This is a genomic window from Pontibacter locisalis, assembly GCF_042684605.1.
In the GTDB taxonomy this organism is placed as follows: domain Bacteria; phylum Bacteroidota; class Bacteroidia; order Cytophagales; family Hymenobacteraceae; genus Pontibacter; species Pontibacter locisalis.
This window is the reverse complement of sequence record NZ_JBHULU010000021.1, coordinates 817741-933083: the sequence shown is the minus strand read 5'-3', so window position 1 is coordinate 933083 and position 115343 is coordinate 817741. Positions and strand designations below refer to the sequence as shown.

Below are 115343 nucleotides of genomic sequence, written 5' to 3'. Positions count from 1 at the left end.
GGGCAGCTTCATCAATAAACACTGTATCATACTCCAGGTGGCGGATAGCCTTATTTGCTGCGCCCACCAGGGTACAGGTAATTACCTCCACGTTATGCAGTAGGTCATCTGTTATGTACTCTTCCACACGATCCGCTTCTTCGAGCAAGCGCCTGCTTTCTGACCTGAAGAACTGCCGCTGGGCCCGCTCTTCATGGCCGAATTTCCGTTTAAACTGGGAGGCCATCCGCATATATTCAGCGGCTGTTTTCCGGTAATCCTTCAGGTTCTTATAAGAGCGGTGACTCATGATCTGGGCATCCAATGTATGCTCCAGCAGCACATCCGACACCCGGGAGGGATTACCTATTCGAATCACATTCACCCCTTCATTTGCCAGCTTTTCTGTTAGTAGGTCTACAGCAGTGTTAGAGGGTGCAGTAACCAGCAGGCGCTTCTGCGTTTCTAGTGTTTTAAGTATGGCCTGCACCAGCGTAGTGGTTTTACCTGTTCCGGGAGGTCCATGAATAATGGCCACATCTTTTGCCTGCACAATTTTCTGAACTGCTTCGTTCTGAGATGGATTAAGTGTGGGAATCGGATCCATCTTTTCATCCGTGAACCGCGGAGCAACATCGCCTAACAGGATGTCCCGCAATTCTGCCAACCTGGTGCGATAGGCTTCCAGAACTTTCTTCATGGCTATCTCCATTTCGCGGTAGCTCATTTCATCGAAAGTAAGATCAATGCCCAGGCGGCCATCATCAATCCAATCGGGCAGGTCTTCTTTATTGGTCGCCAGCAGAACCTTATTCCGTTTGAGGCCAACAATAACACCGCTCAGGCTTTGCCGCTCTCCATTATTCGTGAAAAGAGCTGCTGCTTTACCAGTCTGTAAAAGATGCAGCTGATCACGATCTTTTGTTCGCTCAAGCTCTATCACCACCTTATTGCCAAAACCGAGTTCTTCTTTGGTGATGGTAACAGGGTACCAGCAAAAGCCCATTGCCTTACGTTCCGCAATGGTGCTTTTCTGACTCTTCAGCTTGTACTGCTGCCGGTCTTCTTCCTGCTCTATTTTTAGCAGGTCCTGCACCTGCCGAAGTTCATTTAATATCTCGCTCATGTGTATCAAAAAAAGAGGCTGGTTTGCAGCCAGCCTCTCCCTATATTTTTAAGACGTCCTGGTTATGATGCCTTCTAAAAAGACAGTCATTTTTAACTAACAATCTCCAACTCCTCCGGATTCCCTCTATATTACTAAGTCCCTGACTTAGTAATATAAAAGCTATACCTGTATTCTTAGGCTTTCTTCTTTTTACGTGTAACTGTTGCCGCTTTATTTAAACGCACCTGCAGAAACACAGCATAAAGCAAAAGCACAAAAGCAACAACAGCTAAAATAGTTATTACTTTGTCTTTGCCATAGCGCAGGTTATAAGACTCCTTTATCTGCTCATTCAGGTCTGCTATTTCGCGCTCACGTTTTTTTAACTGTGACTGGAGTGTTTTTACCTGACTCTGTAGCCCGCTTATGCGTGAATCAATAATCCGCTGGTCTTCCAGCACAATTTTACCTTCACGCTGGCTTTCTACCGTACTGGCTGCCATTTGTTTAATAGTAGCCTCTTTTACGGCTGCAATCAGTTCAGAGTCGGTATTAATGATCTTTTTGAGTGTTTCAATAATGTGGAGCAGGTCTTTTTTTGACTTTTTCCCCCAGAAATTACTGTTCTGCTGGTTGTAATACTGGTACTCCATCACGAGCTGCTCCCGCTCATTCATAAGTCTTGTTAACTTGTCGTCCTGCGCATGTCCTTTTATACAGGCAATGCATAAAAAGACAATTACCAATAGCTTCTTCATCTTGTTCTCCAAAAGGTAGTCTAACAATTTAGACGTAAAGATGGTCATCTTATTGGACTAGCCCTTAACTTTTTTTGAGGGTTTGTAAAAATACAAAATCAAAACAGGTAAAAGATACAAGTCTGCCACCACAGCAAACAGCAAAGTAAGGCTTACAAACAGGCCAACGTAAAATGTGCCGTCAAAGGTAGAGAGAATTAGCGTCATGAAACCTCCCATCAGAATACAGGAGGTAATGATAATGGCTTTACCGGCTGATATAAAGGATCTTTTAATAGCATAATGCAAAGACCTTCCAGCCATTAACTCCAACTTCAGCTTGCTCAGGAAGTGGATGGTATCATCCACGGCAATACCAAAAGCAATGGTAAAAACAATAGAGACTGAAACTGTCAGGTTAATGCCTAAAAAGCCCATGATGCCTCCGATCATCAGCAAAGGGATGATATTGGGTACCAGCGAGATCAGCACCATTCTGAAAGACCGGAAGATAATACCTACAATCAGGGCAATTACCCCAAAAGCAATCAGTAGTCCCTGCATCATGTTCATTGTTACGTATTCATTATTCTTATCGAGCAGGAGGGCGCTACCCGTTAGCCGGGTCTGCAGGTATTCCGGGTTTATGTTTTGTGCCATGAAAGTCCGGAGGGAGTCGTTTAGCACAGTTGCGGCAGCACTTCCTATGTCCGTCATTTTTCCCGTTAAACGTCCCTCTTTAGCGTCCGGTGTTACCACACTCCTCATTTCGCTGCGATTCTTAAAAGCTTCCAGCCGTCTCCTCACGCTTTGTAACTGCCGCTTGTTCTCTGGCAGCTTATAATATTCATTCAATCCGCCGCTTTGTGCTCTGTTAACAGTTTTAACTATAGTGGCAGGCGATGAAACAAAATTAAGCCCATAGGTGCCTTCCAGGTAATTTTCCAACTCCTCGATCTCCTGCAGTACTTCATAATCATAAATAGTATGATCCGGACCGGCAATCAGGTGCAACTCAAAAGGCCTTACACCCGCAAATTTTTCTTCAAAGTATTTAAAGTCAAGTATGATTGGGTCATCATCCCCCAGGTCTTCAAGCAAGGTAGTATCTACTTTGATCATACTGATCCCCACCAGGCTTAACATGGTTATAAACGCACTGACGGTAAGGATAAGACCGGGATTCCGGAGAACGTAGCGAAGCATACGACGAAGTGTTATAGGCCAGGAAAGGCCCCTGCGCTTAACTTTTTGAGTATCGGGCCTCTTTAGCAGCACTAGTAGCGAGGGAAGCACTGTAAAGGCAAGTACAAAGGCCAAGCCTATGGAAATGGCTGTATATAAACCGAAATTACGGATAGGAACTATATCTGTCGTTAAGAGGGTAAGAAAACCAACGGCCGTGGTTACAGAGGTTAGAAGCGTAGCCAGCCCAACCTCCCTTAAAGTAACTTTTATGGCTGCCATTTTCTCTGTGCCGTGGCTAAGCTCTGTCAGGTAGCGGGAGAGTATATGGATGACATCAGACATGCCCACCACAAAAATGATGGTAGGCAACAGAACCGTCATAATATCGATTGGCTTCCCAAAAATCCCCATGGCTCCCAACCCCCAGATAACTGACAGCAGTACAATTATAAGCGGCACCACCACACCCCAAAGCGTTCGGAATGTGATCCAGAGAAAAAGGATTACAAGCAGAATGGAGGCAGACATAAAGATGGCAAGCTCCACCTGCATCTTCTCTATGAAAACTGACTGCGCCAATGCCTTACCTGCCATGTGATGATCATACATGTTTAAAGCCTCCAGCTTGTCTGTTACAGCAGCTATCAATGTATCACTTGCTCCTTTACCCAAATCATCTGTAGTCTGCACAAACAGCGAAACGGAAGTAGCGTCTTCAGAAAACAATGTTCCTACCAGTTCTCCGTTACTGTAAATTATGGTGGAGTCCTGGGAAAAACGCTCAGGCTCCTCTAAATGAAGGTATGGAATCTCGAAGTAACCAAACTGCTCTATAACAGGGCTTTTGATGGTAGTAGGAGAGAGCACCGCTTCCACGTTCGGAAGGCGCTGCACAAACCTGGTGAGGCTGTCAACTTTTAGTAGAAACTCCTGATCAAACAGGCTCTTGTTATTATCCAGTCCGATCAGCAGGTAGTCATTATCATTGCCGAATTTGTCACGGTAGCTAAAGTAATAAGTAAGGTCAGGATCTCCTTTAGGGAAAAAGTTATCAAAGTTATAGTCGAACCGGAGCTTTGTTGCATAATGTATACTTACTGCTGTGAGCAAACCGACCAACAGTAATACCAGGTAACTTAATTTTCTGTAGTTCAAATCAAAAAAATAGCGATAAAACTCATTTTTTCAATACGCTCAAAAGCGTATTTTTACATAGAAACAACTAAAGGTAGTTTGTTTTGTTTAAAACGGATTCTCATTAAATTACGGTATGAAAAAACTGGTTCTTATGCTGGCAGTCGCCAGCTTTATCGGTACAGCGGCAGCTGTTCCTGCATTTGCCTGCGAAGGTGGCAAATGTACTATGCAGCATAGCGCAAAAGACGGTGCTAAAACAAAAAAAGGCAAAAAAGGAGCTCAGGAAGAAAGCTGCCATATGACTGCCGCTGCTACTGATAAGGCTGCAGAAAAACCCATGTCGTGCTGCATGAAGAAAGAAGCACCAAAGACTGAGTCGTCTAAAGAAACAAAAGACAAGAAAGCACAACAATAAGCGCTTTTACCTGCCTAAAGCAAAAAGCCTCCTGCTATTCAGGGGGCTTTTTGCTTTAGCTTTAGTTTTAAAACAGTTAGGGAACCTATCTATTACTATTCAACAATTCATATTATCTTTAACAGTTAACTACTTTAAAAGTATCCTTTATAACATGAAGCAATATTTAGACCTGATGCAACACATCCTGGACAATGGGGTGAAGAAAGAAGACAGAACCGGAACAGGAACGTTAAGCATTTTTGGTTATCAGATGCGATTTGATCTTTCAGAAGGGTTCCCGCTGGTTACTACCAAGAAAGTGCACCTCAGGTCGATCATTCATGAATTACTGTGGTTTCTGAAGGGAGATACCAACATCAGTTACCTCAAAGAAAACAGAGTATCTATCTGGGATGAATGGGCAGATGAGAATGGTGACCTGGGACCAGTGTACGGTTCTCAGTGGCGGAGCTGGCCAACCCCGGACGGAAGACACATTGACCAGATCTCACAAGTGGTAAACCAACTGAAAAACAACCCGGATTCCCGTCGGATAATTGTGAGTGCCTGGAACGTGGCAGAAATAGAAAATATGAAGCTACCCCCATGCCATGCCTTCTACCAGTTCTATGTAGCTGATGGGAAGCTGTCCTGTCAGCTTTACCAGCGTTCTGCCGATGTGTTCCTGGGTGTGCCATTCAACATTGCTTCCTACGCTTTACTAGTGCTCATGATGGCCCAGGTTACAGGTCTGGAGCCTGGGGAATTCATCTGGACGGGAGGGGATACCCATTTGTACCTGAACCACCTGGAACAGGCACAGCTTCAATTGACCAGGGAGCCACATGAACTGCCAGTAATGAAGCTGAACCCAAATGTAAAAGACATCTTCGATTTTAAATTTGAAGATTTTCAATTGCTGAACTATAACCCTCATCCCAGCATCAAAGCACCTGTGGCAGTGTAACAGACAGCCTGGGTAAACTTTAAGCACAGACTTTTGTATAACTCTATTTAAGGTTAAACAATTAAAAACCATAATTATGACACTAAAGTCTTTACTTGCTTTTATCCTTTGTTTGGCATGCCTGCAAGCATTCGCACAGCGTGCTGTACCTGATCAGATTGAAACAAAAAAGGGAAACTTAACCATACAACCTGTTACCCATGGTTCTTTGGTACTAAACTGGAATACCAAAACAATCTATGTTGACCCGTATGGAGGAGCAGAGGCTTACACGGCCTTACCTAAGCCGGACCTTATCCTGATCACAGACATACATGGTGATCACCTGGATAAAAAAACATTAGATGCCCTGGATACGGAAGGAGCTGTATTTGTGGTTCCTCAGGCGGTGGCTGATCAGTTACCTGAAAAGTATAAAGATCAGGTAAAGGTCATAGGGAATGGTGAAAGCATCAGTGAACTAGGCATGTTTATTAACGCTGTTCCCATGTACAACCTTCCGGAGAGTGAAGACTCCCGACATACAAAGGGAAGGGGCAACGGCTATATTTTGAACGTTGGAGGAAAGAGGGTTTATATTTCAGGAGACACGGAGGATATACCTGAAATGCGTGCCCTGAAAAATATTGATGTTGCCTTTGTCTCTATGAATTTACCCTATACAATGGATATTAACCAGGCAGCAAGTGCTGTTTTAGAGTTTAAACCTAAGATCATTTATCCATACCACTACCGTGGGCAGAATGGGTTAAGCGATGTGGAAGCATTCAGAAAAAAGGTAAACGACAAGAATAAAAAGATAGACGTGAGGCTGAAGGAATGGTATCCCAAAAAGGGTTAAATTAAAAGCCTACAACTAATAAGAGCACAGGTGAAAGCCTGTGCCTCTTTTTTTATTTATTCTGCTCTTGAGAGCAAAAGAGTACTTAGTGGTTTTAGTAATATTTCACCCGACGCTTCTCATCATTACTCTGCATTGCCAGTTCAATTACCCTGATGGTGTTTCTAGCCTGTTCTGGCTTTACAAACAACTCTTCTTCACCTAGGATAGCTTTGTATAAATTGTGGTATAAGCCGGTATAATCTCCCTTCTCACTTTTTACTTTACCTGTTACCTGCAGCCCCTGTAAATCTGCGTTGATGTCTCCCCAGATATTTTGCGGCTCCAACCCCCAATCAGCTACGTCAGCAGGAGTTAACCCTTTTTTTAAAGCTTCTTCCTGTACATCAATCCCATACTTTACAAATGAGCCTTGGTCCCCCAGAAGCCTGTAACGTGGCGTTGGCTCTTTAACCAGCATGCTTGCTTTAAGAATAACCTTGAGCTTTTCATAATGTAGCACCACTTCAAAATTATCAATTATACTGGAGCCACTTCTTTGTATCCGAAGGTCGCCCATCACTTCCTCTGGAGCCCCGAATAAACAAAGTGCCTGATCGATAAGATGTGAACCCAGATCATACAAAATACCAGATCCGGGTAAATCCTCTTCTTTCCAGGTGTTCTCTTTCAAAAAATTTCTGAACCTGTCGAAACGAGCCTCATACTCAACCAGGTTACCTAACAAGCCACTGCTTAATACTTTTTTGATAGTTTGAAAGTCGCTGTCCCATCGCCTGTTCTGAAAGATGCTCAGTAACCTCCCTTTTTTGTTTGCCAATTCAATCAGCTCATCAGCTTCGGCAGAAGTGGTGGTAAAGGGTTTGTCTACAAGCACATGTTTCCCAGCTAACAAAGCTTCTTTTGCCAATAAATAATGGGTATGATTGGGGGTGGCCAGTACCACTAAATCAATTTCTTTGTCGGCGAGGATGGCTGTAGTTTCCTTCACGATAGTTGCATGTGGGTATCTGGAGTTGGCTAGTCTGATTTTTTCTGGTCGTGTTTCTCTTATTGTTTTTAGAAATAAGCCCGTAACGTTAGTTATAAATGGACCATGAAAAACCTGACCCGCCATTCCATAACCAACCAGTCCTACGTTTATTTTTTTGCTCATGCTTATATCAGGCTTTGCACTAGAAGTACCCTATTTAGCGAATAAAGTTAATGCAAATTGATGAGGCAATACATTCTGAGTGTTTCCCTTTAGCTTATTTGCACTTTTTTACCCGTTCTGGCAGCTTCGTAAATTGCCATTAAGATATTTACATCCCTCATCCCCATTTCCCCAGGCACTCTTGATTCTTTGTTTTCCAGGATGCATTCAGCAAAAGCATCCATTTGTCTGGCCTGCTGGTTCACGTTTGGTAAGTTCATGGGACCTTCACTCGTACGTCCTTTTATGCCTGAGTAGCCGAAAGATGGCTGCAACTCCCACCACCCATTTTTTGCTTTGCCGTATAACCTGCTGGCGCTATCATTGTAGCTACTGCTGCAGTAGGCAACTGCTCCATCCTGGAAATGCATCTGCCAGTCAATCGACTGCTCCACCTCATCAAAATAATCAGGCCGGGTTATCTCACCAAACTTGGCTGTAACAGCGCTTGGTTCGTTTCCTAACGTATAAATGGCACCCTGTACACAGTAAATTCCCAGGTCCATCAATGGGCCGCCTCCCGCCAATTCCTTATCAAGCCGCCACACGGTTGGGTCACCACGCAGTACAAAGCTGTCAGCAGCCTCAATTTTATTGACGGCACCATATACTTTTTGCTGCCCCAGTTCCATTACCCGCTGGTGGTGTGGCTCAAAATGTAACCGATACCCAATCGAAAGCTTTACATTATTCCTGTTACAGGCGTCGATCATGCGCTTGCAGTCTTCTACCGAGGTAGCCATAGGCTTTTCACAAATTACATGCTTACCTGTTTCAGCTGCCTTTATGGTATATTCTGCATGCATGCCATTGGGTAGTACTATGTAGATAATGTCTATATCCGGATTACCCTTGATTTGCTGCATGGTATCGTAATTATAGATGTTCTTGTCCGGAATATTATACTTCCTCTTCCAGGCTTCAGCTTTGGATGGTGTACCTGTAACGATACCTGCCAGGTGGCATTTCTCTGTATCCTGCAGGGCAGGTGCCAGTTGATGCGTGCTATAGCTGCCTAAACCTACCAAGGCTACCCCTAATTTCTTTTGGCTGGGTCTGACTGTTTCGAATTCTGAATCTGATCCTGTTTCACTGCTTCCGGCTGCTCCGGTGCTAAAAGAGATTAGAGGCATACCCAGCGCACTGGCGCCTAATGCAAAAGAAATACCTTTGATAAAGCTGCGCCGGTCATGCAACAGGTTTTGGTTATGCTTTTTCATCTTAGGAACTTTAAAGACACATCTACTTCCAAAATGTATAAGTATTTCATTTGCAAAAGTTTAAATACAGCACCACATGCCAGTAATTTTATAGTGAAAAAATGTTTTGTGTTGAGGGGGGAATAAAAAAAGATACCCGGCCAAACTGACCGGGTATCTATGCACAATGAAAATTATTGTAAAAACTATTCTTTCACAATTCTCTGATGTGTTTCTTTTTGGCCATCGTGTATACTTATCACATAGATGCCTGTAGGAAGTTTTGAAACATCCACACGTTGCTCATTGCCCTTAACCTCTGTACGAATTAATTCTACTCCCGTAACGCTCAACACCTTTACAGTTACACTTTCAGAAGGTGCGCTAACCCGGATGTAAGAAGTAGCAGGGTTTGGATATACTATCACATCCGGTCCTGTTTCTTCTCCCAGATTTTCAGACTTAATGCTGCTACTTGAAGAGGTGGCCATTAGCGCACTAACAATGTTAACGCTGTAATCCTCCACTTCCCCATAGCTGAAGGTTTCACAAGATGTTTGTGCCGCGTTATATTTCATAGAAACGCGCATTCTGGTTTTACCAAGAAGGGCAGTAGAAGGCACATTCACTGTTGCACTTAAAGTACCACTGCTGGATGAAGAACCGCTTACAACCTGTTCACCGGTATCATCGAAATCACCATCCTGGTTAAAATCGATCCATACCTTCCAGTATTCGGTATAAGCCGTACCGGAGAAGCCAGCGCTAATATAAATTGTGCTGCTGCCGCCACGTGTAGTTGAACCAGTTAGCGACGTGTTATCTTTATACCCCCCGTCATTACCGGAAGAGTTGTTAATTCCACCAAACTGCACCAGGTCAATCCACTCATAACTTGCATTACTGCCTTTTGATGTACAATAAGTTACAGCAGCGGCTGAAGTTGTGAAAGTAGCAGAAGATGAGTAGGCAGAGCTACTACCAGAACAAACTGTACTTACCTGAAACTCATATGGTGTGCTGGCCGATAAACCAGTTGCATTCGCAGATGTGCTCGTTACACTGCCCGTAGTCCAGGTTGTTGTGCCTGTTGGTCTGAATCGAACGCTGTAACTGGACGCTCCGGAAACAGCACCCCAGGAAAGAGTTGCTGAAGTAGTTCCAACGTTAGAGGCAGAAAGACTACCGGGAACAGCACATGTAGCAGATGCCCCAGAAATTTTTATGGTATAATCTTCAACCTCTCCATAACCAAAGGATTCACACGCTGTTTGCGCTCCATTATATTTCATAGACACGCGCATACGCGTAGTTCCGGAAGCAGAGGAGGAGATGGTCATATTACCACTAACAGCTGTTTTGCTTAAAGTACCTGCGTTATATGCCAATTCACCTGCATCATCAAAATCACCATCTTTGTTATAGTCGATCCAGATCTTCCAGTATTCATTATATGCTGTGCTGGCAAAAGCAGGAGTAAGCGTGATAGCGTACGTGCTACCTGCATTCACATTTACTGAAGTACCAGTAAAGTCTGAATATCCGGCAGCAGTGGATGTTTTGCTAAAGCTTCCTATTTTTACTCCGGCTATCCACTCATAAGAAGAGTTATTGCCCTGAGAGGTACAGTAAGTCACCTCACCATACTTACCACCGATGCCAACGGCATGCCAGGCATTTGTTGTCTGAATAACCTGGGTAGAACCTGCACCATAAAGATCAACCGCAGCCTGTATGGAGTAGGTACGGGCATCTGCATAAACAGAGTTAGATGTTAAATAAACAGCTTCAGTACGGTACGCAATTTTTGCAGCAGCATCAATGCCTATGCCAGTGACACTAAAGCTATTGCCGATGTCATTTGTGCCTGATTTACCAACGGAAAGAACATAGAACCAGTGGTTAAGTACACCGCTGTTATAGTGCACCCCACCATTATCTCCTGTACCACTATACCACATGTCCCCTTTGTATGTATCTGGCTGGCCTTCAGAATTAGGATCACTCATGGAGCGTAAAGCAGGACGCTGCTTGTCAATATCTTCTCCTATCAGCCAGATGGATTTTTCAGGTGCAGCATAATGCTCCACGGCAGCACCCCAGATATCAGAAAAACCTTCGTTCATGGCACCAGACTCATTGCTATAAACAAGGTTTGCGCTATTGGAGCAAACTGCGTGGCCAATTTCGTGAGCACCTACGTCCAGGCTGGTTAAGGCATCAAAACGGGTTGCTCCGTCGCCATAGGTCATCACTGAGCCATTCCAGAACGCATTTTCATAGCTCTTGTCATAATGCACATAACTCTTGATTTTTGCTCCTGCGTTATCATAGCTGTTTCTGTTGTGCTTCAGCTTGAAATAGTCGTATGTCATTTGTGCAGCCCAATGAGCGTCCAGTGCCGCATTATCTTTGGCTGTATTGTTAAATTCACCCGAAGTCCAGCTATTGTCATTATCGGTAAAGTCTACAGCAGCGGTATAACTGGTACCTGTCTTACAGTTGTACGTTTCTATGCCGCTGCCACGGGTATACTCACGTAAACGGTAAGATCCGCTATAGCTATCGGTTGTTACAGTTCGGGTGCCGCTGTATCTTGTTGCTGCACTACCAGAAGCTGTTGCATGTTTAATGATAGCATCTTTGAAAACAATCTCTCCAGTTTGTGCATTCACATACACATAATCCCGGCTTACAGGCTCCTGCGCATAGATATCAAACTTATAAGCAAGAACTGGCTTACCTTGATTTTCCTTGTTATTAGAATAAGTATTATCAATGATCACCAACTCGCCTTTAGGAAAGAAAGTGGCATTAGGATCATTCTTTAGCTGCTTTGCCCAAGCCTCCTGGTCAGGCACCTGCCACATGTATTTTTTGGCATTGATGTATTTTAGTGCACTTGCCAGCGCAGCCTTTTCAGACAATGCAGCTTGAGTGCTAACAGCACCAATTTTCTTAAAGTCGCCGTTGATGGACTGCACCACACCGTTCTTGCTATGAACAATGTATGCCCCATGCTCAACTTTTATCCCTTTATAATATTGATTAAATCGCTGATGAATAAAGCCTATATCATCTTTCTCTGATTTACCAGGTTTCAGATCATCAGCAGCTGAAAGGTTAAGGTAAGTCTTCAGAACTTCTCTTGCCTGTTCAGAACGGTGAGCAGCTCCTTCGGTATTAAACTCGATAAATGCAGGTGTGCCATTGGCAGCCTCTACTTTTTGTTTGATTTTACTCTGACCCTGGCCATAAGCAGAGGGAGAAAAAAGTACTCCGCCCAGAAAGAGCGAAGCGTAGATGTAAATGTGTTTCATAAATAAAATGTTGTTTAAGGTGAGATTAATTAAAGTATTTCTTTTTCCATCGAATTGTTTTAGGTTTGAAATCAAATACTTACTCAGCAATGTAAATAAAACAAAGCATGATTTACAGGAAGATGAGGCACCTTCAGTAACATGAGCTATACTAATATTATGTATAACTCTTTAAATTATAGAAAGAGCTGAATATTAAGAGTATGGTTTATTGGAGAGCCCATTCAGGGGTATCTGGGAAGAGGTTTGGACGAAGCCAGTTTGAACATAGGTTGTGGGAATAGAAGCCCTAGTTCAAGAAAATTTATCTACTTAAGTAACAAGGTACTAAGAAAATCAATCCATCATATTTAGCTGATTTCTAAAATAATCAGCAAGGGTAGAATGGCGGTGTAATGGCTTCCCGTTTAAAAAATAGATGTCCTTTATCCCAGTTACATTAGCAGAAAAAACTTCATCTGCCAGAAAAAGCGTTGTAAATGGAGCCTTACTTTCCCTGACCAATATACCCTCTGATTCACACCACCTTAAAATATTCCGCCTCATAATCCCATTAACACAGCCAGTTTCTAAAGTTGGAGTGAAGAGTTCATTATCTTTAAACCAGAATATATTAGAGGAAGTAAGCTCAGCGATATATCCCTCTGAACTTAGAAGTAAGACATCATCCATTTTCAGACGCTGTTTGTCCATGCTGGCTAAAACATAAATAGGGGAATTAGGACCTTTAAAGTGTGAGAGTGGTGAGAAAGCGGTTCTTATTTTCTCGCATACTCCAATAGAGAGAGGTTCAACAGTGGCTACTGAAGCAACCTGAGCTGTGGCAAGCCAATCAATGTCAGATGTCTGTGGGCTGTATAAACCAGCACCGGCTCTCCATACTTTAAGCTTCAAACGTCCTGATGCCTGAGCGCCATTCATATGGGACAGATTCAGCAGTACTTGCTCAAAGTTGTTTTCCAAAAATAAAGACGGAACGTTAAAATTAAGCGCCTGCGCTGCCTCCTGCATCCGGTCCAAATGGTCAGACCAAAAACGCAGCTTCCCATTCACCACCATTACAGTTTCAAAGAAACCGTCGTTGTACTGAAAAGCACGATTAGTCAGCGGTAAACGAAATTCCTCTTCAGGTAAAAGCTCGTTATTGAATAGCAGGTACATGGGCAGGTTTTATACCTGCTAATATAGGAGATTATCCTGCTTTTAAATATAAAAATAGAAATCAGGAGGCAAGCAGCTCAAATCGCTTACCGGGCTTTGCTTTAACTATACCTTTAAACTCCAGGCTTAATAACACAGAAGCCAAAGCACTTACCGGCACCTGGGATTTCCAGCTAAGATTATCCATGTGCTCTTCTTTTGACTGCTGTAAGACATGCAAAACTTTAAGTTCCTCCTCATTGAACTCAGAAGCATCAAAGGAAGCTTTGGCTTTAAAGCGGGTTTCCGCTTCATCCTGTAAATCCCAATTCATTAATTCCACCAGGTCCTGCACAGATGTATAAGCAACTGCTTTCAATGACTTGATCAGGTAATTTGTTCCTTCTGAAACAGGGGAGGTGATATTTCCAGGAACAGCCATGACCTCTTTGTCATATCCATGGGCGATATCGGCTGTGATAAGGGTGCCGCTTTTTAACGCAGCCTCTACCACAATAGTACAGTCTGATATACCGGCAATTATCCTGTTTCGCGCTGGAAACCGAGGGGCATCGGGCTTTGTGCCAAAGCTGTTTTCTGTTAGCAATCCACCCTGGCTTAACATACGTTCTGCGTACTTCCTGTGTACAGCTGGGTAAACCGACTCTGGCCCTGTGGCCATTACACCAATGGTAGGTAAACCAGCCTGTAAAGCAGCGCGGTGTGCCACCACATCAACGCCATAGGCGAGACCGCTGACTACTACAACATTATAAGGTTTTAGGTCCTCTATGATACGCTCCGTCACGGTTTGTCCGTAGCTGGTGATCTGGCGGGTGCCTACAATACTGATGATGCGTCTTTGATTCAGGTTCACATTACCGCGATAGTACAGAAGGGTAGGCGCGTCAGCTATCTGCTTGAGACGGTCAGGGTATTTGGGAGAAGTATAGAATAGCAGTTGCACATCCTCCTCCTCAGCCCGCTTTACGATTTCCTCAGCTTGCAAAAGGGCTGACCTTTTCCCCTCTGCAATCCTCCGGATAAGTACGGTTCCTACACCCGGAATCTTTTCGAGTTTGCCGGGTGGTGTCTCAAATACTGCTTTAGGTGATCCGCAATAACTTACCAGTAAACGAGTAAGTTGAGATCCTACTCCATAAAGTTTTGTAAGTGCTACAGCAAATAAAATCTGTTCTTCCGCCATCGTAAGGGCTTACGTGGCTTTTAAGCTTTGGTGTTCAACTGGTCCTTGATGCCTACCAGAAAAGCTTTCACTTTTTCCAGTGACTCAATGATTTCTATCTTATCCTTTGTCTGAACAGATTTGTTCTTCATCACCTCTTTTGCTCCTTGTATGGTGTACCCACGCTCCTTTACGAGGTGATAAACTGTGCGAAGCGTCTCAATGTCTTTTGCGGTATACTGGCGGTTACCCTTCTTGTTCTTCTTAGGGTTTAACTGCTCAAACTCCGTCTCCCAGAAACGTACAAGAGAGGGGGCAACATCAAACATGGCAGCAACTTCCCCAATCGTATAGTACTGCTTCTCTATTTCTTTTTCTTTATAAGGCATAGCTTAATTTCTATATGAAGGAAACACACGATGAATTTTTGTACAGTTATTACTGTTTACGCCTAAAATATGCTACTTTTGCCTCTATTAGGCTTTGCAAAGGGCACAAATATTGCGCGTTTCCGTAAGGCAAAAATTCTATATTTTTTGTTATTAAACAACAAGTATAGCACTAAGTATCTAAATGCTTAATACTCATACATGAATTCAGCTGAGATAAGACAAAAGTTTCTCGACTTCTTTGCTTCCAAGCAACACCAGGTAGTGCCTTCAGCACCAATAGTTGTTAAGGATGATCCAACCCTGATGTTCATCAACTCAGGTATGGCGCCTTTCAAGGATTATTTTTTAGGTAATAAGCCTGCACCCTATAAGCGCATAGCCGACACACAAAAGTGTTTAAGGGTAAGCGGCAAGCACAACGACCTGGAAGAGGTTGGCTATGACACCTACCACCATACCATGTTCGAAATGCTTGGTAACTGGTCGTTTGGCGATTACTTTAAGAAGGATGCGCTGGAATGGTCGTGGGAGCTGCTGACGGAAGTATACAAGCTACCAAAGGACAGGCTATACGTTTCTGTTTTCCAGGGCGATGAAAGCGAAAACCTGCCTATGGACCAGGATGCCTACAATATATGGAAGTCTATGATCGCTGAGGACCGGATACTAATGGGTTCTAAGAAAGATAACTTCTGGGAAATGGGAGACACAGGTCCTTGCGGTCCCTGCTCTGAAATTCATGTGGACCTACGAACGGATGAGGAACGCGCGCAGGTAGACGGCAAGTCTCTGGTGAATAACGATCATCCGCAGGTTGTGGAGATATGGAACAACGTATTCATGGAGTTTAACCGATTGGCCGATAGCTCTTTGGTGAAACTTCCTGCACAGCACGTGGACACAGGTATGGGCTTTGAACGGCTTTGCATGGCAATCCAGGGCAAGCGCTCAAACTATGATACAGACGTTTTCCAGCCTCTGATCCAGTATGTAGCCAAAGAAGCCGGAGTGAAGTATGGCGAAAATGAGAAAACAGATATTGCCATTCGCGTAATTTCTGACCACATCCGTGCCATTGCTTTTACAATTGCCGATGGTCAGCTGCCATCTAACAACAAGGCCGGTTATGTTATCCGTCGTATCCTGCGTCGTGCGGTGCGTTACGGTTTCACTTTCCTTGATTTCAAAAAGCCGTTCCTGTACAAACTGGCTGCCGTGTTGGCTGATCAGATGGAAACTGTATTCCCGGAGCTGAAGCAGCAACTGAGCTTTGTGCAGCGCGTGATCGAAGAAGAAGAGAACGCGTTCCTGCGTACGCTGGAAAATGGTCTGAAACGCCTGGATGCACTGGAAGCTAAATTCAAAGAAAACAACAATACCATCGATGGCAAAACTGCTTTTGAGCTGTATGATACCTTCGGTTTTCCGCTTGATTTGACCGCCCTGATTGCCCGTGAAAAAGGCCTGACAGTGGACGAAGCTGGTTTTGGCGTAGAGATGGAGCAACAGAAAAACCGTTCGCGCAACGCATCGGCTTCGGAGCAAAGCGACTGGGTTATAGTTCAACCGGACGTAACTACTGAGTTTGTGGGCTACGACTGTAATGTTTCGGACTCGCATATTGTGCGTTACCGCCAGGTGAAGACCAAGAACAAGAGCGAATACCATATCGTGCTTGACAAAACTCCTTTCTATGCAGAGAGTGGTGGTCAGGTAGGCGATACCGGTTATTTGGTTTCTGACTCAGAACAGATCGAAGTGCTGGATACGAAGAAAGAGAACCATCTTATACTTCATATCACGGCTAAGTTGCCTCAAAACATCGAAGCTGCTTTCCGTAGCGAGATCGATTTTGAGCGTCGTAACTATATCCGTAAGAATCACTCTGCTACGCACTTACTGCATGCCGCTTTACGTAAAGTTTTAGGTGAGCACGTGCAGCAGAAAGGCTCTTTGGTAAACGAAAAAGTACTGCGCTTCGACTTCTCGCATTTCGCTAAAGTGGAAGATGCACAGATTCGTGAGATAGAGCATATCGTGAACGAGCGCGTGCGTCAGAGTATTCCACTGGAAGAACAGCGTAATGTGCCAATTGCAGAAGCGAAGGATATGGGAGCCACGGCTCTGTTTGGTGAAAAGTATGGCGAGTTTGTTCGTGTGATTGCTTTTGATCGTGAGCATTCCGTAGAGCTTTGTGGCGGCACGCACGTGTACAACACCGGTGAGATAGGCTACTTTAAAATAGTATCTGAGAGCTCAGTAGCGGCAGGCGTCCGTCGTATTGAGGCCATTACAGCTAAGGTAGCAGAAGACTTCGTGCAGGCACAGCTGGATGAGCTGCATGCTGTTCGTGAAGTGCTTAACACGCAAAGCAATGTTTCCGGTGCTGTTGAGAAGCTGCAGGAAGAAAATAAAGCCCTTCAGAAACAGCTAGAACAGTATGAACTGAAGCAGTTGAGCAGCCTGAAAGATTCTTTAGCGCAAAATGCACAACAACTGGATGGTATAAACCTGGTAGCTGAGCAGGTGGAGGTAAGTTCATCGGACTACTTGAAGAAGCTGGCATTTGATATGCGCCAGGTAATAGATAACTTAGTGCTGGTTCTTGCTGCTGAAATAGATGGTAAACCACAAATCGCTGTTATGCTATCTGATAACCTGGTTGCTGAAAAGAACATGAACGCCAGCCAGATGGTGCGTGAACTTGCCAAGGAGATTCAAGGCGGTGGCGGTGGCCAGCCATTTTATGCAACTGCAGGCGGTAAGAACGCTGCAGGTCTTGCGGCAGTGCCGGGTAAGGCAGTAGAATTAGTTAAAAGCATACTATAATTGCATGCTTATGGCTACTGAAACTATAAACCTGGATAAAGCGAGAACATTGTATTATGTCATCTTTTATTCATTTATATTTTCAAATATAGGCTATTCATTAACACGGGTTTCGGTTATAAAAGGCGATTTTGCTTCATTATTTCCCTTTTTCCCGGCTGTTATTGGGTTTATAGCTTCGCCTATTGGCTTATATTATATATTAAAGAGTTATTAAAAAAAAGAAGATAACCAAAAGCAAAAGAAGGTTTATCTGATAGGTATAGGGCTGGCAAACATAATCACTTTAGTAGTACTACTGCTATTGATTATATTAGGCCCAGATTTTATGACATTATAATCTATACTTAACAGGTACTAGATAAATTAAAATGGATAAAGCGATAAGAGATAAATACCAAGCAATTATTGGCCTGGAAGTGCACGCGCAATTATTAACAGAGAGCAAGGCCTATTCATCCGACTCTACCGAGTATGGCATGATGCCTAACACTAACTTAAGTGTGATTACACTTGGCCATCCTGGTACGCTGCCACGCATAAATAAAAGAGTGGTGGAAATGGCCGTGAAAATGGGCTTGGCAACAAATTGCGACATCACGCGCTACAACATCTACGCACGCAAGAACTATTTTTATCCCGATCTGCCAAAGGGCTACCAAATCACCCAGGATAAAACACCTGTGTGTACCAACGGCAATATTTCTATAAAAGACGCAGATGGGAACGACAAGCAAATCGGCATCACGCGTATCCACATGGAAGAAGATGCGGGTAAGTCCATGCACCTGCCTGGTGAAATAGAAACCCTCGTTGACTTCAACCGTGCGGGGGTACCGCTTATTGAGATCGTTTCTGAGCCAGACATTCGTGATTCTGTAGAGGCCTACAACTACCTGACAGAGATCAAGCGACTGGTGAAGTACCTGGATATTTGTGATGGTAATATGGAGGAAGGGTCTCTGCGTTGTGATGCTAACATTTCTGTAATGTTAAAGGACTCTCCGCTTTGGGGCACTAAAGTAGAGGTAAAGAACATGAACTCTTTCCGAAATGTGCAGCGTGCTATTGAGCATGAAATTGAACGCCAGATCATGGTGCTTGAAAACGGAGGCAAAGTAGAAGGTGAAACCCGAAACTTTGATGCTAATACAGGTGCTACGACAGCCATGCGTTCTAAGGAGACACTTAATGATTATCGTTATTTCCCGGAGCCGGACCTGCCACCTCTTGTAATAGAACACGAGTGGCTTGAAAGTGTTCGTGCCGCCATGCCTAGCCTTCCGCAGGAGCTCTACAACCGTTTCGTGAACGAACTGGGACTACCAGAGTATGATGCTGCCGTTTTAACTGATGCCAAAGAAATAGCTTTATACTTTGAGGAGCTTTGCAAGGAAACCAACAACTACAAAGCTGCATCTAATTGGATGATGGGTCCGGTTAAGTCTTACCTGAACGAACTTCAGCTGCATATCAAAGACTTTCCTTTAGCTCCTGTGCAGGTTGCACAGCTTATAGCACTAGTGGATGATAACAAAGTAAGCCATTCCGTAGCTTCTAAAAAGATATTCCCGTACATGCTGGAAAATCCTGCTTCCACTGCTCAACAAGTGGCGGAAGAGCAAAACCTGATGCAGGAATCTGATTCAGGGGAATTAGCACAGATCATACAGGAGGTCTTAGCTGCCAACCCGGCTAAGGTAGAAGAATACAAGGCTGGCAAGCAGTCATTAATTGGCATGTTTATGGGAGAGATAATGAAGAAGACGAAGGGTAAGGCTGACCCTAAAGTAGCAAATCAGCTTCTCCGCGAAGGTTTAAATGCTTAAACACAGGCTTATGAAATTCAAAAACATCATGCTGGCAGCTTCTGCTGCCGCTGTAATGGCCAGCTGCCAGGGAAACAAATCTGCCTCCAATGAAGGAAACAACTTTACAGTTGAAGGTAAATTTGAGAATGCCACGGCAAAGCAGGTATACTTATACGAATTAACGGAGCAGGAATTTGTTCCGCGCGATACTGCTGAGTTGGAAAAGGATGGGTCCTTTAAATTTAAAGGAAAGGTGCAGGAGCCAACTTTTTACCGGATTGCCATGGATCAGCAAAATGGAATTATGCTGGTTCTTGATAGTGGCAAGATCAAATTGGCTGCCAATGCTCAGGATTTAAACGGCACTGTAAATATCGAAGGATCAGAGGATTCCGAACTCTTCCAGCAGCTTAACAAGCTTGTTAATGAGTCAAGGATGAAGCAGGTTGAGTTGGAGCAACGATTTAATAAAGCCATGCAGGAGGGTAACGAAGCAGAGGCAGAGAATATACGCCAGGAATACCTGGTACTTCAACGAAGCGTTAAGGATTTTATCGCACAGCATCCTGGTTCAGTAGTCTCTGCATTTGGTACGGCCAGTCTCATCGATCCGGTTAATGACTTTGCCTTTGCCGATAGCATGGCAACGCTGTTCAGCCAGAATATCCCTGATTCAAAGTACACTACAATGCTTAACGAGCGCCTGAAGCCCTACAGAAGTACGGCAATAGGACAAACTGCTCCTGATTTCGCCTTGGCAACTCCGGAAGGAGATACAAAGTCTCTTTCGTCTCTGAGAGGCAAATATGTACTTATCGATTTTTGGGCCAGCTGGTGCGGTCCTTGCCGCAAAGAAAATCCAAACGTTGTAAAAATGTACAACAAGTATAAAAACAAGGGAGCAGGCTTCGAGATCTTTGGAGTGTCCCTGGACCAGTCAAGAGATAAGTGGTTGGCTGCTATCGAGAAAGATCAACTAACCTGGCCCCATGTTTCTGACCTGAAAGGATGGGAGAGCAGTGCTGCACAACTCTATAATGTAACTGCTATACCACAGACAGTGCTTCTGGATCCGGAAGGAAAAATCATAGCAAAGGGTTTAAGAGGAGAGGACCTGGAAAATAAATTGGCCTCGTTGCTGAAGTAAGTTACTTAGCATAACCTCAACAAAAAAGCCTGTCTTTCCTAGACAGGCTTTTTTGTTGAGGTATGTAAAACAGGTACTACAAAAACACCTGTTGAAGAGCCCCCCATAGAAGTTTCTTCTGCTCCACATCGTTCTCTATCTTCTCAAGTGCAAGAGAGAAAACAACAGGGACATCACCTACTTTCACAGGATTATATAGAGTGAACTTCTCATGTGGCAGGTCTGTGTCCAGCCTACTTGCAAAGCTGATAATATAATTAACCTCCATCTCTCTTTTAAGATCCTCAAACTTAGCTATAGCTCCGAAAACATTGTTTAAGTAAGCCACATCATCAGATTTAAGACCAATGGCCGAAAGTATCTTTTGGAGAAAGCCAAGCTGCGGTAATTTCTGAAACTCCTCCTCCTGAACAGTAACCAGAATAACTACCCCTTTATTGTTTTTACCAATACAACGGTATTTACCGGAAGGGGCAGCAGTTTCTACTTTAGGAAGTTTTGGTAAAGCTGGTGTCTGATGTACAGTAGAACTAGCTTTAGCAGTAGCAGCAGGTTTCTCTACAGCCGGTACTGTTTCAGCATTCACGGCTTTAGTCTCACCTGAATTAACTGGCGCAGCATCATCTCCCTCCACCTTGTAAACAGTTTCGGGAATGAAATTCCTCAGGAACTCCATACTCAGATGCTCTGCCTGCAGTCCTGCCATATTAGTTGCCCTGGGCGTCTTCTTTGATATCAAAAATTGACCGTAATTCATTTGCCTCGCTAGGCTTCATACGTCCGGCCAAAACCAAACGAAGCTGACGGCGGCGCAAGGCTCCGTCATATAGCCTGATCTCTTCCTCAGTCTCAGGTATTGCTTCAGGCACATCAATCGGGTTCCCTAATTGGTCTACCGCCACAAAGGTAAAGAATGCCTGGTTAGACATCATTTTTTTACCACTAGGGATGTCCTCCGCATACACAACGATATGCACTTCCATAGAGGAGTTGAAAGCACGTGTTACTTTTGCTTCCAGTGTAACAACATTTCCGAGCTTTATACTTTCTGTAAACGAAACATTATCTACAGAGGCAGTTACAACAATTCTGTTCGAATGTTTCTGTGCCGCAATAGCCGAAACAATATCCATCCAGTGCATCATGCGGCCACCCATCAGGTTGTGCAGCGTGTTGGTGTCGTTTGGTAACACCAACTCCGTCATGATAACATAGGAGTCCTGTACTTTTTTCTGTTTACGCATTTCTTTTATGCCTTATTTGATGGCGTAAAGATACACGCACCAAGCCGAAGTATAAAATATACTTACAATGTCACGGAAAAAATCAGGAGCTGTTGTCTTATTTGCTTGCCTGGCTAAACTTTAACTCGTAGCCACTCTTCGCTAAAAAGGCATCGTAGTCAGTAATATCCAGCATCTCTTTTATTGCCTGCTTCTTGTTTTCAGAGTTTTTGTAGTAGGCTTCACAGATTTTATAGCCAATGTAGTACCCCAAATCCCCGGGCCTATCTTTACTTTTTAAACCGTTATACAACCAATTACTTAAATCAGTACCATGCATTTGACTCCTGAACTCAAGCCATAGTTCTCGTTCGTGTGCATTACCATACGAATGTATATGCTTATTAATATTACTCCGCGTTACCAGTTCACCCAGAAAATCAGCTGCGCCCTCGCCAATACTTTTCTTCAAAAGTGTGTTCTCCAATCCATCATAGCCTTTTTGTAGCACATGCACCATCTCATGAACAACCACAACATCGATTGCCTCAATGGGGCGTAACACGGATAAAAGCCAGGGATTCAGCTCATGCTTTGGTGTTTCAGGATAAAACCCAAACATATCTACGCCAACAATTGGATCTGTCTTGATAGTACCTGCAGAGTTAAGTGCACCAATTACAAAATAGACTTTGGGTATGTCTGTATCAGGATATAACTTTTTTAATCGTTTGTAGTGTTTGCTTAAACGGGGAAGAATTTCTTGGAGCTTTGGGGTGTGGTTGCGCAGGTAGGTGTAGTAGCTGCGATGCTGGTTTATTGTCTCCTGCAAGTAACTGGCACTTTGGATTCGGCCCTGCATAAATTGTTCGACACCCGCTGAAGCTTTGTTCAGGTACTCCTGCTCTAAAATAGCAACAGAGTCTTGTTTTGATTCTGCTCCTTTCAACTTGTCAAATGCCTTCCAGAACAAGGAGACATCTGAGTAAACGGCTTCAAACTCTTGTTGTGCGTGGCATAGCGAGGATGTTAAAAAGGAGAGGGCTAAAATTGTGAGAATTCTTTTCATAGTTAATTTAGTTTTTGTAAATGACAAAAACCAAAGCCTATGGTTGCTTCTCACCAGCAAATAAAATTCATTCTCTTAGATAAAGCAACTACTGCTACAGATTATCAGACTCCCAGCCAGACTTGCCCAGAAGAGGAACAAATTTGAAGTTGGAAAACTCTTCCTTTGTGAACTCATCATGCTCCACACGGGTGATACGCATCATTTTTTGACTGCTTTCATTACCCACAGGTATTACCAGAATGCCACCCACATTTAGCTGCTGTACAAGTGTTTTAGGTATTCCGGGTGCACCGGCTGTGACAATAATTTTATCATAGGGTGCATGCTTTGGTAAACCTTGTGAGCCATCGCCATGGAAAGTGTGCGGCTTTAAACCATACTTCCGGAAAAACATCAAAGCTTTTTCGTAGAGCGCACGGTTGTATTCAATTGTATAAACATTGGGAGTTATCTGCAGTAATATGCTGCACTGATAGCCGGAGCCGGTACCTATTTCCAGCACCTTATCTGTAGGTTTCAGTTCCAATAACTCTGTTTGAAAAGCTACGGTATAGGGTTGGGAAATAGTCTGCCCCTCCCCAATAGGAAATGCTTTATCCTGGTAGGCCTGCTCCACAAAGGCTTTTTCAAAAAAGAAATGACGCGGAACAGCTTCTATAGCTGCCAGTACACGTTCATCCCTGATTCCCTTTTCACGCAACTGGTTCACTAAAGCCCGGCGCATGCCTTTGTGTTTGTAGGTGTCTGTTTGCATTTCTTAAAATTAGAGCTGTATAAGGTTTGAACAGATTTGTTTATACTTCTTATACTGTACTGCTTTGATAAGTTTGCGAAAATAAGCATCTGTTTTGTATATCTCCTCTCATTTTTACAATTAAGGACCCATGGAGCAACATAGAGCCCAGAATGTTGTTAATTTTGACAATCAAAAAGAAGATAACCATGTTTACAGGAATAATAGAGGCGCTAGGCCGCGTAAGGGATGTTCGCCAGGAAAATACAAATAAACATTTTACCCTTACATCACCGTTTACGCATGAACTCAAAATTGATCAAAGCGTGGCACATAATGGGGTTTGCCTAACTGTAGTTAGTATAAAAGCGGATGAATATGTGGTGACGGCCATTGATGAAACCCTACAAAAAACAAACCTCGGCCACCTGAAGGCAGGTGACGTCGTTAACCTGGAGCGTTGTATGGTTGCCAACGGCAGATTTGACGGGCATGTAGTACAGGGACATGTTGATCAGACAGCCATTTGTGAATCGGTTGAAGATGAGAACGGAAGCTGGGTCTTCACTTTTAAGTATGATGCCAGCAGTGGCAACGTTACCGTAGAAAAAGGATCTATCTGTATTAACGGCATCAGCCTAACGGTTTTCAACTCAAAAAAAGATTCTTTTTCTGTAGCCATCATTCCCTATACCTACGAGCATACCAATCTTCATCAGGTAAAAGCCGGTGACACCGTAAACCTGGAATTTGACATTATTGGTAAATACGTGGCAAGACTCTTAGGAAAATAAGAAGAGCAGGCATGGAAGAGGAGGGAACAGGGGCATTTTTTATCTTTTCACCTCTTATTCTTTACCTTTAATCAACAACAATACGATGGTAGCTTACGCCATAGCCTCCCCAGATACCCAATCCGCCCTTGATGTTAGAGCGGGTAGTATTGGGCGAACCAATGGGGCTCCCGTTACTATTCTGCTCACCCTCCAGCGTGTTCCAGAATCGGAAGTGCGCCAGATCTATCGCGGCCCATCGTACAATAATAGTGTCTCCTTTGCCGAAGTAGCTGTATAGTTCTTGATTTACTTCTTTTTGCCCCCGCGGCTCCCCTCGATCCAAAGGAAATACGATGGTACCCCCATTAACGAGTTCATCATTGAACACAGAACTAAATAGGCCGGGATAAAAAGGCTCCTGGTTTCGCTTTGTGAAATATCGCACACTATTACCTAAGGTATCAGGATCTACATAACGGTAGTAAAGGATCTTCAGGCTATCCTCAGCCGGATCAGGGTGTGGCATCAACCAGAGAGAATCGATGGGATTAAGATTTGGAATTGTGGTTGTGGAAGTAAGAACCCGCCCTTCATGGCTGATACGCAAGCCATAACTTTCTCCTATTTCTCCTACTAATTCATCAGTAGAATACACATAAAAGGGAAACTGGCCATTGCCATTCAACAAGGCTGGAGGCAAGCCAAACTGAAGTGCTATGGCTTCTTTCAATGATTCAGAAAAGCCAGGCGAGGCTATCTCTTTTAGAACATAGCTTTGACCGCCGTTTGTTACAACAACCTGGGCATTATGAACAAAGGCATCTTCTAAGGCATCAGGTGAAGTAGCCGTAAAAACAGGGACTGATCTTGTCAGCATCACCACAGGAGGCAACCCTTGCTCAATATGCCCCTCTACCACTAATTTTTCTTCACCGGCAGGAATATCGAGTGTCAAATCTTCTTCGCAGCCTGCCAGGAGAAACAGAATCAGGATTGATAATATATACTTTAACTTCTTCATGTTATTTCCAGGTGAAGTTCCAGGTAACTGAGGGTAATGGAAAAGGTATAATGGAAACCTTCTTTGCCTGCAATGTTACTTCCTGGTTAAAAGAATTTCCTTCGTTATCAATATAATACAAGAACGGATTGCGCCTTCCATAGACGTTATAAATGGAGAAGGTCCAGCTGGACTGTATGTTATTTTTTCTTTTTGATTCCAGCGTGGCTGCTAAATCAAGGCGGTGTGTGGGTTCCATCCGGAAACTGTTTCTATCCCCGTACTGGTACACTACACTTCCTTCTATAAAATAACGCCTTACGGGTAGTGTGGTAGCCTGTCCTGTTCCATAAATAAAAGTACTGCCTAAAGTCCAGCGGTCGCTTAGTTTATAGCTAGCTACCAGGGAGAGGTCGTGCCGGCGATCAAAGCGGGCAGGAAAAGATGCACCTTGATTAAGGTCAGGGAAAGCGCGGGTAGTACGGGATAGGGTATAGCCCAGCCAACCCTGCAGGTCACCAAAATTTTTCCGCAAAAACAACTCAATTCCATAAGACTCTCCACTACCAGAGACGAATTCATATTCCAGGTCCCTGTTGGCTGGCCCGGGAGCAAAACCTTCGCGGTACTCCAGCTGGTTTTCCATTTCCTTGTAATAAATTTCTACTGAGCCCTCAAATTGATTGTCGGCTATACTTCTGAAATAACCTAGGGCATATTGGGTGGCTTTCTGAGGCTCTATGATCGCAGAACTTGGCACCCAAACATCCAGCGGGAGGGTAGTATAGGCATTAGAAACGAGGTGCAGGTATTGCGCAGAACGGGTAAAGGCACCTTTAAAGGAGCTGCTTCTGTTTATTTCATAACGCAGAGACACGCGGGGTTCAAACGTATGAAAGGATTTAACACGCTCGCCGCTATCAAATTGCGTTGAATCAACAGCCTGTTGGTTCTCATTAAACTGGTAAAAATTGAAAGGTCCTACCTGTATAAAATGGCTACTCCGCAGGCCCAGGCTCACTAACAGTTTATCTGTAACGTTCCAATCATCAGATATGTAGAATGCTGTTTCATGGGCAAATTTTGTCTTTATGCGGCTGGTATTAAAGCTTGCTCCTTCCAACCCCTCTGCCTGCCCTGTTCTTGGGCGTAGCTTATGATAGGTATAGTTAACCCCATACTGCAATTGATGCCGCACATTCGGTGTATATTCAAAATCGAGGTTGAAGCTATAATCACGTACTCCTGTTTGCACCAGGGTGGTGAAGCCACCATACTCCCAGTTAAACTCAAAGTCGTAGTGACTTAGCACAGCAGAGGCATTCATAAAGTGCCTGTCACTAAAAAGGCGGTTCCACCGAAGCGTTGCACTGCTGTTGCCCCAGAAGAAATTGGATACAAACCGACCGTCAGAGAGCTTAAACTGCCCCTCATCCCGTCCGTAATAGCCACTCAGGTAGAGTCTGTCTTTATCGGACATCCTATATGTTACCTTTCCATTCAAATCGTAAAAATGGTAAGGTACACCACCCTGTTCCGTATTCTTTAGAAAAGGCTCTGTAAGGACATCCACATAAGTTCTCCTGCCTGACACTATGAAAGAAGCCTTCTCTTTGGCGATAGGGCCTTGTACTGTTAATCTGGATGCAATCAATCCTATGCCTCCATCTGCCTGAAAAGCAGAAATATTGCCATCTTTCATTTCCACATCCAGCACAGAGGACAATCTCCCCCCGAACCGGGCAGGCATGTTTCCTTTGATGAGGGTAGTGTTTTCTATGGCATCGCTGTTAAACACAGAGAAAAAGTTAAACAAATGCCCGGGGTTGTAAACTGTTGCTTTATCCAATAGCACCAGGTTCTGATCAGCACCGCCGCCACGTACATAAAACCCCGTATTTCCTTCTCCACCAGACTGCACCCCAGGAAAAAGCTGTACAGTCTTCAAAATATCCGTTTCGCCGAAGAGCACAGGCAGGGATTTGATTGTCTCCATAGGCAGCTCTAACTGCCCCATGGCGGTGCCCTCCGCAAGCGGAGGCTGTCGTTTAGCAATTACTTCTACTTCCTGTACATCATATACAGTGGGCATGAGCTGCAGCCTCAGGTTCAGGTTTTGATTTAGTTGTACTGCCTGCTCCCGGGCATCATAGCCTAAGGACTTCACAACAACGGTGTAAGAGCCTGCAGGGGCTGAAAGAGAAAAGCGACCAGATGCATCTGTCACAGCACCTGTTGCCTGCCGCTCTTTAAGGTAAACTGTAGCGCCTACTATTGCTTTTCCGGTCCCAGAATCCAGCACAAGCCCAGACAATGTTAATTTGTCCTGAGCGGAAACAGTACCCCAAAGCAGGAGCAGCACCATGCTCGAAATAAAAGAATATATGGAGTTTCGCAAACCTTTTGGCAGTAGTAATACAGAGAGAACAACACCCTCTCTTAAAGGTTTAACGCACAAAAGAGGGGTATTTGTTCAGAAGAATGGTGTAACCTAATGAGCTGACATAAGCAAGGAAAGAGCCTAGTAAGGCACCACCTATAATATCACCCGGAAAATGAACGCCAAGGTAAATACGGCTGTAAGATACGATGACTGCCCATACCACCAGCACGATCTTGAACACCAGGTACCGGTCTGATAAAATCAGGTTAAAAAAAACTGCGAGCGCAAAGCTGGTTGAGGCGTGTGAAGACATAAATCCAAAGCGCCCCCCACAACCTTTCACCAGGTTTACAAATTCAGCTAGCGTAGGATCATGGCAGGGGCGGAGGCGGAGAAAGTACGGCTTAAATACTCCTGATGCCACAAAATCAGCCAGACCAATAGCTACAACAGCCATCAGCAGCATAAATATGCTCTGTTTGCGGTAGCGCCACACCAGGTAGCCGATAATGCCGAGGTAAAAAGGTATCCAGACAAGCTTCTCTGAAACAAAAACCATGATCACGTCCCAAAAAGGGCTCTGCATGTCGTTCAGGTATACAAATAGCTCTTTATCCAGTTGCTCCAGTGCTTCTACCATTTTTTTCTACTGCACGTTTAGCCAGTCAATATCCTTTTTCAGGTAAGCCTGTGTATGCTCTTCAGGACTGCCTGGTTCAGGGGTAAAGTTGTAGTGCCAGGAAGCATGAGTTGGCAGGCTCATCAGGATAGACTCAATACGTCCTTTGGTAAGAAGACCGAATTTGGTACCACGGTCATATACCAGGTTGAATTCTACATAGCGCCCCCTGCGTATCAGTTGCCACTGTTTTTCACGCTCACCATAAGGGAGGTCACGGTTCTGGTTGATGATGGAAGTATAAAAAGGCGCAAAAGCATAAGCAACATCCTGCACAAAGGCAAATCGGTCTTCCAGAGTAAATTCATCAGTGGCCATAAGTCTGTCAAAGAATATACCGCCTACACCTCTAGTTTCCTCACGGTGTTCATTATAAAAATAATCATCAGCCCATTTCTTAAATTCAGGGTAATAACTTGGGTGATGCTTATCACAGACAGCCTTCATCTGCTCATGAAACTCTTTGGCTTGCTTAAGATCTACATAGACAGGAGTAAGGTCTATGCCACCGCCGAACCAGGCTTGTCCGTTACCCGCCTCAAAATAGCGTACGTTCATATGCGTGATAGGCACCATAGGGCTGTGTGGGTGCATAACTACCGATACACCTGTAGCAAAATAAGCAGGGTCAGGCATTTGCAGCATTTTCAGGAAAGCTTCTGAAAGTTCTCCCTGTACTGCAGAAAAATTAACTCCTCCTTTCTCCAACACATTACCTCCCTCAATTACCCTGGAAAGGCCACCACCTCCACTTTCATGCTGCCATTCATCAGTTTTAAAGGTGGCACCACCGTCACAGGTTTCTAAGGCCTGGCACAGGTCTTTTTGAAATTGGCGCATAAACGCCTCAACTTTATCTCTGAACATTTATCTTAACCGTAAGATGCTGGACACAAGGCACAAGAAGTAATATCCTATAGCTGCCCTGGTACGTTAATTAATAGCCGCCGCAAAAATACCGAATATTGGCGGGACAACCGAACATATGCCTGATTTTACTAAAAGGGGATAAATTCGTATTTTCGGGCAAAAGAAACTGTTTATATGTCTAAAGAAACCCTGGAAGCTGTAAAGCTGGATTTATACCTGCTAAAAAAAGCTTACCGACTGATGATAACTGCCAAAACATTGGCAGACACTTATGAAGAAAACAAGGCCATCTGCAGCAAATATGTACACAGTACCTCACGTGGTCATGAGGCAATACAGCTTGCAGCCGCTTTACAACTAAAGTCCTACGACTACGCCTCATTATATTACCGCGATGATTCTATCCTGCTCGGGATAGGGATGCAGCCCTATGAATTAATGCTGCAGCTAATGGCTAAAGCTGATGATCCTTTCTCTGGCGGACGTACCTACTATGGCCATCCTTCCCTAAAGCGGGAAGGTTTCCCAACCATTCCACATCAAAGCTCTGCAACAGGCATGCAGGCAATTCCGGCAACAGGTATGGCCCACGGCCTGTCTTACCTGGAAGGGCAGGGGCTGCTGCAGGGAGAGGAAAAGCCAGTAGTGCTTTGCTCCTTAGGGGATGGCTCTGTTACTGAGGGTGAGGTGGCTGAAGCGTTCCAGATGGCGGTGCTGAAAGGCTTACCGATCGTATACCTCGTGCAAGACAATGATTGGGGTATTTCTGCAACCGGAAAGGAAATGCGTGCCATGGATGCCTATGAGTACGCAGCCGGATTTAAAGGTATGGAGCGCCTGAGGGTAAACGGTTCTGATTTTGAAGAATCCTATGAAGGAATGCGTGTAGCTTTTGAATATGCGCGTAAACTGCGTCGTCCTATTTTAGTGCACGCCAAAGTTCCGTTGCTGGGGCACCACACTTCCGGGGTACGGCGCGAGTGGTACCGGGGCGATAACCTGAACCAGCATGCCATTGATGATCCGATTCCAAAACTGCGCCAGCAACTTTTGGATGCCGATGTTTCGCAGGATGAAATTGACCAGTTGGAGCAGGAGGCAAAAACTACTGTTGCCAATGATTACCAGCGGGCATTAGATGCGCCTGCACCTGACCCGTCTACTTTCGATCAACATGAATTTGCGCCAACTCCTGTAACGGAGGAGAGGGGAGAAAGAACACCTGCAGGAGCGGAAAAAGCCATCATGGTTGATGCGGCACTTCATGCAGTAGATGATATTCTTCGCACCTATCCGGAGGCACTATTCTATGGTCAGGATGTAGGTGGTGAGTTAGGTGGTGTGTTCCGGGAAGCGGCCCTGCTGGCTAAAAAGTATGGCGATGCCCGTGTATTTAACACTCCGATCCAGGAGGCCTACATTGTAGGCTCTACAGCGGGCATGTCTGCTGTAGGTGCAAAAGCTATTGTGGAAATTCAGTTTGCCGATTATATCTGGCCCGGAATAAACCAACTGGTAGAAGAGCTTTCGAAGAGCTGCTATTTATCAAACGGGCAGTTCCCTATCCAATCTGTAATTCGTGTACCAATAGGTGCCTACGGTGGAGGAGGCCCCTACCATTCCGGAAGTATAGAATCTACCTTATTAAACATCCGAGGTATAAAAGTGGTGTTCCCTAGTAATGCAGCCGATATGAAAGGCTTGATGAAGGCAGCATTCCTGGATCCAAACCCGGTAGTGATGCTGGAACACAAAGGTATTTATTGGTCAAAGGTTGCCGGAACGGAAGACGCTAAAACAGTAGAGCCAGACGAGAATTACATCCTCCCTTTGGGAAAGGCTAATGTTGTGCAGCAGGCTGATGAGAAGGAAATTCGCATGGGCAATAGTATAACGGTAATAACCTATGGCATGGGGGTTTATTGGGCTAAAACAGCCTCTAAGAATTATCCTGGAAGCGTAGAGATTGTAGACCTGCGGACCTTGAACCCACTTGATTATGAAACAGTAAAGGCCTCTGTAGAACGCCATGGGAAAGCACTGGTACTTACAGAGGAACCTTTGATGAACTCTTTCGCAGAATCATTAGCAGGACGCTTATCTAAGGATTGTTTCCAAAAGCTGGATGCGCCAATTTATACCTTGGGAGCTGCTAATCTTCCTGCTATACCATTGAATGTGGATCTGGAAAAGATGATGCTGCCAAACCCAGATAAAGTTGCCGAAGCCATGGAAGACCTTTTAAGTTATTAGAAAAGTCAGACTTATCCTGTAACAGAAAAGCCCTTGGAGAACCAGGGGCTTTTCTGTTACAGGAGTTACTGCTTTTTAAGTATCTGGAGCGTTTGCTTGGATTCTGTTCCTATCAACTCAAGGAAAAGAAAGCCAGCTGGTAACCGGCTTGTATCTAAAAGGTGAATTTTTCCTCCATCCACCGTACTGGTTTGTTTCACTTTCCGGCCACTGGCATCATGTACATTAAGTTCATACACACCATTAGGTAGCATAGATAAATCCAGCTTAAGAAGATCTGATGATACGGGATTAGGATAAGCTACTGCTTTTGCACGAGGGTCTTTTGCAGCTACATAAACCATTTTTACATTGCTATAGCTAAAGCTGTAGTCTGTATCTACTTGCTTAAGGCGATAATAAACTACACCTGCAGGCGCTTCACTATCCAAGTAGCTATAGCTGATTTTACTGTGAGTTGTACCCTTCCCGGCAATCTGCCCGATCTCTTCGAAAACCTTTCCATCTGAACTCCTCTCCACCACAAAGAATTTATTATTCAACTCCATAGCGGTACTCCAATCGAGCCGTACACCTTCATAATCCGGTTTTACTTTAAAGGAAGCTATGGTAACGGGTAACACACCCATATTGCACTCATAGGTGAATACAAGCGACTCGTTTTTAGTAAAGGTATACCCGTAGGTCCAGGTATTTAGGGTATATCCATTACCATCATCAGCACTGGCACCCCATAAATGTGCGCCTGTATTTGCATTTACACCATTAAGTTCTCTCTGTGTTGCTAACGGAAACTTGGATGATGGCAGGTTACTATCATCCCAATAAAGCAGGTCATTTACTGTACTCGGAACAGGCCTTACGTTTTCAGACTTAAAGCCGGAAGCGTTTCCTTCCGCATCAAAAACAGGAAAGTTCATGGGAGAGGTGTAACTTTTATAGGTGTAATCCAGCCTGGTTCCACTCGGTACTATATTGCCATAGGCATCCTTTCCATCCCAGACCAGTTTATTTGTTCCAGCTTCAAAGGTTTTCTCTATTAATACATCTGCAGTGTTGGGCTTATACCCATCTGCATTCACATCAATCTGAACCATGAAATTAGAAGGGACTCCGGCGTTACTTATGAAAGCTACCTTAGGCTGTTCTGCTTCACATATACTTTCAGCGGAAAAAGAGAATTTTGGATCCGGCGCACTAGGCCACATTTCCTCGTCAGGGTTGTTAACAAAATTGAGGTACTCAGAATAGTCTGACTGCACTAACTGGCTTTTGCGCCTTTCCTGAAAAGTAGTGCCATACTGGGACGTGGAGCCATACTGGTTGGTTACAAACCGAAATCCAAAGGGCCTCATACCGGCAAGGGTTATTTTCTTAACATAGTATGTTGTGCCGTCCAGCTGGTTTGGGATAAGGGGGTAAAAGGCAAATGTGCTGGAAAGGACATTTGCAGATGCCCCTGCCGTAAAAGACCACTGCTTTGAAAATAGCCTTCCTGGCATTTCTTTTCCGTTGGGGTCAATAACTGTTAAATCCCACAGGTCATACCAGCTTTTCTTTTGTTTCGGATGCATACTCTCTTCACCTACTTGAGTAAACTCCAGGTAAAAGTCCTGCATAGCTCCAGTGGTATTGGTATAGGAGAGAGCATTGTACCCGTCAGTCCTTCCACCATAGTTAGGGCCATTCATTACTTCTGCAGCCGTTTTGATCACTCCATTTTGGGGAGCAGTTTTATTCCCTTGCCCTGTTGGAATATTTTCTAGCAGTTTACTTTGATTAACGCTAGACTGGTCGCGTAAGAGCGTAGTGGTTTGCACAGTAGTGCCAACTCCAGTGCCATACTTAAGTGTTAGAATCAGATCATTTTGATTGGCAGAAGCTTGATTGGTAGAAGTCTCGTTTGTTATTCTCCTTCTTACACCATAGTAAACCGTTTCATTTGGCTTGAGCCGGACGTACATCCGGTAGTCTTCTATAAATTCAGCACCATTGTAGGACCATGTATTGGGTTTCAGGAAACCATATGAAATAGTCTGATTCCCATTATCGTCGTGCTGTAAATAGCCTACTGTTGTATTAGCTTTATCAGTAGTTCCATTTGTTGTAATGTGGGGGGTAAGCTGCTTAGATCCTTCACCAAAAACAAGGGAAGGCATGCATAATATGCAGCAAATCAGGGTGCGTAAAGTTTGTTTCATGGGGTGTGTGGCGTATAAGTAGTATATCTCTGTAAAATGTAACTGTATTCACATTGTTACCTACTTCAAGGATATACCCATCGCTTCAACCAAACCTGATATCCTCCCTAAAATTATATATCCTAAATAGAAAAAGAAATATTTTAGTTAAAATATTTTGAAAGGATCTGAAATGAGTTGTAGAGGAAATTTTAGATTGAAATTCGGAATCGCTTATATTAAGCTACAAACTAACATTTTACAATTATTCGTTAAGCAATAGGGTAGACTTTTAACAGATATCCCTGTTTTGTTAAACTTATATTAACAAAACAGGGATATCTGTTAAATACAATTTTAGATAAATTTAATCACCTATTTGATCTGAGAAACAGGATTGGACTTTTAAAGAGGATATAAGAGAACTACTTAGAATGGATAGCCAATACCTATGTTAAGGGAGGTCTGGTTATTACGAGTAAAAATCTGTGAGAATTTAAATTCATCAAATACAAACCTGCTACCATTCGCCACGGTAGGGTCATACACTTTAGTTGCCAGATCGAACCTTAGCACCACTACTGATAAATCAAAGCGAATGCCGAATCCTGTACCCACTCCGAGCTCTTTGTAAAAACGGTTAAACTCAAAGTTAGCTCCCGGCCTGCTGGCATCTTTCTCCAGAAGCCACACATTACCGGCATCCACAAAGAATGCACCGTTCAGAAAGCTAAACATATTAAAGCGATATTCAACACTTCCTTCCAGCAACACTTCCCCCGGTTGCTCATTTAGAATAACATCTTCTCCATCAACGGTGGTAGTAGCTGGAAAAGAGCCAAGGCCTAAGCGCCTTGACTGCCATGCCCGCACACTGGATGCACCACCTGCAAAAAAGTGCTTATCATAGGGCAATACCTGTGAGTTAAAAAGGGGAGAAGCCACTCCTGTGTTAATACGATAAGCGAAAACCCTCTGGTTTCCTAGCGGAATGTAGCGCCTGTAATCCGGATTAAGTTTAGCATATTGAAAGGTTCTCAGATCACCTATGTTCACATCAAGCCCCAACTCCTGTGTTAACCCTCCGACTTCCACCAGCGTCCGAAGATAACGGGCGTTTTTGGACTGGGTAAAGTCGTTGGTATTATAAATGAAATTAAAGGAGATGAATGAGATAAATCCACTCTTAAAGCTTTCGGCTAGCGACCTGTTCCCTCTGATGATGTTATCCTGCTCCAGTCTTCTTTGAAAGGCATCAGATATGCGCCCTACCCGAACTATATTTATGTTCACCGGAGAGAAAATATATTGCATGATCGGGGGCTGCAAAGGTGTGCGGGACCGCTGCCAGATATAGTCCAGACCTAATTCGTAATTAGAGCGCTGGTACTCCCTGCGGTCTTCGTTAGCGTAACCGGAATAAAACCTGGTACGTGGGCTAAATTCAGAAAGCAGGTTCTTATTGGTAAAAGGCACCAGTATAACCGGGAATGACAACGCAACACTACCACCAAATTCCTTGATCATAACAGTTTCATCATCGTCCGCTATACCAATCTGAGCTTCGTACCCGCCACGTAGACCAATATCTAAGTTCTCAGCACCTCCAAACACATTCCTTACCCTAAGCCTGATTGATGAAAATGGTCCAGGCCGGCGCTCTGTAAAGTTCATACCCAGTTCCGTAGTTTCCTGGAATTTTTTCGCCGGCACTGCATTGATAAAGGCATTCAGGTAATAGGTAGAATCAGAATCCTGTACTTTATTGTAAAGCACCTTATTAAACTGAAACACATCCAGATTAGAAAGTTTTCGCTGGGTAGTGGCTGTCCGGAGCTGGCTATAAAGCTGACCCGGATAAACATCCACTTTCTTATCAAGGATTTCCGGAGAATACTTATGCCTGTAGGCTACATAGTCTATCCCTTTGTATGATATGGTATCACGTGGTATTCCGAATCGGTCAATATCGGTTTTAAAATATACATCCTTAATCTCGTATACCTTGTGCCTCCCTTGTTCCGGATTTTGTATTATGGTGGTGACCTGAGCTGAATTGTCTGTAAAGCTTGTGTCAACCTCAAACTCTATATAAGCCCGGGCAAAGTCATAGTAACCCCGGTTCTTAAGTAAGTTATAAAGCCGGTCACGCTCCAGGCTCAGTTCATCTTCATCGTAAATCTCCCCTAATTGCAATAAGGATCTTGCAGCGTTCTCCTTCACAAGATTAAGTATGGTTGTATCAGGGATATCAAATTTAAACTCTGAATATCGGTAAGGTATATTCTCATCTATGTTGATGGTAACATAAACAAGCTTTTCATCTTTGATTTCTTTAGTGAAATCAGCTTGGTGGTTGAAGTACCCTTTGGAGTTCAGGTAGATGTCAATCTGGTCCATGGTGCGGGCCATGGCTAAAGAGTCATAGATGGCTGGTGGCTCGCCAAGCTGCATTAAAAAGTTACCTTCCTTTTTCTTGTCCTGTAAACGATCTATGCGAGCATCAAACTTGGCGCGGATCTTTTGTACCTCGGCAGAGTCTGTTCCGGCTTCCTTGATTTTTCTGGCCTGCTTTGCCTGTGCTTCCTCTATTCTCTCCTGAATTTTTTGCGGATCATAAAACTTTTTACCGAAGTTATAAAGCGCCAGGTAAGGAGCGGAGCCGAGCACTAAGCGGTTGGGTTCCTGCTGGTAAAGCGCCTGAATAGCAACAGGATCGACTTTATTAAGGCCCACTGGCTCAATGCCCACCAACAGCTTTTCATCCTCGCCCAAATACCGGGTAGGGATACAACCGGAAAGGCAGAAAATTGTAATTGAAAGAGCGTATATGTATACTCGTGATCTCAAACTTCTATCGAGCTATGTTGTCTAAAGCAGTTGTAAAGTACATTAAATCGTTGCAAGTAAAAAAATACCGGAACCAACACCAAGCCTTTGTAGTGGAGGGCGCAAAAAGTGTGCTTGAATTGCTTCATTCGGATTTTGAGGTACAACACTTATTTATAACCGAAACTTTTTACAACGAACATACAGATACGCTACGGAAAGGGTTTAACTATGAAATTGTAAAGGAAGAGGAGCTGGTACAAGCAGGCACCTTTTCAAGTAACAACGCCGGCCTTGCTGTTGCAGGTATGCGCCGGCTGCCTCAACTTAAGCTAAAAGCTCACGAACTGGTCATTGCCCTCGATGATATTCGTGACCCTGGCAATTTAGGAACAATAATTCGTATTGCCGACTGGTATGGCATTGACAAAGTTATTTGCTCTGAAACCTGTGCCGACTTTTACAACCCCAAGGTTATTTCAGCTTCCATGGGTTCTTTTACAAGAATTGGCGTTTACTACCTCGATTTGCCTGCATGGTTAAAGGAACAAACTAATACTCGTAAGATTTATGGGGCGTCTCTGGCCGGTGAAAATCTACATGCTATGCCCCTTAAGCCCGAGGGGATCGTGGTATTGGGAAATGAGGCTAATGGAATACGTCCCGAGGTAGCAAAGCAGGTAAACCAACTGATTAAAATTCCAGCATTCGGGAAGGCTGAGTCTTTAAATGTTGCCACTGCTACAGCCATTATTATTGACAATTTCATGCGAAATACTGAACATTAAAAAAGGGGCCCTTAAGCCCCTCTTTTTACTCACCTTTTCACAAACAATATTCTTTTAGTTTAACAGTCGAAGACCAAAGCTGATGACGTTTGCCTGAGGACCTCTGTTTTCTTTGAACAGGTCGTTCATGTTATACTTCACAAACAGATCCAGTCCACCGTATCCGATCACACCTTCCAGACCATACTGGAAATCGCTCAGGTTGAAGTTATCTCGTGCCTTGTCCTTTTCTGAACGTCCGTCTTCTTCGAACTTAAGTTTTGTATGGCTGCCTAAGCGGTAGCCGGCAAATCCACCTGCACCTATTTTAAAACCGTCTTTTCCTCCATCGCGCTTAAATTTGAGCATTGGCATAAGCGGTATGTTAACAGAGGAGTGTGTTAGCTTAGACTTTTCAAAATTCCTGTCAGGCACTACTACAAAGCTGGTTACATTGTTATTGTCAACAACGATCACATCCTCGTCGAACATGTAGTTGTTAAAGGCGAACTCTAATCCTGTTACCAAATAGAAAGGGCTCTTGCGGCCACCAATCTGTGAGTTCAGGTGCAGGTTAAGGCTCACGTAGCGAGACCCAAGCGGCTTCAGGTCCGGCACCTGGTTATCTTCTGCATCAACAAAGTTGTTCAGACCCAGGTCAACGTCGAAGTTAAATTTAGTTGACTTATAGTGTGCCTCTTTATAAGCTGCACGCGTACTGTCTCTCTCTGCTTTGTCAGGCACATTTACATTCACTTTGGTATCGTCGCCGTCTTCTTCTACTTCCACATCAATTTTGAAAGTCTTGTTAATCCGGATCTCGTGGCGCTCTACTTTAAGATCTCCTTTTTTCTTCGGGTCCTCTTGTACAGTTACTGTTATCTGCTCAGATTTACCATCAGCGGCTTTATCCTTGTTAAAGGTAACCACCATTTCTTTAGACTCCTGATTTGTGTTTTCCATCTGGTCTACACGCTCCACGTACTGGTTAAGCTCACGCATTAGAGAGTCTAGGCTGTAGTTCTGGAAGGCCTGTAGCTGCTTGATATTTTCAAGTTGAAGAATCATTTTTGCGCCGTTTGCCATCTTTACAACTATGGTATCCTGGCCTGGGTTAAGGCGTTCTGCAAGGGTAGGACCGCCTTTGGCAGACACACCGGTAGCGGTGGCCATGAAAATGGCCATGATTAGTAGTACTCGTTTCATGGTTTTGTTGGGTTAGAGATTAATGACTTTTGATAGTTTTTTGTTTCCGATCTGTGTTTCCAGTGCTACTTTGTCGGCACGAATACCCAAGGCCTGAAGCTCCACCTCTTCACCGTTAGCGAGGTTGCGAACCTGCTTAAAGATGTTCTTGGCAAGCCTGGTCTTTTTGTCGAAACCGCTTGGCTCGCTTTCTGCCTCTGCCATGGCAGTCTGCGAGGCTACAGCGCGCTTGATGATGATCTCGACAGGTTCAGCATTCATGTCCGCACTGGTAGCTGTGTTGGCAGCCAGGGTAGCCGGTGTAACTGCTTTTACAGTTGGCTTAGCCGGGGCTGTTTCCACGGGAATATCAGTCGGAGTGTTAGAGGCAATGGCCTGCTGCACATTTGCCTTTGGTTGAGCTGCTACGGTAGCTTCGGCTGTTTTAACTTGTTTTGCAGGTTTTGTAGCCTTTGCGATGGTAGCTGGTATTGCAACCGCTTCTGTTATAGTAGATGCAGGGGTTGCATCCTCGGTTGCCTGGGGTTCAGATTTTTTTTCCGAAGAAGGCTCTACCAGTGCAATTGTTTCTGGTGCAGGCGCTGTATAGGAAGGAACTTCCTCCAGCACTGGCTTTTCAACTTTGGCAAGGGTTTGATTTACCTCAGGGTCTGATTTGATGTTATAGAACACAACGCCAACCGTAAGCACCAATGATAGGGTTGCTGCCACAGAAGAGTAGATCCACATAAAGCTTCTCTTTTCTTCTTTAGGTTGAATAGTGTGTACCGGGCGAGGCATTTCCTCTTCTATTCTTTCCTGCAGGCGGTTCCACAGGTCTGAGGGCGGCGTAGGGGAGGTGTTACCCACCCGCTCGCGGAATAGCTTGTCTATTTCTTCTGGTCTCATGGTTTCCTCCTTATTTTATACAGCGATAGCAGTCTGTCCTTCCAGTCTGCGCTGCAGCATGGCACGAGCCTTGCTTAACTGCGACTTGGATGTTCCCTCGGTTATCCCGAGCATGTCTGCTATCTCCTTATGAGCGTATCCTTCTATTGCGTACAGGTTAAATACCGCCCTGTAACCCGCGGGTAAAGTGTGCAACAATTCCATTATTTCACCTTCTGCCAGATCATGATCGGCACCGGTACCACCAGCCACCTGAATGTGACTGTCTTCAATGGCCAGATGCAGCGGCTCTTTCTTTCTAAGAAATGCCAGTGCCTCATTTACCATTATTTTGCGGACCCAGCCCTCGAAACTTCCTTTAGCTTCGAAGCGATCAATGTTCTTGTAGATTTTCATAAACCCGTTCAGCAAAGCTTCCTCAGCATCCATGTCATTTTTAAGATAGCGAAGGCAAACGCCATACATCTGTGAAGCAAACCGCTCATAAAGCGCCTTCTGCGCTTTACTGTCACCTTTCTGACATCCTGCTATTAATTCCGACTCTGACACTTTGCGTAATGGTTTATCAAATAACCTACTTTATTTCTGGCTTACTTAGGAGCTGTTTGTTGCTCTTTACCCCTTAGATGCAAGATAGCTATGCAGAGGTTGCCTGAAGTTCTGTAAATTTCTTTATTTTTTTCCAAGGCACCTATTCACTCACTATAATATTTTGATTATTACCGAAATAAATTTAATTATTAGAAGCACATCAGCCAGAACATGATAGGCACAGAAAGGGAAATGCCGTTTTCTTTGGGAAAGGTTTTCGAAATAATGACATCAGAAATAACTGGTATAAAATTGCCTAAGCCTCTGCTTCAGCAGGCTCTAAAACGTCCTCCAGCACATCCCATACATTGTTTGCCAGTATCTTCTGGCCCTCAGCAGTTGGATGTATCCCATCCTCCAGATTCAGGTCACGGTTACCAGCAACACCCTCGAGTAAGAAAGGTATAAGTGCTACATTCTCTTCTTCTGCCAGTTTTATAAAGACCTCTCTGAACCTTTGCGAATATTTTTGTCCCATGTTAGGCGGTATCTGCATCCCGGCAAGTATAATTTTAGCATCCGGGTTCTTCTCACGCACTTTTTCAATGATTGCCTGCAGGTTTTTGTATGTTTCGTCTGGGTCTATGCCTCTCAGTCCGTCGTTGGCCCCTAATTCCAGTACAAATACATCTACAGGATTTTTAAGAAGCCAATCAATCCGGCTTCTGCCACCGGCAGATGTTTCACCACTTACTCCTGCATTTACCACCTTATAAGGGAGGTTCAGGGAGTCAATGCGATCCTGTATCAGTGCCGGGAAAGCCTGGTCTGGCTCCAGGCCATAGCCGGCGGTGAGGCTGTTTCCGAAAAACAGTATGGTTTTTGTACCCGTATCCTTAGTTCGTTCAGAAGCGGAGGGAGCAGTAGTGCGCGCTTCCTGTATAGTATCTGCGTTTTCCGTTCCCTGTTCGTCGCCACAGCCATAAAGGGCAAAAACAGCAGTGGCCAAAAGCGTTAAAATATTTCTGTTTGTCATCATTTATCGACTTAGTTTCTTAATTTTAATTGTATCCGCCTGTAAAACTATAACGCATGAACAAGGTTATTGATTTTGGAGCGTATAGGAACAAATATATTCACTTTAATTTATTTCCGTGTCCACGATACTAGATATACAAAACCTTGAGAAGATCTACCACAGCGGCGATAAGCCTCTGACTGTACTTCAGGGCATAAACTTTACACTTGAGGCAGGTGACACCTGTGCCATTGTGGGACCATCCGGCAGTGGGAAAACCACACTTTTGGGTCTTTGTGCCGGGCTTGACAGAGCTACATCCGGTTCTGTTATACTCAACAACATAAAGCTTGATAAACTTTCAGAAGATGAGCGGGCACAGGTTCGGAACCAGTATGTTGGATTCATCTTCCAAAACTTTCAGTTGATACCCACCCTTACAGCCCTCGAAAATGTGATGGTGCCCTTGGAGTTACGTGGAGAGCGAAATGTACACGGCCAGGCAATGGAACTGCTATCCCGGGTAGGTTTGGCAGAACGGCATGACCATTACCCTACACAACTTTCCGGGGGGGAGCAGCAAAGGGTATCACTGGCAAGGGCTTTTTCTAACAAGCCCACCATTCTTTTTGCTGATGAACCAACCGGTAACCTGGATGAGGAAACAGGACTGCGGGTGGAAAAACTGCTGTTTGACCTGAACCGGGAGGCCGGAACTACCCTTGTATTGGTTACGCACGACCTGGAGCTAGCTGAAAAGACAGACCGCATCATCCGTATCAAAGGCGGCACTGTGGTGTCTGACGAAAAAGTACAGGTAGAGAACAGGCTATAGTCATCTTCAATTATTTTTTTACTTAAAAAATCAAAAGTGTCTGACACCATCATTCGTCCTGATATAAAACGCCCCCTGAACGTACGTTGGTTACTGAAGATGGCCTGGCGAGACAGTCGCCGTAACCGCGCCCGTCTTGCCTTATTCATTTCTTCCATCATCCTGGGTATAGCGGCACTGGTAGCTATTAATTCTTTCTCAGATAATTTACGCACTGACATAGATAACCAGGCCAAATCTCTGATCGGAGCCGACCTGGTGATAGCAGCCAACAAGGAGATCGAGCCAAAGATGCAGCAACTGCTGGATTCCATTGGCACCGGTGGAGAACGTTCTGATGAGGTGCGATTTGTGTCTATGGTACTATTTGAGGCATCTGGTGGTACCCGGCTTGTACAGGTCCGGGCTCTGGAGGAAGGAGGTTTCCCCTATTATGGTGCCATTGAAACAGAACCAAAAAGCGCCAGCCAAACTTTCAGAAAAGAAGGAAGGCAGGCATTGGTAGATCAAACCCTTTTGCTGCAATACGACACCAAGCCAGGAGATTCTATAAAAATAGGTAACCAGACTTTTGAAATCGCCGGTGCTCTACACAAAATTCCAGGCCAGTCGGCTATGACCGCCACCATTGCCCCGGCAGTATACATCCCGCGCCGCTACCTCGAAGAAACAGGTCTGCTGCAAAGAGGCAGTCGCATCAGTTATTACCACTACTACAAATTGCCTGAAAACACTGACCCGGATAAACTTGTAAAAAAGCTGGAACCAAGGCTTGAAGAAGCAGGCTTCGGTTTCGACACCATTGAAAGCCGCAAAGAGAGTACTGGAAAATCATATGAAGACCTTGCCCGATTCCTTGCACTGGTTGGTTTCGTTGCCCTTTTGTTAGGTTGTGTCGGGGTAGCCAGTGCCGTGCATGTTTACATCCGGGAAAAGCTGCCAACCATTGGAGTTCTTCGTTGCCTGGGCATGAGCGGTAAACAGGCTTTCCTGGTGTACCTGTTCCAGGTAATGGCAATGGGTTTGATCGGCTCTATAGCAGGCGCAGTGCTTGGTAGCCTTATCCAGCTATACTTGCCGGAACTATTCAAATCCTTTTTGCCGGTAGATGTAACAATAGCGGTTTCCTGGTCAGCTATATTTCAGGGTATAGCCATTGGTTTGGTAGTGGCAGTTCTGTTCGCATTGCTGCCCCTGCTTACTATCCGGAATATTTCACCGCTCATCACGCTGCGGGCAGGTATAGAACATGTATCTAAGCGGGCAGATAAACTGCGTTGGGGAGTTTATATTCTTATTTTTGCCTTTATTTTCCTGTTCTCTTACTTTCAGCTTGGTAGCTGGCTTCGTGCCCTGGCCTTTTCGGGAGGTGTGTTAGTGGCATTTATGGTGCTTGCTCTGATTGCGCGCCTGATGATGTGGATCGTGAAGCGCTTCTTCCCGGTTAGCTGGGGATATGTCTGGCGCCAGAGCCTGGCAAACCTGTACCGGCCAAATAACCAGACCCTACTGTTAACTGTCTCCATCGGTTTGGGTACTGCCCTTATTGCTACGCTTTTCCTGATGCAGCGCATTTTGCTTAGCGAAGTAGCCTTTGCAGGAAGTGAAAACCAGCCAAATCTTGTTCTGTTCGATATTCAAAGCGCCCAAAAAGAGGAGGTTACGGAATTTACAAAAGAACAGGGTTTACCAATACTGCAATCGGTACCGGTGGTAACTATGCGGGTAGAAGAGATAAAGGGACTCACTGCTGCTGATGTACGGAAAGATACCACCCTGGGCATTCCCGACTGGACCTTTACCCGGGAATACCGCGTTACCTACCGCGATTCTCTGATAGAATCAGAAAAGAGTGTGGCAGGAGAGTGGCAGGGTGAAGTAAAGAATACTGATGTACCTGTCCCGATATCCATAGAAGAAAAATATGCAGAAAGGCTAAAGGTGGGAATAGGTGATACCCTGGTCTTTAATGTGCAGGGAGCTATGGTGCCTACTGTGGTAGCCAACTTGAGGGAGGTGGAATGGAACCGGGTACAGACCAATTTCCTGGTCCTTTTTCCGAAGGGGGTACTGGAGGAAGCTCCGCAGTTCCATGTGCTGATGACGCGTACAGAAACTGATGAGCAGGCTGCACAGTTTCAACAGTCGCTGGTGCGCATGTTCCCTAATGTGTCGGCTATTGACCTGGGGTTGATCCTGGAAACACTGGACGATATCCTGGGCAAGATATCCTTTGTGATTCGCTTTATGGCGCTCTTCAGTATCAGCACAGGCTTATTAGTTCTGATTGGCTCTATTAACAACAGCAAGTATCAACGTGTACAGGAAAGTGTACTACTACGTACGCTAGGGGCTAGCAGAAAACAGATACTAAGTATAAATGCCTTCGAATACCTACTACTTGGCGCCCTGGCGGCAGGCACGGGAGTAATACTGGCAGTGGGAGCCAGTTGGGCGCTGGCAGTTTTCAGCTTTGAAGTTCCGTTTATACCGGACCTTTCGCCACTCCTTCCAGTGTTTTTGGGAATTACAGTACTGACGGTTTTCATTGGGATGCTGAACAGTAGAAGCATTCTGAACAGGCCACCTTTAGAGGTGCTTAGGAGGGAGGCGTAATCAGCTTTCTAAAAGGCTGGTTATCCCTTCCCGGTCAAAGAGTATTCTACCGATCTTAAGCTGAGACCACCCGTCCTTTAGTTGATAGGAGAACCGGGTCAAACTATTTTCAAGATGGCAGTCTATGTAGCACTTTTTGATATTCGCGCTGTTACATAAGTGCTCTTCCAGGTGTAGCAGATGTGTGGTACCGCAGCAGCTGTAATTGCAAAACTTCTTTACACCTCTTCATATATTTATAATTTAAGTTGCATACCGGTCTCGTTCTATTATGGGGGAAAGGCTTATCCGAAGCCTAAATTATACACCTTGTTAGGTTTAAGGGGTTTTTGTCCGTCTCTTTCGTTTTATTTCGTTCAATTCTTCCTTAATTGGCACAAACTCATGTCCATAGCATGGCTGTTTTGTGGTAAATAGTCCTTTTTCATATGCTGCTAAGTGCAGTTCAGGCAGCTTCTTAAATCGCTTCTTGCGAAGTCTGTCAACTCTTCTTGCCAACATAAAGTCATAACTCCCATGGTACATCAAAATTATGTCAAGCTGGTTACATTGTGCAGGCAGTTGAATAGTTTTCCACTCCATACCAATCCAGCTAGTCAATAGCTCATCTGTTGTGGGAGAAATTTCTATTTCGAATCTTCCTTCTTTATCTGTTGTTCCAAGTACTACAGTATCTAAGTTCTGAATCCTAACTTCTGGAAGAGTTTTCAAGTTTTCGTTTATCACTCTCCCCGTTATAGTTCTTGTCTGTCCGTAAACCTTCACGCACACAAAGAGTGAGAGCGTTAAGAAGTATATTGTTAGTCTCATCTCTTCTTAAATGAAGGTGCAAATTTTATAGTTTGTCTTAAACCTACCGGACTTGTATGTACTGCTTGCAAGGCAGTCGGCCGAAGCGTGGAGTATATGCGTGGTTAGGTGCAGCCGTTTTTAGCTGGCTAAATATTCCTTCATTTCACTCGGCATCGGATAATGTCCGTTTTGCCGCATTTGCAAAACCATCTCTCCTAGGTGAAATGATAGATGGACTGATAGGTCTTGTACTATCTTTAACTTCTTCTCTATATCGTTACTTTCAGTAGATAACGTTTGGATTTCACTTTTTATCTGTTCAATCTGATTATTGAAAGTATTGATAGTTTGCTGTAATAATCTTTGGTCACGAACAACAGGGTCATTTTCCCAAGTATCCAATTCTTCAATGTCCGTAGAGTCTAACCCTTTTAATTTGTTCAATTGGAATTCTTGCCAGACTGTTATATGATTTAAGATTTGCCAAAGGCTTTTTGGAGTATTACCAGCTTGATGACTGGCTTTGGCCACATCCATGTTGTCAAATACTTTATACGTGTCAAATGAATCAGAAAAAATTTTATCAAAGGTCATTTTTCTTTCTTACGGTTGCACCTAACGGTATTCGTGTAGCGGAGGCGCAGCGTCAGCAAGCCTTGCTGCTACACCTTGTTGTGGTATCGTTGTTCTCATTTTTAGCTACCTTTTTCAGGAGCGTTGAAATATAGAATGAATATCAAAAAGTCTATAAGATTTACACCTTGTGCTGATTTCTCTCTTAAAAACTCAAAGTTCTCGATTCCTTCATTAATGAGTTCCTGATTTGTGGGTAAAGCGTTAAACTGTTCCAGGCATTCCTGTTTGGTTCTACTGCAATAGCTTGTCCAGCCTTCACCTGTCATTCTTTGATTGGTGTCATACTTTCGCCAGTATAATTCACAGGTTCCATCAGGTAATTTAAACTGTACTTGACCGCCAACAACTGCAAGTCCAGCATTTACAGCACGGTTTACAACTTCATTAAAATCTTCTCTTTTCCATCCATGTTCTTTGCCGCTAATGGTTGACTTCAGCAGGATTTCGTTAGGTAGATATTTCTGTTCTTCTGTCATTTCAATAAACCACAACGTGCTGGGCTATAAGGTGGCACAGCTAACTTATAGCTTTTGTTGTGGGCTGGTGTTCTTGCTCTCTTAATATTCAATTACTTTTTTTGTCGTGGTAGTTTGCCTCTAAAATGTTCTGTAAGGTGGCAAATCCATTCAACTCTATTTTGTTGAATGTCAATTTTTTATCTTTAAATCTCAGGTTCAAGTTTATCTGTCTGCCGCCTTTATGTATGTAGATGTCATTAATATTCCATTTTACAAGGTCTGCAAAATAATATGTCCTTGATGAGTTTGTTGTTGGTCTGGAAATGTCTACTCTGTCAGGATATACAGTTATCTCTCTTCTAAAAAATAACATTAGCACGGGAGTGCCAAAACACATCAATAAAACCAATGAATTAATAATGTATGTTTCTGCTGTTTCTTCCCAAGTTTCAAAAACTAACTGTTTGGAATCGTCAATTAGAAAGAACATTAGTGGGAAAAAGATAGCAAGCAAATAGTACCAGATAGTTGGCTTTGAATGGTATAGTATTTTTTCTTTGCCTGCTGCCATAAATGGTTAGTGACTGTTTATCAAATTTTCTATTCTAATTGCTTTGCACTTACCCACAACTATTAGCTAAACGAAAACATACGCTTATCTGCACTATGTGCGAAGCTTTAGTGAGACAACTTCCACTACTTCCTTAACTCCCCCAACAGCCTTCACAATCATCGTATATAATTTAGCTAATATAGAAAAAAATGTAGGTAATCAATTAGCCTATTTATTCTAATCAAGCAATAATCCACTTCTATAGGATCTGCCATGAAAAGCAAAAATGACTATATCGTTATAGCACCAGCGATAGGATAGCAAAGGCATTTATTACCCAGAGAGCGGCATTGATCTCCGAGTGCTTGCCAGTTACCAGCTTTAATACGGTCCAGCTTAAAAAGTCCCAAACTATTCCTGTTGTGATGGGAGTAGGTAAATGGAATTAATATCATGGTGAGAAAGGCCGGCATGTCTTCAAGTGGTGTTGCTTTGCTTCAGCTGGAAGAAGGACTGCATGTTTATAGTGGTTGTTTCTAATAAAGCCTACTACGGATTAGAACATATTAAACAACTCCAGGCCATCTAAAAGCTGCTTTATCGGTTTAGAATGACAAGAATCAGCAACAGGCGCCTGACAAGGGATACCTTTTCAAAATGCGCAAAAGTAACCTAATACACAGGCCGATGGTACATATATAAACCTGCCTGTTAGCAGCGGCAGGAGTAAAATCATAAAATAAAAGCTATGAATAAAGAGGAAAACAGAGGAAAAACAGTATTGATAACAGGAGCTTCAAATGGCTTCGGGATGGAATTTGCAAAGCTTTTTGCAGAGGCTGGCTATAACCTTATACTGGTAGCCAGGAGCAAAGAGCGACTTAGAAAATTAGGTTATCAATTGCAGGAAGAGCATCAACTGGAGCATGTATGTATTTTAACATCAGACCTGTCCCAGCCCGAGTCTGCCAGGGAAGTATACCACGAAGTGAAGAAAAGCGGTATTCATGTGGATGTTCTTATAAACAATGCAGGCGCTGGAGTACATGGATACTTCTATGAAACTGATCTGGAGCGTGAAAAAGCGATAATGCAGCTGAACATGAATACTCCGGTTGAATTAGCCAAATTGTTCCTTCAGGACATGCTAAAGGTAAATGAGGGGAAGATCCTAAACATGGCTTCTATTGTATCTTTCATGCCCTCCCCACTAATGACTATTTATGGAGCAACGAAGGCCTTTGTGCTTTCTTTCTCGGAGGCACTTACAAATGAATTGAAAGAAACAGGGATCACTGTTACAGCTGTGTGCCCGGGAGCCAGCAATACCATGTTCTTCAGAAGAGCAGGCGCAGCGCATACCCGCGCAGCAAATGGTAGTTTATCTGAGCCGGAAGAGGTAGCAAAAGATGCCTTTGATGCGCTGATGAACGGAGAGTCTCGTGTCGTGCCTGGGTTAAAAAACAAGCTGCAGGCATCAGGATCTAACATTATGCCTGACATGGCATTGGCTTCCAATATGCGGCATATGATGGAGGAGGAAGAGGACAAAGATGAAAATTCGCTGACAAACAAGCCAAATGAGAGTAAGCTATAAAGCAGTGTGAAGCAAACCAGCAGCGCCGGCTATCTATTTAGCCGGCGCTGCTTTTTATAGTAATCCTAAAAAAAAGAAGGGATCTTCAACAGATCCCTTCCTTGTTAGCATAGACAACTAATGCCATCTGCTTGTTTATAGCTTTATATACGACCTCAAAAAGCAGAGGTTATAGTTACAGATAATTTTTTTTTAACTTGAATGAAGCCTCAAAAATTACTGAATTGGGCAGATACTTTCTTAGTAACTATCGGTAGCCAGCATCACCAGCGTACAATGGTGCAATGTTTCAATATCCGCATCTGCTGCCATTTTCTCCAGTTCATAGTTTTCTGTACCCGGGTTGAAAATAATACGCTTCGGCTTCAAGGATAATATGTAATCATACCAGTAAGGTTGGTTCTGCGGCCCTACATAAAGGGTAACGGTATCTACATCCTTAACAGGCTCTTCAAGGTCAGTTATGATTTTTTTGCCTCCAACTTCTGATTTTTTTATCCCTACCGGTACTACTTCATGCCCGTGCTGCTGCAGCCTATGTACAGCTTTGTATGCATAGCGGGATGGGTTATCTGTGGCACCTACTACAACAGTCTTTTTCATATAGCAAAGTTCTTTTCTTTTTCTGAAAATTATTAATTCTACGCTCACTTGTGGTAACAAGAAACAGCAGACTACTTTGTTTACGCGAAAAAGGCCCTTAAATGTTAAAAAGAATCTGTTTAAGAGTTGATAGCAACACCAGCTCTTACCGCAGCCATCTCTGCACAACGTTCGCCATCCATTGCCGCTGAAACAATTCCACCGGCATAGCCAGCACCTTCACCACAAGGATATAAGCCCTTCACCTGAACATGTTCCAAGGTTTCGCGGTCGCGGGGAATACGGACCGGGGAGGAGGTACGGCTTTCTACGCCAACAATCTGTGCCTCATTGCTCAGGTAGCCACGCATCTTGCCTCCGAAGGCTTTAAAACCTTCCCTAAGGCGATAGGCCATTTCATCAGAGAAAAGCTCGTTCATGTCCACGGACTGCAGGCCGGGTTGATAAGAAGTTTCCAGTAAAGCTCTACTTGTTTTCTTTTGCGTGAAATCCTGCAGTAGTTGGGCCGGGGCAACTTGCGTACCGCCAGCCATGGCGCACGCTTTCTGCTCCAGTTCCTGTTGCATACGGAGTCCGGCCAGAGCTCCGTACTTCTTCAGCTCCATGTCTTCCAGCTCAATGGCTACTACAATTCCTGAATTAGAGAACCGTGAATCGCGGCGGCTCGGCGACATGCCGTTCACCACCACCTCGCCGGGTGCAGTGGCGGAAGGAACGATAAAACCACCGGGGCACATACAGAAGGAGAAAATTCCACGCTGCCTGTTCTGGTAATGTGTTTGGTGAACGAGTGCATAAGAAGAAGCCGGAAGGTAAGGACCACGATCTTCGCACTTGTACTGAATGCTGTCAATGAGGCGCTGCTGATGCTCCACACGAACTCCCATGGCGAAAGGCTTGGCCTCTATGGTGACACCTTTCTCATGCAGCAATTCAAATATGTCGCGGGCGCTGTGTCCGGTAGCTAATATAACAGACTCACCTGTATACTCCTGACCATCCTGTGTAACAACGCCACGTATCTGGCCCTGCTGCAGAATAAAATCTGTGACACGCTTGTCAAACAATACTTCACCACCAGCACCCCGGATAGTCTCCCGGATAGCCTCTATGATTTTAGGCAGTTTATTTGTGCCAATGTGCGGGTGCGCATCAAAAAGGATGTCTGGTGTGGCTCCATGCTGTACCAATATCTGCAGTATACGCTGCAGGTCGCCCCGTTTTTTTGAGCGGGTATAAAGTTTGCCATCCGAATACGTTCCTGCACCACCTTCGCCAAAGCAGTAATTGGAATCAGGGTTAACAAGGTGCTCTTTGTTGATGGCAGCAAGGTCTCTGCGCCGGCTGCGTACATCCTTTCCCCTTTCCAGTACAATTGGCTTCAGCCCCAGCTCGATGCAGCGAAGCGCGGCAAATAACCCTGCAGGGCCAGCACCCACAATTACCACACCCCTTGCATTGGTAACATCAGGGTATGTATAAGTAGGGGAGATAATATCAGAAGGAGGATTGTCTAAATAAACATCTGCCTTTACGCGCACGAGCACTTGTCGTCCTCTTGCATCAATGGATCTTTTTACCCGGTGCAAAAAATTAACATCTTCGGGTTTTACCTGGGCACTTTTCAGTATCTCGTGCTCCAACTGTTGCGCATCAAAGGCAATCTCCGGTGCAAGCACCAGCTCAAGTTCTTTTTTTCTCATATACAATGGGTAAGGGAGTTAGCCTTAAACCTTTTATTCTTATTGCTGATCCAGAACAAGTTTTTAGGTTCACAAGTTCGAAAGACAGCAACTGATTATTTACTGTTAAATGTCTCCGTTCAGCACTTTTTCTACCCAGCCTTTGCCCCAGTTCTCTATTTCCTGATCTGAATAAATTTGGGGGTAAAAGATGCGTTTCTGGAATTTCGGAGGGAGGTATTTCTGCCAATTAGTACCGCCGGTCGCCGCTATCACTTCAGGGTCACGCTGCAGGTATCGTACAGCTGATTTATAGTGCATGAGTGGCCAGTTAACATTCACATTGGCATCGAGCTCCCGTAAGGTTTTTAATAATTTACCGTCCTGCTGCTGTTCCTCAGGAAGCCGTTTATAAACACTCCAAACGTTCTTTTGCTCATACTCCTTTGCGAACTGTATCAGCTGCGCAGTATACTTTTCTTCAAATTGCAGCAGCGTGAGCGTTTTGGCACCGGAGGCCATCTCGGTAGCACCTGCTTTCCAGTAGATGCACCCGATCATCTCTTCCTGTGTACTTTGCAGGCCAAGCACAGCGCGCTTATCCCTGGCAACCAGGTTCCGTAGGTCCGTGGAAGCAATTTCAATCATCCGGTACTGCACTGACTGAAACCCACTGGCCGGCATCAGGGCCATCCGGAACTGGAGGAACTGCTTTGGATCCATACCATCCACCATCACATCAAAAGAATTGATCAGGTTGTCGAAATAGCGGTTTATGCGCTTCAGGCGACGAATGAGTAAATCCAGGGTAATGTCTTTATCCTCCCCAATTTGCCTGTACTCCTCCAGGCAGAGCTTGAAGTACAGCTCTGTAATCTGGTGGTACATGATGAAGATTTTTTCATCAGGGAGGTTTGTACGCGGGTTCTGCAGACTAAGCAGTGTATCCAGGTGGATGTAATCCCAGTAGTTCAGAAATTTGTTAAAGAATAACCCCTCCAGGTACGCAGCCAGGTCCTGACCCAGCGGTAGGTATTTTTCCTCCAGTCGCTTCAGCTGTTCCAGCACTTCCGGTTTAAAAGAATGCTCCATGTCAGGCAATTTTAGGTGGCAGACAAACTTACCCACAAATCTACTTATTTTATTTATCCTCTAACGGATAAAAGATCATTGAACCCTTTCACCATGATGATCTAAGACAAAATTTAAACCAGTGCTTGATGGGGGTAAGGTTCAGTTTAGTAGAATAAAAACAACTGTTTGTAGAAATAAAGCTAATTTCGGGCGCTAAAACTGCAAAACTGGCAGTTAATTGCTAAATTTGATTTTTACGATATCTTATCGATTTTAACTCTCTATGGCTGAGAAAAGTAGCGTTTTTGATATGATTGGTCCCGTTATGATTGGACCTTCGAGTTCACATACTGCAGGGGTGGTGCGCATTGCGCGTGCTGCTATTCGTATTCTGGGTGTCGCACCAGAAGAGGCCGTAATTACTTTTTATAATTCCTTTGCCCGAACCTACGAAGGTCATGGCAGTGACAGAGCTATAATAGCTGGCCTGCTGGACTTTAAAACAGATGACAAACGCATCAAAGAGGCCTTTGACCATGCAAGTGACCGTGGCTTGAAGTATAAATTCAAGTCGGTGGGAAATGCCTCTACCATGCACCCGAATACAATCAAGTTAAACCTGAAGGCTGGCGACAGAGAGGTTGAAGTGATCGGACAAAGCAGAGGTGGCGGTGTGATCAATATAGTGGAAGTTGACGGCTTTACGGCTAGCTTCTCTGCGACGCTCCATACGCTGATTATTGATGCGGCCGATGTGCCTGGCAGTATAGCTTTCATAGCCTCGGTACTGGCTCATGATGATTGCAATATCGCCACCATGAGCGTTTCCAGGAAAGGAAGAAATGAAATGGCAAGGCAATTCATTGAAATGGACTCTGGCATAAAGCCTATTACCCTGGAATATCTGAAACAACTCAGTTGGGTGAAGCATGTGATTTATATTCCTAACATCGATCTTTAATTTTTCAACTATGAAAAAGTCTTCTAAATTTTTACTGCTGGCTTTGGGGCTAAGCCTTGCAACAGGTTCTGTTGCATTTGCTCAGCAGGATCCAAGCGGAGATGGTAAATGGAGCCTGGAGGAGGCTGTTAATTATGCCCGCGAGAAAAACCTCCGGGTGCAGCAAAGCCGACTGAACAAAAAGCTTTCTGAAGTTGATTTAAAGCAGTCACGGTTTGAAAGGTTACCTAGTTTGAATGCTGGTGGTAACTACACCTTTAACTCAGGCTCGTTTCAGAACCCAGTAACTTTTGGTCTGCTAACGCAGAACGCACAAACGGCCAGTATTCAGGCGAGCACGTCTCTCCCTGTTTTTTCAGGCTTCCAGCAAGTAAATCAAATCAAGCAGAACCTGCTTGAGCTGCAGGCGAGTGAACAGGAGTACCTTTCCGCCCAGAATGAAGTAACGCTTGATGTTGTTACTTCTTACCTTAACATACTGTTTGTTAATGAACAAATTGACCTGGCAGAACTGCAGCGTGAATTAACAAGGCAACAACTGGAAAGAACCAGAATTCTATTTAAAGCTGGTAGTGTAGCAGAAAATGCTGTTCTGGACCTGGAGTCTCAATATGCCACGGACGAACTGGATTTAATCACAGCTCAGAATCAGGGGGATATTGCACGGTTAAACCTTGTTCAGTTACTTAACCTGCCGGCAGGCCAATCATTTGATATAGTAATCCCTGAGATTCCAGAACCGGATAAAAATCCCCTGTTAATCTCCGCTAATCAAGTATATGATGTTGCTGTACAGACATTGCCAGAGGTAATAGCTACGGACCTGCGAATTCTAAGTGCAGGAAAAGCAATAGATGTAGCCAAAGGCGGTTATTACCCTAGAGTTAGCCTTTTTGCCGGAATAAACTCACGATATTCTAACACAACCGATTTTGTGCTAGGCCGCGAAACAGTTGTTGAAGGGTTCAGAGAGCAAACCTTTTTCCTGGATGAGCAAGGGCAGGAACCATTCGTTGTCTTTGTCCCGAATGTATCTTTCCGTGAGATCAGCGAAGATTATCCTATCATAGATCAGTTCCGTGACTTAGTGGGTAAGCAGGTAGGAGTTTCTCTGCAGGTACCTGTTTTCAATGGCCTGCAAGTTAGGTCTAGTGTGGAACGAGCTAAAATTGCACAGCAGAACGCGCAGTTAAACGCTGAAATAACTAAAAACAATTTACGCCAAACAATAGAGCAGGCTTATGTGGACGCTCTTGCTGCACAGCGCCGTTTCCTGGCGGCTAAGGAGCAGGTAGCTGCTGCGCAAAAGAACTTCAACAATGCTCAATTGCGGTTGAACAACGGAGTGATCAATACAATAGATTATAACATTGTTGCAAATTCATTACGTTCTGCCCAATCAAGCCTTATACAGGCAAAGTATGACTATTTCTTCAAATTAAAAGTATTGGACTTTTATCAAGGTAAAGACATCTCTTTATAATAACTATGGCTAAGAAAAAATCAAAGCTGATCCCCATCCTTATCGGTGTACTCGTTTTAGTAATTGTTGGCATACTGGTAGCTAAAAAAGCTGGCTGGATAGGACAAGAAGAAGGTACTGAAGTAGTACTGTCAGAAGCGAAGGAGGCCGAGATCGTTGAAAAGGTAAGCGCATCCGGAAAAGTGCAACCTGAAACAGAGGTTAAAATAAGCCCTGACGTTTCCGGAGAAATAATAGAATTGAATGTGGAGGAGGGAGACTCTGTAGTTAAAGGACAGTTGCTGCTTCGAATACGCCCTGACAACTACCAGTCTTTTGTAGATGCACAGCAGGCAAGTGTTAATTCTGCACGCGCTAACCTGGCTCAATCTAAAGCAAGGCTGGCACAGGCACAGGCTAACTTATCACAAGCTAAGCAAAACTATGACCGTAACAAGTCACTATACAACCAAAAAGTGATTTCTGAAGCAGAGTGGCAGCAAATTGCCGCTAACTATGAGGCTTCCAGACAAGAAGTAGAGTCCCTGCGCCAAAGTGTAAGAGCCTCTGAATTCAATATTCAGAATGCACTTGCTTCCTTGAAAGATGCGCGTGAAAACCTGAACAAGACAACGATTTATGCACCGGTGAGCGGTATAGTATCCAAGCTGAACGTGGAGCGTGGAGAGCGTGTGGTAGGTACTTCCCAAATGGCTGGTACGGAGATCATGCGCATTGCGAACCTTAATAACATGGAAGTTAGGGTTAATGTAAACGAGAACGACATCATACGTGTGGCCTTGGGTGACTCAGTAATTGTGGAGGTAGATTCCTACGCCAGCAAAGATGAGAAATTTAAAGGTGTGGTAACCTCTATTGCCAATACGGCCAAAGACGCTACTACCCTGGAAGCTGTAACTGAATTTGAAGTGCGCATCAGACTAATTAATGATTCGTACAGCCATCTTGCAGAAAAGAATTCACGTCCCTTCAGACCAGGCATGACAGCCTCTGTTGACATCATTACTGAGAAGAAATCTGGTGTTTTATCTGTACCTTTGTCAGCAGTTACTACCCGTTCTACTGATATGCCAGATATGAACGAGCCATCTGAGGAGGAAGAAGAAGAGCAGCAAACAGGTGAAGATCAAAAGCCTAAAGCACCTGTGCAGGTAGAGGAGGTCGTATTTTTGTATGACAGCGGAAGTAACACGGTTGAGACTGTTAAAGTAAAGACAGGTATCAGCGATTTTGAAAACATTGAAATAATAAGTGGTTTAAAGGCTGGGCAAAAAGTTGTTTCAGGTCCTTTCAGAGCAGTTTCTAAAACCCTTAAAGATGGCGCGAAAGTAGCTGTTAAGGACCCGGAAACACTAAATAAAGCCGCCATAGCCGCTGATACAAAAGAAGATTAACAACACACCCGCGTTTGGAAAAAATAGCCGTTTTAGGAGGAGGAAGCTGGGCTACCGCCCTTGTTAAAATCCTCTCGGAAAACAAGTCACAGGTAAACTGGTGGATGCGCAATAAAAACGATGTGCAGCACCTTATTAACTACAGGCACAACCCCCGCTATTTAAGCGGTGTTTCTTTTGACCTGAACTTTGTAAAACCATCATCGGACATACAGTCAGTAGTGGCTGCCGCAGATTGGGTTATACTTGCAGTGCCTGCCGCATTCGTGCAGCAGGCACTTGCTGATTTACCAGAGGATGCCCTGAAGGGAAAAGTAGTGGTTTCAGCCGTCAAAGGTATGATACCGAAAGACAACATCCTGATCACCGATTATGTGGAGCGCCACTATCAAGTTCCTAACTCGCACCAGTTGGTTATAGCAGGCCCATGCCATGCCGAGGAAGTTGCACTTGAAAAGCAGTCTTACCTTACCATTGGTTCACATGATATGCCAACGGCAGAGAGATTCTGTGAACTGCTCCGAAACCGCTATGTAAAGGCTAACCCCCTGGACGATCTGGATGGCATAGAATATTGCGCTGTGATGAAGAACATCATAGCTCTGGCATGCGGCATAGCTCGTGGCCTGAACTATGGCGATAACTTTCAGGCAGTAATGGTATCTAATGCTATGTTTGAAATCGAGCGTTTCCTGGATGCTATTATGCCGATACACCGCGACCTGAGCGGGTCCGCCTACCTTGGAGACTTGCTGGTTACTGCCTATTCACAGTTTAGCCGCAACCGCACGTTTGGTAACATGATTGGCCGTGGCTATACAGTAAAATCGGCTCAGGTTGAAATGAACATGGTGGCAGAGGGGTATTATGCGGTGCAAAGCATCTACGAGCTCAATAAAAGGTTAGGAGTAGATATGCCTATTACCAATGCTGTATACCTGATTCTTTATGAGCGCATCTCACCTTCGGTAGAGTTTGAGATTCTGAAAGATAAATTCAAATAGACCATTTAAATTTATACGGGCAAATAGGCACCTTCGAAAGGAGGTGCCTATTTGCTTATGCTACCTTGGCATGATGCATTACATTATCTCCCATGGCCCTGTAAATAGCCATTACTGCTATAGCCGCTGACTGAAGAATATAGTAAACTGTACTAAAGGCAAAGAACTCCGAACTGTAGAAAGAGTAGAATTCTCTTAAGTCAAGCAGGAAAAGGGTAAAGCCAGTTAGAAAGCAACTGGCTATAGCCAGTATGAAAGATCTGGGAACGGCTCTTGAAGGAAGGCTGTCAATAAGTGTTTGGCTCTTTAAGTGCCAGTGCAACGGTAATATTTGTTTAGACCTAAGCGCATAACGTGTAGATTTGGTTACCAACCAGACAAGGATAAAACTTGTTATTATACTAGTAGAATAAAGGTAACTAGTTACACTTTTCCTGCCCCAAAGAGGAATTAACTCGTAACCATACCACACAACATTACTTGCGATCATGTTCAGCAGCGCTGAAATTAAAGCCGCAACAGCTGTGACCATTAACAGGAATCTGTAGTTAAGACTTAAAGCCATAAGAGCAAAGTTTTGTATTCTTTTTATACTTGTGGTTTATAAAAAATGATTTGAAACACAGTACTTTAAGATAAAAAATATCTTAAAAGCCAATTTTTAACTGTTTAAACCAAATTTGACCAAAGGTAAAATTACATAACAACTGCAGGAGGCAGTATGAGATCTTGCCTTTTTTTAATAAAAAGAATTTAACTTATCTGCTTCTGAACACCTTGTACAATAATCATTTAAAAAAATTATGGGAGAGGCCGGAATTCCAACAACAAAGGTAGTGTGTGGAATAATTGAGAGAGATGGCTATGTCCTTTTAACACAGCGAAGTAAAAACATGTCACAACCTCTTCTGTGGGAGTTCCCGGGTGGAAAGCTGGAGGCTGGTGAGTCAGAGGCAGAATGCCTGGAAAGGGAAATACTTGAAGAACTGAACATTAGCATCCTGCCTCTTCAGCGACTTACACCTGTCCTGCACAAGTACCCGGATTTTATCATTGAACTCATCCCGTACACTTGCTCCTACCAGGGTGGTACAGTTTGCCTAATGGAGCATACAAGTTATGAGTGGGTACCTTTACAAGATCTTAAAGATTATGAATGGTGCCCGGCAGATGTACCTGTTGTAGAAGAGTACCTACAACTTGGGGGGTGACTTTCTAAATTTTAATAGCATTGATTTTGCCGTACCTTTGCAGGGCCTATGGAACTTCCTGAATCTTTTAAACAACGCATGGAGCAAATCCTGGGGAGCAGCTTTAAAAACTTTGAAGCCGCACTTGACCAGCCTGCTCCCATTAGTATTCGCTTAAACAGCTCAAAAATATTTACAGAACCGGACTTGCCTAAAGTGCCTTGGGCTAATAATGCTTTTTACCTGCCTGAGCGCCCCCAGTTTACCCTTGACCCTTTGTTTCATGCGGGAAGCTATTATGTGCAGGAAGCAAGTTCTATGTTCCTCGAACAGGCCTTAAAGCAACAAGTAGACCTGGAGCAACCGCTCAGGGTACTGGATCTATGTGGGGCTCCAGGAGGAAAGACTACCCACCTGGCAAGTCTGATCTCCGAAGATAGCTTACTTGTAGCAAATGAGGTTATTAAAAACAGGGCCAGTATTCTGGCAGAAAACGTAGCAAAATGGGGCAGCGGAAATGTGGTTGTCACTAATAACGATCCGCGCCAGTTCTCAAGACTTCCGGATTTTTTTGACTTAATGGTAGTAGATGCTCCTTGTAGTGGCGAAGGCATGTTCCGGAAAGACCCGCAGGCTGTAAATGAGTGGTCTGAAGAGAATGTTAAGCTTTGTGCCCAAAGGCAGCAGCGCATTCTAATGGATGTATGGGAGGCACTAAAGCCAGGTGGCTTGTTGGTTTACAGCACCTGTACGTGGAATGAGTCTGAAAATGAACAAAATGTGGCATGGCTCGCTGAGCAGGAAAATGCAACTAGTGTGAAGCTTGAGCTTAAACCGGAGTGGGGTATAGAAGCTTCAGAATATCAAGGCATAGAAGGTTATCGTTTTTACCCGCAACAGGTTAAGGGAGAGGGCTTTTTTATGGCAGTACTTCGTAAAACTGGTGATTATGAAGAGAGCATCAAAGGAGGTCGCAAGAAAAAGTATAAAGTAATAATAGCCGGGAAAAAGGAGCAGGCACTGGTACGTAGCTGGTTTCAATACCCGGATAAGTTTGAATGGCTACAGTGGGGGGAGATTATCTCGGCTATTCCGGCTTCCCAATTTGAAGCCTTAGATGAACTGTACCAGAACATGCATGTGATATATGCTGGTACAGAGGTAGCCGAAGTAAAAGGGAAAAAGCTTAAACCAATGCACCCTCTGGCGCTTTCAAGACACCTTAACAAAAATGAATTCTCTATTGTTGACCTGGAGCTGGAACAAGCTTTGAAATACCTGCGCAAAGAAGATATAGCTTTAGAAGGAGGGGGGAGCGACTGGGTGCTGCTGCAGTACAAACAGGTGCCTCTGGGGTGGGCTAAGCAGATTGGGAACCGCATCAACAACTATTACCCCAAAGAGTGGCGCATCCGAATGGAGTTGCCAACTGAACTCCCAGAGATTTCAGTAGTGAAATAGGTTTAGCTTGAGATCTGTCTCCTTCCTTAAACAAAAAGGGCCGAAGCACATTTGAAGCTTCGGCCCTTTTTGCTTATTTCGGTGCTACTCTACAAATAGCACAAGTCCTTTAAGGTATTCTCCTTCAGGGTGGAAAATAGAAATTGGGTGGTCTGCTGGCTGAGATAAATGGTGCATGATTTTGATGTTCCGGCCTGCCTCAATGGCAGCCGCCATAACCGTGCTGTTGAACAAGTATTTATCTACAACCTGGGAGCAGGAGAAGGTAAACAGTATCCCACCCGGCTTAATCTTCTTCATTGCCTCTGCATTTAAGCGTTTGTACCCCATTAAAGCATTGTGGCGCACTTTCTGGCTTTTTGCAAAAGCCGGAGGATCCAGCACTATCACATCATAAAGATCTTCCTTACCCTTCAGGAACTCAAAAGTATCAATAGCAAAAGACTCGTGTTTCTCAGGCTGCTGGCTTAAGGCTGCGTTTCTTTCTGTTATTTCGATGGCCTTTTTAGACACGTCCACAGAGTGTACTAGGCTTGCACCTGCATTCAGGGCATACACAGAAAAGCCTCCGGTATAACAGAACGTATTTAAAACGGATTTATCCTTAACATAACGTGCAAGCAGCTCACGGTTTTCCCGCTGATCAATGAAGAAGCCGGTTTTTTGCCCCCCTTCCCAGTCTATAAAGAATTGATTTTCATTTTCGGTAACAATTACACCTCCGGAAGATTTACCAAATAAGTAACCGTTTACAGCACTAACGGGTGCTTTAGCAGGTAGCGACTCTGCACTTTTATCATAAACTGCTGTAAGTGCAGCACCATAAATTTCTTGAAGTGCCTGAGACACAAAGTCACGCACCTGGTACATGCCTACAGTGTGTGTCTGAACAACAGCCGTGTCTTTATACATGTCCACAATCAAACCTGGTACACCGTCACCTTCCGCATAGATCAGACGGTAGACGTTTGTATTAGGATTGTCAGTCAAGCCTAGGCGCTTACGGTAGTCATACGCTTTCTGTACTTTACTTTTCCAGAAAGCATAATCCGGTTCCACCTGCTCAAAAGAGAAAATACGAACAGCAATGGAGCCAGGAGCATAATGCCCCATCCCCAAAAATTCGTTTTTACTGGAATACACTTCTACTATATCACCCTCTGCAGGTTCTCCATCAGATTTTCTGATCGCTCCGGAAAATACCCATGGGTGCAATCGTTTTAAGGAGTGTTCTTTTCCTGGCGCAAGGAATAATTTTATTAATGACATTTGTGTTCGGGTTGTAATAGAAAGATTAATAACTCGTGCTTAACAAGATGATCTTATTCAGCAACTGAGGTAATTGAGCTCGACAAGTTTTGCGTAGAGTTTCTGGACCGGCAAGCCCACTACATTGAAATAAGAGCCTTCTATCCGCTCTATTCCCATCATGCCTATCCATTCCTGTATGCCGTAGGCACCTGCTTTGTCGAATGGTTTATAATGGTTTATATAAAAATCTATTTCTGAATCTGAGAGTTCCTTAAAATATACTTTGGTTGTGTCGTGAAATACCGACTTGCCTTCTTTCGAGAGCAGGCACACCCCGGTGATTACTTCATGTGATTTACCTGAGAGAGCACGCAGCATCTCAGCGGCTTCATGATGAGTCTGGGGTTTATTAAGGATCCTATCGCCTAAGCATACGATTGTATCAGCGGTAATGACTACCTCATCGCTGAGTGAGTCTTTGTATGCATCGGCTTTATGAGAAGCAAGGTATTCGGCTACTTCAGCACCTTTAAGATCATTAGGAAAATCTTCGTGCACGTCCTTTACGCGCACTATAAAATCTAATCCCAAACCCGTTAAGAGTTCTTTCCTCCTTGGCGAATTAGAAGCAAGCAGCAGGGGCCGTGACAAATTCATCTTCCTTGATTGAGCTAAATAAAAATCCGCAAATAACCTTCGGGTAAAAGAATGTAGACTTCTGAGGCATAATGGCACCACTGTAACAAACCTTTTTTACCTGTGCCATAGAAACATCATTTGTAATCAGGGCCAGCCGTACTTTACCTGTATCCACTTTACTTACACATTCCGTAAAGTTCCGTATGTAACTCAGGCCTTTGTAGGTTCGTTGCGCTTCCCGGTCAATTCCAAGCACCTTTTCAAAGATGAAATAATGCATTACTGTCAGGTCAAGGTCTTTTACTTCCTGCGGTATTTCCCATTCTATCAGTGCATGTACTTCAGGCTTAAGTCGTAGCTTATAGGCGTTACCGCTTATGTACAAACCAAAGGCCCAGTTCTTACCCGTTATTACTTCGTTCAGTTCGTAAGCATCCTCTTTAGGGGTAACTACAAAATATTCTCTTAACTTCTCGAGGAAATCCTCATCTGTCATCTCTATGTTCTCCAGCACCCGGTGCGTTGGCAGAATACGCAGATCATCGTGTTCAGAATTAGTGAGGTACATGAGGTGATAATTGTAGGGCTCGAAACCAGTATGCTCGGGGTTAAGGGCCATCATCTTTTTGCGGTATTCCAAAGAACCCTCGTAACGGTGATGACCATCAGCCAACAATACCTGCCGGTTCTGCAGCGTACGCATGAAAAGCTCAATAACAGCATGATCATGTATAACAGCTAAAACGTCACGTACACCCTGGTAATCTTCCGTTTCATATATGGGAGATTTAATACTCTCATCCATATAAGCTTCAAGGATAAAGTCCGGGTCAGTGTATAAGCCATGGGTGGGGCTGGTATTTAGCTCCGTTCTCTCCAGCAGATCTATTCTATCGTTTACGGCACTTGGTATGGTGTTCTCGTGGCGCAGCAATACTTTTTCATGCCAATCGTAGGCTTTGATATTGCAGATAAAACCTTTTCGGCAATACTCTTTTGAAGCACCTGCCAGGGTAAAGTACTGGTAATACACATATATACCAGGCACCGCATCTTGAATGAGAACCCCCTGATCTTTCCAGTTCTGTAACAAAGCCGCAGCATCCTCAAAAGGATCATTGCCTGTAGGTACAGAAAGGTGAATGCTGTTAAACTTGTTCAGGTATAGCACCTCACGTTGTTTCGCGGAAACCACATCAAACAAGGGTGAGGTTAATTGATCAATACTCTGTTCCAGGTTTTCGTTATAGCGCCAGGCTTTTAGAGGTAATATCTCAGCCATTCGAGTGTCGGGTATAATTATTTGAAGTAAATGATTAGGAAATTAATATCAGGGAGCCAACCTTTTTAGCTTCCAGGCATCATCTGCACGTTCATAAACGATCCGGTCGTGAAGGCGGTTTGGTCTGCCCTGCCAGAATTCAATCTTAGCAGGAATTAGCTTATAACCTCCCCAGTGCTCAGGGCGTGGAACCAGCTCTGCATCCGCAAATTTAGAAATATAATAGCTATCGGATTCTTCCAACACCTTCCGGCTTTCTATCTCCTGGCTTTGAGGTGAGGCCCAGGCACCTATCTGGCTGCCCTTAGGGCGGCTGTGAAAATAGGCTTCAGACAGTTGAGGAGGAATTTTCTCTACAGAGCCATCTATGCGAACCTGCCGCTCCAGTGAAGCCCAGAAAAAAGTAATGGAGGCTAAGGGATTTTGTGCCAGTTCCCTTCCTTTGCGGCTATCATAGTTTGTAAAGAATGTAAATCCACCGTTGGCTACATCCTTCAGCAAAACAACACGCGCAGATGGTTGCCCCTCCTTACTAGCCGTTGAAAGCACAAAAGCCGTTGGCTCCTCAGCCTCTGCTGTTATTGCTTCCTGCAACCATACCTGAAACTGTTGAATCGGATCTTGTAAAACAGAATCCTCAGTAAGTGCTTGTCTTGAATAATTTTTTCTGATGTCAGCAATATTATGCGTTAAAGTCATAAATCAGCTCTGTTTTTTCAAAATTAGGAAAATATCCGCTGTAGTTAAACATTTATATAGGCCTCAGATAACCTAAAACCTAAAACAAAGGTAATGTGGGGGTAAACAGAAGGTAAAGTACTAGTCTGTCAAAGTCTGCTACAAAATAGCATTCTTTTCGTAATAAATATTGATTACCTTACTCGTAGCCTACATCATCATAAAACAAAAATACAAATCAACAGAAGACTTGTTTTATATAGGAAGTATTAAAGATGGAAGAAGATAGCTTGATGAAGCCTCAAAACGGCAGTTTACTTATTTCAGAACCATTTCTGGGCGACCCGAACTTTGAGCGCAGCGTGGTATTAATTTGTAGCCACGAAGATGCTGAAGGAACTTTTGGCCTGGTGCTGAACCGTAAGTCAAACCTCAGGCTATCTGATGTAATAGACTTAAAAAACGATGCTTTTGATGTAGAGTTGGGAATAGGAGGCCCAGTGCAATACAATACGTTGCACTATGTGCACAGACTGCCCCACCTGCCTCAGTCCATACATTTAAATGAGGATGTATACTGGGGGGGTGATTTTGAAATGTTGCAGACAATGATTGAAGCAGGTATTGTTTCAAACAACGATATAAAGTTTTTCCTGGGTTATTCGGGGTGGACAGCCGGACAGCTACAGAAGGAGATAGATGAAAATGTTTGGATTGTAAATAACAAAGCTGCGAATAAATTATTTAAATTGGAGCCAGATAAACTTTGGCGAAGTGTTTTGCGACAAATGGGTGGCAAATACAAAGTGCTTTCCAATTACCCCGTAGATCCACGCCTAAACTAACGCTTAAAAGTTGTACCTATAACTTGTAGTCATGACAACCGAAAACAAGAATACTGACGCTACCGGAGCCGAGGCAAATAAGCCAGAGGATCAAAATGCTACTAATCAGGAGTCGCAAAAAAATATTGTGGAGCAACGTTTGGCAGAGATCAATGCCAGGCAGCAAGATCAGCCGGAGGCTTCACAAGGTGTTCCCAAAGAGGACCAACCTGAAATTCATCCGGACCTAAAAACTGAGCAGGAGACAGATGCTTCCGAAAGTATAACAGAGGCATTTGTAGCGGCCAATACAGATGTGAAGGACGAGGACCAACAGACAGCATCCATTGCAGATAGTGACAGTACCCCACAGGCAACTACAGCATCCACAGGTGACTCTAACTCAGGGGAACAGCAAGCGGAGCATGACGAAGAGGAGGAAGAGGAAGATACAACTGATTACAGCCAGCTATCCATGGAGGAGCTACGTAACCAGTTGCAATCTACTCTGAAGAGTGCAGATGCTGCAAAGAAGCATCGTACTATAAATGAAATCCATAAGCAGTACGACATCAAGTTTAATTCTGAAAGGGCAGAGGCTTTAGAAAAGTTTAAACAGGAGGGTGGAACAGAAGAAGACTTCGAGTACCATACACCCAAAGAGCACCAGGACCTGGAAACACTTTTGATTGCTTACCGTGATGCCCGTCACCAGCAGAGGCAAAGCGCTGAAAAGCAACGCCAACATAGCCTGGAGCGCAAGCAGCAGATTTTAGCAGAACTTCGCACCCTGGTGGAGTCTGCAGAAACAAAGAACAGCTATGAGGAGCTAAAAAGGCTACAGGCAGAGTGGAAGAACATTGGTCCGGTGCCAGCAGGCATGGCCCAGGAGTTATGGGATTCCTACCACGCGCTGTTAGACATCTTCTACAATAACCGCAGCATCTTCTTTGAACTTAAAGAGCTTGACCGAAAGCGAAACCTGGATGCCAAACTTCAGCTGGTAGAGCGGGCAGAGGCGCTTGCAGGAGAGGAGTCCATTAACAAGGCCTTACAGGAGCTCAGGCACCTTCATGAAGAGTGGAAGAATATCGGTCCGGTTCCGAACGATCAACGAGACCTGATCTGGAATAAATTTATCCAGGCTTCTGAGCGGGTACATGAAAAGCGCAGGGCCTATCAGGGGGAGCGTCGGGAAAAGGAAATGGAGAACCTAGTAAAAAAACGCGCCATACTTGAGCGCCTTCAGGAATTCCAGAACTTCAATACCGATCGCATAAACGACTGGCGGGATAAGACGGATGAGATACAGAAGCTTAAAGAAGAATGGGATGCAGCTGGCCTGGTACCAAAAGAACAGGCCGAGGAAGTAAATAAAACATTTTGGAGCAACTACAAAGCCTTTTTTCAGCATAAAAACCAGTTCTTTAAGGGGCTTGACGAGCAGAAAATGCAAAACCTGCGCCTTAAGACAGAACTTTGCGAAGAGGCAGAAAGCCTGAAGGACAGCACAGACTGGAATGCAACAAAAGAAAAGCTGATCCAGCTACAGAAGAAGTGGAAAACAATTGGCCGGGTTCCGGACAAACATTCTGATAAAATATGGCAGCGTTTCAGAGCAGCCTGTAATGAGTTTTTTGACCGTAAGCAGGCCGTTGAGCAGCAGAAAAGCGCTGAAATTGAAAAGCTATCAGCAGAAAAAATTGAACTATGCGAAAGGATCGCCACCAAACTGGCACAGCCTAATGCCACTGGTTCTCTAAAGGAATTTGAAGAGTATAAGCAGCAGTGGAGCGCACTTGATAAAGATAACAAGCGAAGCAGCCCGAAAGCGGAAGACAAATTCCTGGCATTGATGGAGAAGTACCTGGAACGTGTGCCGGAGCTTTCACTGCAGGAGCGCACGGATATGCTTGTAAAACTACAGGTGGATAGGCTCAAACATAGTCCGGATGCCAGTCAGAAGCTTCACCAGCGTGAACAGACTATTCGCAGGGAAATATCGCAACTACAGAACGACATTCAGACACTTCGTACAAATATTGAGTTTTTTGCCAGATCTAAAAATGCTGATAAACTTCGTGAAGAATATGAAGGCCGTATTGCAGATGCCCAAAGCCGAATAGATAAGCTGCAGCACCAATTAAATGCATTCAGGGGTTAATTTTTCAGCCTGACTTTCAAAAGTTTAACAAAAGCGTTGCAAAAATATACAGCGAGTACTTGCAACAAAGTAAACTTCGCTATACTTTTGCAACGCTTTAACACAATAAAGCAGCCCAATCAAAGCCTCCATAGCTCAGCTGGTAGAGCAACTGACTTGTAATCAGTAGGTCGTTGGTTCGATTCCGACTGGGGGCTCTAATTAAAAACTGCAGGATTTTGTACTTCCTCTGCTTTTTTAGTCAAACATAAAGTACAAGCCTCCATAGCTCAGCTGGTAGAGCAACTGACTTGTAATCAGTAGGTCGTTGGTTCGATTCCGACTGGGGGCTCATTAAAGAAAAAGTCTTCAGAATATTCTGAAGACTTTTTCTTTTTTATCCCTGTCTCTTTTAGAGTTATCCTACCATTATGTTTTTTTTAGGATAATGACTTATTTAGCGTTCCTTTTAATATCACAACATGCAGTTAATTGAGGTAACCACACCCGAGCTTGCACAGGAGTTTATAATGGTGCAGGTAAAGCTTTACAAAAAAGACAAGAACTATATCCGACCACTGGATAAAGACATAAACTTTGTTTTTGATCCCAAGAAAAACAAGTTGTTAAGAGACGGGGAAGCAGTTCGCTGGATTCTTAAGGATGATTCAGGTAAACCTATAGGGAGAGTAGCAGCATTCATTAATAAGAAAACGGCTAACACTTTTGAGCAACCAACAGGGGGTATGGGCTTCTTTGACTGTATTGATGACCAAGAGGCCGCTAACAAGTTGCTTAATGCTTGCAAAGAGTGGTTACAGGAGCGTGGAATGGAGGCAATGGACGGGCCTATAAACCTGGGGGAACGAGACAAATGGTGGGGTCTGTTAGTAGATGGCTTTTATCCGCCTAATTATGGCATGCACTATAACTTTCCCTATTATCAGCGACTGCTAGAGGAGTATGGCTTTAAATTATACTTCAATCAATATACCTATTATCGTAAAGTAGAGGATCCTCTTCCGGAGAGAGCAAATGAAAAAGCAGAGCGGGTACTGCAGAATAAAGCTTACCACTTCCGGCACATGGAGAAATCAAACCTGGCTAAGTACACCGAAGACTTCCGTACTGTTTACAATAAGGGGTGGGTAAAGCATGAAGGAGTGAAACCAATGAGTGAAGCACAGGCCGTTTCCATCATGAAGTCTCTTAAGCCGGTTATAGATGAGCGAATCATGTGGTTTGCATATCACAATGAGGAGCCTGTAGGCTTCTTTATCGCCATTCCGGAATTAAATAAGTTATTCAAATATGTGAATGGCAAAATGGATCTGTGGGGCAAACTGAAATTGGTGTTCCATCGCTGGCGAGGAGCAGCTACAACGATGTATGGTATCGTATTCGGAATTACCCCGGAGCACCAGAGTAAGGGAGTAGAAGCTGCGATGCTCGTAGAGGCGGGTAAAGTCATTCAAAACAATCCAAACATCCCATACAAAGACTTGCAGATGAATTGGATAGGTGACTTTAACCCTAAGATGATGCACCTTGTAGAGCAGCTAGGAGGTCGTATCTATAAAACGCATGCTACTTACCGCTACCTTTTTGACAGAAATAAAGAATTCAACAGAGCTAAAATTATCCATTAGTTAACAGAGGGAAGGTCCAATTCATTTTTGAAAGCAGGATCACATAGCTGCTCCCAACTCCAACCATCGTTGTTAACCATAGCCTTCAAAATTTGCCGACGAAGCTCTAGTTGCTCAATTTCTTTCAGGCTCGGTTGCCTTAACGGAACCCCCGCTTTGGGGAGTTCTGAAAAATCCATATTAGGAGCTTCAGAACCATCTGAATTTATGAAGATCTTTGTAACGGATTCAAGGAAAGAAGTTATTGCTTTACGGACTGGTACGATGTACTGCTTTCCCGGATGAAGATCTTCTGGTACGTAAAGCAAAAGCAGCGTTAGAGCTTCGTCCAGGGCTGCAAGATTAGGAACTAAAGAAACCTTCTTTTCATCGTTATGAAAATAATGGAGTACAGGGTAAGCAAGATGCAACTGACCCTGTTGGATGATGTCCTGATCCAGTCCTTCTAAATGGACTTCCAATCTCTTAAAGGATTCCCCATCCCAGTTATTAAGAAGAATCTGCTGCGGACTATCGCCTATGGCAGCAATCTTTATGCTTACTGTGCGCTGTGTGATGATTGCTGAAAGAACAGGGACTATGTAAGAAATAGCAATAGTAATTAGGATCAGTCCTGAAAACGATATGAAGGAAGAGTATATCCGCCAGGCATCAGTACCTCCTTTAAAGTCTCCGTTTCCCATAGTTGACAGGATATAGCCTGTAAAATAAATACGCTCCTTAAAGTCTGCAGGCACATTTGTGGTTGAGTTTACCACAGCATCAGAATCTGACATAAAGATCAGCGTGTTTCCAACCCAGAGAAGCATTACCCATATGATCAGGAGAGAACAAACAGTGATGATGCCAGCCCCATTCAGCACAGATTTACTCTTAGTAATTTTGCAAAACAGTCCAACACCTTTCCATACAAAGGTTGTAACGATATCAGTAACAATGCCTGCTCCCCGTGCAAAAGTTGTATAAATCACATCGTAAGAGGTAAGGGCTACGACACATATGCCAGTTACTAAGTATAAGTAAGAATCCATTAATGACTGTTGTTACAAGTTTATGTTTGCTCTTGTTGGAAGTTTATACCTTTGTAACCAATTACATGTTGCCAATGCATGCACCAATAGCAGTTACTGCAGTGGCAGTTATAAAAAGCTAGATCAATGGATTCTTTAACCCAGATCGTTCTTGGTGCCTCAGTAGGTGAAGCTGTGGCTGGTAAAAAACTTGGAAATAAGGCCCTTCTCTGGGGCGCAATAGCCGGGACAATTCCTGACCTGGACATTCTGGCAAGCCCATGGCTGGATACTGTACAAGAGCTTACTTTCCATCGCTCCGTCACTCATTCATTTCTTTTTGCAATAGTGCTTTCGCCCATACTAGGCTGGCTACTGCATAGGTTGTATAAAAAACAAGAAGCAGGTTTCTGGCGATGGACCGCCTTGTTCTTTCTGGGTTTTACCACGCATGCTTTGCTGGATAGCTGCACTACCTGGGGAACGCAACTTTTCTGGCCTTTTAGTACCTATGGCGTTGCTTTCTATAACATCTTCGTAATTGACCCACTTTACACGGTTCCTTTTCTTGCTTTTGTAGTGGCTGCAGCATTCTTTAGCAGGAAAAGCAGCATACGGCGAAAGCTTAATTATACTGGTTTATCTATCAGCACTGCTTATCTTCTCCTTTCGTTTGTTTTCAAAGCACATGCGAATGATGTTTTTGAACAGGCACTAAAGAAACAAGGGATAGAGTTTAGCTCCTATATCAGCAAACCAACACCACTTAACACAATACTCTGGTCAGTCACTGCAGAAGGTCCTGATGGTTTTTACACTGGATTTTACTCTTTAGCAGATAATGACAAAGAGGTAAAGTTTGATTTTGATGCTTGTAAAGCCCATTTACTGAACCCTTACAGAGGTAACCCCAAGCTGGAGCGCCTCCTGGAGATAACGAAAGGCTATTATACCGTAGAACCTGCAGATGACAAAGGTGTTTATATAAACGATTTGCGATTCGGTGAGTTTGATGGCTGGCGCGAAGGAGGGGGGAGCTATGTGTTTGTTTATCATGTATGGAAAGATGCACAAGACAAGATCCATTTTGAGGAAATCAATAACAGACCAAAAGTTGACCAAAGTTATCTGTCCTCCTACTGGGAACGCATTAATGGTACTAAATAAGAAAAGCGTCTAAGGACGCTTTTCTTATTTAGTACCATTAATGTTTTATCTATAGCGTTTCATAAAACATTAAAGTTTTGATCCAATCCTTTTCAGATGAAGTATCAATTTTTTCTTTTGAAATGAAATTCTTAATCTCATTTTCTTTATCATTTAAAACCATAAGCAGGTTCTTCTTATTAAGCTTTACTTCTACAGGTTTGAGATTCTTATCTACAAAGAAATATTTTTCTTCCCTCTTAAACTCATCACTTCTTTTTTGCACCCCATAGCCACTGTTACTCATTAGATTCGCACGAAGTATTTTCACTTTAACCTCCTGCAATAAAGAGGTTTCGCCTTCATGTAGCACAACAAAAAAGTTGTCCCTGAAAGAAGCATCATTTGTTTTGAGATCATCAAATCGTTTAAATTCTACTTCCTGATTCTTAATATCAGTAACAACAAATTTTCTGATGGTAGTAGGTATTAACGCTACAGAATCTCCAGAAGGCTTAAGAAGTAGAATTTCATTCAGATGAACATTATATTTCAACTTAAGGTCAGCAAAAATCTGGTTATTGGAAGTTTCTACTGAGGCATCAAGCCATTTATCGAAAAAGTATGGTGAGCCTTTGATTTCTGAATTTGTAAGGTCAACTGTTTTGATAAACCCATCATTCCCAAAAAGGTGATTCTGGTTTAAAGAGCCTACAGGTGTTTGAGCAATTGCAAAATAAGAAAAGCCACAAAAGCACAAAGTGATTAATAATCTTACATCATTAATTCTGAGAAATTTCATTTTTATTAAAATAACTTTAAGTGTTAAATACATTTCATACATCATCAGAAATAACATGTTTTATTACTGGTGCACAACAGGAAACAACTAAAATAAGATATGTGCAATATACATTTATTATATTAAGCTCCTCCCTGTTACTTGTGAGATTTATTAAACCTTCATATCATTTGGATTTTCCATACAGGATAAAGAATTCAATGATGGCCGTAGAACATTTTACGATACATGATTATTAAAAAAACAAAGAAAAAATTTATGGCACAAAACAGGTGGTTACTAACCGGTAAAAAAGCAGTGGTTACTGGAGGTTCAAAAGGCATCGGAGAAGCTATTGTTAAGGAGTTTATAGATCTGGGCGCAGATGTAGTTGCTGTAGCACGAAAAGAGGAGGATCTCGAACTGCTAATTGAAAACTACGGGAATGGCCAAGGCAGACTTTATACTGTTGCAGCCGATGTCAGTACGATTGAAGGAAGACAGAAACTATTATCAAAAATACAGGAACTTTGGGGTAGTCTTGATATTCTGGTAAACAACGTGGGGACCAACATCAGAAAACCTACCGTTGAGTATACTGTGGATGAATATGACTTCGTCATGAATACAAATCTACGCTCGGCATTTGAATTAAATCAGAAATTATTCCCGCTGCTACGCAGTTCAGAGCAAGGCAATATCATCCATGTTACCTCTGTGGCAGGGTTAACCCATGTACGCACCGGAGCAATCTATGGCATGACAAAAGCTGCTTTAACCCAATTAACAAAGAATTTATCTGCAGAATGGGCTATGGACGGAATCAGGGTCAATGCGGTTGCTCCCTGGTACATAAGTACACCTCTTGCCCAAGCGGTGCTTCAGAAGAGGGAGTACGCAGATGCTGTAATTAGCAGGACACCCATGCAGAAAATAGGTGAGCCAGCAGATGTTGCTGGAGCAGTGGCCTTTCTATGCATGCCGGCAGCGGCTTATATAACTGGTCAAACCATAGCTGTAGACGGAGGTTTTACTATAAATGGTTTTCACCCACTATAAAATAATAATTTTACTTTAAAACACAGAAAGAACCAGCAATTAGTGCTGGTTTTTTTATGTAAAAATGTTTAATTTTGTAAGATATGAAAGTAACAGCTCTATCGTTTTAGGAGCTTTTAAACTTTTTCTCATGGCAACAACCAGACTGCTTACTCTTCTGATATTCTCCTTTTTTCTCTCTACTTTAACTTCTTGCAAAACCTGCCCGATCTCTTCATGCCATGTTCGCATGGTGCATGCACATGGGGAGGACGAATTTAGAGGACAGCCAATCTGGAAAAAGCAGAACCCCAAAATAGGAGAGAAGTTGCCTAAGCGCTCACAGGAAAAACGTGCCCCCAGAAGCACTAAAAGCAAAAATAAGAATTAAGCTATATAGGGCATAACAGCTTTTTTGCATAACTTGCCTATCTATTAATAACACCAAAATTAATTATTTTAGACCTAAGACATGATTGAAGGCGAACGAATAATACCGATCAACATTGAAGACGAAATGCGCGGTGCGTATATCGACTACTCAATGTCTGTTATCATTTCCAGAGCCTTACCCGATGTTCGGGATGGATTGAAGCCTGTGCACCGCCGCGTGCTTTATGGGATGTCCGAACTGGGGGTATCTTATAATAAAGCCTATAAGAAATCGGCCAGGATAGTGGGAGAGGTGCTGGGCAAGTACCACCCGCACGGTGACTCTTCTGTTTATGAAACTATGGTACGTATGGCCCAGGAATGGTCTTTACGTTACCCACTTGTTGACGGACAGGGGAATTACGGCTCCATTGATGGTGACTCCCCCGCAGCCATGCGTTATACAGAGGCCCGCTTAAAGCGGATTGCCGATGAACTGTTGGCTGACCTGGAAAAAAATACTGTCGATTTTGTACCCAATTTTGACGAATCGCTGAAGGAGCCAAGCGTAATGCCTGCCAAACTTCCTAACCTGCTCATCAACGGTACTTCGGGTATTGCAGTAGGTATGGCAACTAACATGGCGCCTCATAACCTTACTGAGGTTGTGAATGGCATTGTGGCTTATATAGATAACAATGACATTACCATTGCTGAATTAATGCAGTACATCACTGCCCCTGATTTCCCTACCGGTGGTATCATCTATGGGTATGATGGTGTGAAGTCTGCATTTGAAACTGGTCGTGGCCGTGTATTGATGCGTGGTCGGGCCATCTTCGAAACAACACCTTCAGGCAAAGAACAGATCATTGTAACGGAGATTCCTTACATGGTTAACAAAGCCTCGCTTATTGAGAAAACAGCGGCACTTGTAAATGAGAAAAAAATAGAAGGTATTTCAGATTTACGAGATGAGTCAGACCGTGATGGTTTGCGTATTGTGTACGACCTGAAGCGGGATGCTATTCCTAATGTAGTTCTCAACAACCTTTACAAATACACAGCTCTTCAATCTTCATTTGGTGTTAACAATGTGGCACTTGTTAAGGGCCGCCCAATGACGCTGAACCTGAAAGACATGATTCACCACTTTGTGGAGCATCGTCATGAAGTGGTTATTCGCAGAACGCAGTATGAACTGGATGAAGCGAAGAAACGTGCTCATATTCTGGAAGGCTTACTTATCGCCCTTGATAACCTTGATGAAGTGATTAGCCTGATTCGCTCCTCCCGTGATCCGGAGATAGCGCGTAACGGATTGATGGAGCGTTTCCAGCTTACTGAAATTCAAGCCCGTGCCATTCTGGATATGCGTCTGCAGCGTCTCACAGGTCTTGAGCGTGATAAGATTCAGCAAGAGTATGAAGAGATAATGAAGCTGATCGATTACCTCACGTCAATTCTCAACGATGAGGATCTCCGTATGCAGATCATCAAAGATGAGCTGACTGAGATCAAGGATCGTTATGGCGATGTACGCCGCACCAGCATAGAAGCTAGCACGGGAGACATCTCTTATGAAGATATGATACCGGAAGAGAACATGGTGATCACCATTTCTCACGAAGGATATATCAAGCGTACTTCCTTGAGTGAATACCGCAGCCAAAGCCGTGGAGGAGTAGGTTCCCGAGGTGTGGCAGCTTCAAAAGAAAGCGACTTCACAGAGCACCTTTTCATTGCAAGCACACATAATTACATGCTGTTCTTCACTGAATATGGTAAAGTATTCTGGTTAAAAGTTTATGAGATACCAGAAGGAGGGAAGACCACTAAGGGACGTGCCATACAGAACATCATACAGATTGAAAAAGAAGATAAAGTACGTGCTGTACTGAATGTACATGACCTGAAAAATCAGGATTTTGTGCTGAACCACAACCTGGTGTTCATCACAGAAAAAGGTACGATCAAGAAAACGATACTGGAAGCTTATTCCCGCCCAAGAACAAATGGTATAAATGCCATTACCATCAACGAGGGTGACAGATTACTTGATGTTCAGTTGACAACTGGTAACAGTGAAATTATTATTGCTTTACAGTCCGGAAGAGCTATTCGCTTTAACGAAGAACAAGTTAGGCCAATGGGACGTAATGCGGCTGGTGTACGCGGTGTAACACTGGGCGGACCAGACGACAAAGTAGTTGGTATGGTTTGTGTACAGAATGATAATACAGAGCTACTGGTTGTTTCTGAAAATGGCTTTGGTAAGCGTTCCGTTTTAGATGAATATCGCATCACGAATCGTGGTGGTAAAGGTGTTAAAACTATGAATGTTACTGACAAAACCGGTAATCTGGTTGCCATCAAAGGTGTTGTGGATACTGATGACCTGATGATCATTAACCGTTCTGGTATCACAATCAGACTTCGTGTTAATGATATCCGAGTAATTGGTAGAGCTACACAAGGTGTACGATTGATAAAGCTGAACGAAACCGATCAGATTTCATCTGTGGCAAAAATTGAGATGGAAGACGAGGAAGAGGTAGTACTGGAGCAATCAGAACTTACGCCAGATGACTCATTGCAGCCAGACACAATGATTGATACGGAGACAACAGAAGAAGTATAATCTGTATTTTAAGGGAATTTTATTTCACTGAATAATCGTTAATAGACAAACACAAACTAATTTCACAAACAAGTATGAAAAAAATACTTTTAACTGCCTTTGCTGCTGCAACAGTAACTACAGTTGCAAGTGCGCAAAACTCAGCTGTGAACAGTGCTATCCTCAACCACAAGCAAGGTTTATTAGACAAAGCACAAGCTGATATTAATAAGGCAACTGAGCACAAAAAGACTAAAGATAAGGCTAAGACGTGGTTCTATCGTGGTGTAATTTATCAGGACATGATTGGAAACCCAATCTATAGTAAATTTACTGATGACAACACACCAACTGTAGTACTTGAGTCTTATGACAAAGCCGTTGAGCTTGATGGCCAGAATGGTGAGTACGCGAAACTAGTACCAGAGCGTAAAGAGATGCTTTATGGCCAGGTTCTAAACCAGGCAGTAGAGTTCCACAATAACCAGGACTGGGACAATGCCATTGAGAAGTACAAATTAGCTTCTAAAGTAAATCCTAAAGATACAACAGCTGTACTTTATGCAGCTTATGCATCTACAGCAAAACAGGATTATCCTCAAGCAATCACCTTTTATGACCAATTAATTGATATGGGTCATAAGACAGAGGATGTTTACAAAGCTAAAGTTCAACTTCAGCAAGCTACTGAAGCAAGCGATGAAGAAGTGATGAATACACTTTCTGCTGCGTTGAAAGAGCATCCAAACAGTGTGTTCTTGATGCAGGAAGAGCTTAAGTATTTCCTGAAAAATGATCGTGGTGACGAAGCAATGGCTAAATTGGAAAATGCAATTAAAGCAGATCCTAACAATGCAAGTCTTTATGCTGTACTAGGTAATCTTCAGGAGAAGAAAGGAAATCTTGATGCTGCTACAGAAAGCTATAAGAAAGCTATTGAAGCAGACCCTAAAAGCTTTGACGCTTACTTCAACCTTGCTGTACTAGAGTATAATAAAGGTAGCGATATAAACAATAGAGCTGCTAAAATGGACTATGCCACATATCAGAAAAAAGGAAAAACCCTTGAGGCACAGGCTAAGAAGCATTATGAGGCATCATTGCCATATTTCCAGAAAGCATTGGAAGTACAGCCAGATGATCAGGCAACTATCCAAAACCTGGTAAGAGTTTATACTCGATTAGATCGTAAGGCAGAAGCTGCTAAGTATAGCAAAATGCTTAATAAATAAGATCATTAAGATCAAATAAAAGAAGGGAAGCTAAATAGCTTCCCTTTTTTTATTTGATCTTTCATTATTATGTTAACTAAGTATTACGACCCATAATAAGAGGTAGAATACAGAAGACAAGGCTTGAGCAGCTTATAAAAGTGTGCTACAAGAGAATGAGAGACAAAACTAAGGGGTGCGGTACAACTTAGTGGAACGACCACCAAAAATCAGACAGGGAATAGAAAGAGGCTGGAGAACGGCAACTATGTGATTAATAAAAATTCTTACAATATTCAGCCGTAGAAAAGCAATGAAGTAAACTTTATACTTAACATAATATATATTATAAGACTTATAATATACGATCAGGATCTATTACTAAAAGTGTCACTAATAATATACTTTATGTTAAATAGTGAAATTTTAACGTTTACTAATACAGATCAACTTAAAGTTTCCGCTGCCTGATTTTTAGTAACTCCTGCTCCAGGTACGTTGTAGGAACTTTTTCTTTTCTAGCTAACTCTACTGCTTTTTCTTGCATAGCTTCGGCCTCACTAAAGAACTTCAGCCTGTAAAGCAAATGAGCAAATGTATCATAGTAGGCCGGCTTTGGACTCTCTGAAATCGTTCTTTTGCTCCAGGCCATTGCTCTGTTAAGATAAGCCTCATTAGTTGTACCTGATAAATAAACCTGGTAGGCAGCGTTGTTTAAATTACTGTAAAAGGATTGGCTTGGGCTACTCTTAGATATTCTTACTACCGTTTGGGTTTCTCTTGTTGTACCTTTTGGGATTGCCTTAATATCCTCCTCGTGCTTTTCCCGATTTGTCTCCCTCAGAGCTTCTTCGCCAACCATCATTTTTTCTACAGAGTCAACTGAAACAGGCATATAATACCTGTCATAATAAGTTATAAGACTTAAAAGATGATTGGCTGTATCATTTGTGGCTCCATAAAACCTCAACATATTATTGTCATAGGTCCTCTGTGCCTTCCGATAATCATTACCCCATGTTCCCCTGGCAAAACTAGCTCCTTTTAGAGCTAAGGCTCTATCATTATGTTCAATAGCTTGCCTGGAGGTATTCCCTATAATTTTATTGTTAATAGCTACCCGCTGTGCCAAAGGTAGTGTCTTGTAAAGTTTATTGACCATCTCACCATTTAAACGTGCAAATTTAATTGCCTTACTATCTACTACGGGTCCAAATTCATGTATAAAAACTACTTCTGGAAAAGAATCAGCCATACTCACCGGTAGCTGATTTACGTATTCCTCTAATAAATCCTGAGAAACATTTATACCTAAATCTTTCTGAAGTAGCATATACTTCTTTAAAAAAGCCCTGTCTCTCCTACCCCTTTCATACTCCTGTTGATAATAACTTAAATTGTTTTCTCCGGTTCTCTTGCTTTTAAACAGGTTAATATGGTGTAAATAATATTGAGGATTTGTAGAGTTTCTGGCTACGCGATGTACCAAGGCTCCGTCAGGGTTTAGAAAAAGGTAAGTGGGAAATTCAGTAATAGAATACTTCCTGGCAAGCAGCTTTGAATCTGCCGAACCAAAAGTTGCCTCAAAATTAACAAATTCCTTGTTGAGCACCTTTGTAACCTGTGGATCTGTCAGTCCAGAATTACTCTGAGCCTTTACCACATGAGCAGGTAAATTAGATGACGGATCAGGTGGGGAAACATGTATGAATACTGATTTTCCTACCTCTTGAGCCACAGATAAAACATCCTCAAGAGATCCCTTTTGGTATTGAACATGTTGAGCTAGAAGAAGCTTATATGCTATAAGGAAGAGAAAGGAAAGTAAAACCCTCTTTTTCATCATTTAAGGTTATGTATGAAAGATGTTGAACAACTCCTTAAATGTAATCTAAAATAATAAGTTTTGAACAGTGTACACCAAAGAAGCTTCTTTGACAATGCAGGCTAATTTTATAAAGGAAATTAATTCTTACAATTCATGGCAACGGTAGAACGACAGACTCTCCGGGTAAATACTCAAATCTTGTTTACCTTTAGGATGCATTTGGATTAAGACCTTTTTGCAAACTGGAAATAGTGCAGTCGTGTCAGTTGAGAGACTCATTATAAATTCATAAAATGGTACGGCCTGAACTTAAAATGTGCTCAGGCCGTACCATTCAATTTATACTTCTTAACTAGACTGAAGTTAGCACGATTTCATTTTTAGGTAAATCCTGTTGCATGTAAGCATATTCATCATCTTCACCTCTTATCCACCCTACTGCAGCAATCGATAGAGCTGTAACAATAGCAATAACAAGGGCTGGCCAGAAACCATCTATTTTGAAATTCCCAACTAGTTTATCTACTAGTTTTATAACTAATGCTGTTACAATCAAACTTATGATGGCCTCCAGTAAAAAGAAAGTTACCAGGTTAAACACAACTCTGATTAACCAACCTAAAGTAGCATTTATTACCCCCACTAAAAAAGCCACCCATAAAGCAGTCCAGAAGCTTTTTACATGTACACTTGACATGGCATAAGCGAGTATCAGGATAACTACTGCACTGACTAAAAGATTGATAATAAAGTCCATAGTTCTATAAATTTGTTTAAGGATATATATGCTATGGTACTACGTGCAGCTTAAGTTAATTGGTTTCTTAAGTATTAATTTATAAACTGGGGCTTCAGCTTGGTATGATAATTTGCTTCAAATTTTTCCACTTTAGGTTTAGCCACTGAGACTACATAAGGATCATCAGGGTTACGCCGGTAGTAATCCTGATGGTACTCTTCTGCCTCCCAGAATTTCTTAAAAGGTTCTACATAAGTAACTATATCACTTTTGTAGGTGCCTGACCTTTCAAGCTCAGCAATATAATCTTCAATAATCTTTTTCTCTTCTGGATTTCGGTAAAATGCTACGGACCTGTACTGACTACCAACATCAGGCCCCTGCCTATTAAGAGTTGTAGGATCATGAGTGGCAAAGAACACTTCCACCAACTCTTCGAAACTAACTTCCTTAGGGTCATAATGTACTTGCACAGCTTCGGCATAATCCGTATTCCCGGCACTTACTTCTGCATAAGTAGGATTAGGAGAAGTACCCCCTGAATAACCGGAAACAACAGATTTCACTCCCGCCAAACGTTCGAAATAAGCCTCTGTACACCAAAAGCACCCTCCTGCAAAGGTAGCAGTCTCTAAACCTTTGGTGTCAGTTGTATCTAATGATTGGCCTTCCTGGTAACCGAATTTAGAGATTTCGGTGCCTCCATCCGTACAGGAAGTAAAAATAAAAAGAAAGGGTAAAATTAGGTAGAATATGTACTGTATCATAAAATGTATCTTTTTATACGTTTTACGTGCACATACTTATAACAGGTTTAAAACTAAAGGCAGTTAGATCACACAATAAACTTATGCGAGTAATGATTTCAACATCTGAGCCTTTATAATTAATACAAGCTATGCTTTCTATCGGCTATTACTTTATCAAAATCCCACTCAACCCGTTCTTTAAAGGAGGCACTTCTTGAATCGCAGTCAATATTATTACAAATAGAACAGGATGGCGCAATGCAGGGGTCTGTATGTATGAAAAGCTCTATACTTGAATCAATTTTCTCCCGAACCAGCTTACCCACTGCTTCTACCTCATCGTGGGCTTCCAAAACGTTTAAATACCATGGCACAGTCAGGTGGCAGTCTATATGTAATGTTGATCCATATTTTATTACCCGAAGATTATGTATGTCAATCCAGTTTTCCCTTCGGTTTTCGTTTAAAACAGTTACAATTCTCTTTAAAAGCTCATAATCTGCCTCATCCATAATACCAGCAATAGAAGACCGCAAGATTCTGTATCCGGTAACACAAATGAACGATCCAAATAGTATTGCAGCAACACTGTCCAGCCAGACGTACCCAGTGATAAAAACCAGTAATAATCCTACAAGAATACCAGCAGTTGAGTAGGCATCTGTCTTCAAATGCTTCCCTCCTGCTACTAATACAAGTGAATTGCTGTTTTCTCCTCTTCTTTCAGTTAATATACCTATACCATAATTTACTAAACCAGCCACCGCTGTGAGTATAATACCAAGATCAAGCTGATGTAGCGCTACAGGCTCAAAAAGATTATAAACCGATTTCAGTATTATTGCTCCGCCCGCGACCAAGATAAGAGAACCCTCCAGGGTGGCAGCCACAAATTCTATTTTCCCATGGCCGTAAGGGTGGTTAATATCACGTGGCCGGGAAGATACTATTAAACTATAAAGGGAAAAGGCCCCTGCTACAACATTGATGATTGATTCAAGGGCATCTGTAAGTATAGCATTGGAGTTCGTTATAAAGAAAGCAACAAATTTGGCTATCAATAGCAACACTCCTACCAGCACTACAAAAACCTGTAGTTTGATATTTTCTTTAAGATCGTTTCTGGTATTTGTCACTTTACTTAGTTCGGACGGGAACAAATGTGCCCGAAAAACATCAAAGTTAAGTAAACAGTTGTTGAAACACTAACCTAGTTCGGGAAGAGTGCTTGCAGGGCATACATGACTGCTTTAAAAGGCAGGAATAACTATCGATAAAAGCTGTATTACAAAGTATCGCTCAGGTCAAGCCAATTAGGGTTCATTGATGCGATCAAGCTAAAAGTTGAATCCTTGTCACCACTCCTGATTTGCCGCTCCCTATTTAAAGCAATAGACTCTACATCGTAGTGCTCGTAATAAACTAACCTTTTACCAGGGTAACTATTATTGTTCTGCGGAGAATCAACCTTTCGATTTGTTATCTGCTCCTGAAGGTTATCTGCAATACCTATCTGTACCTCGGAGCCAGGCTGGTCCCCGAAAATGTAGACGAAATAATGTTGTTGAGTCTCTTGCATGTTATCAGGTATATTGCGGATTATACGTAAAGCAATGAAGTCAGTTTCACTGCTTAGCCACGGCCTCACTTTAATATTTCACCCTTCTACTTTTGCCTCAGTATCAATCTATAATAAGAAGAAAATAGACATATAAGCTTCATAAAGACTCCTGCTTGTTAAGCCATACCAGTGCGTCTGTTACGTTATAAAACGATTCAATAGTTACCCCTTGAACTTAGATTTATGATCACATCTGTACTGATCTGCGTATAGAATTCCGGCGAGTATACCCAGGCAAACCACCGCACACTTAGTTCATACATACTCGGAAACCATACTTTTCCAACCCAATCAATGGCTCCTGGATAATGGCCAGTTACTTTGGAGTTGTTGTTGAGCACTTTTTGGTAAGGGTGCTTTTTTAGGCTTTCCAGAAGTGCCATACACCCGCTCCTTGCTTTAGAGGCATCGATAACTCCAGACCAATCCGTAAGAATAAGATTGTCTCTGGAATTGGTGAATATGTTTAAGAACTCACTTCTGTAAATACATTCATAAGCGGTGTCTTTTTCCGGAGTAAACATAAAACATTGATCATATATCTTTGTAGAATATACAGCTTCGGTGAAGCTTATGTTTTATCACCTAATTGTATTTTAACAACATCAATAATAAAATATTTAAAAACTTGAATTAAACTGTCGTAATATTGTTCTATAAAGCAACAAGTGTAGTATAACTGTAGTGACTTCATGATAATTTCAACTGACAACAAAATTTCGCGGATAGAGCTCCTTTGTGATGGACAAATTCTCAGGCTTACTTGGTTACAGCAGCCAGACGATCATAAGTTTAAGGAGGCTTTTTCGGCTTTTTTGGAAATAGCAAAAAAGTATAAAGTTAAGAGCCTCATCTCTGATAATAGCAAAGGCATTAATATCAATATTTCTTTGCAGCGATGGATTACAGAAATTTGTGCGATATACTTACCTCAACTAGAGGTGAAGCGTTATGCCCGTATAATTACACAAGATGCCTTTCAACAGTTAGTAACTTATAAGGTACATGATTCCTTAAATTCTATGGTTAGAAATGAACTTGACTTAAGAATATTTACAGAGGTAGAAACTGGTATGGATTGGCTTTTAAGTGAAAGCATAGCCAGTGCTAGTAATATTGCTTAAGAAAATAGCAGTATTTTTCAGAGTTCTCTGTGGAGGTAAACAGTAAATACTTTTATAGCTCCTCTAAATCGAAGTCTTTGCCTCTACCATACTTCACAAGATCGTCTAAGGGGTACTTATCGAGTGTATGCAAATCCTTAACTGTATATTCTCCTTCTTCCGGCATGTCTATAACCTGAAATTCGAATTTCTCCCCATGGTTCGTAAGCCTGTATCTTTTTCCCTTGCGCAGGTTATCAAATGAAATTGCCATCCTGAATAATAATTTACCGGTGCAAATATACGTGAACCCTCGGGTTTGTTTCGTTTTGATCAGAAAAAGGAACAATTAACCTTACCTTTGTATTGCATCAATTAATACTGCCGTGCTGCATATAATTTATGAAGATGAGCATTTTGTAGCCATCAACAAACCCAATGGCCTTTTGGTACACCGTACAAGAATTGCGGAAGAGAAAAAGGAATTTGCCCTACAGATGCTACGCGACCAGCTTGGATACCGTCTTTACCCCATTCACCGCCTGGACAGGGGAACCTCCGGAGTACTTCTGTTTTCTAAAACCGCCGAGGCTGCCACCCCTTTAGTTCAGGCTTTTGAAGAACGGCAGGTAAAAAAGACCTATTATGCCATAGTTCGGGGCTATACACAAGAAAGTCAAACTATTGATAACCCTATACGGCCAGATAAAGATCATAAGCATAAGCAAGCACAAGATGCGGTAACCCATTATGAACGTCTTGCTACTGTAGAGTTACCTATACCTGTAGGCCGGTATACATCATCGCGATACAGCCTGGTGAAAGTAATCCCGGAAACAGGACGAATGCACCAGATCCGGAAACATTTTGCTCATATCCGGCATTACATTGTGGGCGATAAACGACATGGAGATTGGCGTCATAACAAGATGTTCCTGGAGGAGTTAGACAGCAAAGCACTTTTACTACATGCAGCTGAAGTTCAGTTTACTCATCCATTTACAGCTGAGCTTATTCAGATTAAAGCAGAGTTAACGGAAAATATGCTCCGTTTGTGCAAGCTTTTCAGTTGGGACAAAATTCTGGAAAACAGGAAGGAAAACTTAACTGCTAATTAACCTGTTAGTAGTTAAGCACACGCTTTACCATCTCCACCTGCATATGGGCTACCAGATCATTTTGCGAATTGGAATTGATTACCATGAGCAAATAAGCCATAGGTGATAAGCGCCAGTCCTGTACTACCTCACCTTCCTGAGAACGGTAAACAACCTTAAAGTTCTCTCTCAAAGGCAGGTGCATGCAATTACATACCTCTGTAGCTCTCTTTAGGGCCAGACTTAGCTCGTCCATGTTTTCACACCCTGTTAGTTGTAGTAAATCAGAGGCATAAAGCGTCAGGTTCTGATCTGCAACGCTATCTAAGAAATCCTCTATTGGAGTATTGATAGTAGTATGCTCTAAGGTCATTAACATAGCTGAATCTGGTTCTTTGAATTTAAGTTGCTCTAGTTCATATTAAGCTGCTTTTTCATGCCGTAGCTCACGAAGTCTTTCGAGCAGACTTTGTTCTTCTTTAGTCAGATTAGTTGGCAGCTTTATATCTATCTTTACGTAAAGATCGCCGTGTTGATCAGGCCTGTTGTAAACTGGCATCCCCTTTCCACGCAGCCGAAGCGTTTTACCACTTTGTGTGCCGGCAGGAATCTTTAATTTTAACTCACCACTCATGGTCTTCACATGTGCATCACCTCCAAGAATGGCAGTGAACATATCCAGGGAGAGACTAGTGTAGAGGTCATCATCTTTTCTCTCGAAATCTGGATCAGGTTTAACATTTACCTGTATATATAAGTCTCCATTTTCTCCACCACCAACAGCAGGCCCTCCTTTGCCTTTTATGCGTAGTGTTTGACCTGAGGCAACACCGGGTTTGATGGTAATGCGTAACTGTTGGTTGTTAACGTTCAAAAGTCTTGATGTGCCACTGTATGCCTCCTGAAGGGTAATCTCCGCCTCTGCCTGATAATCCTGCCCCTTTCGGGCACGTGCACCTCCGGCAGCTCCCTGTTTGAAACCAGCACCTCCACCTCCAAAAAACTGCTCGAAGAAATCAGAGAACCCTCCTCCGCCTCCTCCAAACATATCATTCATATCCCTTTGTGAAAATCCACCCTGAAAGCCACCACCTGGCTGACGGTAGTATTGTCCTCCGGCGGCACCACCCTGTTGAAACTGACGCCAGTTCGCACCTAACTGATCATACTGTTGTCGTTTTTCTTTGTCACCTAAAACTTCATAAGCTTCACTAATGTCTTTAAACTTCTCTTCTGCAGCTTTATCGCCTTTAGTTTTGTCTGGGTGAAATTTTTTGGCTAGAGCACGGTATGCTTTTTTTATGTCGGCCTGGGAGGCCGATTTCTCTACACCAAGAATCTTATAATAGTCCTTGTATTCCATGGGGCATATTGGTTAAAAGCATTTTATAAAACGAATTATTCTGCCTCTGGTTAAGCAAGTTTGTAAAACAATGAAGCACCGCTTAGGACGGTGCTTCATTACTATAGAAGTTATGCGAATGCTTAAATGGAGTCCGTTACTACTAGAAGGGCATGGATAATACCTGGTATAATGAATAACAACGTTAAAATAATGTTGATCCAGAAAGAGGTGCCAATCCCATCATGCAGGAATACAGCCAAGGGAGGTAACAAAACGGCAAGAACTATTTCTATTATGGAAGTTCCTCCGCCCCGTCTGTCTTGCTTTATGGCCTCCTTTAGCTCTTTCTTTAATTCCCTCTTTTCCGTTTTTGTCATGTTTGCAACACGCTCTTTTGCCATCGCTAAAGCTTCTGCCTCAGTAATAGTTTCTGCATCTGCAACAGCTATTTCTTCTTTAACTGCCTGTTTAGGTAAAACAACGGGGGCAGCTTTGGCTGCACTGGCCTCTAATACTGGTTCTACCTGAGTACCAGCCTCTTTCTCTATTGCTGCTTCCATAGCAATTTGTGACAGTGAAGGTGCTGCAGTTTCATTTTCAGAAGCAGGCGCAGGCTTTTCTTTAGCCTTATTAAAAGCTTCGGGCTTATGAGCGGCAAACTCGTAATACTTTGCAGAGCTACAGGCAAAGAAGAGTTGCCCGGCTATCAGAACTGCAACAAGGTTAAGTAAACTTTTCAATTTCATAGGTATGGTATTAAAGGGGTTAAAAGATATTGAACAAGAAAGGTACGGTATGTAGCTTTATTGCTCATACCATCAATACTTATTATTGGAGCTTTTTGTTATATTATGATATTTAAGATTAATCTTTTGGCAAAACTCTTGTGGTTCCTCATCAGTTCTGTATTTCTGCAACACTTGTGATAGCGCCTGTCGAATGGTGCTTTTCAGTGCTTCCCATTGCTCTTGATCACCTTCCGGAAATTTCTGGTTAACCTCCAGCTCTACACCAATATATTCCTTTTCATTAAATATTTTTCTAAGATAAGTAGGGAGTCCATCAGCTATGCCCAGGTAAGGATAGTTGTTCCTGATAAGCAGGTTGGAGTCTAGCCTGAGCATTTCTTCTCGCCATTCCCGACTGATGGCCTGCTCCCCTTTTCGCTTTGGATCATAAAGTAACCCAATGTCTGCCTTTCTTTCTTCGCCATTTAGAATTGGTGTAAAAGAATGAACCGAAATATGAAGTACCCTTCTTCCCGCCATTACAAGATCGTGAACCATCTGCTCCACTTTGTTGCGGTAAGGATAATAATAATGCTTTAGTATTTCATTCTTTTCTTTATCAGCTAAATTCTTTGTAAAATCAGAAAATAGCTTTTTATGATGTAATGATCGGTTTAACTCTACCAGCAGTCGCGATGTTTCTGAATAAAAACAGACATCTCCCACATCCTCCAGTTCATTAAATAAGTCCAGGGCTCCAATATCGTACCCTTCATGTGAATTGAGAACATCCCTGTGCCCCTGAAAATAAGTTTGATAGGCTTTGGGTATGTTATTACCACCATGTTCGCACGTTAGTAGTAGTTTTAGCATAGTTTATCAGATAGAAAAACTCCCCCGTTGTGAAGGCATACTGTTAATTGAGAATAAACTTTTTTAATTTGTTCAATAGAAGGGTTCTCTCCTACAGCTTCCAGTATACGCCGGGACAAATTACCCCTGGATAAGATCACATGTAGTGCATAAGCTATTTCAGGCTGGTCATCAAGTACCATTGTCTCTTTTACAAGATACTTCCAAAGTTCACCTACAGTACAGTTTTCGGAGCAGTTATAGCCGAAAACGGACAAAAAGGTGAAATCTTTTATCACAGTTTGCTGCCCGTTCTTGATCACATCAGAAAGTATGCAAGAAAGCTTCTCTTCATCCCACTTCTTAAGTTCACCGAGCTTTACCCATCGCTCCGAAACCAGTGCCTGAAGAACTGCTACGATGGCCTGCAGAACAGCCATGTCAGCCACAGGGCTTTCCTGTATATCAATAAGCCGTATTTCAATCGCATAGCGCTGGAACCGGGCGATAGCACCTCTTGAGTTTAAGAATTCATCCTGCAGTACCCCTTCCTTGTCATAAGGGGCAATGTCTGCATACATAGGCTTCAGAATTTTCTCCTCATACTCCTCCTTCGAAAAGGCTCTCTCCGGTATTATCTTTCCTGCTATTGATGGTATTCTTTCCTGGTTATGGCGGTATACTTCTACTCTGGTATCATCAAAGCCGCTTATCTTTCCATCCAGTATTGGAGAGGAAGCACTGATTGCCGGAATGATAGGTAGAAGCAAACGAATAGCTGCATGAAGCTTCTCAAACTCCTCATCATTGGCAAATGGAAGGTTCAGGTGTGTGCTCTGTAGATTTGCCCATCCATGACCACGGCAGTCAAAAATCTGATTATAGGCTTCATAAATAGCATTGTACTCATGTGGCCAAAGCTTGGTATCGGTATCAGGGTTCATCAAGGGGTGAGCCCCTGTAGGCATAAGCATTGCATTATGCTTTTCCAGCATCTGATTTATTTTACGCACATGCTCCAGCATTTTCCACTGCAGATCTGCAAGCTTCTGCACCGGCCCATTTGTTTTAAGTTCTACCACATGCAAAACAAGTTCGTTGCTCCAGGCAATATCTCCAAATTCTACATCTGATACATAGGCTCCTACTTCATCGTAAATCAACTTGTCAGTTATAGGGCTAACTTCCAGCGAATCCTTTTGTACAATCATATACTCCAGCTCAACTCCAAAGCCTTCGAATAAGTGTAAGGGTGTATTCTTCCTGCTACTCATTTGTTCTGATGTTCTTGTGATTGTCGATGCGGCGCTTAATGGACTTAATAATGGATGCATAGAGGTTCTTTTTAAGAATTTTGTCTTCACAACCAGCTTCTATGCTGGGGTTATCGTTAACTTCAATTATATAAGCTTTTCCATCCACTTCCTTTACATCCACACCATACAGGCCATTCCCGATCAGGTTTGCAGCCTTAAGTGCAGTATGCAGTACAGTAAAAGGAACTTCTTCAAAAGGAATAGTCTCTACGTCGCCTGCTGTGTCTTGTTTCTTCCCCTCCCAATTGTAGATTTGCCAATGTCCTTTTGCCATAAAATATTTACAGGCGTAAAGCGGCTGCTTGTCCAGTATTCCTATTCGCCAGTCATAATCTGTTGGCAGAAACTCTTGCCCTATTATCAATTCTGAATCTGCCAACATCTCATTTAACTCCTTCTGCAGGCTTTTGCTGTCTTTTGCTTTTACCACACCCTGAGAAAAGGAACTGTCTGGCTTTTTCAGCACACAAGGCAATCCAAGCTCCGCCTCCACTTCGTCCTTGTTGTCTTTATGAATGATCATGGTTTTTGGAGTGGGTACTTTGGCTTTCGTAAGCAACTCAGCCAAATACACCTTATTCGTACACCGAAGAATAGAAACAGGATCATCTATCACGGCAAGACCATCGGCAAAAGCCTTACGTGCAAATTTGTAAGTGTGGTGGTTAACAGAGGTCGTTTCCCTGATAAAAAGGGCGTCAAATTCCGGCAGGCGCCTGTAATCATCCTTTGTTATCAATTCTACATAAAAACCTTGTGAGTCTGCTTCATCCATGAAGTGTTGGAGAGCCTTTTTATTAGAAGGTGGTTCCTTTTCATCCGGATCTATCAGTATTGCCAGGTCGTAGATTTTACGGGTAATACGAGCTCCGGAAAACCGATGCCTGGCAAAGTAGGATTTTGCAAAGCTTTTCACATAGCGCCAGTGGTGCTCAGGTATCTCATTAACAGGTATTGGAGAGATACTTTGTAGAACCCACTCATCTTTTAAAACAAATTGAGCCCGAAGTAGCGGTGACTGGAAAAGATCATGCAACTGCTTACACAGCTTTTCATATTTTGCAGCTACGTTCTGCCCAAAATAAATACTGAGGGTAAAGCTCTTTGAGCGTAGGCTAGACAGACTTTTCTGAATCAAATCGTCAATCTCTACAGTGATCGCACGCACAATAGTCGGGCTTTTCAAGTCCTGCATCGTCGTAACGCTTGGTATAGATTTATGCCCTCTAGCTTCTGCGAGCAGTGATACGTAATAGCCAGCACTCTGGTATTTATAAGATCGGCAAAGGTTGAAAATTCGGGCATTACGGATGTCAGTATACGTAGGGTCAGTAAGGTAACTTTGCGCTTCAATCACTTCTACGTCTTCTATCGTCACGTCCCAATCCTTGAGATGATCAACAACAACTATTTTTCGCATGTTTACTCCTGAATGGGTTCTTTTATTTTAGGCTCTATCGCCAGTAGGTTGGCATCAAAAGTGGCCATCCCCAGCATGATAGAGTTTATAAGATGAGAGGCCTTCACCTCGTAGTAATTATCCTTGAAATAGGGATTCTCCTGGTAAGGATCTGCCACTACTATTGATTTCTGGTCTTCACCAAAACCACACAGCACCACAAAATGACCCATCGGAAAACCACGAACGTCATCATAGATGGAATTACCTCCCTCATCACCAAATTCCCGGGCACTCTGATACAAATAGGTTGCACTGAGGCCGGTGAGCAATGGAATTCCTTCCTCAAAATATTCGCTTAACAGTCCTATCGTAAGGTCTTTGCACCTGAGTTCTCCCCCAAGTTTAAGAAAATCTATGTAGGCCAGGGTTGCTCTGTGCAACTTGCTACCTTTTTTCACGAGCATCTGCTGTTCCAGCTTCACAATTATTTCTTCATTGCTGAGCTTAAACCAGGTCGGGTCGAATATGTGCAGGTTATAGGTATAGATCCTGGCTCTGTAACCCCTCTTAAGTGCATGGCAGGCAAGAAGGACTTCCAAGGTACCTCCCTCATCAAGAGAAGGCACCTCTCGTATTACGTCTCCAAGTGGGATAGAATCTTTAAAATAACGATAAACAGCATGCAGGCTGGTGGGTCCGCAAGTTGAATCATCGGGTTGTGTATGGATTTTTATCGGAATCACGGCCTTTCGCTTTTGTTTCCTATTCGCTTGATGTGCCTGTTATACGCGATGCTCATTTTAAGTTTTATAACTTTTAGATGATAATATTATATGACTAGACTTACCCTAACCGCTTAAAGCTTAAACTTCATTTTGTTACTTGGTATATTTTTATATATTTATAAAACATAACCAATCTTTTACCTATGAGTTGGAGTTTTAGAGTGAGGCAGCGCGACAAGGTGGCGTTGGCTTTAGGGATTATATTCCTGGTAATTGTGCTGGCAAATTGGTTTGTAAACTATAATATCGGACAAGTAGGCGGACAATTCAGGTCTGTTTATGAAGATCGGCTAATACCAGCACTGGACATCTCCGCTATTACAGAACGTAATTACAGAACCCATATCCTGCTTGAGGAGCATATACTTGCCAAAGACAGATCAGAAAAGGAAAATCTTCAACGCCAGATTGAAAGAAATCAGCAAGAGATAGATTCAATTGTTGTTAAGGTTGAAGGCACTTACCTCACGAAACAGGAAGGGATTGATTTGAAGGAATTTAAAGAGGCACAACAAAAATTTGTTACAGTGCAGGCAGCAATTATCAGCTTAAGCAAAAGCAACAAGGAGCAGGAAGCGCGGAACGCCTACAGCACCCTCGGAAAAGCTTCCTTTCAGGACCTACTTGTACCGCTTCATGCGCTAAGCCAGCTTCAGGAGTCTGTCGGGCACGACTTGTATGCCTCGGCAGGAAAAAGCATCAACATGATTAAAGTTCTTTCCTACCTTGTAATAGGGATGGCAGTAATTATATCATTACTGGTTGCCACTTTATTACAGACATCCAAAAAGCTAAATGCTATAAAACCGCAGAACTTTCATTTAAATTAAAACCAAAAGGGGCTCCCTCTACAGGAGCCCCTTTTGGTTATTTTACTATTTCAGATTAACGACGGAACATTAGTTCCCGGTATTTAATCAGTGGCCAGTCTTCATCAGCCACCATCAGTTCCAGTTTGTCTACGCTGTAACGGATTGTATCAAAGAAGCCAAAGATCGTGTCCCGGTACATGATGGCTCTCTCTCTTACGTCATCAATTTTATTAGCTACCTTACGCGCCTCAATCATCTCATCCACATTTTTTTGAATAGTAGTGATGTGTCGGGACATTTTCTTGATGGATTCAACTATAGTTTGAGTATACTCATCTTCAAGGCCAAGATCTTTAAGCCCGCGGATATTCTGAATTAATTTGTTCTGGTAAGCAATAGCTGTTGGAATTACATGGTTCACGGCAAGGTCACCCATGATACGCGATTCGATCTGGATCTTCTTGATGTAATCTTCCAAAAGTATCTCGTGGCGCGCCTTCAGCTCCACACTCGTAAGTATATTATACTTTTCGAAAAGCTCGATCACATCTTCCCGCTCATAAACATCCAGTGAAAGTGGAGTAGATTTTACGTTCGAAAGGCCACGTCCTGCTGCTTCCTCCTCCCACTCTTTGGAGTAACCATTGCCTTCGAAACGGATAGCCTTTGATTCGGCCACGTACTCACGCAGCACCTGGATAATAGCCAACTCTTTCTTCATGTCCTCCTTCTCAATCAGTTCATCCACAGCCTTGCGGAATTCAACTAACTGATTTGCGACGATTGTATTGAGCACCGTCATCGGAGAAGAGGAATTTGCTGATGAGCCTACTGCTCTAAATTCAAACTTATTTCCTGTGAAGGCAAAAGGTGAAGTACGGTTACGATCTGTATTATCACGTAAAACTTCCGGAATCCTATCAATGCCAAGTTTCAGGTACATGTTATCGCCCTTCTCAATCGGCACTTTAGAGGTACGCTCAAACTCATCAAGCACAGCAGTTAATTGCTGACCGATGAAAACAGACATGATAGCTGGTGGTGCCTCGTTAGCACCCAGACGATGATCATTGCTGGCCGAGGCTATAGAAGCACGCAGCAGATCGTCATACCTGTGAACAGCTTTAATGGTATTAATGAAGAAAGTCAGGAACTGCAGGTTTTCTTTTGGCTTCTTACCAGGGCCAAGCAAATTGACACCTGTATTTGTACTCATTGCCCAGTTGTTATGCTTACCACTACCGTTCACACCTTTAAAGGGCTTTTCGTGCAATAACACCTTAAATCCATGTCTTTCAGCCACCCGGTCCATCACATCCATCAGCAATTGGTTATGGTCAACGGCAAGGTTAGCATCTTCAAAAGTTGGGGCACATTCAAACTGGTTGGGAGCCACTTCATTATGGCGGGTTCTAAGTGGAATCCCCAAACGCAAAGCAGACTTCTCAAAATCAACCATATAGGCGTGCACGCGGCTAGGGATACTTCCAAAGTAATGGTCCTCCAGCTGCTGTCCTTTAGCAGGAGCATGTCCAAAAAGGGTACGACCGGTCATTACTAAATCCGGACGAGCCTCAAAAAGAGCCCTGTCTACAAGAAAATACTCCTGCTCAATTCCAAGGGTCGTGTTGACCTTGTTTACATCCTTATCAAAATACTGGCACACAGGTACAGCAGCATCATTAAGCAGCTTTAAAGACTTTAGGAGCGGAGTTTTATAGTCAAGAGCCTCACCTGTGTATGAAACAAAGATAGTAGGAATACAAAGTGTTTTCGTACCAGCATTTTCAATCAGGAAGGCCGGAGAAGAAGGGTCCCAGGCGCTATACCCTCTTGCTTCAAATGTATTTCTGATACCACCACTAGGAAAAGAGGAGGCGTCCGGCTCCTGCTGAACCAAGGCGCTGCCCTTAAAGCTTTCAATGGCGTCCCCATCTGATGTAAGGTCGAAGAAAGAGTCATGCTTTTCTGCCGTGGCACCTGTCAATGGCTGGAACCAGTGCGTGTAATGTGTAGCCCCTTTGTTGATGGCCCAGGTTTTCATTGCAGCTGCAACAGCATCAGCCAAATGGCGGTCAACTTTATCGCCAGCCTCAGTTACCTTACGCAAGCGCTTGAAGTTATCTGAAGACATGGTAGCTCGCATGGCATCTAAACCAAATACGTTCTCGCCGAAGTATTCAGAAATTTTAAGAGAAGGAAGAGTCACCTCATTGGGTTTACGCTGACTCACAAGTTCCAGCGCTTTAAAACGTAATGTAGCCATAGATAAAAAAGGGTTTGGGTTTTATTTTAGGCAAAGATATGGAGAAAATCATTAGCGCAAGGCAGATGGGTATAATTTTTAAGGGGGTTCAAGCAATTTTGCTTACTAAACATCTCAAACACCCCTTATTAAACACCCCCCTATTTACAAAAATCAATACTAAACCCCTATACCCCCTTAAAAACTAAATGATGGTGCTGACCGGAATTTTCTTTGAAAAGCAATCGTTAAAAAAGGCAGGCGTAATGACTTATATTTGCAACGTGAATAGAAGAATATACTTCCAACCCCTTTACTTTCTTTTCTGGGTACTTTATTTTATTGTAGCCAGAGGGATTTTCCTTGTTTATCACCTGGAAAAAACGGAGCAGCTAACCTCTGGTGAAGTTATCAGCACCTTTATGTATGGGTTAAGGCTTGACCTTTCCTTTGCCGCCTATATCAGTGCTGTTCCTTTTATACTTTCTTTAGCAGCCGCTGCCTGGCCCCGGTTAAATGTTGGTGCAACCATCAAATTGTATACTTTCCTCCTACTGATAGGTATATCTGTTATGTTAGCTGCAGATCTGGAACTCTATACCTTCTGGGGGTTTCGCTTGGATGCTACCCCTCTTCAATATTTGAATACACCAGGAGAGATGGTGGCAACGGCTGCTGCTGCACCTGTTTTCTTACTTACAACCATTACCTTTGTGATAACTGCGTTGTTTATCCTTCTTTACCTACGTGCTTTCGATTTCAGCCTTTACAAGCTCGCTGGCAACAGGTGGTTTTTAAGCTCTATTTCGTTATTGTATCTGGTTGTGCTGGTGCTTCCACTTAGAGGAGGATGGCAGCAAATCCCCATCAATCAAAGTGTTGTGTACTTTTCAGAAAACCCCTACGCAAACCATGCAGGCCTGAATTTGCCATGGAATCTGATGCATGCCCTGCTCAAGTATAGTAAAACAAGCACCAACCCCTATAAATACATGGAGGAGCAGGAGGCGGAAGAAATCGTTAACAGCTTATACAGAGAGGCTGCAGTTGAAGATAAAGTTGCTCTGATTTCGAAGGCGCAGCCTAACGTGCTTTTTATCATACTGGAGAGTTATACAGCCAAATTTATCCAAAGCTTAGGTGGAGAAAAAGGGGTGACACCTAACTTAGCACGCTTAGCATCGGAAGGTATAAACTTTACTAATGTTTATGCAAGCGGGGACCGAAGCGAGAAAGGTATGGTTGCTTTACTAAGTGGATATCCGGTGCAAACCATTACTTCTATCATTAAAACCCCTAAAAAGACTGAAAAGCTTCCACATCTAAGCCAGGTCTTCGAACAACAAGGTTACAGCACCAGCTATTACTATGGAGGGGAACTGGAATTCGCCAACATTAAGTCGTACCTTTTAAACGGAGGGTATGATAAGCTAATAGACAAGTATGATTTTGATCCCGGCACTTATAACTCCAAATGGGGTGCCCACGACCATGTTTTGTTTGAGCGGGTATTGCATGATTTAAAGCAGGAGGATAAACCCTTTTTCTCAACGGTATATACCCTGAGCAGCCATGAGCCATTTGAAATCCCCATAGCACCTAAATTTCCAGGTTCAGACAATGAGGCCTTGTTCAGAAACAGTGTATACTATACAGACTGGGCACTGGGCAAATTTATAGAGGAGGCAAAGCAACAGCCATGGTGGGATAAGACGCTTGTTGTAATAGCTGCTGACCATGGTCATCCCTTACCGGGCAATGATCCTAATCATGCGCCTTCTAAATTTAAAATACCATTTATTTTAACGGGAGGTGTTCTAAAGGAAAAGGGCATGTCTGTAGCAACCATTGGTTCTCAAACGGACATTGCCACTACTCTTCTTGCAGCTTTAAATCTTCCGCACGATCAGTTTACCTGGGGCCGCAATTTACTTGCACCTGCTACAGACCCATTTGCTTTTTATGTTTATAACGATGGGTTTGGGTATGTTACCCCTAAAGGAGTGATAACTTATGATAATGTGGCAAAAAGGGTAATAACCCGGGATGAAGGTGTTGGTGACGAGTATTTAAAAGTAGGGCAGGCATATATGCAGTACTCCTTTGGTGACTTTGTTAAGAAGTAAAAAGAGGACTCAAAAGAGTAAATATTGATCCCGAACCCACGCAAGTTGCTTATTATAAGTCGCTTAACTCAGCACCTCAATCACAATTTATTTTGTATCTTTGCACCCTTAATATGAAAAAAGTAGCTTTTTATACCCTAGGATGTAAGCTTAACTATTCTGAAACGAGCACTATCGGAAGAATATTCCAGGAGCGTGGATTTGAAAAAGTTGAGTTTACAGATACGCCTGATATTTACGTCATTAACACCTGCTCCGTAACGGATAACGCTGATAAGAAGTGTCGTAAAATTGTAAAGGAGGCACAAAAGCATTCTCCCAATGCCTTTATTACCATTGTAGGCTGCTATGCACAGCTGAAGCCAAAAGAGATTTCTGAAATACCAGGCGTAGATGCTGTATTGGGGGCAGCAGAGAAATTCCAATTGGTGGATATACTGGAAGGGTTTGAGAAAAAAGATAAAGCTGAAGTTTATGCCAGCCCAATATCAGAGGCAAATACTTTTCATAACTCCTACTCCTTTGGTGATCGTACCCGCACCTTCCTTAAAGTTCAGGATGGCTGTGACTACTCCTGCACGTTCTGTACAATCCCACTGGCACGAGGTAATAGCCGCTCTGATAGTATAGCAAATGTTCTGAACTCTGCTCATGAAATCGCTGCATCTGGTGTAAAGGAAATAGTGCTGACAGGAGTAAATACAGGTGATTTTGGCTTACAGGATGGAAAGCGTGTTGAGACCTTCTTTGAGCTGGTTCAGGAGTTGGATAAGGTGGATAATATTGACCGTTTCCGTATCTCCTCTATTGAGCCAAACCTGCTGAAAGATGAAATCATTGAATTTGTATCGACAAGCAAACGCTTTATGCCGCACTTCCATGTGCCGCTTCAATCAGGCTCAAACAAGGTACTAAAACTAATGCGACGCCGGTATCAACGAGAGCTTTATGCAGATCGTGTATCAAAAATCAAATCCCTGATGCCCCACTGCTGTATTGGTGTGGATGTTATTGTTGGTTTTCCCGGGGAAACAGAAGAAGACTTCCTGGAGACATATAATTTCATCAATGATCTGGATGTAAGCTACCTGCATGTTTTCCCTTATTCAGAACGAGAGAATACACTTGCTCCTGAGATGCCCGGAAAAGTGAGCATCAAAGACCGTAACCGACGTGCAGATATGCTACGAATTCTCTCTGAAAAGAAGAAACGCCACTTTTACGAGCAAAATCTTGAACGCGAGTTTTCGGTGCTTTTTGAAGATGATGTGAAAGATGGAATGATGGAAGGCTGGACGGAGAATTACGTTCGTGTTGTGGCCAAGTATGATCCTATTCTTGTAAATGAAACGAAGCACGTTCGCCTTACAAATATCAGTGCAAATGGACTGATGGAGGCTGAGGAGACTTATCAGGAAGTACTGAAGCATTAAAATATTTCAGGCATCAGTAAAATTAACCTATATTTAAAGTCGAAAACATATTAAAGTAAATAAATAAACCTACTGTGAAACTATTAAGACTAACCCTGGGCCTTGCAGTTGCAACTGCTACTTTAGCAGCTTGCGATAAAGCTGAAAAAACAACTGCTGTAGAAAAAGTAGACGGTGTTGCTGCCACAGCAACCAACTACCCAGACATTGTTTATGTCAACTCTGATTCTTTACTAGCGAACTATGAGTACTTCAAAGACGTTCGTGACAGATTACAGGGAAAGGCTGAGACAAAAGAAAAAGATTTACGCTCTCAGGCAGAAGCATTCCAAAAAGAGGTGGAAAGATACCAGCGTTCTGCTCAGGGTATGACAAACGAGCAGCGTGCTTCTACCGAGCAACGCCTTGCCCAAAAGCAGCAACAACTTCAGGCGTTACAGCAAAGTTCAGGAAATGAACTGGTAACAGAGGAGTCTGAGGAAATGAAGAAAATATATGATCAGGTAGAGGCTTACCTGAAAAAGCTAAGCGATGAAAAGGGTTATGAAATGGTTCTTACCTACCAGCGTGGCAACAGTGCAATTCTTTACAGCGACGACTCAAGAGATATTACTAAAGAAGTAGTAGCTGGACTTAATGAAGAATATGAGGCTGAGAAAGCAGAAGCAAAGACAACAACTGAAAAAAAGAAATAATAGTTAAAACAGTAAATAAAAAAGGCGGACTGTGTGGTCCGCCTTTTTTATTTACTGTTAATGTGCAGGAGAAGTATTTTTATTATTCATACCTCAGTGAATCGATTGGGTCAAGTTTAGAAGCTTTGAAGGCAGGGTAGTAACCAGAGATTACACCAACTGCCACGCAAATGGTTAACCCAACTACCACCCAAAGCCACGGTACAATGAATCCGCCTTCACCAATCAGGGATGCAATACCGTTACCCATCATAATGCCAAGGAATATCCCGACGAAGCCACCAAGAATACAGATCACTATTGCTTCGATCAGGAACTGCTGCCTGATCTGAACCGCAGTCGCACCCAGCGCTTTTCTTACGCCAATCTCCCTGGTTCGCTCATTCACAGACACCATCATAATATTCATCAAACCAACAGAGGCTCCCAAAAGAGTAATAAAGCCAATAACAAAGCCACCAACCTTTAAATAGCCGGATATTTCTTCTAAGGTTTGAATGGCAGAGTCACTCCTCCTTATCTCAAATGACTCCTCCAAACCAAGTGCATCCCCGCGAACATTACGCATAATACCCGTAGCCTCTCCCATCACATAGTTTAACTCCTCTGGTTGAGGGATGGCAGTTTTAATATCATAGTTCAACTGGGAACCACCCGGACGAGGGATCTGGCGTCCGGTTTCCAATGGGATAATGATCCTTCTGTCACCACTGCCACCCATACTGCTTCCTTTAGCTTCTAGCTGGCCAACAACTTTAAATCTCCTACCTAAGAAAGTTAGATACTCTCCTATCGCCTCACGGTCTTTAAAAAGAGTAGATTTAATTTCATCCCCAATAATTGCCACGTTGGAGCCAAATTCATGCTCAAAGCTTGAAAAGCCACGACCTCTTGCCAGGTTCAGGTTCTGCGTCTGCAGATAATTTTCATCGCCGCCCACAATATTGATATTAGGATTGGTTTTTTCTGTAGTACTCTTTACTACTGTGGCACCCGAAATGAAGGCAGACAAGCTAACAACAGCATTGTCAGACATCCTGTCTTTGTATTCTGTGGCCTGCTGGTAAGATATCTGCGGATAGATTTTTTCCATTCGCCCGCCCTGGCTTCCCCGGTTATTAAACCCTTTCCTGCGTATATCAAAAGCATTAGCTCCTAAACTTGAGAATGTTTGCGTGAGAGAATGCTTCATACTGTCTACGGCAGTAAGTATCCCGACTAGAGACATGATGCCAATAGAAATTATCAAACCGGTAAGTATGGTTCTAAGCAAATTTCCTTGTATGGATCTTAAACTTTCGCGTATATTTTCGACTAGGTTCATCTATAGAAAAGAATTTATGCGCTTTTTGTCTGTTTTTCGTTTAACAACAAATGAGGCGATTCACATAAATATAAGTCCATTTTAGCAAAGAAGAACCAAATTTATACATTTGATAACATTTTGAAGACGAACCGAATGTTTTTCCGTACCAGTTCCCTTTTTTTAGGCTTTCTCCTGCTCACATTTTCTGCCTTGGCAAGCACTGTTCTTATTCCTATGGATGAGGCGCAGAAGGATCATCTAAAATCTTATGGAGCAGCTTACTGGGTTCTGGGAAAGCAGGTACCAGTTGACTGGCTTTTAAATTACAGAGGTGGGAGTTTTGCTTTTAATCACGCTCCACAGCTAGAAAATGAGCTCATTGTGCGGGGGATAAGCTATGAGGTGATCTCAGATGCTCAATATAATGGCATCCTTACACAAATCAGCAACCCTGATGCTAACATGGATGTGATGAAGCTGGAGAAAGTCCCAAAGATTGCGGTTTATACCCCAAAGTCAAAAATGCCTTGGGATGATGCCGTTACACTTGTACTAACTTATGCTGAAATTCCCTATGATGTTATCTATGACAAAGAGATCATACAAGAAGAGCTTCCAAAATATGATTGGTTGCACCTGCACCACGAGGATTTTACCGGGCAATACGGAAAATTCTATGCCAGTTACCGTCATTACCCCTGGTACCAGGAACAGCAACGCGAGGCAGAAGAGTCAGCCACTGAATTAGGCTTTGAAAAAGTGTCGCAGCTGAAAATAGCTGTGGTAAACAAAATCAAGGATTTTTGCGCCGGTGGAGGTTTCCTGTTTGCCATGTGCTCAGCCACCGATACCTATGATATTGCCTTGGCAGCAGAAGGGGTTGACATAGTGGAGGCCATGTTTGACGGGGATGCTGCTGATCCTAATGCACAAAATAAACTGAACTACGATAAAACCTTCGCCTTCAAAGATTTTAGAATTTCCCGAAACCCTTTGGAGTATGAATACTCTAACATAGATGTGCAGCCACAGGAACGGCCCGTGAACGAAGCAAATGATTACTTCCAGTTGTTTACCTTCTCTGCTAAATGGGACCCTATCCCTACCATGCTGACACAGAATCACGCAAAAACTATCAAAGGTTTTATGGGACAAACCACTGCCTTCCGAAAAAGCCTTGTTAAGCCTGAAGTAGTGGTTATGGGTGAAAGTAAAGAATTAGGAGAAATCCGCTATATGCACGGCACCTATGCACGTGGCACCTGGACGTTCTATGGTGGACACGACCCCGAAGATTACCAGCACCTGGTAGGTGAAGATCCTACTGATTTAGCATTGCATCCTAATTCACCAGGTTACCGCCTGATTCTGAATAACATTTTGTTTCCGGCAGCTAAGAAGAAAAAGCAAAAGACCTGATATTTTCATCATATATTGAAAGTCAAAGGAGCATCAGAAATATTTCTGATGCTCCTTTGACTTTAATAGCTGGTAAGCAGCATTAATGCATCCGATCATGCCTTGGCTCAAGGTTACGAATTATTTCGGCTTCTATTTTAAGTAATTCTTTCAACCTGGCATCTACTTCCTCAGTGGGCATATATTCTTTGGCAAGTTTAACAAAACTAACATAATGCCCTGCCTCTGAAACCATTAGTTCATAGTAAAACTTCTGTAATTCCTCGTCCTGAATATTTTTCCATAACAGCTTAAAACGTTCGCAGCTTCTTGCTTCAATAAGGGCATTAACCAGCAGATGATCCATTAGCTGCCTTTCACGCTTCCCTCCTTTGCGAATATGTTTTACCAATTCCACTACGTACTCGTCTGGCCTGTTACGTCCCAAGCCATAGCCACGCTTTTTTAGCTGCTCCAACACACGCTCAAAATGACTCCACTCTTCAGCCACTAAGTCTGTCATCTCCTCTACCAGCCGCGTTTTGTCTGGATATTTCACAATTAAAGAAATAGCGGAGGTGGCTGCTTTCTGCTCGCAATAAGCATGATCAACCAGAATTTCCTCAATATTTTTCTCTGCGATGTTTACCCAGCGCGGGTCTGTTGGCAGCTCTAGCCGAAGAATTGTTTTTGTAGGTTGCGTAAACATGATTTTAATACTTAGTCGAAGAACATCCACTTTATCCCAAATACGAAGCTGCGGCGCATGCCCGGGTAAAACCCATTTGGCTGCGGAGATAGGGAGCCAGGAGTAACAATATATCCTTGCTCCCACAGCTCATCATTCACATGGCTCATTTTCAGGAAAACATTGAAAGTCTTGATATCAGCATTGATGAAAACATCAATAACCGGATAGCTTCCAATCAGAAAATCGTTCTGAAGGTAAAACTGTTGCGTTACGGGCATGTAAGCATCCGCAAAATACTCAGTCGGCATTTGTGCCTGCACACCAAACTGCCCATATAGGGCTTTTTTGAAAAGGAACCCCTGAAAGTAAAGCTTCGAATCAAACAGCCACTCCGGAACTCTTATTTTATCAGCCTCATCTGTGTTAGTATAAGCAACAAAGTTTTCGAAGTGAATAGGCCCGAATCTGATGTGGTGAGCTAACTGTGCCCCTAAAATGCGCTGGTTTCTGTTCAACTGCTGAGGAACAGCAAGTGTATCAAAATACACATAGCGCTTGATATTTGTAAAGCTACCAGACAGCTTTACGAACTGACGATCTCCCAACTTACCTGCATAAGCTACCTCTGTCCTGTCAAAAACCGAGTTATTAAAATTGTCGTTGTCCCAGGTAAAATGATTGCTAAGCATAAACTCCTCCACTAAGGATGGAGAACGAAGCAAACGCTCCTGGGACACCCTTAATCCTCCTAGTTTCCCCTGCGCCTTTACATGGTAGTCAGTTGACACCTGAAACTCTCCATCTACCATGATTTCAGCTTTGTTTTCATAGAAAAGTCGAAGCTGCCCTCCTACAAAAAGCTGGTTGAACGTAGCGCTCTCTGATCGTCTTACTTCCTGACTAACTGTATCAGACAGCATGAAATCAAGCACACTATAGTCTATGTTGGCCCTCCTGTACTTTGCATACGCTTTGTAAAAGGAAATTTTACTGTTGCCAGTTACACCAAAAATGTTTTGCAGCTGCCTGTAGTTTGTCTGATCGCTTGTTCTGCGTGAGGTAAAGATGGTGTCAGGATAAAAAACCAATCTCTCTTCACCATCCACTACCCCGGTAGTTAAGGCTCCATCCTCGTATTCATCCACCTGCCGATGCCAATCCAGTGTGTGGTATAGTTTAAGATTTTCCCCCGCTAGTTTGAAAATGTTTGTCAGGTGAAGGTTGTTTCTGGACTCTTCCGTGCCAGCCTGATTTAAAAAAACTTCTTCTGTTTCGTATCCGAACAAATCATCCGGAATAACATCAGTGGATAAAGGGCGAACACCTCCAAACTCAATCTGCTCATGCTTCATGAAGGTATAATTGAAAAACAAATCATACCGTTTGTTCTTAGAAGCATAATGAGTAAAAGCTTTTACCGCCTGGTTATCAATTAAGCCAGCCCGGCGGTTGGTATAACCGATTTGCTTATTTGCAGACAGAATCTGATAAGCTATCCCGGCATTCCATCTCTCATTTATGTTGCGGGTATAAATTCCTTCAAAAACCTGCTCACCACGCTGCCCCTGTACATAATATAAATGCGAATAGGGAGAGCGGGTATCATAATAGTTAATACGGTCAGGATCATAGGCGTACCTGTCGAAAACGTTCTTCCCTAATCTTACACCAATTTTAATGGGCATTCTGAAAAGTAATGGTTGAGCGGCAGTACCAATATTTCCGAGGTGCTGGTAGTAAGCGGTATCGTTGTACCAGTACCTTTCGTTTTGAATATTATTGATAGAGGTATCAACACGCTGCCTTATAAGGATTCCTTCCAGCACATCCTTCTCAAACAACTGCAAAGTAGTTCTAGGGCTATAAATAACTTTAGTGGTATCATCTATAATCTGTGCAAAGGCTCCCCGGCCAGCAAGCAGACATAGGATTAAGAGTATTCCGGTTATTAACTTGATTTTCACAGTTCCAAAATTAGTGATTTTCGCACAACAACTACGCCTTCCCATGCACCTTTACTTTATCATAGCTGGTTAGGATGCTTTCGGTGAACAAACTCCTCAACATGTTTAAGAATGATTTCGTCAAAGCCAGCACCATTTTCCAGAAAAGCAATTTCGATTGGCAGGTAAAATAAAGGAAGGCTCTTAGTAGCTTCTCTCATCAAACCAGTCGCTAATTTCACAGCATCTTTACGGGTGGTAACAATGCTTAAGGAAGTATGATTATGGTGCTCCACATAAACCTTTACTTTATCAATATCTTGTAATGTATATGGGTGATGATCGGGAAAAATAAACTCCTCAACAACGTTTATCTTCTGCGAACGGAGGTATTCCCTTAAAGGCTCAGGATTAGCAATGCCAGTCAGAAGAACCACGTCAGAACCCATTTCTCTTTTTACTCCTGCGGCAACTGGTAAACCATATTTTATGGTGGAGAAAAATACAGGTTTATCAGCTCCGGCATAATAATGCACCTTCCTTTTTATAACCTCCATTTCCTGACTTTTCAGGTTAGAGGGAGCTTTGCTAACTATAACAATGTCCGCGCGGGCAGCGCCTCTCTTTGGCTCACGCAGCAGACCTGCAGGTAACACTAAATCCTTGTAAAAAAGGCGCGTGTAATCTGTAAGCATTATATTTAACGAGGGAGAAACTGCTCTATGCTGCATCGCATCATCCAGAACAATCAAATCGAGCTCCGGTACTAGTTGCTGCAGGTGCTCAATACCTGGCACACGCTTTTCACTCACTGCCACACGCACCTCCGGAAAGTCAATATGGTATTGGTAAGGCTCATCACCCAACACTTCAGCAGTAGCATCAGGACCTGCCATAACAAACCCTTTGCTTTTTCGCTTGTAGCCACGGCTAAGGGTTGCTACTTTATAGCCGCGCAACAAACGAAGTAAATATTCGACATGGGGTGTTTTACCTGTTCCACCCACTGTTAAATTACCAACAGCAATAACCGGCAGGTTAAATCGGTGCGATACCTTAAAGCCTCTATCATAGAAGTCATTGCGTATTGCTGTAACTCCACCATAGAGTACTGAAAAAGGCCAAAGCAGTAATTTCAGATATTTTATCATATTATTTTGGTAGAGCAAAATTAGAATTAATTTTAAAGCAGGAAGCCGTTTGTACCATTAAATACAAAACTATGATCACAACCATACAGGAGGTAACACAACTTTTAGAGCAACTGGCACCTCTGAGCTATCAGGAAAATTACGACAATGCAGGCTTACAGACAGGCAACGCAAAAGAAGAAGTAAGAGGGGTTCTTGTTACACTCGACTGTACTGAAGATGTAGTGGAGGAGGCAATTGAAAAAGGCTGTAATTTGATTGTTGCCCATCATCCTGTAATTTTCAAAGGGTTAAAATCCTTAACTGGCCGCACATATGTTGAGCGTACTATTATAAAAGCAATACAGCATAATATTGCCATTTATGCCAGTCACACCAACCTGGATAGTGTTTTAAATGGCGTTAATACCAAAATTGCAAACAAACTCGGGCTCCAGAACCAGAAGATTCTTGTAAGCAAGCCGCAGACCCTGATGCAATTGGTGGCTTTTGTGCCTATACCCGAAACAGAGAAAGTGCTGGCGGCACTCCACAGTGCAGGAGCAGGAAACATCGGCGAGTACAGTAACTGCAGTTTTCAGGTGCAGGGGACCGGACGCTTCAAGCCATCAGATAAGGCAAATCCGACCATAGGTGAATCAGGGAAGCCGGAAGAAGTGCAGGAACACCGAATAGAAGTGGTTTTCCCGGCGTACCTACAGAATAAAATAATGGCTGCTTTAAAAGAAGCTCATCCTTATGAGGAGGTGGCGCATTACCTGTACTCTCTCGAAAACCGAAACCAGGAGGTTGGCATTGGCATGATAGGAGAGCTTTCAGAAGAATTATCGAAGGACGATTTCCTGAACTACCTTAAGTACAGAATGCAACTAGAGGGTGTGCGTTATACTGAGACAGACAGCATTGGCATTAAAAAAGTGGCAGTTTGTGGTGGTGCAGGCAGTTTCCTGATCAAAGATGCTCTCCGGCAAGGTGCAGACGCCTTTGTAACCGGTGACGTTAAGTATCATGAGTTTTTTGACTCCGAGGGAAAGATCCTGATCGCTGATATAGGGCACTATGAGAGCGAAGTATTCACAAAGGAGATTTTTTATGATACAATTACGGAAAACTTTACTAATTTTGCAGTCTATTTATCGGAAGTAAACACAAACCCTATCAGATACACCTATTAATACATGGAAAGTACTGTAGCCAGCAAATTGGAAGCACTATTAAAGCTTCAGAGCATCGATTCGCAGCTTGATGAGATTAGACGCGTAAGGGGTGACCTGCCCGAAGAGGTTCAGGACCTGGAGGATGAAATTGAAGGCTATGAAGTAAGGGTACGGAAGTTTGATGATGAGATCGCTGCACTGAACGAGTCTATTGCACAGCGCAAGCAGTCCATTAAAGATGCAGAAGGCCTTATACGCAAGTATGAAGATCAGCAGCAGAATGTTCGCAATAACCGTGAATATGACGCCATCACCAAAGAGGTTGAACTTCAGAAACTGGAGATCCAGATTGCAGAAAAGAAAATCAAAGAGGCTCATTACCAGATAGAGCAGAAGAACTCTGAAATCGAAGGCACAAAGCATCGCCTTGATGAGCGTCGCAAAGACCTGGAGAACAAGAAGCACGAACTGGATCAGATAGTATCTGAGAGCGAAGACGAAGAAAACAAGTTAGAAAACGAGCGTAAAAATGCTGCTTCTAACATTGAAGACCGCCTTTTAAGTGCTTACTCACGTATCCGTAAGAACGTAAGAAACGGTTTGGCAGTAGTAACTGTAAAACGTGACGCTTGCGGTGGTTGCTTCAACACTGTTCCGCCTCAGCGTCAGGCAGATATCGCAGCTCAGAAAAAAGTAATAGTTTGTGAGCATTGCGGCCGTATCTTGGCTGGTGTTGAACAGCGTATTTACTAATAAGAAGTGGTACATTGAGCGTAAAATGCTTTTATAGAATATTAAAAAGGATGGCTCTACCCCATCCTTTTTTTTTAGTCCTTTTCCTGTTACTTCTCAGTAACAGCTATTCCCGTGCAGCCTCTTCCGTTTATACCAGCATCACACTGAAAGCGCATCGGGAGTACCTCAAGTTAAAAATTTCTTCAGGAGACAGTTACGCCAGCCAAGCCCTGAAATCAGATCCCGATAACGCCGCCGCTTTACTGGTAGCAAATTATGGCGACTTCCTTACATTATGTATTCAGCAGAACGCTACAGCTTTTGAAAGCCTTCTTTTGAAGCAGGAAAATCGCCTGGCAAAGATTGAGGCGCTGAAGGAAAAATCAGCCTGGAAAGACTATGCATTAGCTGAAGTAAAAATGCAGGTTGGCATCAGTAAACTTCTTTTTGGCAACAGGTTATCTGCAGCCTGGGATATACGCATAGCCTATCTGCAATACATTGCTAACGCAAAGAGACACCCCCAGTTCCTGCCTAATAAAAAAACGCTGGGCATGATGCAGGTACTTATAGGTTCAGTTCCTGATAACTACCGTTGGTTCCTGAACATAATTGGGATGAAAGGAGACATCGAAACAGGAATGTCAAACCTTAAAGCAGCGGCTATTGGGGAAAATCCTTTTCAAGAGGAAGCCCAGATAATATATGCACTGACTTTACAGTTGCTGGATCAGAAAAAAGAAGGCTACAGTATCCGGATCGTAGAAAACCTTGCAGAACAGGAACCGGATAATCTACTTTTTCGATTTGCAGCGATTCACCTGCTAAAAAAGACAAAGCATACGGATGAGGCATTAAGTCTTTACCAAAAAAAACCAAATAGCAGGCAATACCTGACATTCCCTTACCTTCGGCACATGGCAGCTGACATGTATCTTTATAACGGTAACTATGATGCCTCTATAAGAGAAAACCAACTCTTCTTAAAGCAGCATAAAGGGGAGCATTACATTAAAGCAGCTCACTTTAAACTATACCTTGCCTATTTGTTAAGCAATCATCCTCCCCAGGCATTATGGTATTACAAACAGATAAGTGAAGTAGGCAAGAATGAAATTGAAGAGGATAAATACGCAGCTAGATTCGTAGAAAAGCAGGAGCAACCTGAAAGGAATTTACTGATTGCCCGTCTCCGATCAGACGGAGGATATTACCAGCAAGCTCTAAAAGCCCTGGAAGAAATTGAACCCTCACCTGAAACACCACTTGCTGTAAGAGCCGAGTATCAGTATAGAAAAGCAAGAATCCACCATGGCCTGGAAGAAGAGGAGATGGCAATCAGGTATTACAAGAATACGATTGCTGTATGCAGCTCTTCAGGCTTGTATTTTGCACCACATGCAGCACTGCAGTTAGGCTACCTTTACCAAGAGCTAAACAGAAAAGATCTGGCGAAAGCATACTTCAAGAAAGCAATGGCATATCAAGACCATGAATACAAAGGCAGTATAGATGCTAAAGCTAAACTTGCCCTCTCAGCCTTATAGGAAAAATAGTAGTGTATACAGCAAAAATCTCTCTTTCTGACCTTCCGGCTTCGCCTGAAGAGTTCAGGGTAAAAGCATTAGCCTGGGCTGACACTTTCACATTGGTGGCTTACTATTACGATCATAATATACCTTATCCTTATGAAGGCTTTAAGCATTTGCTTGCAGTATCAAACAACAAACCTATCCCGATTATCCAGGAACAAAGCTTTGCCGATTTAAGGAAGGTACTACAAGGTCAACAACCGATAATCTGTGGTTATCTAGGATATGATTTGAAGAATCAGGTAGAGAAGCTAAGCAGCCATAATAAAGACACCCTTAGTTTTCCTGGTATTCTTTTCTTCGAACCGGAAGTAAATCTATATTTTAACTACGACACCCTAAACGTCAGTTACACATCAGGTGATGTAAAATCTATAGTAGATGCCATACTTGCCACTCCTCTGCCTTCAGATAGCAGCTCTGGTCCGTTGCAGGTAAAACAACGTGTGACACCTGAAAAGTACAAGAGGAATGTAGAGCGGATCAGGCACCATATTGTGGAGGGAAATGTATACGAGCTAAATTACTGCATGGAATTTTTTGCAGAAGATGTTTGCATTGCTCCTCTCCCCCTTTACCTGTCGCTTTGTAAAGCTTCCCCTACCCCTTTCTCCGGCTACCTTAAGTTTGAAGACAAGTACTTACTTTGCGCCTCACCAGAACGGTTTCTTAAAAAGGAAGGGGAAAAGCTGATCTCACAACCAATCAAAGGTACCATCAGGCGAGGCAGCACACCTGAGGAAGATTTGGAACTGCAGCAACAGCTAAGAAACGATGAGAAGGAGCTGGCTGAAAATATGATGATTGTGGACCTTGTCCGCAATGACCTTAGCAGATCCTGTGCAACCGGAACCGTGAAAGTAGAGGAAATGTTCGGGATATATGGCTTCCGGCAAGTCTTCCAGATGATATCTACCATAACTGGTGAGTTGAAGCCTGGTAAAGACCTGGTAGATGCCTTGGTGGGCACCTTCCCGATGGGAAGTATGACAGGCGCTCCGAAAATCAGCGCTATGCAGCTCATTGAGGAGTTGGAAGAAACTAAACGAGGTCTTTACTCCGGTGCCTTTGGGTATATTACCAGCGACCAGGATTGTGACTTTAACGTGGTGATCAGGAGCATTCAATACAACTCCAGTAAAAGATACCTGTCCTTCATGGTTGGCAGTGCCATCACCTTTGACTCTGCACCTGATAGGGAATACGAAGAGTGCCTTTTGAAAGCGCAGGCTATACTGCAAGTGCTGAATGCGCACCTGAGCGAATAAAAAAATCAGGTTACTCTCTTAAAATTCCTTCTTACTTTCTGCCATTCTGTCACGGTTTTGAACAGATTATAGTATATTTGCAGCTGTAAAAGTATTAGTATGGACCCAATTGTAGATTTAGATTTTATAGACAACCGCACACCAGAACAAGCTGCGGCCTGTGATACACATATAACCCAGGAAACGAACACCGGCAAAACACGCAAGCTTTATATAGAAAGCTACGGTTGCGCTATGAATTTCTCAGATAGCGAGATAGTCTCTTCAATCATGCATGAGCAAGGGTTTGATACTACCTCTGAAATTGAACAGGCGGATCTTGTGTTTCTGAATACCTGCTCTATCCGCGAAAAAGCGGAGCAGACCGTTCGGAACAGATTGGGTCAAATTAATTACTACAAAAAGAAAAAGCCTTCTATGATGATCGGGGTGCTGGGCTGTATGGCAGAGCGCTTGAAAAAATCATTGCTGGAGGAGGAGAAGGTTGTTGACCTGGTGGTCGGACCTGATGCTTACCGCGACCTTCCTAATCTGATCAATGAAGTAGATGGCGGACAAAAAGCTGTTAATGTACTTCTTTCACGTGAAGAAACGTATGCTGACATTAACCCTATCCGCCTGAACAGCAACGGAGTAAGTGCTTTCATTTCCATTATGCGTGGCTGTGATAACATGTGCTCTTTTTGTGTTGTACCATTTACACGTGGCCGGGAGCGCAGCCGGGATGCTCATTCCATTGTTCGGGAGGCTCAGACACTTGTTGATCAGGGATACAAAGAGGTTACTTTGCTTGGCCAGAACGTAGATTCTTATAAATGGGCATCAGAAGATGGGACAGAGTCTGTGAACTTTGCCCAGCTACTGGAAAAGGTGGCACTGGTTTCTCCTGAACTGCGTGTGCGTTTCTCTACTTCTCATCCTAAGGATATTACAGATGAGGTATTGCATACAATAAAGAAGTATGACAACATCTGCAAGTACATTCACTTACCTGCACAGAGTGGTAATTCCCGCGTGCTGGAGCTAATGAACCGTACTTACGACCGTGAGTGGTACATCAACCGCGTAGATGCAATCCGCCGCATTTTAGGTGATGACTGTGGTATCTCGTCTGATATGATTGCAGGTTTTTGCACTGAGACAGAAGAAGAACACCAGGATACTCTTTCTCTGATGGACTACGTGCAGTATGATTACTCTTACATGTTCTTTTATTCTGAGCGCCCAGGCACTCTTGCTGCCCGCAAACTGGAAGATGACATTCCATTAGAGGTAAAGAAGCGTCGGCTGGATGAAATTATCCAGAAACAACGGGAGACCTCTCTTGCTCGGAACAAACGTGATGTGGGGAAGGTGCACCGTGTTCTGGTAGAGAATTTCTCAAAAAAATCCGACCAACAGCTTAGTGGCCGCAACGATCAGAACAAAGTGGTCATATTTGATAAGAAGCATTATAAGAAAGGCGATTACGTGAATGTTTTCGTTCACGACTGCAGTGTAGGTACTTTATTCGGAGAAGCAGTAAATTAAGCTGCTTCCTGATAGACTACAAAACTAAAAACATGCGCAATATCGATATACAGAGTATAAAGCAACGTTTTGGGATTATTGGTAATTCACCCCTGCTAAACCACGCCATTCAGGTGGCGGCCCAGGTAGCACCTACTGAAATGACTGTGCTTATAACCGGTGAAAGTGGTAGCGGAAAAGAGTCCTTCTCCAAAATCATACATCATTTAAGTCCACGGAAACATGGTCAGTTCATAGCGATCAACTGTGGTGCCATACCTGAAGGAACAATAGATTCTGAGTTGTTCGGACATGAGAAAGGCTCTTTTACAGGCGCTACCGAAACAAGAAAAGGGTATTTTGAAGTTACGGACGGCGGTACCATTTTTCTGGATGAGATTGGTGAAATGCCGCTTGGTACGCAGGCACGACTGCTGCGCGTGCTGGAAAATGGTGAATTCATTAAGGTGGGCTCATCTAAAGTACAGAAAACGGATGTGCGTGTAGTAGCAGCTACAAATGTTAATTTGATAAATGCGGTGGAGAAAGGTCAATTTCGTGAAGACCTTTACTATCGTTTAAATACAGTGCCTATCACTGTGCCGTCCCTTCGGGAGCGGGGTGATGACATCTACCTCCTGTTCCGTAAGTTTGCCGCTGATTTTGCTGAAAAGTATAAAGTAAAACCAATCACTCTAACTCCTGATGCCATTCAGGAGCTTCTGTCTTTTCGCTTTCCGGGAAACATCCGGCAGCTGAAGAATATAGTGGAGCAGATCTCTGTACTGGAATATGAAAGGGAAATTGATTCCCAAAAGCTGAAGCACTACCTGCCAAGTAACCAGGGGTCAAGTCTCCCGGCCTTGTTCAACAAAGAAGCTTCTACCGATCAGCCATTTTCGGAGCGGGATATCCTCTACAAAGTACTGTTCGATATGCGACGTGATGTTTCTGAGTTAAAAAAACTCGTTTTTGACATCATGACTCATCAGCCAAATGATCAGGACCTTATAAAAGAACATGGCCATTTGTTTGATAATATTGAAACTATCAACGGCCGAACAACCTTTCAACAACAAGAGCACAAACACCCTGAAAGCTTTTACCTACCTGTAAAGCAAGCGCAGATGCAGGATTATGAGGACCAAAAGGTTGAAGATATTTCACACGAAACAGAAGAAGAAAGCTTATCTTTAGAAGATAAAGAAAAGGAGCTTATTCTGAAAGCCCTGAAAAAGCATAACAACAAAAGAAAGTACGCAGCACAAGATCTGGGTATTTCGGAAAGAACCCTTTACCGCAAGTTGAAGCAGTATGATATTGAAGATTAATTTAAGGTTGATAGCCTTTGCTTTGCCCCTGCTGTTGCTCTTTTGCGGAGGGTGCGGCCTTTATTCTTTTACTGGCTCTACCCTTCCTCCGGACGTTAAAACAATTTCTATTCAGAACTTTGAGAACCCAACTGGTGAGGGACCTGCTAACCTGACAAACATTGTTACAAACAATTTTAAGAACTTTTACCGCCGAAACACAGATTTGACCATCCTTCAGCGGGAAGGAGACTTGCAATTAGAGGGCCAGATCGTTAGTTTTACTTATACGCCAGCAGCTATCCAACGGGACGGGGTGCAGGACATAGCTGGCTTAAACAGATTAACACTTGGGGTACAGGTACGCTTTGTAAATACTAAAAACCCGGAAAAGAACTTTGATCAGCTTTTCAGCATATCTCAGGATTTCCAACAGGATGTAGAAGTTACCCAAATATCTCCCGCTGCCATTGAGCAGTTGACGGAACGCCTTGTGACAGATGTGTTTAATAAAACGGTAGCTGACTGGTAGTTTAGTGCCGCCAGCAAAACGATTACTAAGCCTAAATGAATAAATCAGCTTTTCTTAAACTGATAAAACAAGTGTCAGACATCTCTGACCAGCAGACAGACGAGCTGGAAAAGGTGGCTGCTACTTTTCCTTATTGCCAGACTGCTCATTTGCTTCTTGCTAAATCAGCTTTTGACAAAGGAAGCATGCTTTCCACGCAACGTTTGCGAAAGGCTTCCTCCTATGCTACAGACCGGCAGTTATTAAAACGAATCATATATACCTCAACTGTAGCGGAACCTGCCCTTGATTTACAGACAGTATCAGAATCACAGGAAGCAGAGGCACCTAATGTTTCTGAACCTATAGAAGCTGTTGAACCTGCACTTGAAATAAGCAAATCAAAAACTATTGATGCCCAGGAATTTATAATCGGAGAATTAGTAACAGAAGAGGAATATAATGTAACTGAGAAGGAATCGATTTCAGAGGCTTTAGAAGTAAGTACAGAAGAGCAGCAGGAAGTAGAAGAGTCTGGTTTTTTAGCTCTCACAAATGAACAGGTAGAAGATCCTGAAGAGCCGACCACGGCTGAACCTGAAAGAGTTGATTCAGAGCTGGCAATGCTATTGACAATTAATAGCCTTAGCTCCTCTTTTACCGATCTTTTGGCCATACGACCACAGCAAGAGGAAAGTACTCCTGCATCCGAAGCCGGAATTAAACCCTTACATGATTTAGAGGCCTCAACGTATAATGATGAGACGACTCTAACAAAAGAAGTTTCTGCGGCCAATACGGCTTTATCTTATACACCTGAAAAAGAAATAGAAGGTAACCCGGTACTGGAGGAAACTACTACAGAAGAATTAGATCCAGAAGAGGCACAGGTAAACTACTCTTACGATGAAATAGACCGATTGTATGCTGAAGATTCTTTAGGCTACTGGATGTCATCGAGCAGAATGGGAGAAGCATTGGAGTTGAAGAACGAATACACCAGGCGTTCCGAAAGCTTCCACCCTGAGCTTATACTGGAGTACAGCAAGACACATGAGCTAGAAAAAGCCATTCACCCGGTAACCAATTCTTTAAGCAACCAACTTGATATAATAGATCAATTCCTGAAGCTGAATCCAAGGCTTAAAACAATGGCTAACATTAAATTAAAGCCAGAACCACAGGAGGATTTATCACTTAAGAGCTCTAAGATAAAGAAAGGCATGGCTTCTGAAAGCCTTGCATCCATCTTCCTGAAACAAGGGAAGGTGAAGAAAGCCATAAAAATATATGAGCAACTCATTTTGAAAAATCCGGAAAAAAAGAGTTACTTTGCCGAACAGATAGAGAAATTACAAAACATAAGCTAATATGTACATCGCCCTAATCAGTATTATTGTTTTCATTTGCGTGCTGCTAGTTTTGGTTGTGCTGGCTCAAAATCCTAAAGGAGGCGGACTTTCAAGCCAGTTTGGCGGTAGCACAAGCCAACTTATGGGCGTTAAGCGCACAGGAGACCTACTGGAAAAACTTACATGGGGTTTTGCCATTGCTCTGGTAGTTCTGACACTTGGAACACACATGATGGTTGATTCTGCCAATGAAGGCGGAGCCTTAGAAAGAACAATCAACGAAGAGCGTGCACGCCAGTCAAACCTGCCTGCTGCCCCTTCTACTTTGCCAGGAACTACTGCAGATACTACGGCAGCCATCCCAGGCGCTGCTGAGATTCCAGCAATGATTGACACTGCTAACGACTAGTATCAGATATACATTTCCTATAAACAAAGAAGCCGGCTTATAAAGCCGGCTTCTTTGTTTATAGCTTATTTCTTCTTTCCTCCTGTCAGGTTTTACAAAAAAGTTCCTTTTTATCTGCCATATATGTCAAACTTGTCAGGTAGTATGGCGTTTAAAGCTGAAAAAATGACTCGTATTGGCAGGGAAACGGCCTTGGCACAAGAAATGATAATACCCTTGAGGTTATAAGCTAAAATATCAACCATTAAACTTAATAACATAACAACTATGTCAATCAGCATTAAACCATTAGCAGACAGAGTAATTGTTGCTCCTGCTGCAGCAGAAGAAAAAACAAAGTCTGGTATTATCATCCCTGACACTGCTAAAGAAAAGCCGCAGCGTGGTGAGATAGTAGCCGTTGGCGAAGGTAAAGTATCTGAGCAAGGCTCTCTAATGAAGCCACAGGTTAAGGTAGGTGACCAGGTGTTGTATGGCAAGTATGCAGGTACTGAAATCTCTGTTGAGGGCAGCGACTACCTGATCATGCGCGAATCTGATATTCTGGCAGTACTTTAATTAAAACCAATCATTAAAACTATCTAAATAGATATAACTATGGCTAAAAACATCACATTTGATGCCGACGCTCGCAGCAAGATAAAGGCTGGCGTTGACAAACTGGCAAATGCTGTTAAAGTTACTTTAGGTCCTAAAGGCCGCAACGTGATCATCGATAAAAAATTCGGTGCTCCGACAATTACAAAAGATGGTGTTTCAGTAGCGAAAGAAATCGAACTGAAAGATGCTATCGAAAACATGGGTGCTCAGCTGGTGAAGGAAGTTGCTTCTAAAACTGCTGACCAGGCTGGTGACGGTACTACTACTGCCACTGTACTTGCTCAGGCCATCTACACTGCAGGTATAAAGAACGTTGCTGCCGGTGCTAACCCAATGGACCTGAAACGTGGTATTGACAAAGCAGTTCATGTTGTTGTTGAGAACCTGAAGTCTCAGTCTAAAAAGATCGAGAACTCTTCTGAAATTTCTCAGGTAGGTACTATCTCTGCTAACAATGACCCGGAAATCGGCAAAATGATCGCTGATGCAATGGATAAAGTTGGTAAAGATGGTGTGATCACTGTTGAAGAAGCAAAAGGCACTGAAACTGAGGTGAAGACTGTAGAAGGTATGCAGTTTGACCGTGGTTACCTTTCTCCGTACTTCGTTACTAACGCGGAGAAAATGGAAGCTGAGTTCGACAACCCTTATATCCTGATCTACGACAAGAAAGTGTCTACCATGAAAGAACTTCTTCCAGTATTGGAGCAGGTTGTTCAGACAGGTAAAGGTCTTGTTATTGTAGCGGAGGACGTAGACGGTGAAGCTCTTGCTACATTAGTAGTAAACAAACTGCGTGGTTCACTTAAAATAGCTGCTGTTAAAGCTCCTGGCTTCGGCGACAGAAGAAAAGCTATGCTGGAGGATATCGCGATCCTTACTGGCGGTACTGTGATCTCTGAAGAGCGTGGCTATAAGCTTGAGAATGCTACTCTAGACTATTTAGGTCAGGCAGAAAAAGTGATCATCGACAAAGACAACACAACGCTGGTAAATGGCGCTGGTCAGAAAGATGATATCGTTGCCCGCGTAAACCAGATCAAAGCTCAGATGGAGACTACTACATCTGACTATGATAAAGAGAAACTGCAGGAGCGTTTAGCGAAACTTTCTGGTGGTGTGGCTATCCTTTACATCGGTGCTTCTACTGAAGTAGAGATGAAAGAGAAGAAAGACCGTGTTGATGATGCGCTTCATGCTACGCGTGCAGCGGTTGAAGAAGGTATTGTAGCTGGTGGTGGCGTTGCCCTGATCCGTGCTATTGATGCATTGGATAACGTTGATGTTTACAATGCTGACGAGAAAACTGGTGTGCAAATCATTAAGACTGCTCTGGAGTCTCCGCTAAGAACAATTGTTTCTAACGCAGGTGGCGAAGGTTCAGTAGTGGTACAGGCAGTGCGCGAAGGCAAAGGTGACCTTGGTTACAATGCCCGTGATGACAAGTATGAGAACATGTTCGCTGCTGGTATCATCGATCCAACTAAGGTAACACGTCTTGCTCTTGAAAATGCAGCTTCTATCGCAGGTCTGTTGCTTACAACAGAGTGTGTAGTTTCTGAAGAGCCTGA

General features: G+C 43.2%; 100 protein-coding genes and 2 tRNA genes (1 of these 102 running past the window's edge). 46 read left to right on the top strand and 56 right to left on the bottom strand.

Annotated features, from left to right (window positions below):
• The 3 genes from ACFSRY_RS18030 to ACFSRY_RS18020 all read right to left on the bottom strand — a co-directional run.
• Positions 1-1105, bottom strand: partial view of an AAA domain-containing protein gene (locus ACFSRY_RS18030; protein WP_377511185.1) — the 5' portion only. It extends 839 nt beyond the left edge of the window; the window shows 1105 of its 1944 coding nt (coding positions 1-1105); the start codon lies at positions 1103-1105; the stop codon falls past the left edge of the window.
• Positions 1106-1281: 176 nt separating this feature from the next.
• Positions 1282-1845, bottom strand: a complete 564-nt coding sequence (locus ACFSRY_RS18025; protein WP_377511182.1) for a hypothetical protein — start codon at positions 1843-1845, stop codon at positions 1282-1284.
• Positions 1846-1902: 57 nt separating this feature from the next.
• A complete protein-coding gene (locus ACFSRY_RS18020) occupies positions 1903-4167 on the bottom strand; it encodes an efflux RND transporter permease subunit (RefSeq protein WP_377511179.1) in 2265 nt (754 codons plus the stop codon).
• 115 nt (positions 4168-4282) lie between these two features.
• Here ACFSRY_RS18020 and ACFSRY_RS18015 point away from each other — a divergent pair, with 115 nt between their 5' ends.
• From ACFSRY_RS18015 to ACFSRY_RS18005, 3 genes are all read left to right on the top strand, one after another.
• Positions 4283-4564, top strand: a complete 282-nt coding sequence (locus ACFSRY_RS18015; RefSeq protein ID WP_377511176.1) for a hypothetical protein — start codon at positions 4283-4285, stop codon at positions 4562-4564.
• A 154-nt stretch (positions 4565-4718) separates the two neighbouring features.
• On the top strand, positions 4719-5513 hold the full coding sequence (locus ACFSRY_RS18010; protein ID WP_377511173.1) for a thymidylate synthase: 795 nt from the start codon (positions 4719-4721) through the stop codon (positions 5511-5513).
• 76 nt (positions 5514-5589) lie between these two features.
• Positions 5590-6354, top strand: a complete 765-nt coding sequence (locus ACFSRY_RS18005) for an MBL fold metallo-hydrolase (protein ID WP_377511170.1) — start codon at positions 5590-5592, stop codon at positions 6352-6354.
• A gap of 94 nt (positions 6355-6448) precedes the next feature.
• On the opposite strand, the gene ACFSRY_RS18000 is transcribed toward ACFSRY_RS18005, so the two are convergent.
• The 6 genes from ACFSRY_RS18000 to ACFSRY_RS17975 all read right to left on the bottom strand — a co-directional run bounded on the left by ACFSRY_RS18000 (position 6449) and on the right by ACFSRY_RS17975 (position 14783).
• Positions 6449-7510, bottom strand: coding sequence for an oxidoreductase (locus tag ACFSRY_RS18000; protein ID WP_377511166.1), 1062 nt, complete (start codon positions 7508-7510; stop codon positions 6449-6451).
• Between the two features lie 89 nt (positions 7511-7599).
• Positions 7600-8769 carry a Gfo/Idh/MocA family protein gene (locus tag ACFSRY_RS17995; RefSeq protein ID WP_377511163.1) on the bottom strand — a complete coding sequence of 390 codons (1170 nt, stop codon included), beginning with the start codon at positions 8767-8769 and terminating at the stop codon, positions 7600-7602.
• 185 nt (positions 8770-8954) lie between these two features.
• Positions 8955-12068 (bottom strand): M4 family metallopeptidase, encoded by a 3114-nt coding sequence (locus ACFSRY_RS17990; protein ID WP_377511160.1) that lies wholly within the window; start codon positions 12066-12068, stop codon positions 8955-8957.
• A 336-nt stretch (positions 12069-12404) separates the two neighbouring features.
• On the bottom strand, positions 12405-13229 hold the full coding sequence (locus tag ACFSRY_RS17985) for an aminotransferase class IV (protein ID WP_377511157.1): 825 nt from the start codon (positions 13227-13229) through the stop codon (positions 12405-12407).
• A 61-nt stretch (positions 13230-13290) separates the two neighbouring features.
• Positions 13291-14415 carry a DNA-processing protein DprA gene (dprA, locus tag ACFSRY_RS17980; protein WP_377511154.1) on the bottom strand — a complete coding sequence of 375 codons (1125 nt, stop codon included), beginning with the start codon at positions 14413-14415 and terminating at the stop codon, positions 13291-13293.
• Between the two features lie 20 nt (positions 14416-14435).
• Complete coding sequence (locus tag ACFSRY_RS17975; RefSeq protein WP_377511151.1) at positions 14436-14783, bottom strand: MerR family transcriptional regulator; 348 nt, start codon at positions 14781-14783, stop codon at positions 14436-14438.
• A 201-nt stretch (positions 14784-14984) separates the two neighbouring features.
• On the opposite strand from ACFSRY_RS17975, the gene alaS reads away from it, so the two are divergent.
• The 3 genes from alaS to ACFSRY_RS17960 all read left to right on the top strand — a co-directional run bounded on the left by alaS (position 14985) and on the right by ACFSRY_RS17960 (position 20573).
• On the top strand, positions 14985-17615 hold the full coding sequence (gene alaS / locus ACFSRY_RS17970; RefSeq protein ID WP_377511147.1) for an alanine--tRNA ligase: 2631 nt from the start codon (positions 14985-14987) through the stop codon (positions 17613-17615).
• A 371-nt stretch (positions 17616-17986) separates the two neighbouring features.
• The gene (gatB, locus tag ACFSRY_RS17965) at positions 17987-19444 is read left to right on the top strand and encodes an Asp-tRNA(Asn)/Glu-tRNA(Gln) amidotransferase subunit GatB (RefSeq protein WP_377511143.1); all 1458 of its coding nucleotides are present in this window, start codon (positions 17987-17989) and stop codon (positions 19442-19444) included.
• A gap of 10 nt (positions 19445-19454) precedes the next feature.
• Positions 19455-20573, top strand: coding sequence for a redoxin domain-containing protein (locus tag ACFSRY_RS17960; RefSeq protein WP_377511140.1), 1119 nt, complete (start codon positions 19455-19457; stop codon positions 20571-20573).
• Between the two features lie 76 nt (positions 20574-20649).
• Here the strand turns inward: ACFSRY_RS17960 and ACFSRY_RS17955 are convergent, their stop codons facing one another.
• The 4 genes from ACFSRY_RS17955 to ACFSRY_RS17940 all read right to left on the bottom strand — a co-directional run bounded on the left by ACFSRY_RS17955 (position 20650) and on the right by ACFSRY_RS17940 (position 23622).
• The gene (locus tag ACFSRY_RS17955) at positions 20650-21279 is read right to left on the bottom strand and encodes a hypothetical protein (protein WP_377511137.1); all 630 of its coding nucleotides are present in this window, start codon (positions 21277-21279) and stop codon (positions 20650-20652) included.
• 1 nt (position 21280) lies between these two features.
• Entirely contained in the window at positions 21281-21817 is a 537-nt protein-coding gene (locus ACFSRY_RS17950) for an acyl-CoA thioesterase (protein WP_377511135.1), read from the bottom strand.
• 97 nt (positions 21818-21914) lie between these two features.
• Positions 21915-22865 (bottom strand): gliding motility protein GldB-related protein, encoded by a 951-nt coding sequence (locus tag ACFSRY_RS17945; RefSeq protein ID WP_377511130.1) that lies wholly within the window; start codon positions 22863-22865, stop codon positions 21915-21917.
• A gap of 94 nt (positions 22866-22959) precedes the next feature.
• Positions 22960-23622 (bottom strand): protein-L-isoaspartate(D-aspartate) O-methyltransferase, encoded by a 663-nt coding sequence (locus ACFSRY_RS17940; RefSeq protein WP_377511127.1) that lies wholly within the window; start codon positions 23620-23622, stop codon positions 22960-22962.
• A 188-nt stretch (positions 23623-23810) separates the two neighbouring features.
• Here ACFSRY_RS17940 and ACFSRY_RS17935 point away from each other — a divergent pair, with 188 nt between their 5' ends.
• On the top strand, positions 23811-24395 hold the full coding sequence (locus ACFSRY_RS17935; RefSeq protein WP_377511124.1) for a riboflavin synthase: 585 nt from the start codon (positions 23811-23813) through the stop codon (positions 24393-24395).
• Positions 24396-24462: 67 nt separating this feature from the next.
• On the opposite strand, the gene ACFSRY_RS17930 is transcribed toward ACFSRY_RS17935, so the two are convergent.
• The 4 genes from ACFSRY_RS17930 to hemF are packed head-to-tail and all read right to left on the bottom strand — an operon-like array spanning position 24463 to position 29306.
• Positions 24463-25398: a DUF4249 family protein gene (locus tag ACFSRY_RS17930; RefSeq protein WP_377511121.1), complete on the bottom strand. Its 936-nt coding sequence runs from the start codon at positions 25396-25398 to the stop codon at positions 24463-24465.
• 1 nt (position 25399) lies between these two features.
• The gene (locus ACFSRY_RS17925; protein ID WP_377511118.1) at positions 25400-27775 is read right to left on the bottom strand and encodes a TonB-dependent receptor; all 2376 of its coding nucleotides are present in this window, start codon (positions 27773-27775) and stop codon (positions 25400-25402) included.
• Between the two features lie 49 nt (positions 27776-27824).
• Positions 27825-28400, bottom strand: coding sequence for a phosphatase PAP2 family protein (locus ACFSRY_RS17920; RefSeq protein WP_377511115.1), 576 nt, complete (start codon positions 28398-28400; stop codon positions 27825-27827).
• Between the two features lie 6 nt (positions 28401-28406).
• A complete protein-coding gene (gene hemF, locus ACFSRY_RS17915) occupies positions 28407-29306 on the bottom strand; it encodes an oxygen-dependent coproporphyrinogen oxidase (RefSeq protein WP_377511112.1) in 900 nt (299 codons plus the stop codon).
• Between the two features lie 177 nt (positions 29307-29483).
• Here hemF and ACFSRY_RS17910 point away from each other — a divergent pair, with 177 nt between their 5' ends.
• Entirely contained in the window at positions 29484-31562 is a 2079-nt protein-coding gene (locus tag ACFSRY_RS17910; protein ID WP_377511109.1) for an alpha-ketoacid dehydrogenase subunit alpha/beta, read from the top strand.
• Positions 31563-31627: 65 nt separating this feature from the next.
• Here ACFSRY_RS17910 and ACFSRY_RS17905 read toward each other — a convergent pair whose 3' ends face one another.
• A complete protein-coding gene (locus ACFSRY_RS17905) occupies positions 31628-33763 on the bottom strand; it encodes a T9SS type A sorting domain-containing protein (protein ID WP_377511106.1) in 2136 nt (711 codons plus the stop codon).
• A 408-nt stretch (positions 33764-34171) separates the two neighbouring features.
• Positions 34172-36592 carry a translocation and assembly module lipoprotein TamL gene (tamL, locus tag ACFSRY_RS17900; protein WP_377511103.1) on the bottom strand — a complete coding sequence of 807 codons (2421 nt, stop codon included), beginning with the start codon at positions 36590-36592 and terminating at the stop codon, positions 34172-34174.
• A 14-nt stretch (positions 36593-36606) separates the two neighbouring features.
• Here tamL and ACFSRY_RS17895 point away from each other — a divergent pair, with 14 nt between their 5' ends.
• Entirely contained in the window at positions 36607-37359 is a 753-nt protein-coding gene (locus ACFSRY_RS17895; protein WP_377511100.1) for a TrmH family RNA methyltransferase, read from the top strand.
• Between the two features lie 54 nt (positions 37360-37413).
• Here the strand turns inward: ACFSRY_RS17895 and ACFSRY_RS17890 are convergent, their stop codons facing one another.
• From ACFSRY_RS17890 to ACFSRY_RS17875, 4 genes are all read right to left on the bottom strand, one after another.
• Positions 37414-38544 (bottom strand): outer membrane beta-barrel protein, encoded by a 1131-nt coding sequence (locus ACFSRY_RS17890; RefSeq protein WP_377511097.1) that lies wholly within the window; start codon positions 38542-38544, stop codon positions 37414-37416.
• Between the two features lie 12 nt (positions 38545-38556).
• Complete coding sequence (locus tag ACFSRY_RS17885) at positions 38557-39432, bottom strand: hypothetical protein (protein WP_377511094.1); 876 nt, start codon at positions 39430-39432, stop codon at positions 38557-38559.
• A gap of 15 nt (positions 39433-39447) precedes the next feature.
• Positions 39448-39981, bottom strand: a complete 534-nt coding sequence (locus tag ACFSRY_RS17880) for an RNA polymerase sigma factor (protein ID WP_377511091.1) — start codon at positions 39979-39981, stop codon at positions 39448-39450.
• Between the two features lie 298 nt (positions 39982-40279).
• Positions 40280-41002, bottom strand: a complete 723-nt coding sequence (locus ACFSRY_RS17875; protein ID WP_377511088.1) for an arylesterase — start codon at positions 41000-41002, stop codon at positions 40280-40282.
• Between the two features lie 115 nt (positions 41003-41117).
• Between ACFSRY_RS17875 and ACFSRY_RS17870 the strand changes: the two genes are divergently transcribed.
• On the top strand, positions 41118-41816 hold the full coding sequence (locus ACFSRY_RS17870; RefSeq protein WP_377511085.1) for an ABC transporter ATP-binding protein: 699 nt from the start codon (positions 41118-41120) through the stop codon (positions 41814-41816).
• Between the two features lie 36 nt (positions 41817-41852).
• Positions 41853-44432 (top strand): ABC transporter permease, encoded by a 2580-nt coding sequence (locus tag ACFSRY_RS17865; protein ID WP_377511082.1) that lies wholly within the window; start codon positions 41853-41855, stop codon positions 44430-44432.
• A gap of 318 nt (positions 44433-44750) precedes the next feature.
• Here the strand turns inward: ACFSRY_RS17865 and ACFSRY_RS17860 are convergent, their stop codons facing one another.
• The 4 genes from ACFSRY_RS17860 to ACFSRY_RS17845 all read right to left on the bottom strand — a co-directional run bounded on the left by ACFSRY_RS17860 (position 44751) and on the right by ACFSRY_RS17845 (position 46889).
• Entirely contained in the window at positions 44751-45242 is a 492-nt protein-coding gene (locus ACFSRY_RS17860; RefSeq protein WP_377511079.1) for a hypothetical protein, read from the bottom strand.
• 120 nt (positions 45243-45362) lie between these two features.
• Positions 45363-45818 (bottom strand): DinB family protein, encoded by a 456-nt coding sequence (locus tag ACFSRY_RS17855; protein ID WP_377511077.1) that lies wholly within the window; start codon positions 45816-45818, stop codon positions 45363-45365.
• A gap of 101 nt (positions 45819-45919) precedes the next feature.
• Entirely contained in the window at positions 45920-46336 is a 417-nt protein-coding gene (locus ACFSRY_RS17850; RefSeq protein WP_377511074.1) for a hypothetical protein, read from the bottom strand.
• Between the two features lie 88 nt (positions 46337-46424).
• Positions 46425-46889, bottom strand: coding sequence for a hypothetical protein (locus ACFSRY_RS17845; RefSeq protein ID WP_377511071.1), 465 nt, complete (start codon positions 46887-46889; stop codon positions 46425-46427).
• Positions 46890-47619: 730 nt separating this feature from the next.
• On the opposite strand from ACFSRY_RS17845, the gene ACFSRY_RS17840 reads away from it, so the two are divergent.
• Positions 47620-48468 carry an SDR family NAD(P)-dependent oxidoreductase gene (locus tag ACFSRY_RS17840; protein ID WP_377511068.1) on the top strand — a complete coding sequence of 283 codons (849 nt, stop codon included), beginning with the start codon at positions 47620-47622 and terminating at the stop codon, positions 48466-48468.
• A gap of 240 nt (positions 48469-48708) precedes the next feature.
• On the opposite strand, the gene ACFSRY_RS17835 is transcribed toward ACFSRY_RS17840, so the two are convergent.
• The 3 genes from ACFSRY_RS17835 to ACFSRY_RS17825 form a co-directional block, all read right to left on the bottom strand.
• Complete coding sequence (locus ACFSRY_RS17835) at positions 48709-49071, bottom strand: CoA-binding protein (RefSeq protein WP_377511065.1); 363 nt, start codon at positions 49069-49071, stop codon at positions 48709-48711.
• A 119-nt stretch (positions 49072-49190) separates the two neighbouring features.
• Positions 49191-50774: an NAD(P)/FAD-dependent oxidoreductase gene (locus ACFSRY_RS17830; protein WP_377511062.1), complete on the bottom strand. Its 1584-nt coding sequence runs from the start codon at positions 50772-50774 to the stop codon at positions 49191-49193.
• Between the two features lie 105 nt (positions 50775-50879).
• Complete coding sequence (locus ACFSRY_RS17825; protein WP_377511059.1) at positions 50880-51845, bottom strand: tryptophan 2,3-dioxygenase family protein; 966 nt, start codon at positions 51843-51845, stop codon at positions 50880-50882.
• A gap of 265 nt (positions 51846-52110) precedes the next feature.
• Between ACFSRY_RS17825 and sdaAB the strand changes: the two genes are divergently transcribed.
• The 4 genes from sdaAB to ACFSRY_RS17805 are packed head-to-tail and all read left to right on the top strand — an operon-like array spanning position 52111 to position 56669.
• On the top strand, positions 52111-52788 hold the full coding sequence (sdaAB, locus tag ACFSRY_RS17820) for an L-serine ammonia-lyase, iron-sulfur-dependent subunit beta (protein ID WP_377511056.1): 678 nt from the start codon (positions 52111-52113) through the stop codon (positions 52786-52788).
• A 10-nt stretch (positions 52789-52798) separates the two neighbouring features.
• Positions 52799-54271 carry a TolC family protein gene (locus tag ACFSRY_RS17815; protein WP_377511053.1) on the top strand — a complete coding sequence of 491 codons (1473 nt, stop codon included), beginning with the start codon at positions 52799-52801 and terminating at the stop codon, positions 54269-54271.
• Between the two features lie 5 nt (positions 54272-54276).
• Entirely contained in the window at positions 54277-55665 is a 1389-nt protein-coding gene (locus ACFSRY_RS17810) for an efflux RND transporter periplasmic adaptor subunit (protein WP_377511050.1), read from the top strand.
• 14 nt (positions 55666-55679) lie between these two features.
• A complete protein-coding gene (locus ACFSRY_RS17805) occupies positions 55680-56669 on the top strand; it encodes an NAD(P)H-dependent glycerol-3-phosphate dehydrogenase (RefSeq protein WP_377511047.1) in 990 nt (329 codons plus the stop codon).
• A 55-nt stretch (positions 56670-56724) separates the two neighbouring features.
• Here the strand turns inward: ACFSRY_RS17805 and ACFSRY_RS17800 are convergent, their stop codons facing one another.
• Positions 56725-57234, bottom strand: coding sequence for a hypothetical protein (locus ACFSRY_RS17800; RefSeq protein ID WP_377511044.1), 510 nt, complete (start codon positions 57232-57234; stop codon positions 56725-56727).
• Positions 57235-57472: 238 nt separating this feature from the next.
• Between ACFSRY_RS17800 and ACFSRY_RS17795 the strand changes: the two genes are divergently transcribed.
• Both ACFSRY_RS17795 and ACFSRY_RS17790 read left to right on the top strand, forming a co-directional pair.
• Positions 57473-57880: a (deoxy)nucleoside triphosphate pyrophosphohydrolase gene (locus ACFSRY_RS17795; RefSeq protein ID WP_377511040.1), complete on the top strand. Its 408-nt coding sequence runs from the start codon at positions 57473-57475 to the stop codon at positions 57878-57880.
• 48 nt (positions 57881-57928) lie between these two features.
• A complete protein-coding gene (locus ACFSRY_RS17790) occupies positions 57929-59320 on the top strand; it encodes a methyltransferase RsmF C-terminal domain-like protein (protein ID WP_449301371.1) in 1392 nt (463 codons plus the stop codon).
• A gap of 84 nt (positions 59321-59404) precedes the next feature.
• Here the strand turns inward: ACFSRY_RS17790 and ACFSRY_RS17785 are convergent, their stop codons facing one another.
• Genes ACFSRY_RS17785 through pdxH form a run of 4 tightly spaced genes read right to left on the bottom strand, consistent with a single transcriptional unit; the run spans position 59405 to position 63191 of the window.
• Complete coding sequence (locus tag ACFSRY_RS17785) at positions 59405-60589, bottom strand: class I SAM-dependent rRNA methyltransferase (RefSeq protein WP_377511034.1); 1185 nt, start codon at positions 60587-60589, stop codon at positions 59405-59407.
• A gap of 57 nt (positions 60590-60646) precedes the next feature.
• The gene (locus ACFSRY_RS17780) at positions 60647-61228 is read right to left on the bottom strand and encodes a Maf-like protein (RefSeq protein ID WP_377511031.1); all 582 of its coding nucleotides are present in this window, start codon (positions 61226-61228) and stop codon (positions 60647-60649) included.
• Positions 61194-62492, bottom strand: coding sequence for a DUF1015 domain-containing protein (locus ACFSRY_RS17775; protein ID WP_377511028.1), 1299 nt, complete (start codon positions 62490-62492; stop codon positions 61194-61196). Before ACFSRY_RS17775 ends, ACFSRY_RS17780 begins: the two co-directional genes overlap by 35 nt.
• Before the next feature lie 48 nt (positions 62493-62540).
• Entirely contained in the window at positions 62541-63191 is a 651-nt protein-coding gene (gene pdxH, locus ACFSRY_RS17770; protein ID WP_377511025.1) for a pyridoxamine 5'-phosphate oxidase, read from the bottom strand.
• 254 nt (positions 63192-63445) lie between these two features.
• On the opposite strand from pdxH, the gene ACFSRY_RS17765 reads away from it, so the two are divergent.
• From ACFSRY_RS17765 to ACFSRY_RS17745, 5 genes are all read left to right on the top strand, one after another.
• Entirely contained in the window at positions 63446-64015 is a 570-nt protein-coding gene (locus ACFSRY_RS17765; protein ID WP_377511022.1) for a YqgE/AlgH family protein, read from the top strand.
• Positions 64016-64046: 31 nt separating this feature from the next.
• Positions 64047-66158: a DUF349 domain-containing protein gene (locus ACFSRY_RS17760; RefSeq protein ID WP_377511019.1), complete on the top strand. Its 2112-nt coding sequence runs from the start codon at positions 64047-64049 to the stop codon at positions 66156-66158.
• 124 nt (positions 66159-66282) lie between these two features.
• Positions 66283-66355, top strand: a tRNA-Thr gene (locus tag ACFSRY_RS17755).
• A 61-nt stretch (positions 66356-66416) separates the two neighbouring features.
• Positions 66417-66489: transfer RNA gene (locus ACFSRY_RS17750), tRNA-Thr, on the top strand.
• A 130-nt stretch (positions 66490-66619) separates the two neighbouring features.
• Positions 66620-67786: a hypothetical protein gene (locus ACFSRY_RS17745; RefSeq protein WP_377511016.1), complete on the top strand. Its 1167-nt coding sequence runs from the start codon at positions 66620-66622 to the stop codon at positions 67784-67786.
• On the opposite strand, the gene ACFSRY_RS17740 is transcribed toward ACFSRY_RS17745, so the two are convergent.
• The gene (locus ACFSRY_RS17740) at positions 67783-68817 is read right to left on the bottom strand and encodes a potassium channel family protein (RefSeq protein ID WP_377511013.1); all 1035 of its coding nucleotides are present in this window, start codon (positions 68815-68817) and stop codon (positions 67783-67785) included. The two genes, ACFSRY_RS17745 and ACFSRY_RS17740, sit on opposite strands and share 4 nt — an antisense overlap.
• A gap of 126 nt (positions 68818-68943) precedes the next feature.
• Between ACFSRY_RS17740 and ACFSRY_RS17735 the strand changes: the two genes are divergently transcribed.
• Positions 68944-69963, top strand: coding sequence for a metal-dependent hydrolase (locus ACFSRY_RS17735; RefSeq protein WP_377511010.1), 1020 nt, complete (start codon positions 68944-68946; stop codon positions 69961-69963).
• 49 nt (positions 69964-70012) lie between these two features.
• Here the strand turns inward: ACFSRY_RS17735 and ACFSRY_RS17730 are convergent, their stop codons facing one another.
• A complete protein-coding gene (locus ACFSRY_RS17730) occupies positions 70013-70801 on the bottom strand; it encodes a hypothetical protein (protein WP_377511007.1) in 789 nt (262 codons plus the stop codon).
• A gap of 201 nt (positions 70802-71002) precedes the next feature.
• Here ACFSRY_RS17730 and ACFSRY_RS17725 point away from each other — a divergent pair, with 201 nt between their 5' ends.
• The 4 genes from ACFSRY_RS17725 to ACFSRY_RS17710 all read left to right on the top strand — a co-directional run bounded on the left by ACFSRY_RS17725 (position 71003) and on the right by ACFSRY_RS17710 (position 75985).
• On the top strand, positions 71003-71782 hold the full coding sequence (locus tag ACFSRY_RS17725; protein ID WP_377511004.1) for an SDR family oxidoreductase: 780 nt from the start codon (positions 71003-71005) through the stop codon (positions 71780-71782).
• Positions 71783-71912: 130 nt separating this feature from the next.
• Entirely contained in the window at positions 71913-72152 is a 240-nt protein-coding gene (locus tag ACFSRY_RS17720) for a hypothetical protein (protein WP_377511001.1), read from the top strand.
• An 81-nt stretch (positions 72153-72233) separates the two neighbouring features.
• Positions 72234-74774 carry a DNA gyrase subunit A gene (gyrA, locus tag ACFSRY_RS17715; protein ID WP_377510998.1) on the top strand — a complete coding sequence of 847 codons (2541 nt, stop codon included), beginning with the start codon at positions 72234-72236 and terminating at the stop codon, positions 74772-74774.
• Positions 74775-74848: 74 nt separating this feature from the next.
• A complete protein-coding gene (locus tag ACFSRY_RS17710) occupies positions 74849-75985 on the top strand; it encodes a tetratricopeptide repeat protein (protein ID WP_377510995.1) in 1137 nt (378 codons plus the stop codon).
• Between the two features lie 430 nt (positions 75986-76415).
• Here ACFSRY_RS17710 and ACFSRY_RS17705 read toward each other — a convergent pair whose 3' ends face one another.
• The 6 genes from ACFSRY_RS17705 to ACFSRY_RS17680 all read right to left on the bottom strand — a co-directional run bounded on the left by ACFSRY_RS17705 (position 76416) and on the right by ACFSRY_RS17680 (position 81425).
• Entirely contained in the window at positions 76416-77702 is a 1287-nt protein-coding gene (locus tag ACFSRY_RS17705; RefSeq protein WP_377510992.1) for a hypothetical protein, read from the bottom strand.
• A gap of 442 nt (positions 77703-78144) precedes the next feature.
• Positions 78145-78549 (bottom strand): phage holin family protein, encoded by a 405-nt coding sequence (locus ACFSRY_RS17700; protein ID WP_377510989.1) that lies wholly within the window; start codon positions 78547-78549, stop codon positions 78145-78147.
• A gap of 74 nt (positions 78550-78623) precedes the next feature.
• On the bottom strand, positions 78624-79298 hold the full coding sequence (gene msrA, locus ACFSRY_RS17695) for a peptide-methionine (S)-S-oxide reductase MsrA (protein WP_377510986.1): 675 nt from the start codon (positions 79296-79298) through the stop codon (positions 78624-78626).
• 119 nt (positions 79299-79417) lie between these two features.
• Entirely contained in the window at positions 79418-80416 is a 999-nt protein-coding gene (locus ACFSRY_RS17690; protein ID WP_377510983.1) for a cation diffusion facilitator family transporter, read from the bottom strand.
• A 149-nt stretch (positions 80417-80565) separates the two neighbouring features.
• Positions 80566-80859 carry an excinuclease ABC subunit C gene (locus ACFSRY_RS17685; protein ID WP_377510980.1) on the bottom strand — a complete coding sequence of 98 codons (294 nt, stop codon included), beginning with the start codon at positions 80857-80859 and terminating at the stop codon, positions 80566-80568.
• Positions 80860-81056: 197 nt separating this feature from the next.
• The gene (locus ACFSRY_RS17680) at positions 81057-81425 is read right to left on the bottom strand and encodes a hypothetical protein (protein WP_377510977.1); all 369 of its coding nucleotides are present in this window, start codon (positions 81423-81425) and stop codon (positions 81057-81059) included.
• Positions 81426-81593: 168 nt separating this feature from the next.
• On the opposite strand from ACFSRY_RS17680, the gene ACFSRY_RS17675 reads away from it, so the two are divergent.
• On the top strand, positions 81594-82025 hold the full coding sequence (locus ACFSRY_RS17675; RefSeq protein ID WP_377510974.1) for a hypothetical protein: 432 nt from the start codon (positions 81594-81596) through the stop codon (positions 82023-82025).
• A 52-nt stretch (positions 82026-82077) separates the two neighbouring features.
• On the opposite strand, the gene ACFSRY_RS17670 is transcribed toward ACFSRY_RS17675, so the two are convergent.
• The gene (locus tag ACFSRY_RS17670; RefSeq protein WP_377510971.1) at positions 82078-82278 is read right to left on the bottom strand and encodes a hypothetical protein; all 201 of its coding nucleotides are present in this window, start codon (positions 82276-82278) and stop codon (positions 82078-82080) included.
• Positions 82279-82390: 112 nt separating this feature from the next.
• On the opposite strand from ACFSRY_RS17670, the gene ACFSRY_RS17665 reads away from it, so the two are divergent.
• Positions 82391-83122, top strand: coding sequence for a pseudouridine synthase (locus ACFSRY_RS17665; protein WP_377510968.1), 732 nt, complete (start codon positions 82391-82393; stop codon positions 83120-83122).
• Positions 83123-83126: 4 nt separating this feature from the next.
• Here ACFSRY_RS17665 and ACFSRY_RS17660 read toward each other — a convergent pair whose 3' ends face one another.
• From ACFSRY_RS17660 to ACFSRY_RS17630, 7 genes are all read right to left on the bottom strand, one after another.
• On the bottom strand, positions 83127-83480 hold the full coding sequence (locus ACFSRY_RS17660; RefSeq protein WP_377510965.1) for a hypothetical protein: 354 nt from the start codon (positions 83478-83480) through the stop codon (positions 83127-83129).
• Between the two features lie 42 nt (positions 83481-83522).
• The gene (locus ACFSRY_RS17655; RefSeq protein WP_377510962.1) at positions 83523-84464 is read right to left on the bottom strand and encodes a DnaJ C-terminal domain-containing protein; all 942 of its coding nucleotides are present in this window, start codon (positions 84462-84464) and stop codon (positions 83523-83525) included.
• Between the two features lie 122 nt (positions 84465-84586).
• Positions 84587-85192, bottom strand: a complete 606-nt coding sequence (locus ACFSRY_RS20545; protein ID WP_449301370.1) for a YqaE/Pmp3 family membrane protein — start codon at positions 85190-85192, stop codon at positions 84587-84589.
• Positions 85193-85264: 72 nt separating this feature from the next.
• Entirely contained in the window at positions 85265-86047 is a 783-nt protein-coding gene (locus tag ACFSRY_RS17645) for an N-formylglutamate amidohydrolase (protein WP_377510959.1), read from the bottom strand.
• Positions 86041-87300 (bottom strand): carboxylate-amine ligase, encoded by a 1260-nt coding sequence (locus ACFSRY_RS17640; RefSeq protein WP_377510956.1) that lies wholly within the window; start codon positions 87298-87300, stop codon positions 86041-86043. Before ACFSRY_RS17640 ends, ACFSRY_RS17645 begins: the two co-directional genes overlap by 7 nt.
• Positions 87293-88762, bottom strand: a complete 1470-nt coding sequence (locus tag ACFSRY_RS17635; RefSeq protein WP_377510953.1) for a RimK family protein — start codon at positions 88760-88762, stop codon at positions 87293-87295. Before ACFSRY_RS17635 ends, ACFSRY_RS17640 begins: the two co-directional genes overlap by 8 nt.
• A 2-nt stretch (positions 88763-88764) precedes the next feature.
• Positions 88765-89487, bottom strand: a complete 723-nt coding sequence (locus tag ACFSRY_RS17630; protein ID WP_377510950.1) for a peptidase-C39 like family protein — start codon at positions 89485-89487, stop codon at positions 88765-88767.
• Between the two features lie 185 nt (positions 89488-89672).
• Between ACFSRY_RS17630 and ACFSRY_RS17625 the strand changes: the two genes are divergently transcribed.
• Entirely contained in the window at positions 89673-90359 is a 687-nt protein-coding gene (locus ACFSRY_RS17625; RefSeq protein WP_377510947.1) for an MCP four helix bundle domain-containing protein, read from the top strand.
• Between the two features lie 55 nt (positions 90360-90414).
• Here the strand turns inward: ACFSRY_RS17625 and ACFSRY_RS17620 are convergent, their stop codons facing one another.
• Positions 90415-92607 (bottom strand): glutamine synthetase III family protein, encoded by a 2193-nt coding sequence (locus ACFSRY_RS17620; protein WP_377510944.1) that lies wholly within the window; start codon positions 92605-92607, stop codon positions 90415-90417.
• Positions 92608-92795: 188 nt separating this feature from the next.
• Here ACFSRY_RS17620 and ACFSRY_RS17615 point away from each other — a divergent pair, with 188 nt between their 5' ends.
• The 3 genes from ACFSRY_RS17615 to ACFSRY_RS17605 all read left to right on the top strand — a co-directional run bounded on the left by ACFSRY_RS17615 (position 92796) and on the right by ACFSRY_RS17605 (position 96840).
• Complete coding sequence (locus ACFSRY_RS17615) at positions 92796-94712, top strand: LTA synthase family protein (RefSeq protein ID WP_377510941.1); 1917 nt, start codon at positions 92796-92798, stop codon at positions 94710-94712.
• 113 nt (positions 94713-94825) lie between these two features.
• Positions 94826-96145 (top strand): tRNA (N(6)-L-threonylcarbamoyladenosine(37)-C(2))-methylthiotransferase MtaB, encoded by a 1320-nt coding sequence (gene mtaB, locus ACFSRY_RS17610; protein WP_377510938.1) that lies wholly within the window; start codon positions 94826-94828, stop codon positions 96143-96145.
• 74 nt (positions 96146-96219) lie between these two features.
• The gene (locus ACFSRY_RS17605; RefSeq protein WP_377510935.1) at positions 96220-96840 is read left to right on the top strand and encodes an OmpH family outer membrane protein; all 621 of its coding nucleotides are present in this window, start codon (positions 96220-96222) and stop codon (positions 96838-96840) included.
• 82 nt (positions 96841-96922) lie between these two features.
• Here the strand turns inward: ACFSRY_RS17605 and ACFSRY_RS17600 are convergent, their stop codons facing one another.
• Positions 96923-98164, bottom strand: a complete 1242-nt coding sequence (locus tag ACFSRY_RS17600) for an ABC transporter permease (protein ID WP_377510932.1) — start codon at positions 98162-98164, stop codon at positions 96923-96925.
• A 135-nt stretch (positions 98165-98299) separates the two neighbouring features.
• Here ACFSRY_RS17600 and ACFSRY_RS17595 point away from each other — a divergent pair, with 135 nt between their 5' ends.
• Complete coding sequence (locus ACFSRY_RS17595) at positions 98300-99565, top strand: asparagine synthetase B (RefSeq protein WP_377511232.1); 1266 nt, start codon at positions 98300-98302, stop codon at positions 99563-99565.
• 82 nt (positions 99566-99647) lie between these two features.
• Here ACFSRY_RS17595 and miaE read toward each other — a convergent pair whose 3' ends face one another.
• From miaE to lpxK, 3 genes are read right to left on the bottom strand one after another with little or no spacing between them, the layout of a single operon-like run.
• Complete coding sequence (gene miaE / locus ACFSRY_RS17590) at positions 99648-100253, bottom strand: tRNA-(ms[2]io[6]A)-hydroxylase (protein WP_377510929.1); 606 nt, start codon at positions 100251-100253, stop codon at positions 99648-99650.
• An 11-nt stretch (positions 100254-100264) separates the two neighbouring features.
• Complete coding sequence (locus ACFSRY_RS17585) at positions 100265-102199, bottom strand: putative porin (protein ID WP_377510926.1); 1935 nt, start codon at positions 102197-102199, stop codon at positions 100265-100267.
• A 59-nt stretch (positions 102200-102258) separates the two neighbouring features.
• Entirely contained in the window at positions 102259-103329 is a 1071-nt protein-coding gene (gene lpxK / locus ACFSRY_RS17580) for a tetraacyldisaccharide 4'-kinase (protein ID WP_377510923.1), read from the bottom strand.
• Positions 103330-103400: 71 nt separating this feature from the next.
• Between lpxK and ACFSRY_RS17575 the strand changes: the two genes are divergently transcribed.
• From ACFSRY_RS17575 to groL, 11 genes are all read left to right on the top strand, one after another.
• On the top strand, positions 103401-104504 hold the full coding sequence (locus tag ACFSRY_RS17575; RefSeq protein WP_377510920.1) for a Nif3-like dinuclear metal center hexameric protein: 1104 nt from the start codon (positions 103401-103403) through the stop codon (positions 104502-104504).
• A 3-nt stretch (positions 104505-104507) separates the two neighbouring features.
• On the top strand, positions 104508-105239 hold the full coding sequence (locus ACFSRY_RS17570; protein WP_377510917.1) for a zinc ribbon domain-containing protein: 732 nt from the start codon (positions 104508-104510) through the stop codon (positions 105237-105239).
• 50 nt (positions 105240-105289) lie between these two features.
• A complete protein-coding gene (locus tag ACFSRY_RS17565) occupies positions 105290-106768 on the top strand; it encodes a tetratricopeptide repeat protein (RefSeq protein ID WP_377510914.1) in 1479 nt (492 codons plus the stop codon).
• An 11-nt stretch (positions 106769-106779) separates the two neighbouring features.
• Complete coding sequence (locus ACFSRY_RS17560) at positions 106780-108081, top strand: anthranilate synthase component I family protein (RefSeq protein ID WP_377510911.1); 1302 nt, start codon at positions 106780-106782, stop codon at positions 108079-108081.
• 99 nt (positions 108082-108180) lie between these two features.
• Positions 108181-109611 carry a tRNA (N6-isopentenyl adenosine(37)-C2)-methylthiotransferase MiaB gene (gene miaB / locus ACFSRY_RS17555; RefSeq protein ID WP_377510908.1) on the top strand — a complete coding sequence of 477 codons (1431 nt, stop codon included), beginning with the start codon at positions 108181-108183 and terminating at the stop codon, positions 109609-109611.
• Between the two features lie 32 nt (positions 109612-109643).
• Positions 109644-110921 (top strand): sigma-54 interaction domain-containing protein, encoded by a 1278-nt coding sequence (locus tag ACFSRY_RS17550; protein WP_377510904.1) that lies wholly within the window; start codon positions 109644-109646, stop codon positions 110919-110921.
• Positions 110905-111432, top strand: a complete 528-nt coding sequence (locus ACFSRY_RS17545) for an LptE family protein (protein ID WP_377510901.1) — start codon at positions 110905-110907, stop codon at positions 111430-111432. Before ACFSRY_RS17550 ends, ACFSRY_RS17545 begins: the two co-directional genes overlap by 17 nt.
• Before the next feature lie 35 nt (positions 111433-111467).
• Entirely contained in the window at positions 111468-112781 is a 1314-nt protein-coding gene (locus ACFSRY_RS17540) for a hypothetical protein (protein ID WP_377510898.1), read from the top strand.
• Position 112782: 1 nt separating this feature from the next.
• Positions 112783-113172, top strand: a complete 390-nt coding sequence (gene secG / locus ACFSRY_RS17535; protein ID WP_377510895.1) for a preprotein translocase subunit SecG — start codon at positions 112783-112785, stop codon at positions 113170-113172.
• A 267-nt stretch (positions 113173-113439) separates the two neighbouring features.
• Positions 113440-113730 carry a co-chaperone GroES gene (groES, locus tag ACFSRY_RS17530; RefSeq protein ID WP_377510892.1) on the top strand — a complete coding sequence of 97 codons (291 nt, stop codon included), beginning with the start codon at positions 113440-113442 and terminating at the stop codon, positions 113728-113730.
• A gap of 39 nt (positions 113731-113769) precedes the next feature.
• Positions 113770-115343: chaperonin GroEL (groL, locus tag ACFSRY_RS17525; RefSeq protein WP_377510889.1), on the top strand; the 1574-nt coding region annotated here is incomplete at its 3' end.

Excerpts from the sequence above, each read along its gene's own strand:
- ACFSRY_RS18025 (WP_377511182.1), bottom strand. The coding sequence starts at position 1,845 with ATGAAGAAGCTATTGGTAATTGTCTTTTTATGCATTGCCTGTATAAAA.
- ACFSRY_RS18015 (WP_377511176.1), top strand. The coding sequence starts at position 4,283 with ATGAAAAAACTGGTTCTTATGCTGGCAGTCGCCAGCTTTATCGGTACA.
- ACFSRY_RS18010 (WP_377511173.1), top strand. The coding sequence starts at position 4,719 with ATGAAGCAATATTTAGACCTGATGCAACACATCCTGGACAATGGGGTG.
- ACFSRY_RS18005 (WP_377511170.1), top strand. The coding sequence starts at position 5,590 with ATGACACTAAAGTCTTTACTTGCTTTTATCCTTTGTTTGGCATGCCTG.
- ACFSRY_RS18000 (WP_377511166.1), bottom strand. The coding sequence starts at position 7,510 with ATGAGCAAAAAAATAAACGTAGGACTGGTTGGTTATGGAATGGCGGGT.
- ACFSRY_RS17995 (WP_377511163.1), bottom strand. The coding sequence starts at position 8,769 with ATGAAAAAGCATAACCAAAACCTGTTGCATGACCGGCGCAGCTTTATC.
- ACFSRY_RS17990 (WP_377511160.1), bottom strand. The coding sequence starts at position 12,068 with ATGAAACACATTTACATCTACGCTTCGCTCTTTCTGGGCGGAGTACTT.
- ACFSRY_RS17985 (WP_377511157.1), bottom strand. The coding sequence starts at position 13,229 with ATGTACCTGCTATTCAATAACGAGCTTTTACCTGAAGAGGAATTTCGT.
- dprA (WP_377511154.1), bottom strand. The coding sequence starts at position 14,415 with ATGGCGGAAGAACAGATTTTATTTGCTGTAGCACTTACAAAACTTTAT.
- ACFSRY_RS17975 (WP_377511151.1), bottom strand. The coding sequence starts at position 14,783 with ATGCCTTATAAAGAAAAAGAAATAGAGAAGCAGTACTATACGATTGGG.
- alaS (WP_377511147.1), top strand. The coding sequence starts at position 14,985 with ATGAATTCAGCTGAGATAAGACAAAAGTTTCTCGACTTCTTTGCTTCC.
- gatB (WP_377511143.1), top strand. The coding sequence starts at position 17,987 with ATGGATAAAGCGATAAGAGATAAATACCAAGCAATTATTGGCCTGGAA.
- ACFSRY_RS17960 (WP_377511140.1), top strand. The coding sequence starts at position 19,455 with ATGAAATTCAAAAACATCATGCTGGCAGCTTCTGCTGCCGCTGTAATG.
- ACFSRY_RS17955 (WP_377511137.1), bottom strand. The coding sequence starts at position 21,279 with ATGGCAGGACTGCAGGCAGAGCATCTGAGTATGGAGTTCCTGAGGAAT.
- ACFSRY_RS17950 (WP_377511135.1), bottom strand. The coding sequence starts at position 21,817 with ATGCGTAAACAGAAAAAAGTACAGGACTCCTATGTTATCATGACGGAG.
- ACFSRY_RS17945 (WP_377511130.1), bottom strand. The coding sequence starts at position 22,865 with ATGAAAAGAATTCTCACAATTTTAGCCCTCTCCTTTTTAACATCCTCG.
- ACFSRY_RS17940 (WP_377511127.1), bottom strand. The coding sequence starts at position 23,622 with ATGCAAACAGACACCTACAAACACAAAGGCATGCGCCGGGCTTTAGTG.
- ACFSRY_RS17935 (WP_377511124.1), top strand. The coding sequence starts at position 23,811 with ATGTTTACAGGAATAATAGAGGCGCTAGGCCGCGTAAGGGATGTTCGC.
- ACFSRY_RS17930 (WP_377511121.1), bottom strand. The coding sequence starts at position 25,398 with ATGAAGAAGTTAAAGTATATATTATCAATCCTGATTCTGTTTCTCCTG.
- ACFSRY_RS17920 (WP_377511115.1), bottom strand. The coding sequence starts at position 28,400 with ATGGTAGAAGCACTGGAGCAACTGGATAAAGAGCTATTTGTATACCTG.
- hemF (WP_377511112.1), bottom strand. The coding sequence starts at position 29,306 with ATGTTCAGAGATAAAGTTGAGGCGTTTATGCGCCAATTTCAAAAAGAC.
- ACFSRY_RS17910 (WP_377511109.1), top strand. The coding sequence starts at position 29,484 with ATGTCTAAAGAAACCCTGGAAGCTGTAAAGCTGGATTTATACCTGCTA.
- ACFSRY_RS17905 (WP_377511106.1), bottom strand. The coding sequence starts at position 33,763 with ATGAAACAAACTTTACGCACCCTGATTTGCTGCATATTATGCATGCCT.
- ACFSRY_RS17895 (WP_377511100.1), top strand. The coding sequence starts at position 36,607 with ATGTTGTCTAAAGCAGTTGTAAAGTACATTAAATCGTTGCAAGTAAAA.
- ACFSRY_RS17890 (WP_377511097.1), bottom strand. The coding sequence starts at position 38,544 with ATGAAACGAGTACTACTAATCATGGCCATTTTCATGGCCACCGCTACC.
- ACFSRY_RS17885 (WP_377511094.1), bottom strand. The coding sequence starts at position 39,432 with ATGAGACCAGAAGAAATAGACAAGCTATTCCGCGAGCGGGTGGGTAAC.
- ACFSRY_RS17875 (WP_377511088.1), bottom strand. The coding sequence starts at position 41,002 with ATGATGACAAACAGAAATATTTTAACGCTTTTGGCCACTGCTGTTTTT.
- ACFSRY_RS17860 (WP_377511079.1), bottom strand. The coding sequence starts at position 45,242 with ATGAGACTAACAATATACTTCTTAACGCTCTCACTCTTTGTGTGCGTG.
- ACFSRY_RS17855 (WP_377511077.1), bottom strand. The coding sequence starts at position 45,818 with ATGACCTTTGATAAAATTTTTTCTGATTCATTTGACACGTATAAAGTA.
- ACFSRY_RS17850 (WP_377511074.1), bottom strand. The coding sequence starts at position 46,336 with ATGACAGAAGAACAGAAATATCTACCTAACGAAATCCTGCTGAAGTCA.
- ACFSRY_RS17845 (WP_377511071.1), bottom strand. The coding sequence starts at position 46,889 with ATGGCAGCAGGCAAAGAAAAAATACTATACCATTCAAAGCCAACTATC.
- ACFSRY_RS17840 (WP_377511068.1), top strand. The coding sequence starts at position 47,620 with ATGAATAAAGAGGAAAACAGAGGAAAAACAGTATTGATAACAGGAGCT.
- ACFSRY_RS17835 (WP_377511065.1), bottom strand. The coding sequence starts at position 49,071 with ATGAAAAAGACTGTTGTAGTAGGTGCCACAGATAACCCATCCCGCTAT.
- ACFSRY_RS17830 (WP_377511062.1), bottom strand. The coding sequence starts at position 50,774 with ATGAGAAAAAAAGAACTTGAGCTGGTGCTTGCACCGGAGATTGCCTTT.
- ACFSRY_RS17825 (WP_377511059.1), bottom strand. The coding sequence starts at position 51,845 with ATGGAGCATTCTTTTAAACCGGAAGTGCTGGAACAGCTGAAGCGACTG.
- sdaAB (WP_377511056.1), top strand. The coding sequence starts at position 52,111 with ATGGCTGAGAAAAGTAGCGTTTTTGATATGATTGGTCCCGTTATGATT.
- ACFSRY_RS17815 (WP_377511053.1), top strand. The coding sequence starts at position 52,799 with ATGAAAAAGTCTTCTAAATTTTTACTGCTGGCTTTGGGGCTAAGCCTT.
- ACFSRY_RS17810 (WP_377511050.1), top strand. The coding sequence starts at position 54,277 with ATGGCTAAGAAAAAATCAAAGCTGATCCCCATCCTTATCGGTGTACTC.
- ACFSRY_RS17800 (WP_377511044.1), bottom strand. The coding sequence starts at position 57,234 with ATGGCTTTAAGTCTTAACTACAGATTCCTGTTAATGGTCACAGCTGTT.
- ACFSRY_RS17795 (WP_377511040.1), top strand. The coding sequence starts at position 57,473 with ATGGGAGAGGCCGGAATTCCAACAACAAAGGTAGTGTGTGGAATAATT.
- ACFSRY_RS17790 (WP_449301371.1), top strand. The coding sequence starts at position 57,929 with ATGGAACTTCCTGAATCTTTTAAACAACGCATGGAGCAAATCCTGGGG.
- ACFSRY_RS17785 (WP_377511034.1), bottom strand. The coding sequence starts at position 60,589 with ATGTCATTAATAAAATTATTCCTTGCGCCAGGAAAAGAACACTCCTTA.
- ACFSRY_RS17780 (WP_377511031.1), bottom strand. The coding sequence starts at position 61,228 with ATGAATTTGTCACGGCCCCTGCTGCTTGCTTCTAATTCGCCAAGGAGG.
- ACFSRY_RS17775 (WP_377511028.1), bottom strand. The coding sequence starts at position 62,492 with ATGGCTGAGATATTACCTCTAAAAGCCTGGCGCTATAACGAAAACCTG.
- pdxH (WP_377511025.1), bottom strand. The coding sequence starts at position 63,191 with ATGACTTTAACGCATAATATTGCTGACATCAGAAAAAATTATTCAAGA.
- ACFSRY_RS17765 (WP_377511022.1), top strand. The coding sequence starts at position 63,446 with ATGGAAGAAGATAGCTTGATGAAGCCTCAAAACGGCAGTTTACTTATT.
- ACFSRY_RS17760 (WP_377511019.1), top strand. The coding sequence starts at position 64,047 with ATGACAACCGAAAACAAGAATACTGACGCTACCGGAGCCGAGGCAAAT.
- ACFSRY_RS17745 (WP_377511016.1), top strand. The coding sequence starts at position 66,620 with ATGCAGTTAATTGAGGTAACCACACCCGAGCTTGCACAGGAGTTTATA.
- ACFSRY_RS17740 (WP_377511013.1), bottom strand. The coding sequence starts at position 68,817 with ATGGATTCTTACTTATACTTAGTAACTGGCATATGTGTCGTAGCCCTT.
- ACFSRY_RS17735 (WP_377511010.1), top strand. The coding sequence starts at position 68,944 with ATGGATTCTTTAACCCAGATCGTTCTTGGTGCCTCAGTAGGTGAAGCT.
- ACFSRY_RS17730 (WP_377511007.1), bottom strand. The coding sequence starts at position 70,801 with ATGTTATTTCTGATGATGTATGAAATGTATTTAACACTTAAAGTTATT.
- ACFSRY_RS17725 (WP_377511004.1), top strand. The coding sequence starts at position 71,003 with ATGGCACAAAACAGGTGGTTACTAACCGGTAAAAAAGCAGTGGTTACT.
- ACFSRY_RS17720 (WP_377511001.1), top strand. The coding sequence starts at position 71,913 with ATGGCAACAACCAGACTGCTTACTCTTCTGATATTCTCCTTTTTTCTC.
- gyrA (WP_377510998.1), top strand. The coding sequence starts at position 72,234 with ATGATTGAAGGCGAACGAATAATACCGATCAACATTGAAGACGAAATG.
- ACFSRY_RS17710 (WP_377510995.1), top strand. The coding sequence starts at position 74,849 with ATGAAAAAAATACTTTTAACTGCCTTTGCTGCTGCAACAGTAACTACA.
- ACFSRY_RS17700 (WP_377510989.1), bottom strand. The coding sequence starts at position 78,549 with ATGGACTTTATTATCAATCTTTTAGTCAGTGCAGTAGTTATCCTGATA.
- msrA (WP_377510986.1), bottom strand. The coding sequence starts at position 79,298 with ATGATACAGTACATATTCTACCTAATTTTACCCTTTCTTTTTATTTTT.
- ACFSRY_RS17685 (WP_377510980.1), bottom strand. The coding sequence starts at position 80,859 with ATGCAAGAGACTCAACAACATTATTTCGTCTACATTTTCGGGGACCAG.
- ACFSRY_RS17680 (WP_377510977.1), bottom strand. The coding sequence starts at position 81,425 with ATGTTTACTCCGGAAAAAGACACCGCTTATGAATGTATTTACAGAAGT.
- ACFSRY_RS17675 (WP_377510974.1), top strand. The coding sequence starts at position 81,594 with ATGATAATTTCAACTGACAACAAAATTTCGCGGATAGAGCTCCTTTGT.
- ACFSRY_RS17670 (WP_377510971.1), bottom strand. The coding sequence starts at position 82,278 with ATGGCAATTTCATTTGATAACCTGCGCAAGGGAAAAAGATACAGGCTT.
- ACFSRY_RS17660 (WP_377510965.1), bottom strand. The coding sequence starts at position 83,480 with ATGTTAATGACCTTAGAGCATACTACTATCAATACTCCAATAGAGGAT.
- ACFSRY_RS17655 (WP_377510962.1), bottom strand. The coding sequence starts at position 84,464 with ATGGAATACAAGGACTATTATAAGATTCTTGGTGTAGAGAAATCGGCC.
- ACFSRY_RS20545 (WP_449301370.1), bottom strand. The coding sequence starts at position 85,192 with ATGAAATTGAAAAGTTTACTTAACCTTGTTGCAGTTCTGATAGCCGGG.
- ACFSRY_RS17645 (WP_377510959.1), bottom strand. The coding sequence starts at position 86,047 with ATGCTAAAACTACTACTAACGTGCGAACATGGTGGTAATAACATACCC.
- ACFSRY_RS17640 (WP_377510956.1), bottom strand. The coding sequence starts at position 87,300 with ATGAGTAGCAGGAAGAATACACCCTTACACTTATTCGAAGGCTTTGGA.
- ACFSRY_RS17635 (WP_377510953.1), bottom strand. The coding sequence starts at position 88,762 with ATGCGAAAAATAGTTGTTGTTGATCATCTCAAGGATTGGGACGTGACG.
- ACFSRY_RS17625 (WP_377510947.1), top strand. The coding sequence starts at position 89,673 with ATGAGTTGGAGTTTTAGAGTGAGGCAGCGCGACAAGGTGGCGTTGGCT.
- ACFSRY_RS17620 (WP_377510944.1), bottom strand. The coding sequence starts at position 92,607 with ATGGCTACATTACGTTTTAAAGCGCTGGAACTTGTGAGTCAGCGTAAA.
- ACFSRY_RS17615 (WP_377510941.1), top strand. The coding sequence starts at position 92,796 with ATGATGGTGCTGACCGGAATTTTCTTTGAAAAGCAATCGTTAAAAAAG.
- mtaB (WP_377510938.1), top strand. The coding sequence starts at position 94,826 with ATGAAAAAAGTAGCTTTTTATACCCTAGGATGTAAGCTTAACTATTCT.
- ACFSRY_RS17600 (WP_377510932.1), bottom strand. The coding sequence starts at position 98,164 with ATGAACCTAGTCGAAAATATACGCGAAAGTTTAAGATCCATACAAGGA.
- ACFSRY_RS17595 (WP_377511232.1), top strand. The coding sequence starts at position 98,300 with ATGTTTTTCCGTACCAGTTCCCTTTTTTTAGGCTTTCTCCTGCTCACA.
- miaE (WP_377510929.1), bottom strand. The coding sequence starts at position 100,253 with ATGTTTACGCAACCTACAAAAACAATTCTTCGGCTAGAGCTGCCAACA.
- lpxK (WP_377510923.1), bottom strand. The coding sequence starts at position 103,329 with ATGATAAAATATCTGAAATTACTGCTTTGGCCTTTTTCAGTACTCTAT.
- ACFSRY_RS17575 (WP_377510920.1), top strand. The coding sequence starts at position 103,401 with ATGATCACAACCATACAGGAGGTAACACAACTTTTAGAGCAACTGGCA.
- ACFSRY_RS17570 (WP_377510917.1), top strand. The coding sequence starts at position 104,508 with ATGGAAAGTACTGTAGCCAGCAAATTGGAAGCACTATTAAAGCTTCAG.
- ACFSRY_RS17565 (WP_377510914.1), top strand. The coding sequence starts at position 105,290 with ATGGCTCTACCCCATCCTTTTTTTTTAGTCCTTTTCCTGTTACTTCTC.
- miaB (WP_377510908.1), top strand. The coding sequence starts at position 108,181 with ATGGACCCAATTGTAGATTTAGATTTTATAGACAACCGCACACCAGAA.
- ACFSRY_RS17550 (WP_377510904.1), top strand. The coding sequence starts at position 109,644 with ATGCGCAATATCGATATACAGAGTATAAAGCAACGTTTTGGGATTATT.
- ACFSRY_RS17545 (WP_377510901.1), top strand. The coding sequence starts at position 110,905 with ATGATATTGAAGATTAATTTAAGGTTGATAGCCTTTGCTTTGCCCCTG.
- ACFSRY_RS17540 (WP_377510898.1), top strand. The coding sequence starts at position 111,468 with ATGAATAAATCAGCTTTTCTTAAACTGATAAAACAAGTGTCAGACATC.
- secG (WP_377510895.1), top strand. The coding sequence starts at position 112,783 with ATGTACATCGCCCTAATCAGTATTATTGTTTTCATTTGCGTGCTGCTA.
- groES (WP_377510892.1), top strand. The coding sequence starts at position 113,440 with ATGTCAATCAGCATTAAACCATTAGCAGACAGAGTAATTGTTGCTCCT.